Origin of the sequence: Kurthia sp. ISK08 (assembly GCF_046159805.1) — a bacterium.
In the GTDB taxonomy this organism is placed as follows: Bacteria; Bacillota; Bacilli; order Bacillales_A; family Planococcaceae; genus Kurthia; species Kurthia gibsonii.
The window spans coordinates 115,343-230,685 of sequence record NZ_JBJXHL010000001.1 but is presented as its reverse complement, the minus strand read 5'-3'; the positions used below and the strand labels follow the sequence as shown (position 1 = coordinate 230,685).

Here is a 115,343-nt window from a genome sequence, read left to right as displayed (position 1 = left end):
ATGCAGTTCCAGTCATTGAAGAATTAACGATGGCAGATGTCGAACAAGCAATGAAATCCATTCAAGGCATTACACAACAGTCGACATTTACAGTAAAACCATTGAAAGAAGCGAAATAAAAGAATGAAGAAGTTTAGTTTAATACTTGGGGCTTCAGGTGCAATTGGTTCAGCGATTGCACAAAAGTTAGCCGCAGATGGTTGGTCGCTCTATTTACAATATAATTCGCAAGTAGAACCAGTTAAAGTATTGCTAGAAGAATTAGAAATGATGTATCCACAACAAGAATTTTTAATTATACAAGCTAATTTACTAGAAGAAGGTGCAGCTGAACGGATTACACAATCTGTTTTTTCGCTGCAATCCATTGTCGTAGCAAGTGGCCAATCTCTTTATAAATTAGTAGAAGATACAACACCAGAAGATATGCAAGCACTTTGGCGTGTACATGTTCAAACGCCAATTGAATTAATTACAAAATTAGGGTATAAGTTAAGACAACATGAAACATCCTACGTTACGATGATTGGTTCAATTTGGGGCGAAGCGGGTGGTGCTGGTGAAGTACTTTACTCTACAGTAAAAGGTGCCGTTCACGCATTTGTGAAAGCTTATGCGCAAGAAGTAGCGTATAACGGAATTCATGTAAATGCTGTAGCACCTGGACTTATTGATACGAAGATGAATGGACATTTGTCGCATGAAGAACTAGCGAGTGTATTAGCAGAGATTCCGATGGAACGTGCTGGAAAGCCAGAAGAAGTAGCCGATTTAGTTCAGTTTTTACAATCAGGAAAAGCAGATTATATGACGGGACAAGTATTACGTTTGAATGGTGGCTGGTATATTTAATATTTCCTGGGGAATGATTTTTTGTTTTTTTACGATAATAAATAAGTCATTTGTTTATTTTTCAAAATAAAGGATAAAAAAACAGTGAATTCATTGTACACATTCCCCATTTCCCCTTTAAATGTAAGCGAAAATCAGCTATCATGGAACATAGAAATGTTTTATTCGTTGTATAAGAGAAGGGATCGTTGTATGTGAAAGAATGGTATTTTGAATACGAAATTCAAGTCAATCGTCCAGGGTTATTAGGAGATATTTCTTCATTGTTAGGTATGCTGCGAGTAAATATTGTTACAATCAATGGTGTAGACCAAGTACGTCGAGGCATGTTACTACGTGCAGAAAAAGAAGAACAAATCGAACGTTTTATGAATATCGTTTCCATTATGGAGATGATTAAGGTAACAAAGTTTAGACCACCAACAACACGTGATCGTTTAGCGATTCGTCATGGGCGTTATATTCAACGAGAAGCAGACGAAAAGAAAACGTTTCGCTTTGTACGCGATGAACTAGGTATTTTAGTGGACTTCATGGCTGAGATTTTTAAAAAAGAAGGACATAAATTAATTGGTATTCGTGGTATGCCGCGTGTCGGTAAAACGGAATCAATTGTAGCTGCAAGTGTTTGTGCGAACAAAAAGTGGTTATTTGTATCTTCAACAATGATTAAACAAACAGCTCGTAATCGATTACATGGAGATGAGTACGGCGATCAAAATATTTTTGTGTTAGATGGTGCTGTAACACGTCGCTCAAACGACGAACGTCATCATCAGCTTGTACGAGAAATCATGAAGTTACCGACAATTAAAGTCGTGGAGCATCCGGACATCTTCGTACAACATTCGGAATACACAATTGATGATTTCGATTATATGATTGAATTAAGACATCATCCAGATGAAGAAATCACATATGAATTATTGAAACGTGAAAATAGTTTTCAAGATTCAGACGGTTTTGGCGGTTTTGGAGGATTTAATTTTTAAGAGATAGGTAGGTGTGTAAAATTGACTGAATTAGGTGCGCGCTTGAAAGAAGCGAGAATAGCTAAAGGTTATAGTCTGGATGATTTACAAGAAAAAACAAAGATTCAAAAAAGATATCTTTCTGCAATTGAAGAAGGTAATTACGGCGTGATGCCAGGTACGTTCTATGTAAGAGCGTTCATTAAACAATATGCAGAAGCAGTCGATTTAGATGCAACGGAACTTTTGGAAACGTATAAAACGGAGCTCCCTACTAACAAGACTGCAGAAACACTAGGTTCAGGTGTATCAATACAAAAAGGGGACCAAGTGTCTGGAAATAAACGTCGCTCGAATGTTGCACGTTCTTCAGGTCCAAATAAGAAATTTGGAGATGTAATGCCCAAATTTGTTGTTGCTCTATTTATCGTTGTGATTATTGCTGGTTTTGCATTCTTAATGTTAAAACAACCGAGTAATACCGTCGAAGAGCCAAAAGAGACACCAAAAACACAAGAAAATACAAATGTAGATACAAGTAAAAATAATGCAACAGATGCTACAGACAAAAAAGAAGAAACTAAAAAAGAAGAAACGAAAAAAGAAGATCAACCAAAACAGAAATTATCAGATGGTGAAGTAAGTGCTGATAATATTACAACAACATATACTTTATCAGGTACGAAGAAGTTTAGTATTCGCGTGGACGTAACAGGTGAAAACTGGGTGGGCATTACAGATGAAAATGGAACAACACTTGGAGAATCTGGTATGTTCGCAGCAGGCGACCAAATTAAAGAGAATGCAAAAGGTAAGAAAAGTGTTCGTATTCGACTTGGAGCAGCTGCAAATGGTAAAGTATTTGTAAATGGTGAAGAAGTGAAGTTTGTTACATCACCATCGGAACAACCGACACAAAATATTGTAATCAAATTGGCTGAAGAAGAGTAACAGCGAATAACAGGAGCCTAGTATGATAGAACTATGCTCCTGTTGTTGTGCTTATAAAAACGAACGTCAGCGTTAAGAAGGGTGAAAAATATGAACATTCCTAATAGAATTACACTATCCCGCATCGCCTTAATACCTGTATTTGTCATCTTAATGGTCGTGAATTTTGGGTGGGGGAATATGACACTATTAGGTGCTACATTACCAGTAGAACATTTTGTAGGTGCAATGATTTTCATTGTGGCTTCATTAACAGACTGGATTGATGGTCACTATGCACGCAAACATAATTTAGTTACAAATATGGGTAAGTTTTTAGACCCATTGGCTGATAAGCTACTTGTATCAGCAGCTTTTATTTTACTTGTAGAGTTAGACAAGGCACCAGCATGGATTATTATTATCATTATTAGTCGTGAATTTGCAGTAACAGGTTTACGTTTAATTTGTGCAGAACAAGGTGAAGTTGTGGCAGCCAACCAATTGGGCAAAATCAAAACGTGGGCACAGATTTTAGCGATTGTATTATTATTGCTAAATAATATGATCTTTGACATGTGGCATATACCAGCTGATATCATCATGTTATGGGTAGCTCTTGTATTTACTGTTTGGTCAGGAATCGAGTATTTCTGGTTGAATCGTCGTGTGCTATTAGAATCAAAATAAATTATGTATGACTCATTTTGTGACGAATTTTCACAACCTTTTAAAAGGCGCTTTTGCGAATGAGTCTTTTTTTGTCGATTAACTATGGAAATGGGAGTGTATGAAATGAATGCAGAAATTATTGCAGTAGGGTCAGAATTATTATTAGGACAAATTGTAAATACGAATGCTCGTTTTATCTCGAGTCAATTATCAGAGTTAGGCATTAATGTGTTTTATCATACTGTTGTAGGTGATAACCCAAAACGTTTAGAAGAAGTAATTGAACATGCTGAAAAACGCGCAGATTTAATTGTTTTTTCAGGAGGACTTGGGCCAACGAAAGATGATTTAACAAAAGAAACGATTGCAAAACATTTAGGCGTACCACTTGAACAAAATGATGATGCGATGGAATACATTACGACTTTCTTCGAAAAGCGTAATCGCAAAATGACAGAGAACAATCGTAAGCAAGCTCTTGTATTAAAGGGTTGTGAAGTACTGCGAAATGAAAATGGTATGGCTCCGGGGATGCTTTTTGAAAATGATACACATACGTACATTTTATTACCAGGACCACCAAAAGAGATGCAACCAATGTTTCAATTTGAAGCGAAACCAAAGTTAGCAAAACGTGTATCTGATGGTGGGTTAATCGTGTCACATGTACTGCGTTTTTACGGTATTGGCGAAGCGGAGTTAGAAGATCGCGTACAGCATTTATTAGATGCACAAACAAATCCAACAATTGCCCCATTAGCAGGTGATGGGGAAGTAACACTTCGTATTACAGCAAAAGCAGATACAGAAGAAGAAGCTTGGGGACTGATTACACCAACACGCCAAGAAATTTTAGATTTAGTAGGCGAGTATTTATATGGTGTAAATGATGACTCGCTTTCTTCTAAATTGGCAGACATGTTAATCGAAAATAAGATTACAATTTCTGCTGCTGAGAGCTTAACAGCTGGTTTATTCCAATCAGAACTAGCTGCTAACCCAGGAATTAGTGAAGTCTTATATGGTGGTATGGTCACATATAATGAAGATGTGAAAGTGAATCAACTAGGCGTATCGCGTGAGTTAATTGATAAATATTCTGTTGTGAGTTCAGAATGTGCAGCAGAAATGGCTGTTCGTATTAAAGAGAAGTTTGGGACGGATTTAGGGGTTGGTTTAACAGGCGCAGCTGGTCCAGCAGAACATGGTGGGCGTGCAGTTGGCACAGTATGGATTGGGATTGCGTATGGTCAAGATGAGCCACTTACGTATCAATTGAATTTACAAGGTATGCGTAATACGAATCGAATTCGCGCCGTTAAAACGGCAATTCACCATATTATTCAATTATTAAGTTCAAAAGGCTACCGTAAAATCTAATAATAAAAATGAGAATGTATATGTTTTTTGAAAATATATATTAAAAATAGCTTAAAATAAAAAAACGAATAAATGTTCCCTTTTTACTTGAGCTTTTCTCAAAAATAAAGTATAGTTATGATATAAAAAGAGAACGTACTTTCTGGAGGAGGAAATGATTTGAACGAACGTAAAGCGGCATTAGATAATGCTTTAAAGCAAATCGAAAAACAATTTGGTAAAGGATCTGTTATGAAGTTAGGTGAACAGGCAGACCGCAAAATCCAAACATCACCAAGTGGCTCTTTAGCACTTGATACAGCACTTGGGGTAGGTGGCTATCCTAAAGGACGTGTAGTAGAGATTTATGGGCCTGAGAGTTCAGGTAAAACAACAGTAACACTACATGCAATTGCTGAAATTCAAAAAGCAGGCGGTCAAGCAGCTTTCATTGATGCAGAGCATGCGCTAGATCCTGTATATGCACAAAAATTAGGCGTTAATATTGATGAATTATTACTTTCACAACCTGATACAGGTGAACAAGCACTTGAAATTACCGAAGCGCTTGTACGTAGTGGCGCAATTGACATTATTGTTATTGACTCTGTAGCAGCACTTGTACCAAAAGCTGAAATTGAAGGCGAGATGGGTGACTCACACATGGGTCTACAAGCGCGTTTAATGTCTCAAGCTTTACGTAAATTATCAGGTATTATTAATAAATCAAACTGTATCGCAATCTTCATTAACCAAGTACGTGAAAAAATTGGTGTTATGTTCGGTAACCCTGAAACAACAACAGGTGGACGTGCATTAAAATTCTATTCTTCTGTACGTTTAGAAGTTCGTCGTGCTGAATCAATTAAGCAAGGTAATGATATCGTTGGTAACCGTACAAAAATTAAAGTTGTTAAAAACAAAGTAGCTCCACCATTTAAAACAGCTGAAGTAGATATTATGTACGGTGAAGGGATTTCAAAAGAAGGCGAAATCATTGATATTGGTGTTGAAAAAGAGATTGTTCAAAAATCAGGTTCTTGGTATGCGTATGGCGATGAGCGTTTAGGTCAAGGTCGTGAAAATGCAAAAGAATTCTTAAAAGAAAATCCAGAAGTTCAAGCTGAAATCGCACAAAAAATCCGCGAAAAATCAGGTATTGCAACAACTGAGTTCGTAGCAGCTCCTGAAGAAGATGAAGTAATGGATGAAGAGTTAACGTTATTATTAGACGAAGAAAAATAATAATTAGATTGTATGAAAAGAATTGTGTCATTATGGCACAATTCTTTTTTGTATTTAATTTATGTGAAAAGAAAATAAATACGAATAAACGGATAATTGTACATACCTTAAAAAAACTTTGATGTTAAAAAATGTATGTGAATAAGTGGCAAAATATCTCTATAAAAGTCTTATAAAGCGAGAGATGAAAGGGGTTAGAAGCCAGTGAATAAAAGGCTTACAATAACTGTGAAACCTTGACATCGTTACATGACATCTATACAATTAAGGATGTATTCTTTTAAATTTCTAAAATCGAAATGAAATAGGCAGTATATTGTCAAAACAATTCACAGCCGACTAAAAATCACAAACATTAGAGCTAGAGGAGGTGTTCGAATGAGTAGTTACATCATCCCCGCTTTGATTGGTCTGATCGTCGGTGCCGTTGTTAGCTATGTCATAATTAAACGAGTGAATGATTCAAAAGTGACTGGTGCAAAAAGCTCCGCAGAACTAATCGTTGAAGAAGCGAAACGAGAAGCGGAAGCCTTGAAAAAGGAAGCTATCCTAGAAGCAAAAGATGAAACTCACGTACTTCGAACTGAAGCAGAGAATGACATTCGTGATCGTCGTTCTGAACTTCAGAAACAAGAGAACCGTTTATTACAAAAAGAAGAAAATCTAGATCGTAAAGATGACGCTCTTAATAAAAGGGAAGCTGGTTTAGAACGCAAAGAAAGCGGTCTAGCTGATCGACAACAGCATATTGAACAGATGGAAAGCAAAGTGGATGAACTTCTACAAAAGCAGGAGTCAGAGTTAGAGCGAATTTCGGCATTAACACGTGATGAAGCACGTACGATCATCTTAAAAGAAGTAGAAGATGAACTGACAACAGATGTTGCAGTGATGACGAAAGAAGCAGAACTTCGTGCAAAAGAAGAATCGAACAAAAGAGCACGTGAAATTTTATCACTTGCGGTACAACGCTTTGCTGCAGATCATGTCGCAGAAACGACAGTATCTGTTGTAAACTTACCAAATGATGAAATGAAGGGCCGTATTATTGGTCGTGAAGGTCGAAATATTCGAACACTCGAAACATTAACAGGTATTGATTTAATTATTGATGATACACCTGAAGCGGTTATTTTATCAGGCTTTGATCCAATTCGTCGTGAAACAGCACGTTTAGCACTTGAAAAATTAGTACAAGACGGTCGTATTCACCCAGCACGAATTGAAGAAATGGTCGAAAAATCACGTCGTGAAGTAGATGAACAAATTCGCGAAACAGGCGAACAAACAACATTTGAATTAGGTATTCATAATTTACATCCAGATTTAATGAAAATTTTAGGACGTATGAAATATCGTACAAGTTACGGTCAAAATGTGTTGAAACACTCAATCGAGGTAGCACATTTAGCAGGCTTGCTTGCAGCTGAACTTGGTGAAGATGTGACGCTTGCGAAGCGTGCAGGTTTATTACATGATATCGGTAAAGCAATTGACCACGAAGTAGAAGGTAGTCACGTTGAGATTGGCGTAGAGCTTGCGACAAAATATAAAGAACATCCTGTTGTCATTAACAGTATTGCTTCTCACCACGGTGATACAGAAGCAACATCAGTTATTGCGGTATTAGTAGCAGCAGCAGATGCTCTATCAGCAGCTCGCCCAGGTGCTCGTAGTGAAACACTTGAAAACTATATTCGTCGTTTAGAGAAGTTAGAGGAAATCTCAGAGTCTTATGAAGGCGTTGAAAAATCATTTGCGATTCAAGCAGGTCGTGAAGTACGTATTATCGTTCGTCCGGATGCAGTAGATGATTTAACAGCCCATCGTTTAGCGAGAGATATTCGTAAGCGTATTGAAGAAGAACTGGATTATCCAGGGCATATTAAAGTAACGGTAATCCGTGAAACACGTGCAGTAGAATACGCAAAATAACTATAAAATAAGAGAAGAGGGTATTTCTTAAAGTGATTACTTCTAAGAATCCCTCTTTTTTTCATAGAAAAGGGAGTTCAAATGAAAGTATTATTTATTGGTGACATTGTAGGCGATTTAGGAATTGATGCGGTTGAAAAGTATTTACCGCGTTTAAAGAAGAAATATCAAATTGATGTAGTTATTGCAAATGGTGAAAATGCAGCGAAGGGTCGCGGTATTACAAAGCGTATTTATCAAGACTTATTAATGATGGGTGTTGATGTAATTACAATGGGGAATCATACATGGGATCAGCGCGAGATCTATGATTTCATCGATGATACGGATTATTTAATTCGTCCAGCTAATTTCTCAAAAGAAGCACCAGGTAAAGGAATGACAACGATTACGAAAAATGGACAAGCAATCTCTGTAATCAATTTACATGGTCGTGTATTCTTACCGGCACATGATGAACCATTTGCGATGGCGGAAGAATTAATTGCAGAAGCGAAGAAACAGTCACCGATTGTTTTCGTTGATTTCCATGCAGAAACAACATCTGAAAAAATTGCACTCGGTTGGCACTTAGCAGGACAAGCGTCTGTTGTTGTCGGTACACATACACATGTACAAACAGCTGACGAACGTATTTTACCAGGTGGCACAGCATATATTTCAGATGTAGGTATGACAGGGCCGTATGATGAAGTGCTAGGTATGAAAAAAGAAAGTGTCATCTATCGTTTTAAAACGAATATGCCCGTACGCTTTGAAGTACCAGAAAGAGGCGCGGAAGTACTCAGTGCATTCTTTGTAGAGATTGATGATAAGAATGGTCAAGCAACGCACTGTGAGCGTATTTTAATTAATAAGGATCATCCATTTAAAGGTTAATGAAATAAAATCATTATAAAGCGAACGTTTTATTTTTTTAAAAATAGAATGTTCGCTTTTATGTTTCTTTTATTGGTTTAAAAGGCGTATAAAAATACGATTTCAGCAGAAAAGACCGAAATGTTTTGAATTCTGTCAATTTTTATTCCGTCAAAGGTCTGAAATTCCTAAAAAAGTATGATTAACAATAGTGAAACGATAGCCTTCATGATAAACTGATGAAGTAGAAATGAATTTAAAAAATAACCTGTTTTAAGGAGATGTTTATATATGTTACATCAGCTTTCATGGAAAGTCGGTGGGCAACAAGGGGAAGGTATTGAAAGTACCGGCGAAATGTTCTCTACTGCCATGAACCGTCTAGGATACCACTTATACGGATACCGTCACTTTTCTTCACGTATTAAAGGTGGTCACACAAACAATAAAATCAATGTTCGTACAACAGCCGTTCATACAATTCCAGATGATTTGAATATTTTAGTTGCATTCGATCAAGAAACAATCGACGTCAACTATAAGGAATTAGATGAAACAGGTGTTATTTTAGCGGACGCAAAATTCAAGCCAGTGAATCCAGAAGATTCAAAAGCAACATTATATATTGTACCGTTCACAGAAACAGCAAAAGAACTAGGTACAACATTAATGAAAAACATGGTAGCGATCGGTGCAACTGCGGCATTAATGAACTTAAAGGATGAAGTATTCCAAAGTGTTGTAAGTGAAATCTTCGGACGTAAAGGTGAAGAAGTGGTCGCGAAAAACATGGAAGCAATCGCACAGGGACATCAAATTATGCACGACTTACTTGTGGAAGCAGGTTTAGAAGAAGGTCAATTTGAATTAGCACCTGGTGATGGAAAACATCGTATGTTTATGATTGGGAATGAAGCATTAGCGATGGGGGCGCTTGCAGCAGGCGTTCGACTAATGGCAGCATATCCAATTACACCAGCAACAGAAATTATGGAATATCTAACGAAGAAGTTACCAAAATTCGGTGGCGCTGTTATTCAAACAGAAGATGAGATTGCAGCAGCAACAATGGCAATCGGCGCAAACTACGGTGGTATTCGTGCATTCACAGCATCAGCTGGCCCTGGTCTTTCATTAATGGTGGAAGCACTTGGTCTTGCAGGTATGACAGAAACACCGCTTGTTGTAGTAGACACACAACGTGGTGGTCCATCAACAGGTTTACCAACAAAACAAGAACAATCGGACTTAATGGCGATGTTATATGGTACGCATGGTGAAATTCCAAAAGTAGTCATCGCACCATCAACAGGTGAAGAAGCTTTCTATGATATGATCCAAGCATTCAATATCGCAGAAGAGTTACAATTACCTGTTATTGTCTTATCAGATTTACAATTATCACTTGGTAAACAAACAGTTGAACCATTTGACTTTAATAAAATTGAAATCAAGCGTGGTAAACTGAACTTAGGTGAGTTACCAGAAGCAGAAGATAAAGCATACTTCAAACGTTATGAAGTAACAGAAGACGGCGTATCACCTCGTGTTGTACCAGGTCAAAAACATGGTATTCACCATGTAACAGGTGTAGAACATAGTGAGATTGGTACACCATCTGAATCAGCATCAAATCGTCAAACACAAATGGATAAACGTATGCGCAAGTTAGAGCATGTACACTTTGATACACCTGTATTTACAGATGCACCGCATGACGAAGCAGATGTATTAATCCTCGGTTTCGGTTCAACAAAAGGTGCAATCGAAGAAGTGCGTCCATTATTAGACGAAGCAGGAATTAAAGCGAATCATGCACATATTCGTCTGATTCATCCGTTCCCAACAGAAGAATTACAACCACTTGTTGACGGTGCGAAAAAAGTAATCGTTGTAGAAAATAATGCAACAGGTCAATTAGCAAGTATCTTAAAAATGAACATGGGTGCACATCATAAAGTAGTCAACTTAGTGAAATATGATGGTACACCATTCTTACCACTAGAGCTTTTAAATCGCGTAAAGGAGTTGCTAAAATAAATGGGAACATTTAAAGATTTTCGTAATACAATCAAACCAAACTGGTGCCCAGGATGTGGCGATTTCTCTGTACAAGCAGCGATTCAACGTGCCGCAGCAAACCGCGGTATTGAACCACATGAATTAGCAGTGGTTTCAGGTATTGGCTGTTCAGGTCGTTTATCAGGTTATATTAATGCATACGGTTTACATGGTATTCATGGTCGTGCATTACCAATTGCACAAGGTTTAAAAATGGCAAATCGTGATTTAAATGTTATCGCAACAGGCGGTGACGGTGACGGTTTCGCAATTGGTATGGGACATACTGTACACTCAATTCGTCGTAATATCGATGTCACATATGTTGTTATGGATAACCAAATCTATGGTTTAACAAAAGGGCAAACGTCACCACGTTCAGCTGCTGGTTTTGTCACAAAATCAACACCAGGTGGCGCAATTGAACCATCATTAAAACCATTAGAAGTAGCTTTATCTTCAGGTGCAACATTTGTCGCACAAAGCTTCTCTACAGATTTAAAAGAATTAACAGCGATTATTGAAGCAGGTATGGCACATAAAGGTTTTGCGTTCATCAACGTATTCAGCCCATGTGTAACATATAATAAAGTAAACACATATGACTGGTTCAAAGAGAACTTAACGAAGTTAGCTGATATCGAAGGCTATGACCCTTCAGACCGTCAAATGGCGATGAAAACAGTTATGGAGCATGAAAGCCTTGTAACAGGCATCATCTACCAAGATACAGAAACAACTTCTTACCAAGACAAAGTAATCGGCTATGATGAAGCACCACTTCATGAAGCAGATATTAACTTAAAAGAAACAGACTTAGACAGCTTAATGAAGGAATTCATGTAAGTAAAAGATATAGGGAGCATCACATGCCTAATGCGTGTGATGCTTTTTTGTCTAAAAATGGAACTTTCATACAATCACTCCGTATAACTAAAGATAAAAGGAGTGATCGAATCAATGAACAGATGGTTAATCGAAACGTATTATAAGCTGTACACAAAACTGCATTTATTAGGTATGGCAGTATTAGTTGAAGTCTTTTTAGCATTAGATGTATCACTATTTTTAGCTTTTCCTCAGTTACTCATTATGTTCGCTATGATTGCTTTATATCGGAAATTTAGTGAAGCTATGCTAGAAAAAGCATATGAATGGGCAGGGAAATACCGTCCACTCTTTTACATCATGTTGTTTCTGATTGCTTCCAACTACGCATTTTATACAGGAATCAATCTCGACATATTTTAATGGATGAAATCAGTGAGTATTCGTTCGATTTTTGGTATGATAGATTAGATATGTTCAAATTGAAAGAACATCTAACTGATGTAAAGGTCAGTGCGTAGATGAGGGGAGTTATACCGAAGATGAACGAAGAACAACGATTACAAGGCCAACAAGTGAAGCCTTTTAAACCATTACAACCAGTGAAAGAAAAAGATTATAGTCAATTTTTCCAAAAGACACCTTCTTTAAAAGACGCGAAAAAGCGTGGTAAAGAAGAAATTGAATATCATGCAGATTTCAAAATTGATGAGCGTTTTGCGGAAATGGGTAGAGGACGTAAATTCTATATTCGCACATACGGCTGTCAAATGAATGAACATGATACAGAAGTAATGGCAGGTATTTTTGAGCAATTAGGCTACGAAGCGACAGATGAAGTGACAGAGGCGAATGTCATTTTAATGAATACATGTGCAATTCGTGAAAATGCTGAAAATAAAGTGTTTGGTGAACTAGGACACTTCAAGCCTTTAAAATTACAAAATCCAGATTTATTAATCGGTGTTTGTGGCTGCATGTCGCAAGAAGAAGCCGTTGTTAATAAAATTTTAAAAACATATGATCAAGTAGATATGGTATTTGGTACACATAATATTCACCGTCTACCAGAAATTTTAAATGAAGCGTACTTATCAAAAGAGACAGTCATTGATGTATGGTCTAAAGAAGGCGATGTCATCGAAAACTTACCGAAAGTGCGTAAAGGACAAACAAAAGCTTGGGTTAATATTATGTATGGCTGTGATAAATTCTGCACATATTGTATCGTTCCTTACACACGCGGGAAAGAGCGCAGTCGCTTACCACAAGACATTATTCAAGAAGTACGTGAGTTAGCAGCTGCAGGATATCAAGAGATTACATTACTTGGACAAAACGTGAATGCATACGGTAAAGACTTACCTGATTCATCTATTGGTTTAGGCGATTTAATGGATGAACTGCGTAAGATTGATATTCCGCGTATTCGTTTTACAACAAGTCACCCACGTGATTTCGATGATTATTTAATCGAAGTATTAGCGAAAAAAGGAAACTTAGTTGAACATATTCACCTACCTGTTCAATCAGGTTCAAGCGATATGTTAAAAATTATGGCACGTAAATATACGCGCGAAAGCTATTTAGAATTAGTGCGTAAAATTCGTACAGCAATTCCAGATGTCGCATTAACAACAGATATTATTGTTGGTTTCCCGAATGAAACAGAAGAACAATTTGAAGAAACATTATCTCTTTATAGAGAAGTAGGCTTTGAAATGGCATTCACATATATTTATTCACCACGTGAAGGTACACCAGCAGCGAAAATGACGGATAATGTACCAGCAGAAGTGAAGAAACAACGTCTACATCGCTTGAATGAAGTTGTTGCTGAATATTCAGCAAAAGCGTTGAAAAAGTTAGAAGGCGAAATTGTTGAAGTACTTGTCGAAGGTGAAAGTAAACGAAATGATCAAGTATTAGCAGGTTATACACGTAAAAACCGTTTAGTGAATTTTGTTGCACCGAAAGAAGTCATTGGACAATATGTACATGTACGTATTACAGAAGCAAAAACACACTCATTAGCAGGAGAATTCGTTGAGGTTGTGTCAAAAACCGCTGAGGTGAAATAATATGAGCCACACAAAAGAAGAAGTATTAGCAAAAGCACGTCAAATTGCACAGATGATGGAAGAAACAGAAGAAGTTGAATTTTTCAAACGTGCAGAAAAGCAAATTGATGCCAATGGTAAAGTAAGTGAAATTATTGCACAGATGAAAGCTTTACAGAAGCAAGCAGTCAACTTACAACATTTTGGTAAGAAGCAAGCTTTAGCAGAAGTAGAAGCAAAAATTGAAGCATTAGAAAGTACATTATATGCGATGCCAATTGTTGAAGAATTTCAAGTTGTGCAGCAAGAAGTGAATGAATTGTTGCAAATGGTTTCGCAAACAATCGTTCAACGAGTTGATGAAACAACAAAATAATTAAATTACCAAACAATACCATGTTTTAGAAAGCTCTTTTTTGGAAATTAAATGAAAAAGGAGATGTTTCTATTGTTAGCATATAAAAAACAAGGAACTGGTCCAGCAATTGTTTTTGTACATGGATTTTTAAGCGGCGGTCATAGTTTTGATTTTATTATTGAAGACTTAGCTGCAACACATACTGTATATGTTGTTGATTTACCAGGTATTGGCGAGAGTCAAATTGAAAAATCAGATTATCAAGTTGAAGATTATGCAAAAGAAGTAGCCGAAGTATTAGAGCAAGAAGGTGTAGAGGAAGCTATCTGGGTAGGGCATTCAATGGGTGGCTACGTTGCCTTAGCAGCTGTAGATGAAAAGATTGCACCTGTTTCACAACTTGTTCTATTATTCTCATCAGATTTAGCTGATGGAGAAGAAGCGCGTGAAAAGCGTGAAAAACAAAAAGGTGAGATTCGTGAAAAAGGAGTCGACGTCTTTGTTGATTCTATGATTGAAAATTTCTTCCCAGAAGGTTCTTCAGAAGAGTCAATTGATTACATGCGAAAAGTGGCGAAGTATGCGACACCTGAAGGGATGGTCTATCAATTAACAGCGATGCAGCAAAGACCTGAACGTACAACGGTTATTACTGAAGGGGCGATACCTGTTGCAATCATTGAAGGGACAAATGATTCAATTATGAAACCAATTGAAACGGATGGACCGAATGTACAAAAAGTGCGTATTCCAACAGGACATATGGGCATGGTTGAAAAGCCAGCGCTTGTCATTGATGCGATTCGTATGGTTTTGACAAAAGATGATTAGAATAAGATAGACACACTAAAATTCCGTATGATTTTTCGAAATCATACGGAATTTTCTATGTTTAAAAAGTATATGTTTTTTGCATTGGTGAACGGAAGCGTTTTGTATCTGGTGTGCGAAAAGCTACGTGTTTTGGCTTTCGGTTATGCATGCGTTTACGCCACATTTTAAATGAAGAAGCTTTCATCTCTTTACGCATGAGTTGGACGACATCTTTTTCCTTTAAACCGAATTGAATTTCAATCGCTTCAAAAGGTGTACGATCTTCCCATGCCATCTCAACAATACGGTCAATTTCATCTACTGTTAATGGTTGACTTGTCGTCATATTCATTCTCCTTTAGACGTGAAGTTATTTGAGCATATTGTATAATGAAGAAGAATGAAAGTACAGGGAGATGAATTTATGGATTATTCAGTTGTATGGTTTCGCCATGATTTGCGTGTGACAGATCACGAACCACTCGTACAAGCAGTTGCTTCAGGTCTTGAAGTGATGGGTGTCTATTGTTTTGATCCACGTGAATTTACAAAAACGAAATATGGATTTTTAAAAACTGGTGTACACCGTGCGCAGTTTTTACGAGAAAGTATCGCTGATTTACAAAATAGTTTAGCAAAACTTGGCTACCCACTACACATTGAAATAGGCGAGCCAGAAGTCGTGCTAAAAAAGTTAGCTAAAGTGCATACGATTAAAAAAATATTTTATTCTGTTGAAGTAGCAAGTGAAGAAATGGCAGTAGAAAATGCAGTGAAAAAACAATTACCTCACGTGACATTCCATGCGTATGATACGCATAATTTAATTCATCCAGCCGATTTGCCTTTTTCAATTTCACAGTTACCAGACGTATTTACGCAGTTCCGAAAAATAGTAGAGAAGCAGTGTGATGTGCGTACGCCACTCGACTGTCCAAAAGGTTCTACTAAAGAAGTTGAGAAAATACCAATCCCAACATTACAGGAATTAGGGATTCACGAAACACCACCTGCACAACCAATTGAACATGGTGGCGAGCAAGCAGGGCTACAACGCATTCAATCTTATTTCTTTGATCAAGATGCATTATGTGTCTATAAAGAAACACGTAACGGCATGTTACGTCGCGATGATTCATCCAAACTTTCCTCTTACTTAGCACATGGTTGTTTATCACCACGAACGATTTATGCAGAAATTCAGCGCTATGAAAAATCTCGTATAAAGAATCGCTCAACATATTGGCTATTCTTTGAATTATTATGGCGCGATTATTTCTCTCTTGTTCATCGTAAATATGGCAATCGTTTATTTCAAGCAGGTGGAATTGATGATTTAGCCATTCCTTGGTCACAAGATGAAGGTTTATTTGAAAAATGGTTACAAGGTGAAACAGGTTATCCGTTAGTAGATGCCAATATGAAAGAACTACAACAAACAGGATATATGTCGAATCGAGGTCGTCAAAATGTCGCAAGCTTCTTAACGAAAAATTTAGGAATCGACTGGCGTATGGGAGCAGCTTGGTTTGAATCACAGCTCATTGATTATGATGTGTCAAGTAACTATGGTAATTGGTGTTATGTTGCGGGCGTGGGGAATGATGCACGCGAGTTCCGTGTATTCAATGTAGCAAAACAAGGAAAAGATTATGATCCAAAAGCGCAATACGCGAAACGATGGTTACCAATTTTGAAAGACGTTCCAGCGCATCGAGTTTACACAACAGAGCCTTTAACAGATGATGAGCAAAAGCAGTATGGTGTGATATTAGGCATCGATTATGCAGCACCAATCGTTGACTTATTTTCCTCTGCAAATGAACAAAAACAGAAGTACTTACGTGCAGTGAAAAAAGATTAGTTATACGTAAACTATAGATTTTACATCATCTATTATTATATGATGAACAAAAGTTCAGCTTATTATAAACCAATATCGGAGACATAAAAAAGTCCTGCCACATCAATGAATGCGGAAGGACTTTTTCTCATATTATTTACTTTTCTTAATCACATCATACGCTTCAAGCGCACGCTTTCGTCCTGCTTTATGATCAACAATCGGGAATGGATAATTACGTCCAAGTTCCACGCCAGCTTCTTCTAGTACACGCTCAGGTGCTTCGAATGGTGCGTGAATATATTTGTCTGGTACATTTTCTAGTTCGGGTAACCATTTACGAATATAATCGCCTTTTCCATCAAATTTTTCTGATTGTAAAATCGGATTAAAGACGCGGAAGTAAGGAGCAGCATCTGCGCCACAACCAGCAACCCACTGCCATCCCATGCCATTATTCGCTATATTAAAGTCTACAAGCGTCTCTTTAAACCATTCATATCCTTTTTGCCATTCAATCAATAGATGTTTGACTAAGAAAGATGCACTAACCATTCGCACACGATTGTGCATAAAGCCTGTCGCATATAATTCACGCATGCCCGCATCAATTAATGGATAGCCTGTTTGTCCTTTTTGCCATTCCACAAATGCTTGGTCATTATTTAACCAAGGGAATGCTTCGAATTCTTTTCTTAGCGGGACAGCATCTAAATCAGGGTTGTAATGCAGTTGATAATACGAGAATTCACGCCATACGAGTTGGCGTAAGAAACTATCAATTTCATCGCTTTTTGCTGTATATTGTTCAGATTGCATCATACTACGACCTGAAGCCCATAAAGCACGTGCGCTAATACTACCGCAAGCAAGATGTGGTGAGAGTAAAGATGTACTCATTTTTGCAGGGAAATCACGGTCTTCTGCATAGTTTGCAATCGGTTCTTCTCTAAAATGAAGCCATTGGTCAATCGCAGCACGCTCACCAATTTTCCAATGCGCAAGTACATCATCATACCAATTAACAGAGTCGAGTAGACCGAGGTCATCTACAGAGAGTGAAGGCGCTGATTCACCTTGCTCAATTGTTTCAGGCTCTGGTAGAGAAGAAGGAATATGTTCACCGCGATATCGTTTCCAAAATGGTGTAAACACTTGATAATGTTCTTTTTTGCCGTTCACGATTTCTTCAGGTTGTAATAAGAGCGTGCCTTCAAATTCATGCACGTGTACGCCTTTTTGTTCAAGTGCTTGACGTAATTTTTGCAGTACCTCGATACGTTCTTTTTCATATGAACGATGCCAATGAACTGCATCGCATTTCAGTTCATCTATTAACTTTAGCACCTCATCAACGAAGTCACCTTGTCGTAAAATAAGCGTTTGATTTTTTTTCTTTAAGGATTGTTGTAAATCAAGTAGTGCATGGTGTCGCCACACATCTGAAGCTGTTGGACGACTTTTTAGTGGTTGAGCAATATAAGCAGTCGCTACACGACCGTTTTCTGCGGCATGAAAAAGCGCAGGATGGTCATGTAGACGAAGGTCTTGTTGAAAAAGCACCAATGTAAACATCTCAGATCATCTCCTACATAAATTCAATCTAACTTATCGTATAATGCACTATAAGACTTGTCAAAAATAGTGAATTTAACCTTTTCTCTCACGTAAAAAAAATACGACGATACTAAAAGCAAGTAGTGAAACACCTGTAAATAAAAAGCCTGGTTGATTAATTAAATCGAGTGAACCGAGTATAAAGGAACCTGCGACTGTGCCAATAGAGAAGAATGCATAAAAATAGCCGTAAGCTTTTCCGCGAATCTCTTTTTCAGTTGCTTCCGCAAGTAATTTATTAATAGCTGGGAATGTGAATGAGAACCCAATTCCATAAAGCGATAGTACACCGTATAGTGGAATCGTCGTTGTCGCTTCACCTAATAAGATTTGACTGACACCAAGTAAGACAATCCCTATGAAAAGAGATGTAGAAGCTGATAAATAATCGAAAATCCGATTGAGTGGTGTAATGAAAATGATGACAGCAACGATCCCGAACATACTTAATAAAGTTCCCGACATGCGTGAAGTATAACCTAACTCTTGTACATAAATAGGTAATAAATAAGCAAGGCTACCTTGTGAAAACATTAAAAAGAATGCACCGACATAAGACTGAACGAGCTTTTTAGACCAAATAAGTGGGACACGTTCTTTCATTACATTTTGACTGCGCTGCTGTTTTGTTCGTTGTAAAAATAACAGTGCAATTAATAGAAGTGCTCCAATTCCACCAACGATACTTAAGACGTTTGGAACAGACATTTTCGTCGCTAAAATACCGCCTGTTGCAGGTCCGATAATCGCTGCAAGTCCGACGAATGCACCTGTAAATGCACTACCACTACCTTGTGTATCTTCTCTGCGTAAATTCGCGAGTAACGCAAAGGCAGCGGGAGTAATAAAGCCACTACTAAAGCCATGAAGTGAGCGAACGATTAATAACATGGTTGGATCTTCAATGAATTGATAACTAAAAAGAGATGCGACAGATAAAAGCAGTCCGAGCATGAGCATTTTATATGCGCCAATTTTATCTGTAAAAATACCTGAAAAAATATTACCGAATGTATTCGTAAATGAGTACAGACCCACAACAATCCCGACAACGAATGTCGAAGCGCCGAGTGAAAGTGCATATGTACTCATAACAGGTAGTTGTACAAATAAATCAAAGAATGAGAAGAAGATAATCCCATACACAATCCAAATTTTTTGGAATGGTTGCGTCATTGTAGTATGTTCCATCTTTTTTAATTGCCGGTCGAGCGCAAAGTTTCCAAGCGGGATAAAAGCAGCAAGGAATGATAAGAACGTCCAATGACCGCGCCATTGAATACGGATTTGAACATATAAAATCGCTAAACAGTAGAGAATGAAAATTCCACCGTGAAGCGCACCATTGATTGTAACAAATTGTGGATGGTCCCATATATATTTGAGCGGCATGGAGATGCAAAGTAAAACAAGTAAAGACAAACCGTCAAGAATGCCCATGATACGTAAAATTCTAATTGGATGAGCTTGCATAAAGAGACTCCTTTGTTCATAGTAATCTAATTCTAAGTGTAACATATTCAAAGCCTGAAACAATTCAATTGCTTAGAACGATTTATGAACATATTTTTGTTATAATAGAATGAAATGAAAAGCACGAATGTGAGGTTTTAATAATGGCATATACGCCCATGATTCAACAATATTTAGCTGTAAAAGCAGATTATAAAGATGCCTTTCTTTTTTATCGTTTAGGTGATTTTTACGAGATGTTTTTTGATGATGCAACACGTGCATCACAAATTTTAGAGATTACATTAACAAGCCGCGATGCAGGAATGAAAGAACGTATTCCAATGTGTGGTGTACCCCACCATTCGGCTAAGAATTATATTGATACATTAATTCAAAAAGGATATAAAGTAGCGATTTGTGAGCAAACAGAAGATCCAAAGCAGGCAAAAGGTGTTGTAAAGCGAGAAGTTGTACAAGTGGTTACACCAGGTACTGTAATGGAAGGGAAAAATGTTGACCAGAAGAGTAATGTGTACATTGCAGCCGTTGAACAACTAGCGCAACAATATGGTTTTGTATATTTAGATTTATCGACAGGGGAAGCAGTTGCTACATATATTGATGGTGACGTGAAGGATGTATTCCAACAACTCCAATCACTCCAAATTCGTGAAGTTGTCGTTAGTCCTGAACTATATGATGAATGGTTGGAGTTAGCAGACCGTTATGCGATTGTTTTATCCATTGCTGAAAAACAAGTTGCTGATGCCAAAGAATATATAGAAGATATTCCAACACATCTACATGCAGTAGCCAAGCGTTTACTCCATTATTTAGAGGAAACACAATTGCGCGCTCTATCACATATTCAGCCATTTACGTTTATTGAAGTGCAGTCGATTTTAAAAATTGATGCCAATTCAAAACGTAATTTAGAGTTGATTCAAACGTTGCGTGGTGAGCTAAAAGGCTCGTTATTATGGCTTTTAGATGAGACGGTCACAGCGATGGGTGGACGTAAACTCAAACAATGGATTCACCAACCATTAGCGAATCGTACTGCGATTGAGAAAAGACTGCAAACTGTTTCTCATTTAATGGACAGTTACTTTATTCGTCTAGAATTACAAACCTTATTAAAAGAAGTGTATGATTTAGAGCGTTTAGCAGGACGTATTGCGTTCGGTAGTGTGGGTGGACGTGATTTAGCACAGCTACGTGCATCACTGCGCCAAATTCCGTTCATTCGTGAACAATTAGAAGAATCAGGGCATGAGCAACTGATTACACTTAGTCGTCAAATGGATGATTGCCAAGACATCGAAGCCTTCTTAAGCCAAGCCATTACAGATCATCCGCCTATTTCGATTAAAGAAGGCGATGTCATTCGAGAAGGATATAACGCGCAATTAGACGATTATCGCTACGCTTCTCGTAACGGAAAAGATTGGATTGCCCAATTAGAACAAAAAGAACGTGAACGAACAGGTGTTAAAAATTTAAAAATTGGTTATAATCGCGTCTTCGGTTATTACATTGAAATGACAAAATCGAATGTCCATTTAGCTGATTTAACACGCTATGAACGTAAGCAAACATTAGCAAATGCTGAGCGATTTATTACAGAAGAATTAAAAGAAAAAGAGGCAATCATTTTAAATGCGGAAGAAAAAAGTTTAGAGTTAGAATATACATTATTCACTGAAATACGTGAAAAAATTAAACCATTTATTCCGCGTATTCAGCAACTCGCTTCTCAAATTAGTGAACTCGATGTATTCGCAAGCTTTGCGACGGTGGCAGAGAACTATCAGTTTGTACAACCAACATTCCATGATGAGCAAGCATTAAAAATTGTGAATGGTCGTCACCCAGTCGTTGAAAAAATGATGAATAAATCACTCTATGTACCGAATGATTGTATCTTAACAACGGATGAAAATATGTTGTTAATTACAGGACCGAATATGTCGGGTAAATCAACTTTCATGCGTCAAGTGGCATTGATTACAATCATGGCGCAAATGGGCTGTTATGTGCCAGCAGATGAAGCGGTATTACCTGTAATCGACCAAATCTTTACACGTATTGGTGCAGCGGATGATTTAGCAGGCGGGCAAAGTACATTCATGGTAGAGATGATGGAATCACAACATGCTATCATGCATGCGACAGAGCGTAGTTTATTACTGTTTGATGAGATTGGTCGTGGCACATCCACATATGATGGGATGTCTTTAGCACAAGCAATGATGGAATATATTCATAATGAAATCGGAGCGAACACGTTATTTTCAACACATTATCACGAACTAACAACACTTGAACAAGCACTACCTCGTTTACGTAATGTCCATGTAGCTGCCACAGAGCAAGACGGCAAAGTCGTATTTTTACACAAAGTAAAAGAAGGACCTGCTGATCAATCATATGGTATTCACGTAGCTGAACTTGCTGAATTACCAGAAGCAATTATTTCACGTTCACGTGAGTTACTTGCAAATTTCGAGTCAAATACTCAAAGTGGCGAAGTGCAAGTGATTGAAAAAATTGTAGAGAAGATTGTCGAAGTGCCTGTAAAAGAGCAGGTCAAAGAAAGTTCAGATCAACTTTCATTCTTTGAAGCGCAAGAAGCTGTGCCTGCATTAACAGAAGAAGAACAGGAAGCATTAAATAAGCTTCGTTCATTGAATGTATCTGGTACAACACCGATGGATGCACTGCAACTTGTGTATCAACTACAGCAAACATTATTAAAATAAAAAAAGGAGGTCTTTTGCATGGGGCAAATTCAAATAATGGATGATTTTTTATCAAATAAAATTGCAGCGGGTGAAGTAGTAGAGAGACCAACATCTGTTGTCAAAGAGCTTGTTGAAAATGCCATCGATGCAGGTAGTACCTCCATTGAAGTCATTTTAGAAGAAGCAGGTCTAACATCCATTCAAGTCATCGATAATGGGCATGGTATGGACGAGGAAGATGCGCTCATCTCATTCCAACGTCATGCGACAAGTAAGATTCATCATGAACACGACTTGTTTCGTATTCGTACATTAGGTTTTAGGGGAGAGGCACTCGCGTCCATTGCATCTGTTTCAAAAGTGCATCTCATGACTTCAAATGGTGAAACAGGTTTAGAAGTGTATTTAGAAGGTGGACATGTGAAAGAGAAAAAGCTAGGACTACTTCGTCGTGGAACGGACTTGCAAGTGAAGCAACTCTTTTATAATACACCCGCACGCTTAAAATATATGAAAACCATTCAAACAGAGTTAGGACATACAATTGATTTGATGAACCGTTTAGCGCTCTGCTATCCGAACATCGCATTTAAATTGCGTCATCACGATCATATGCTACTTCAAACAAATGGTCGTGGCGATTTACAACATGTTTTGGCGGCAATTTACGGTGTATCCAACGCGAAAAAAATGGTCGCATTTGAAGGTGAGTCACAGGACTATAAGATTTACGGTTTTACAACAATCCCGGAAATTACGCGCGCATCTAAAAATTATATGTCCATCTTTGTGAATGGGCGTTGGGTGAAGCATTATACAATTCAAAAAGCGATTTTAGAAGCATACCATACGTATTTACCCATTGGACGTGCGCCGATTACGGTTATTCATATTGAAGGGGACCCTCACTTAACAGATGTGAATGTGCATCCAGCAAAGCAACAAATTCGTCTTAGTAAAGAAGGCGAATTGATGCAGTTAATTGAAAAAACAATCCATGAAGCCATTCGTTCACATATGCATGTACCTGAAATTGCTAAGCCGAAAAAGAAGTTAGCTCCTTCAACAGAACAAGTGAATTTTTGGAAACAAATAGACTATGCGAATACAAAAATCGAACAGTTTGGTGAGTTGCCAAGAAAAGCACAGCAAGTCCAAGAGAAAGTTGAAGAGCCTTTTGTTGATTCAGTAAGTTTGGACGCCGCAGAAACGTGGGAAGATATAATAGATACACCTTTTGAAAACCTCGATGTAAAAGAGGTTGAAAAAGATGAATTGGTGGAAAAAGAAGTAGAGAAAGAACCTTTTCCAGAATTAGAAATGATTGGACAAATTCATGGGACGTATATTGTGGCACAAAGTGAAGATGGTTTTTACTTAATTGACCAACATGCAGCGCAGGAGCGTATTAAGTATGAATTCTTCAAGGAAAAAGTAGGTGAAGTTCATGCAAATGAGCGTCAAGCACTTTTACTACCACTGACTTTTCATTATTCAGCAGATGAGGCACTTACGCTTCGTTCTGCGAAAGATGAACTCGAACAAGTTGGCGTATTTTTAGAAGAATTTGGTCAACATTCATTTGTGGTAAGAGAATATCCCACATGGTTTCCAAAAGATTTAGAACAAGAGATTATTGAAGATTTAATTGAACAAGTATTAAATGAAGGCAAAGCAAATGTAAAAAAGTTAAGAGAAGATGCAGCAATTATGATGAGTTGTAAAAAATCCATTAAAGCGAATCATTATCTCAATCACGCACAAATGGTCCGATTAATTGCTGACCTAAAACAATGCCATCAACCATTCACTTGCCCTCATGGCCGACCTGTAATTGTCCATTTTAGAACGTATGAAATCGAAAAGATGTTTAAACGTGTGATGTAATTAAAAGGAGGACGACAGAATGTTTTCAGCAGCTCGTAGACAAGATCAAATTGATCAATTGAACCGACAAAGTTTTGATGTAGTTATTATTGGTGGAGGAATCACAGGAGCAGGTATTGCACTGGATGCCATATCACGTGGTTTAAGTGTAGCAATTATTGATATGCAAGATTTTGCAGGAGGAACATCGAGTCGTTCAACGAAGTTAGTACATGGAGGACTTCGTTATTTAAAACAAGCACAAGTAGGAATTGTAGCAGAAGTGGGGCGTGAACGAAAAATCGTTTATGAAAATGGTGTGCATATTACAACACCACTTGGCATGCTACTCCCTTTCTATAAAGGTGGGCAATTTGGTCCTACAACAACTTCAATTGGACTGAAGGTTTATGATAGTTTAGCAGGTGTAAAAAAGTCAGAGCGTCGCGTTATGCTTAGTCCAGAAGAAACGCTTCAAAAAGAACCACTTTTAAAGAAAGATGGCTTACGCGGTGGCGGTTTATATGTAGAGTACCGTACAGATGATGCACGTCTAACAATTGAAGTATTAAAAAGAGCTGTTGAGCTAGGTGCAGTGGCTTTGAATTATGTAAAAGCTTTATCATTCATTTACGATGACAATAAAAAAGTAGCAGGTATTTATGCAATTGATCAAATAACAAAGCGTGAAATAACAATTCGTGGAAAAGCAGTTGTCAATGCAGCGGGCCCATGGGTGAATGAAGTAATGGAACGTGATCCATTAGCATCAAGTAAAAAAGCACTGTTACGTACAAAAGGTGTTCATATCGTAATTGATCAATCTATTTTCCCATTAAAACAATCTGTGTATTTTGATACGGAAGATGGACGTATGATTTTTGCCATTCCACGAGAAGGAAAAGCCTACGTAGGGACAACTGATACGATTTATCATGATGATCCAGTTGAGCCCGTCGCTACAAGTGAAGATGTAGCCTATATTTTAGACGCAGTTCACTATATATTCCCAGATGTTGATGTTTCATTCAAAGACGTAGAATCTACTTGGTCTGGGGTACGTCCGTTAATTTATGAAAAAGGTAAAGATCCTTCTGAAGTATCACGAAAAGATGAAGTATGGGAGTCTGAATCGGGTCTCTTAACAATGGCAGGTGGAAAGTTAACAGGTTACCGTCGAATGGCGGAAGAAGTAGTAGACCGTTTGGCGAAACGTAAAGAGTTTAGAGGTACAGGTCCTTGTGTTACGAAAGAGTTATCTTTATCAGGTGCAACTATGCTAACACCAGAAAATTTTGACGCATATGTCGCGTTTAAAGGCGATGAAGGTGTGCAGTATGGCTTGACGAAAAAAGTTGCAGAAGAACTTGTACACAAATATGGTACAAACATTGAAGACATCTACCGTATTTTACGTGTAACCAAAAATGACTACAAAGACCGCGGTCTACCTGTCGATTTATATTTAGAAGTGATTTATGGTATGCAGTTTGAAATGGCTTATACACCAGCCGATGTATTCATTCGTCGTACAGGTAAATTGTATTTCGATATTCAACAAGTGCGTAAGTATAAAGATGAAGTCATCTCTTTAATGAGTGATTACTTGGAATATACAGATCATGAAAAAGCACTTCATCAACAAGAGTTAGAACAACTTCTTGAAGATGCGACGCATTTTGCAAAGGAAGGTTCACATGGATAAAATACAAAAAGAAATTCGCGTACAACATGACCATATCATTGTAGCGAATGTCTACATGCCCGAAAAAGAAATACGCGGGCATGTACATATTTTTCATGGTATGGCGGAACACCAAGAACGTTATGAAAAGTTCGCCCGCTTTTTAAATGAACATGGATACGTCGTATCTACCCATGACCATCGTGGACATGGTCAGACAGCTAGTAAAAATAATGCGCCTTATGGTTTCTTTGCCGAAGAAGATGGTTTTGAAGTTGTCGTACAAGATGCTCATGATGTAATTCAAGCGATTCGACAAGAGCATGATTGGCCAATGCCAATTTTAATTGGTCATAGTATGGGGTCGTTTATTTTAAGACGTTATATCGAATTTTATAGTCATGAAGTGAAAAAAGTAATTTTGATTGGTACAGGTGCTTTTTCTTCATTACATCGTGTGGGGCTTTATACTGCTCGTTTATTAGCAAGTCAAAAAGGCAAAATGAAGCCCGCAAAATTACTTGAACAGATGTCGTTCGGTTCGTATAATGCCAAAGTAGAAAATAGTAAGACATCTTCGGATTGGCTCTCAACAGATTCAAGAGAAGTGCGAAAATATATTGAAGATGACTTATGTGGAATCACATGCACCAATCAATTTTATGTCGATTTATTAACGGGGCTTGCGACATTATCAAAAGAAGCCGAAGTGAATCGAATTCGTAAAGACTTACCAATTCTACTGATTAGCGGTAAAGAAGACCCTGTTGGTGATTATGGTAAAGGAGTATGGCGCGTTGCACGCCAATACTATCATGCTGGTTTTACACATGTGACTGTACACTTATTCGAACATAAGCGACATGAGATTTTAAATGAACAAAATAATACAATGGTTTATAAAACAATATTAAAATGGTTGGAGAAAAAAAGTCATGAACGAGCAACAGCAGTATGATGTATTGGCGATTGTGGGGCCTACAGCAGTAGGGAAAACAGCGCTTAGCATCGAACTTGCCAAACAATTAAATGGTGAGATTATTAACGGTGATTCCATGCAAGTCTATAAAGATTTAGATATTGGAACTGCTAAAATACGAGAAGATGAAAAAGAGGGGATCGTGCATCATCTCATTGATATTAAAGAGGCAACAGATGAATTTTCAGTTGCAGAATACCAGCAGTTAGTACGTGAAAAAATTGAAGAAATTCAACACCGAGGTAAGATGCCTATTATCGTTGGTGGAACAGGTTTATATGTGCAATCGGTGTTATATGATTTCCGTTTTACCGATGAGAAGATTGATGATACTGCTCGTAAAGCCTATTACGAGGAGCTTGAAAAAGTAGGTCCTGAGAAGATGCATGAAAAATTGATGGCTGTTGATCCTGAAACAGCGAAAACCATTCATCCGAATAATACGCGTCGTGTTATTCGTGCTCTTGAAATGGCGGAACATAGTGAGCAAAAGAAGTCAGATGAAGCGTCGAAACAAGGGAATAAACCACTATATCATCATTTTATTATTGGTTTAAATATGGACCGCGATACACTCTATGAACGCATTAATCTTCGTGTGGATATCATGCTAGAGCAAGGTCTAGAAGAAGAAGTACGAGGACTTTATGAGCGCGGTGTACGCGATTGTCAATCGATTAAAGCGATTGGCTATAAAGAACTCTATCAATATTTTGATGGGAGTGTGACGAAAGAAGAAGCGATAGAGAATTTAAAGCAAAATTCACGTCGCTACGCAAAACGTCAATTAACGTACTTCCGAAATAAGTTGGATGTGAACTGGTTTGATGCGAAAGAAGAAAAAAGTAGTTTAGTTAGTAATATTTTGAAAAAAACAGGGTATAAAGATTGGTAGTTAGAAAAGTTTAGCCAAATCTAAGGGGGATCTATATGAAATCGATGAATTTACAAGATTTATATTTAAATCAACTCCGCAAAAACTCTATTTTTTTAACCGTATTCTTATTGAACGGTTTCCAGTTAAAGGGAACGGTTAAATCATTCGATAACTTTACGGTATTACTAGAAGCAGATGGTAAGCAACATTTAATTTTCAAACATGCCATCTCAACCTTCTCACCTTCAAAATCAGTTGGCTTAGAAGGCCCAACAGAAGAATAAGAGAAAGAGGAATTGTGCAGTCGTACAATTCCTCTTTGTTTTTACTAGAATTTAAGTCAATCGACTATTCAATCGCTATAAAAAACTTTATACTGAAGAAAGGTAAAATCAAAGGAGGATTTTTTAAGACATGAAATCAATTACAACAGATGAAGTACTTGCATTACTAGATGCAAATGAAGATTTACATATTATTGACGTGCGCGAAGATGAAGAAGTGGCAAATGGCATCATTCCAGGTGCGGTTCATATTCCACTAGGTCAAATTCCAGAACGTTTTGAAGAGTTAGATCCAGAAACACCATACATTATTGTTTGCCATGCAGGTGGACGTAGCTTTAGCGCTTGCACATACCTAGAAGGAAAAGGTTATGATGTAACGAACCTTGAAGGCGGTATGAGTGTTTGGGATGGCGAATTAGAGTTCTAATTTAGTTGCATATAAAATGGCAGGGATATACGTGTAAAAATACTCCCCCATATGAGCATAAGAAAAACTGGAATCACGCTTTGACGTGGTTCCAGTTTGTTTTTTTGTGCTTAAAAATAAAAATCTTCTTTCGCTTGTACGCGCTTCTTTTTACTTTCATCGAAGTACGAATACCACGTAACGTAATGGAAATCTCGTTGGTTTTCATCTTTCTTTACATGTTTAACTTTCTCGACTTTTTCAATTTTTAGTGTAGGAAGAATGGTATCTAGTTGAATTTCATTTGAGTCGAATCCTACTACACCACCAGGATGCAAAATCATATACGTTTGTAATTCCTGTTGGGATAATTGATCTAGACGTATTCCGCTTTGTAGATACATTTTTGTGAGGTCATGTGAGCTAGAAGCGACTTCCTTTACATCAAATTTTTTAGTTTGTTGATTATAGTCGAATCGAACGCCCAACATTTTCTCGTTCTTTAACGACATATACAAACAGATGCCTGTAATCTCATTTTGATCATTGTAGTAAAGCGTTTTCGTCGTTTCTTCTAAGTTATGAATCGGTACCTTTTGTTTTGCCGTTTTGTTATATGCTTTGAGATGATTTTTTAGTTCTTTTAGTTGTTTAGGAGTTACCAAGTAGTTCCCGTAAAAAAATGCGTCTTCTTTATGCAATTGACTCTGTGTTTTTCGTACATCTTTCCAAGGATAATGGATTGTATAAATGAATTCATTATCGTCGTATACAGGTAGTGCTACCGCATGATTCGATACAAATTCAGTCAGAGGTGCGGTCTTTTTGCCAAGTGTAATCTCTGTTTGTAATAACGGAACTTCTCTCTCTGGTAAAAGATAATTTGCAGAAATAGTAGAAGACAGTTCGGTTTGCGCTGCTGAAATTTCTCGACTCATCATCTTTTTTTCATCTAAATACGTTGGTGCAATATTCACATCGATTTTATAAATACCTGGAATTAAATTATTTATATCGGTATTTTTAATCGAAAGTTCAATATTTGCTGTTGGTTGAACGAGAGCCGTCTTTTTCGCACGTATTTGATAAGGTTTGAAGTAAGAATTATTTTTCACCGCTTTAAAATACGATAATACATATACCTCTCCCTTTTTCTTCACAAGTTCAATTAGTGCATGCACTTCTTCTTCTGAAATAGATGTGCCATCATGATGTGTTATGATCTTTTGTAGTTCACCCTCATCTCGTTCATCGAGTGCCTGTTCAAAGCGTTCAACCATTTTATCTTTTGAATGATTCGCACGATTTGCAGAAACGATTAAAAAAGTACTCGATAGTGCAAGACATAGACCAGTAAAAATCATTGTAAAAAGTAAAATTCTTTTAGTATAAGGAGAATGTATTTTTTCACCACATACGTTACATCGCAATGTATTATCTGGTAGTTCATGTAGACATTTAGGACAATGTGTAGGTTTATTCTTTAACAATTTCAGCTACCTCCCAGCTATAGTCTCTTTTTTTAAGGTCAACTTTTAATTGTAAATTATATGAAGATAGGTGCAAGATGACGCGATTTTCATTTTTTACGTCAATGGATTTAATTTTTTGTTGTGGATAGTTGAATAAATAAGCATATTCGGATGAAATTTCGGCAAATAACGCGTTTTGTAGATGCATGTTAAAAAGTGCTTTTAAATCTTCTTGCGATAAGTAAAGTGGGTTTAAAGTTAAATAGCGCATCCACTTATTTGCTTTTTCATCACTTTCAAATACAGCGTGATTGTTTTGATAATAGGATAAATTGTGTAATTCAAAATGATGTTTAGATGACTTAAATAAGAAATGTGCTGTTAGATGCGTTTTTTTTGCATCATTTACATAATACTGTGCAATTACACCATTCAATTCATTTTTCTTATTCAGAGCAGGTATGACGGAAATAAGAGAAAAATCTTCATTTATAATGGGAATCCTATTCATTTTCTTTTTGAAAGACATAGTTGTAAATGCTTGTTCATCTTTTAACAAAGCTTTTTTTAGTGTTGCCTCTAGTTGTTTTTGTTGTTTCACTGTTAAAAATCTTAGGTTTATAAAATCAGTAAACTGCTCTATACTCGATTCCTTCTGATGTAAATCTCCCCAAGGTGCATGAAAAGTATATTCCACTCGAAATGGTTCTTGTGCATAAACTGAAATGGGGCTATTCATCATTAAGTGAGAAAGTGATGTTTGTACATTTTGCTTTTTGACAGTTATAAACGGTAAAATCGATTCAAAAATAGAATTAAATTTGAATGAAACCGTTGTTTCTGTGATTTCAGGTATCGTATCTGGACTTGATAGTGGTGCATTGACAACTGTGCTTGAAGGAAAAGAATCAGATAGCATTGTTACGCGAACTGGGTAGACCCCTGGGATTAATGGTTCTTTTACTTGATGAAAAACATAGCTCATGTTACGTCTCTTTTTGATTAATGAAACAGAAGGTGCCGTTACGCGATAGGGTTTTATATGTGAATTTGTTTTAATAGGGCGAAATAAAGCGACTGTTTGCACTTCACCAAGCGTTGAAATTAATTGGATGAGTGCTTTTGCTTCATGTGCTTGAACTTTTGTTTGATCTTCATGAATTAATAATTTTTGTAAAGTACGTTCATCTCGTTCGCTAATCGCTTTTTCAAACTGCGACATGACATTTTCTTTTGAATAATTCGCTCGTTGCAATGAAAAAAATAAAAAAGAAGTAGAGCAGAGTAAACATAAACAAATAAAAGCGGTTGTAATACGAATGATTTTCTTTTTATTTATGGGTTGTTTCGTATGACAAATTGGACATGTTTTTTTATTTTTTTGAAGTATATGTAAACATTTCACGCAAATTTTTTCCATAATCATCCACTCCTTCTAATTAGAAGTATAGCGAATTCAAATTTCCTTTACAATCAATGTTTTACAAAAATCGGTTACGGGAAAAGTTCAAAGACATAAATGAAATAGTAGGAGGAGATAACTTTTGAAACAACCTAAGATGGTACTCCTATTTACACTCTTTTTTTGTTGTTCTATTTTTTATGTACAGCAAACAAAAGCAGCAAGTGAACCTGTTGTTCGTGCTAATGAAATCGAACGGGGCATTTGGCAAGTCGACACACCACGACCTACAGCTAAACAATTAATGAAATTATATGCAATTGAAGTAATTGGAAGTACAAAACGTGTCATTGTAGATGATGCCTCAGTTAATTATCATCAAACAGGAACGTACACAATTCGTTTTTTAATAGATGGTCAAGTTCTTGCGACTGTGCCGATGATTATACAAGAACAAACACCTCTCCCAGTCCCTTATGATTTGTTATTCGAACGTGACCTTGATGAAAAAGAGTCACTCAAAACATTTATGATGACGGCACTTTTTGGTGAAAAAATGGCTGATTATACACTTGAATGGCTTGCACAACCACCTGTATTGAATGAAGTTGGAACCTACATAGCGCCACTTCGCCTGATAGATTCCTATGGACGACAAGTACAAAAAACTGCAACGATTCGCGTACTTAACCGGAAAAAGCCACAATTCACAATTGATCGTAAGCATGTTTACTATCATCAAGGAGAGCGCATGACACAAGACCAAGTAATAAAGGATGCAAATATTACAGTACAAGAACGTTCCACTGTAACAGAGGTTCAAATTGATTTATCACAGGTGAATCGTTTTAAAGAGGGACGATATACGGCAATGGTCACAGCAAAAGATACAGCAGGAAATGAAGCAACACCTCAAGAAATGTTCATTCATATCGGGCGAAAAGAGATGAATGAATTACAATATGAGTTAGGCGAGCCAATCTCGATACAGAAATTAAAGCGTGATTTAGCTCCTTTATCAATTCAAGGAATGGACTTAACACAAGTCGACTTTAAAAAAATTGGACATTATGAATTACCTGTCTATTTAAATAACCGCCAAACTAAACAAATTCCTCTCACAATTCTAGATACAACCCCTCCAACTATTTCAATCCAAAAGAAAAAATATGTGTATGAACAAGGTGATGACATAACTGTAGAAAAAATTTTAAAAGACTTACAAGCGACAATTCGTGACTATGACCGAAAGGATTTAACATTAGAATTATCAAAACCAATTGAAGAAATTCGCCGATCAGGGAAGCATAAAATACAACTAATCGGACGTGACAGAAGTGGAAATGAAACCTTTATCCCTGTTCAAGTCGATGTCTTAGAACATGCATGGATTAGTTCGGGACAACGTGGAGATTCGAAAAATACAAACAAATTATTTAAAACAAAAACGATTACAGCTGAAGCGAATCAAGTAGGGCAAGAAACAGAAATTTTAAAAGCGAATCATCATACAACAACGGTGAAAACGAGTGACTCGCCTATTCTGCCCATTAAAAAGTGGCTACCCATTGGAGTTTTTCTTTTATTAATTGGTATGCTCGTATTTCTTCGCACGAAGCGAGTATTGCGAAAAAATACGTTCTTTCATCGTCGCTCTTTAAAATGAGAAACCTGCTTTTTTCAAGTTTCCACATATGATACTATATGAAAGGAAATAAAGAACGGAGATGAAGCAAATATGGCATTTATGTCAACATTACACACCGATACAATGGAGTTTGCTAAAAGAGTAGAGGCGAAAATCAAACCTCAATTTGAACGAGTAGAAGAATTGGCTTTTTATAATCAACAAAAAGTACTACATGCATTTGCTAAAAATCATGTGAGTGAAAACCACTTTGCAGGAACAACAGGTTATGGTTACGATGACGAAGGTCGCGATAATTTAGAACGTGTTTATGCAGATGTTTTTGGTGCAGAAGCAGCGCTCGTACGCCAACAAATTATTTCAGGTACACATGCCATCACATTAAGTTTATTTGGCGTATTACGTCCAGGAGATGAATTAATGTATGTTACAGGGCAACCGTATGATACATTACAATCTATTGTAGATGGCGGTGATCAAGATACAGGGTCATTAAAAGACTTTGGTATTGACTATCAACATATTGATTTAACAGCAGATAACAAAGTAGACTGGACAGCTGTAGAACAAGCTGTATCAAGTAAAACACGCGTTATGGCGATTCAGCGCTCAAAAGGTTATGCAGAACGTCCTTCATTTACAATTGATGAGGTAGGCGAGATCATTCAAAAAATTCGTGCGATTAAAGAAGATGTCATTATTTTCGTCGATAATTGCTACGGTGAATTTGTAGAAGCGATAGAACCAACAGAGTTAGGTGCCGATTTAATGGCAGGTTCATTAATTAAAAATCCTGGCGGTGGCTTAGCAAAAGTGGGTGGCTATATTGCAGGGAAAGCGAAATACGTCGAGCAATGTGCCTACCGTATGACAACACCAGGGATTGGTGCAGAAGCAGGTCCATCATTGAATACATTGACAGATATGTATCAAGGCTTCTTCTTGGCTCCACACGTCGTATCGCAAGCAGTAAAGGGTGCTATTTTTGCAGCAGCTGCATTAGAAGAGATTGGGATGGTAGCGGAACCGAAGTTTGATGCAAAACGTACAGATTTAATTCAATCTGTGCAATTCCAAACACCAGAGCAAATGATTCAGTTCTGTCAAACAGTTCAAAAGAACTCACCTGTCAATGCACAGTTCGCACCAGAGCCAGCATTATTACCAGGTTATACGGATGATGTGATTATGGCAGCAGGAACATTTGTACAAGGTGCCAGTATTGAGTTTTCAGCAGATGGACCGATTCGCGCACCTTATACGGTGTATATGCAAGGTGGATTAACATATGAACATGTAAAATTCGCCATTTTAAGTGCGGTACAGGAATTACAAGCATAAAATAGTGTGTTTAGAGGCTGGGACAGAACAAATCCCGTATGATTTCGAAAAAAATCATACGGGATTTGCTATGTTGAAAATACTTTTGTCTCAGGCACTGCATATTCACTATTTTGAAAGCAAACACGAAAAATACGCTATATCTACAAAAGATAAAGCATTCACATTAACAACTGATAATCAAAAAAAATGGAGCGATTATATAGGTTTAAAGCCGTCATCTAAATATCGAAAAATTATTATTCAAGTACCCCAAATGAATATTCAAGAAATGAGTTTATCTTCAAATGGTGGTAATCTTTTATTTGAAAAACTAAATGTAAGAAAAAAACTTAATCTAGAAAATAAAAATGGTACTGTAAAAGGAAGTATTATTGGTAATGAATCGGATTTTTCTATTCATTCCAAAGTTAAGAAGAGCAAGAGCAATATAAAAAGTAATAATGGAAATAAAGAAAAGCAGCTTCATTTAATAGGGAATAATAGTAAAGTAAATGTTGAATTTACTAAAGAATAAAATAAACTAGCTATTTCATAATTCAAACTTAAAAAAAGACTAAGGTGCAAATAAATATAACCTTAGTCTTTTTTTATAAGAATTTGTATTCATCTATATAAAAGAATGAATTGTTCGAAAAAAGTTATGTTAGTTTTTCTAACATGTAATTGACAATAAAGCTAACATCTAATAAAATAAAAGACATGGAAGGCGTGGTGAAGTACATGAATCGCGAAATCAGACGAACAATGCCGCTGTTGCCAATTAGTATTGTCATGCAATTAACTGATTTAACAGCACGTCAAATTCGTTACTATGAAGAGCATGAATTGGTTCAGCCTGCCCGCACTGAAGGTAATCGCCGTATGTTCTCATTGAATGACGTCGATATACTTTTAGAAATTAAAGATTTATTAGATCAAGGTATTAACATGGCAGGTATTAAAAAAGTATTTGCAATGAAGAATCAACCTTTAGAGCAACAGAAAAAAGATATTACGGATGCCGATTTAAGAAGAATCTTACGAGAAGAAATGCAACAAGCACAGCGTATGCAACGAACATCCATTAGACAAGGTGATTTATCTCGATTCTTCCAATAAGTAAGTCGAGTTTGTCAATAAAAATGAAAACAATTAGGAGTGTGGAGAAACATGGGGAAATATACGAAAGATGATATTCGTCGATTAGTACAAGAAAAAGAAGTGAAATTTATTCGTTTACAATTCACAGACATTTTAGGAACAATCAAAAACGTTGAAATTCCTGTATCACAATTAGAAAAAGCATTAGACAATAAAATGATGTTTGATGGTTCTTCAATTGAAGGGTTTGTACGTATTGAAGAATCAGATATGTATCTATTCCCAGATTTAGATACATTCATGATTTTCCCTTGGACAGTGGACAAAGGTGCTGTATGTCGTTTTATCTGTGATGTTTATAATCCAGATGGTACACCGTTTGCAGGAGACCCACGTAATAACTTACGCCGCATTATTAAACGCATGGAAGACATGGGCTTCACAGATTTCAACTTAGGACCAGAACCAGAATTCTTCCTATTTAAATTAGATGAAAAAGGCGAACCAACTCTAGAGTTAAATGACCACGGCGGTTATTTCGACTTAGCACCAACAGATCTTGGTGAAAACTGTCGTCGTGATATCGTATTAGAATTAGAAGAGATGGGCTTTGAAATTGAAGCTTCTCACCATGAAGTGGCACCAGGGCAACATGAGATTGACTTCAAATATGCGGATGTATTAACAGCTTGTGATAACATTCAAACATTCAAATTAGTTGTAAAAACAATTGCACGTAAACATGGTTTACACGCAACATTCATGCCAAAACCAATCTTTGGTTTAAGTGGTTCAGGTATGCACTGTAACGTTTCACTATTTACAGATGGTAAAAACATGTTCGTAGACGAAGAAGCACCAATGCAATTATCAGAAACAGCAATGCAATTCATGGCTGGCGTATTAAAACACGTTGAAGGTTTTACAGCGGTGACAAACCCAACAGTAAACTCTTACAAACGTCTTGTACCAGGTTATGAAGCACCTTGCTATATCGCATGGTCAGGTCAAAACCGTTCACCATTGGTTCGTATTCCAGCTTCACGTGGTTTATCTACACGTATCGAAGTGCGTTCAGTAGACCCTGCAGCAAACCCATATTTAGCACTTGCTGTTATTTTAGAATCAGGTCTAAACGGAATCGAAAACAAATTAACACCACCACCAGCAGTAGATCGTAACATCTATGTGATGAGTGCAGAAGAACGCGAAGAAGCAGGTATTGGTAACTTACCAGTTAACTTAGATGATGCATTGCAAGCACTTGCTAAAGACCCAGTTGTACAAGGGGCTCTAGGTTCTCACATTTATGAAAACTTTAGAGAAGCAAAAGAAATCGAGTTCGATATGTTTAGAACACAAGTTCACCAATGGGAACGCGATCAATATTTAAAAACGTATTAATCAGGTAGAATCCAACTCTATTTAACTATAATAAAAGCCGGAATTACGCTGTGACGTGATTCCGGTTTTTTGCTTTGACCTAAAAGAATCCAATTTTTTTACCTAAATCATTTACTACTCGCTGTAGAGGTAGGTGCTGGAATATCAAAATGAATTTCTGTTTGGTCTGCTGTAAAATTTGGTTTATATACGAGTTCGTATGAATCGGCTGGCTTCACATCAAAATATAGTTTTCCATCTGCTTGTTCTTCGCGATTGACTTCTTCTGATAAGGGCAATTCTTCATAACCATGATAACCAATTGCTTTTTCACCTTTTGAAACGAGGTCGAAATCATGTCGATCGATAAAAATAGAATCCTTACTATTATTTCGCACGTCGACATCAATCGTCACGATTTTTCCTTTTTTCGATTTTGTAAATTGTATGGGATCTGTCTGTTTTGCATCTGTAATTTTGACAATGACATCATCAATTTTTATTGTATCACCTAATTGATAGGCCTCATCTGTTTTTGTTGAATTGCTTCGCTCCTCACCGCCCACTTTTTCAACAGAAGTCTGGCTGCAAGCTGTTAATAGTAAAAGAACTGTAATCGGTAATGTATAAAATGCTTTTTTCATGCCAAGTCCCCTTTCGCTCAATTATCGTCATTAACCATACCCGAATGCGTTTTAATCTATGCACAAGACGGGTATGGAGATTTGAAAAGGGACTGTGGAAATGTAGATGAAAAAAGTTTTATTCTATTATTTGTATGTATTTTAGGATTTACGTCATTTCAAATAGAAGGAAGCGCTACGAAAACTAAAAATAGTCCATGAAAAAACTAGGTGGTATTCATCAATCAACCAACTCCTTACTATAAAAAAATGAATGGTAAAAAGTTAGGAACTATCCCAGATAGTTTTACAAATAAAAAAGGAGTCTATACACCGAATGTTTTAAAAATAACACACTATGTCAATACGAAATGGGCAAAAATCCATTTTTCAAAAACACTAAATGGAAAAAAGAGTACAGCCTATATTCCAACTAAGTATATACGCGCAAATACATTTTCATTAGAGTATGGAATTATTAAAAATTCTAAAACTGCATTGAAAGCAGGTATTACAAAAAAATCAAAAACCATTCATATCATTCCATACGGAACACGGTTATCCATTATACAAGTACGCACATTAGGAATGCGAACATTTTATCATGTAACATATTATAAAAATGGAAAATCATACAAAGGGTATATAAGGGAAAAATCCATCCAATTATAAGGAGGAGAAGGAGATATTGAATGTATCTGTTCAATACTCCTTTTATTTTTTAAAAATAGCAATTGACAATCAACTAAGATAATCTATAATAAAGCAGTAATGATTATCATTCTCATTTGAAAGGAGGCGCACATATGCGATTACAAGTAAATCAAATTCGTGTGGGGTATGACGAAAAAACAATCGTTCATGATTTAACGATTACGATTCCAGATGGAAAAGTAACCACAATTATTGGTGCCAATGGTTGCGGAAAGTCAACTCTTTTAAAAGCGATTACACGTATCATCCCCTATCAATCTGGTGCAGTGATTTTAGACGGTGAAAATATTCAAAAGACGAATACAAAAAAGCTAGCGCAAGAATTAGCGATTTTACCGCAAAGTCCTGAAAGTGCTAGCGGATTATTAGTTGAAGAGCTCGTATCCTATGGACGTTATCCATATCAAAAAGGATTTGGAAATCTAACAGAAAAAGATCGTAGCGTGATTGAATGGGCACTTCAAGCAACTAATACAGCGATGTTTCGAAAACAGACTGTGGACGCACTCTCTGGTGGGCAAAGACAACGTGTATGGATTGCGATGGCACTCGCACAAGAAACCGACATCATCTTTTTAGATGAGCCAACTACCTACTTAGATATGGCACATCAGTTAGAAGTACTTGAATTGCTTCAGGAATTAAATGAAAAAGAAGGACGTACAATCGTCATGGTATTACATGATCTCAATCAAGCTGCACGTTTTTCAGATTATATGATTGCTTTGAATCAAGGACACTTAATCAAAGAAGGCACACCTGAAGAAGTCATGACGCACGATACATTAGAACATGTATTTCAAATTGATGCTGTTATTGGTGAAGACCCACGTACGAAAAAGCCAATGTGTGTCACTTATAATTTAATTGAAGAAAAAGTGGATGAACCAATTCCATCTATTCAACGATAAAAAGGAGCTTATTTATGAAAAAATTAATAATAGCATTCATCGCATTAATGGTTTTAGCATTAGCTGCATGTGGTGGAAAAGAAGAAACAAAAGATAAAAAAGAAGATTCAGGTACATTCACGTATAAAGCTGTAAATGGTGATATTAAGGTACCAAAAAATCCGAAGCGTGTAGTAGTTCTAGCAGGCTATACAGGTGATTTAATTAAATTAGGTATTCCAGTTGTAGGAGCAGATCAGTGGTCAATGGATAACCCACAATTTAAAGATGCTTTAAAAGATGCGAAATTAATTTCCGATGAGGACGTTGAAAAAATTGCAGAATTAAAACCGGACTTAATCATCGGATATGATACAGTTAAAAATAAAGAGAAAATCGAAAAAATCGCGCCAACTGTATTATTCACATATAATGCATACGATTATTTACAACAAGCTGTAGAAATCGGTAAAGTAGTCAATAAAGAAAAAGAAGCACAAGCATGGGTGGATGACTTTAAAACACGTGCAGCAGATACTGGAAAAGAAATTAAAGCAAAAATTGGTGAAGATGCTACAGTATCGGTCATCGAATCATTCGGTAAAGAAATCTACGTTTACGGTAATAACTGGGGACGTGGTACAGAAATTTTATATCAAGCAATGAAATTAAACATGCCAGAAGCTGTTAAAAAAGATGCTTTAAAACAAGGGTATTATGCTGTATCAAGTGAAGTATTAAAAAAATATGCAGGCGATTACATGATTTTATCTGTATTCGGTGATCAAGATCCAGCATTCACAAAAACAAAATACTATAAAGAAATTCCAGCCGTTAAAAATAATCGCGTATTCCGTGTCAATGCAAATGAATTTTATTTCAATGACATGATGACACTTGATTTCCAATTAGATTTCTTTAAAAAGTCATTTTTAGGAAAGTAAAATGATGATAATAAAAAGAGGTTATCCATAGCTGGGTAACCTTTTTTACATAGAAAGGACGGAGGAAAATATGCTGAAATTATTTCGATCATGGTCACTTTGGCTCCAATTGCTTATCGCCTTCGTACTCTTACTCATTACTATATTTTTTGCGATTTCACTCGGAGCGGCCATCATACCACTTCAAGATGTATGGCATGCAATTTGGTCGAGTGAGGGTGGCGAGAAAATTGATATTTTACGAGAAATACGATTCCCTCGTGTGGTTGCAGCAGTCTTTGTAGGGGCGGCTTTAGCAGTAGCAGGTGCAATTATGCAAGGTGTAACACGTAATCCATTAGCAGACCCAGGTTTACTGGGGCTTACTTCAGGAGCAAATGCCGCATTAGCCATTGGTCTCGTTGTTGTTCCAAAACTCGATTATATGGGTTCTGTTATTGCCTGTTTAATCGGCGCTGCTGTTGGTATGGGGATTGTGTACGGTATTAGTGCCACAAGTAGAAAAGGAATGTCTCCTTTAAAATTAGTATTAGCAGGGGCTGCTGTTTCGATGTTTTTACAAGCAGTAGCAGATGGTACAGGTCTATTATTCAAAATTTCAAAGAATGTTTCGATGTGGACATCAGGTGGTTTACAAGGTATTACATGGAGTGCTTATATCGTTATGCCACTTATCATCATTGCATTAATCGGTAGTATTCTTATTAGTCGACAACTAACGATTCTAAGTTTAAATGAAGAACTAGCTGTAGGACTTGGACAAAAAACGATGCAAATTAAGACGATTATGTTCATCATCGTCGTGTTACTAGCAGGGAGTGCGGTTGCGTTAATCGGTAACTTAGCCTTCGTCGGTTTAATGATTCCGCATATTGTTCGTACATTCGTTGGTGGCGATTACCGAGCAGTTATTCCAATGTCAATGATTGTAGGCGGTATGTTTATGGTCATCGTTGATTTGATTGGACGCACGATGAATGCACCATATGAAACACCTGTTGTGGCACTCGTTGCTGTGATTGGTCTACCATTCTTCTTAATTTTAGTGAAGAGGGGAGGGCGTTTCTTTGCTTAAAAAGAGTACGTATACATTTTATTTAGCGATAGGTGTCTTTTTAGTTATTTGTTGTGCTTTTTTAGGGTTATCTGTTGGTTATTCTTCAATGGGTTTTCGAAGTGTGATTGCTACATTCTTCGGTTACGGTGAAGTGTCAGATGAATTTATTTTATTCTCTATTCGTTTACCACGTATTTTAATTTTAATTTTAGCAGGTGTTGCGTTAGCAGTGGCTGGTGCAGTACTTCAAACATTGACAAAGAACGACCTAGCAGACCCTGGGATTATCGGGATTAATGCAGGTGCAGGTGTTGGAATTACGGTACTTTACTTATTTGCAAAAGGAGAGCTAACGAATTTTTCATATGCATTACCGATTGTTGGGTTTGTCAGTGCGATTATAACAGCTCTCCTCATCTATAGTTTTTCTTATGAACGAAATCGTGGGATTCAACCATTCCGATTAATTCTTGTCGGTGTTGGATTTGCAGCGGCTTTATCGGGCATCATGGTCATGCTGATTTCTTCAGCAAATCGCTCAGATGTCGACTTTATTGCAGGGTGGTTAGCAGGGAATGTTTGGGGAGCCGATTGGCCGTTTGTATGGGCTCTACTTCCATGGGTACTCATTCTCGTTCCATTTACTATAATGCGTTCGAACCATTTGAACATTTTAGGGCTAAGTGAGCCGATGGCAGTAGGATTAGGTGCTTCATTGAACAAACAGCGTATGTACTTCTTATTATTAGCAGTTGGTCTAGCAGCAGCTGCAGTATCTGTGACAGGCGGAATTGGCTTTATCGGTTTAATGGCCCCTCATATTGCCCGTTCACTTGTTGGACCACGCCATCAACGTTTTTTACCGATGACGATTGTCATTGGCCCGATTCTCTTATTAGTGGCAGATGCGATTGGTCGCTCGATTTTAACAGAATCGAGTATTCCAGTTGGGATTGTTGTCGCTATTATTGGTGCACCATACTTCTTATATTTATTAAAAAAACAAGTATAATAGATAGTAGAAGTAAGGAAACATCAGGAGGATTTTTATGAAAAAGTGGCTATTTGGTTTATCTATTTGTATGCTTATAGGCTTAACAGGGTGTAGTGAACAAAATGTAGCACAGGCGCAGGAGCAAAAATACGGTATGAATTTAGATTTAGCACGTCGCCCTTATACAATCGATGTTTTAAAGAAGTATATAGATGACGTGAAAAAATCAGGCGGGAACTATGTACATCTTCATTTAACTGATGATGAAAACTATGCATTAGAGAGTCGACTTTTAGGACAGCCAGCAAAGAAATCATGGCAGCAAAAAGACGGACTCTATCGCAATCCATTAACGAAGCAAACCTTTTTATCGATGAAGCAGATGCGCTCTTTAGAAGCGTATGCGGCGAAGAAGAAGATTGAATTAATACCCGAGATTGATACACCTAGTCATATGGGAGCTATTTTAAAACTGTATGAAAAAGCGAATCCGAAGGCAGCGAAAAAGTTGGTGCGTGATGAGTGGAATCAAATTGCACCGAATCAGTCGAGTATAAGATTCGTACAAGCATTATATCGTGAAGTTTTACAAGCTTTACCGAAAACAAAAACGATGCATATTGGTGGAGACGAGATTGCCTATGATGAAGAAGATCATGTGAAATACATCCATTACTTCAATCAAATGAATCGTTATTTGCAAAAGAAGCATGTGCGTATATGGATTTGGAATGATTCTTTATTGAAGGCAGATTTAAAAAAGTTAGATCAAACGATTGCGATTACATTTTGGAGTTGGACGGGTGAACCCGAAAGTACAACTGAAAAGAAGTATCGTGAAAAAGTTCGTCCCAGTGCGCCACAGTTAATAAAAGCAGGACACACAGTGTATAATTATAATGATTACTACTTATATGTAGATTTTACATCAAAAGGTTCAATTCGTTCGGATCTGCAGTATATGAAACGAGATATTAAAAAGAACTGGACGTTAGGGAGATGGAATTCATCTCATCAGCAAACTACGTCAAAAATTTCTGGTGCAGCCATCTCTATATGGGGAGAAGGTTCAAAGAAATATACAGCCGACCAAGTTTACAACTATACGAAAGAATTGTTTCCGACAATGATGAAAAAGGTAAAGTAGTAGTAATACATTATTTTTGAGGGGTGTTTTGATGTCTATTTATGATTTAGACGTTACATTAGAAGATGGAAAAACGTATTCAATGAAAGAGTACGAAGGAAAAGTATTATTGATTGTGAATACAGCATCAAAATGTGGTTTTACACCGCAATTCAAAGAACTCGAAGAATTGTATCAAAAGTATAAAGACAAAGGATTAGTCGTACTCGGCTTCCCATCAAATCAGTTCAAGCAAGAATTAGATTCAGGTGAAGCGGCAGCAGAACAGTGTCGTTTACAATATGGTGTTACGTTCCCGATGCATGAATTAGTTCATGTAAATGGTAAAGATGAGCATCCATTATTCACGTATTTAAAAGAACATTCAAAAGGGTTTTTAGGTAGTAGCATTAAGTGGAATTTCACAAAGTTCCTTGTAGATCGCGACGGTCATGTCGTGGCGCGTTATGCATCGAAAGATAAGCCAAGTCAGTTTGAGGAAGATATTGTCAAATATTTAGAAATTTGATTGACAATTTAGACATTTTAAGATAATATATAAATTGTAAATCAATAGTGCTTGAATTGGTGTGAGGGAATCCTTGAATTCGCCTCGCTTAAAAGGGAAGCTGGTGTGATTCCAGCGCTGTCCCGCAACTGTAAATGTGAGTGTAGTAAGCATATCCACTGTCTTTAAATAGATGGGAAGGGGCTGTTACACAGTGACCATGAGCCAGGAGACCTGCCAATTCTACTGTGCATCTTTATTTACCTACGAGGATAGGTTGATGTTAGCTACTTATGTTTTTAGTAGATGACAGCTTTCCTGTGGGGAAGCTGTTTTTTGTGCTCTCGTTACGATTCCCATTCAATGATTCAATACGACTATTTAGAACTCCCCAACTTCCGAATAGTATAATACAAAATTTGTTTCGTTACGGGACCTAACAGAACTAAACTCTAGAGAAGAAGGAATTGCGTGTTTATACGTGATTCCTTCTTTTTAATACAGTAAAATGTTTCGTTTACTTTAAAAATGTATAAATTATTTGTAAAGATATAGAAAAGCAATGTATTTAGTGCTACTATATGGACTATATATTTTGAGATGGAGAGTGAGGTTTCGGTAAATGACCGAACATGAGAAAAAAACAAAAATAAAGCAGGCGCGTTATCAAATTATTGCGGCTGACCTTGCCTCTAAGATTGTAGATCGAGAATATGAGGTTGGGCAAAAGCTATATGCACGTTCCTCATTAGCGAGTAAATATGGTGTTTCATCTGAAACGGCGCGCCGTGCCATTGCAGTACTACAAGATTTAGGAATCGTTCAAGCTACAAAGGGGAGTGGCGTCTTCATCAAGTCTTATGAAGAAGCTGCAAAATTTGTACATCAATTAAAAGATGTGCAATCAGTCAATGAAATTCAGCATGATGTCTTTCAATCCATCGCCAAACAAAAAGAAGAATTAGAGCGCTTGGAACAACTGTCACAAGAGTTAGTGTCGCGAACAAATCGTTTTCATTCGCTCAATCCATTTGCACCATTCAACGTGACTGTAACATCGGAATGCCTGTATTTAGATATGACCATTCAAGAATTAAATTTCTGGCAAAATACGACAGCTACAATTGTCGGGATTCGTCGCGGTGAAACGATTTTATTATCACCTGGACCATATGCATCAATTAAAGAAAATGATGTACTATACTTTATTGGAAATGAAGCATCTTTCGATATTGTAAAAAATTTTTTATACAAAGGATAAATCGACTTTTTAAAAGGTATATAAACCTTGTTGTGACAAGGATTCATAAACATAAAATAATGATAGGAAATGCCATGTTTCTCCCAGGGGAAACATGGCATTTTGATGCTTACATTTGACATAAGTAACAACTTTTTGTTAGGGTTAAGTTGTTACTTATTTTGTAACAAACTGATATCGCAACGAATTGAGGTGTAGCTCTTGGCTAAAATAAGAGTGGAAAACGTAAGTAAAATTTTCGGAAAAAAAATTACACAAGCAGAAGAGCTTGTAAAGAAGGGAAAAAGTAAATCAACTATTTTAAAAGAAACAGGTGCAACTGTTGGTGTTTATGATGCAAGCTTTGAAGTAAAAGAAGGTGAAATCTTCGTTATTATGGGTTTATCAGGTAGTGGTAAATCAACACTTGTACGATTACTTAATCGTTTAATCGAACCAACAACAGGGCAAATTTACATTAACGATGCAGATGTATCGAAAATGAATAAAACACAATTACGACAAGTGCGAAGAAATTCAATTAATATGGTCTTTCAGAATTTTGGGTTATTCCCACATCAAACGATTTTAAAAAATACCGAATATGGATTAAAGGTTCGAGGGGTTCCAAAGGAAGAGCGTAAAGTCAAAGCTGAAAAAGCACTTGAGAACGCGGGACTCATTGATTTCAAAGATCAATATCCAAAGCAATTATCCGGTGGTATGCAGCAACGTGTAGGTCTTGCACGGGCACTCGCAAACGATGCCGAAATTGTTCTAATGGATGAAGCCTTTTCAGCCCTCGACCCTTTAATACGGAAAGAGATGCAAGATGAGTTGTTAGAACTTCAACAAAATATGAAGAAGACAATTATCTTTATTACGCATGATTTGAATGAAGCACTACGCATTGGTGACCGAATCGCCATTATGAAAGATGGACAAATCATTCAAATCGGTACGGGTGAAGAAATTCTAACAAATCCAGCTGATGAATATGTAAGTAGCTTCATTGAAGACATCGACCGTTCTAAAGTATTAACAGCTGAAAACATCATGGTGAAACCAGTAACGATTAATCCGGCACATGATGGACCAAAAATGGCATTAAAACGTATGAAAGATGAACAAGTGAGTATGGTATTAGCAGTGACACCGCCAAAACAATTAGTTGGCTACATAACTGCAGACGACGCATTACGTTGTGCAAAAGAAGGCCAAACAAATTTAATCAATTGTGTACAACAAGATATTTTAACAGTGCCACACGATTTACTATTAGAAGAAGTGTTGCCAATTATTTCAGACTCAAAAACACCAGTAGCTGTTATGAAAAATGATCAGCTAGTTGGGGTTCTTATTCGCGGTGTAGTGATTGAAGCTCTCGCAAAAGAAACATCTGCGGAGGTGACGGCACATGAATAATTTACTCGATCAAATTCCGATGATGCCACTTGCAAAATGGACGAATAATGCAATGGATTATATTACGGAACACGGACAAGGTTTCTTTGATGCAATTCAAGAGAATACAGAAAGCATGATGCTTGCCGTTACAGATTTCTTACTTATGGTTCCAGCAATTGTATTTATTTTATTAGTTGCAGTATTAGCATTTTTTGCAACGAAGAAAAAACTCGGTTTAACGATTTTCGCAGTACTTGGTTTACTGTTTATTTATAACCAAGGATTATGGAGTGACTTAATGAATACGGTCACGCTTGTACTATTTGCGAGTTTAATTTCGATTATTATCGGGATTCCTGTTGGTATTTGTATGTCAAAAAGTAGAGTATTTGAAAGTATTATGAAGCCGGTTTTAGACTTCATGCAAACAATGCCAGGTTTTGTGTACTTAATTCCAGCTGTTGCATTCTTCGGTATTGGTTTAGTACCAGGGGTGTTTGCTTCCATTATTTTCTCAATCCCACCAACGATTCGTTTTACGAATTTAGGGATTCAGCAAGTACCAAAAGAATTAATTGAGGCATCAGAATCTTTCGGTAGTACAGGACCACAGAAATTATTCAACGTAGAACTACCATTAGCAAAATCAACAATTATGGCTGGTGTAAACCAAACGGTTATGCTATCGCTATCAATGGTTGTTATTGCATCGATGATTGGTGCAGAAGGTTTAGGTCAAAAAGTATTAACAGCTGTACAAAGAGCAGACGTTGGACCAGGTTTTGTAGCTGGTTTAGCACTTGTTATTTTTGCAATCTTAATTGATCGTTTAACACAAAGTTTCAATACTAAAAAAGGGTAGGGTGAATTAGATGAAATTTTCAAAAACAATGAAAGCAGCAGGACTAGCTTTAGGTCTTGGTCTATCAGCAGTCCTTGCTGGATGCGGTAACTCTTCAAGTTCAGATAAGTCAGATCCAACTGTTGAACTTGCATATGTAGAATGGGATACAGAAGTAGCTTCAACAAATGTTATTGCTGAAGTTTTAAAAGAAGAAGGCATTAAAGTCAAAACAACTTCACTTGATAATGCAGTGATGTGGGAAGCTGTCGCAAATAACAAAGCAGATGCAATGGTAGCTGGATGGCTACCACATACACATGGTGCGCAATATGATAAGTATAAAGACCAAGTAGAGGATTTAGGTGTTAACTTAAAAGGTGCTAAAATTGGTTTAGTTGTACCAGATTATATGAAGGTTGATTCAATTGAAGATTTAAAAGACCAAGCGAAAAAAGAAATCACAGGTATTGAGCCAGGAGCAGGCATCATGGGTGCTACAGAAAAGGCTTTAAAAGATTATAAAAACTTAAGTGATTGGAAACTAAAACAATCTTCTTCAGGTGCGATGACTGTAGCACTTGGTCAAGCTATCAAGAAGAAAGAAGATATCGTTATTACAGGATGGGCACCACACTGGATGTTCCAAAAATATGATTTAAAATTCTTAAAAGATCCGAAGAAAGTATATGGTGGCGAAGAACAAATTCATACATTCGCTTCTAAAAAGCTAAAAGAGAAATCACCAGATGCTTATAAAATTTTGAAAAACTTTAACTGGACAACAGATGATATCGAATCAGTTATGTTAGATATTCATGATGGTACACCACCAGAACAAGCTGCAAAAACTTGGATTAAAGAAAACCAAACAAAAGTAGCAGAGTGGACAAAATAATCGTGTAATAAATAAATCCTATGTAGTGAACATATGAAAGTTCACGCATAGGATTTTTTACATTAAAAAACGAGGTCTACGCACGGTAAGACCTCGTTTTTAATCAATTAACCACGTCCGCCCATTGGCTCTGAAGCACGTTGATTAAAGATTGAAATATGGTGTAATTTTTTTGTTTTTGTTGGACCAACAAATTTAAGTGTATTTTTTCCAACTTTGTAATTTAAAATCGTGTCTTTACCGTTATAAGTTGTTGAAGATGGCTTACCACCAACAGCTATAATATCTGAAAATGTAATATCAGATAGTTTAAATGAAGAATCAGGCGCTACGAAAGTACGCACATCATAAACACGATCTCCGCGTCCAATAGCAAAAGCATAGGTTACTTTGCCTTTCTTTTTGTACTCAATATAGTTCGTATTGTTAGAGAATGTTGTAGCGGGTTTTCCCCATTTGTTTGTAATGTCTTCATAAACTGATTTTCCACTCTCAAATGGAACACCTTCTGTCATACCATTTTTCGCTGTTTTGAATTGGTTTTGTAAAAAATCACGTAAGATAGGTTTTACCGTGTCTTTTGATTTTGTTTCGATTTTTTTAGAAGAAGTAGATGTTACAGTAGTGTCTTCTTTTTTACTAGCCTCTGTTTGTACATCCTCTGTTTGTACATCTTCTGTTTTCGCTGTCGTGTTTTCAGCTGCCTGTGTTTTCGGCACTTCCTTTTCAGGAGTTGCTTCTGGCTCTCCGCAAGCAACAAGTAGCAGTGAAGAAGCTGCAAGTAAACTAGCTAGTTTTGTATAAGTTTTCATCGAATCTCCTCCTTTTAATCGTTTATATTCTCTATTAAATTATACCAAATAAAAAGAATACAACTACTACAAATAGCAGCAAAAATTGTTAAGAAGTTTCAATATTTGTTATCTTTTTGTTATATTCATAAAATAAAGAGATGGAATGGTCAAAGTATAAAACCCGAAATTGCACTATATGACGCAATTTCGGGTTTTAAAATTTATTGTACTTCTTTTAAACGAGGTTCTACAACAGAAGAAGCATCTACTGTTTTTAAGTTTGTAATATATTGAATGAATGCATCTGTATCTAAACCAAGATCATCGATTACTTTTGCTTCTTTAAATGTAGGGAATTGGTCACCGCCACCTACTAAGAAGTCGTTGATTACTGCTTTATATGTTTTTGCTTCATCAATCTTTTCGCCATTTACGAATACATCAACTACTGCTTTATCTTTATATGTGTATGTTAAACCAGAAACTTCTAAACCATATCCACCTGTAAATTGATTATTAATTGCAGATTTAACTTGAGCGCCTGTTAATTCAACGATTTTTAAAATGTTACCGAAAGGTTGAACGCCTTGTGCAGCGCCACGTGAAATTACAAATGAATCGCCAGAAGCAGTTGCATCTAAGTCAGAGCGAACGCCACCAGAGTTTGTGAAAGCAAAGTCAACTGAAGCATCTTTTGCTTTTGCAAATGCTAACTGTCCATCTGTTACAAGATTCCCTACAGGTGAGCCGCCTAGTGGGTAGGCTACACGTTCACGTGAGATTTTTGCTGCATTCATATTTGCGATTGGTTGGTCCATCACTTTCCCAACAATACCTTTTGCTTCTTGAATAATACCATTTACTTTTTTAGATACTTTATTTTTCATAATTGTTGTTTCTGTTTGTGTGTAGTTATATTTAATTTTAGCTGCTGGTGTCTTCATAAAGTCTTTTGTTTTTGAACTTAGTGTACCTGTTACAACTGAATAAGCAGATGCATAGTTATAGGCTTCAACTACACGAACACCTTTGTACGTTCCGTTAGCATAGCCATGATTATGACCAGCAAAAACAACATCAATTGAGTTCGATGGATCAAGTTTGTTTGCTGTTTTTAACATATCAATTACATCGCCTGTTAAACGTGAATTTTCTTGTGTTTCAATAGAAGAATTTGCTTCTTTATCGACTTCGACAGACGAGTGAGCGACAACGGCGATTGCTTTTACGCCTTGTTTACGTAATTCTTTTGTATATTTTGCAACAGCTTGACCAGGGTCCACTACATCAATATCTTTTGTATGTTGTGCTAAAACGACTTCTTTAATACGTGGTGTTACAATGCCGATGAAGCCGACTTTTACACCGCCGATTGTTTTAACTGTATAAGGTTTGAAGCCTTTAACTAATTTTTTTGTCTTTTTATCAACTACATTTGCTGAAAGAATCTCCATTTTAGAAGTTGTTTGTTTATAATCTTTTACGAATTCATAGTTTTGTGTTACACCTTTGATGGGTTTTTTACCTTTCCAAATACGTTGGAATTCGTCTAAACCTTCATCGAATTCATGGTTTCCAAGTGCCCCAATCGAGAAATTCATTGCATTTAAAATATTCATTGTTGGTTCATCTTGTAAAAGACTTGAGATAGCAGGAGAGCCACCTACTGTATCACCAGCATGAATTGAAAGTGAATTAGAAGTTGTTGATTTCAACTTATTTGCTTTTGCAAAAGCAGCTTTTTCTTGCTCAAAGTTATACGCTAAAGAAGCCATCCCACCGACTGGCGTACCTACACTATCTTTTTTGTTATTCCCGTCAATATAACCATGTAAGTCGTTCATACTTAAAAGTTGTACAGGGATTTTTTTCTCTACTACTTTTTTACTTGTTGTTTTAGCTGTTGCATTGATTCCTGCACCGAAAGAAAATGGTACGGCAGTTAGTAATGCAGCAACGCTTAATGAAGTAATAATCTTCGATTTAAACATCATTTCGCCACCCCTTAAAATAGAATTGTTTCCTCCTAAATATAAGAATTACATCCTGAAATAGCAATATATTATTGAATTATTCTATTTAACAGAAAATAAAGATTATTTAGATATTGTCATAAAAATACAATAAGTATAAATTGAAAATAATCTAAAAGTAATAAGTCAGACATTAGACGTTAGTCATTTGAACATCTACTAGCAAGTGATTAATTAAGAAGTCTATAGTAAAAAAATAAATTTAGACAAAATAAAAAAACTAGTAATGAATGTGGAAAAACACATCCTTTACTAGTTGAAATGTATTTAAAATGAATGAATATTTCTGTATAGCCCGACTACTTTACCTAAAATCGATACATTTTGAACAATAATTGGTTCCATTGAAGAATTCTCAGGTTGCAAACGGAAATAGCCGTCTTCTTTATAGAAACGTTTTACCGTTGCTTCGTCGTCTTCAGTCATTGCCACAACGATCTCACCGTTATTTGCAGAAGACTGTTGTTTCACAATGACATAGTCACCATCTAGAATACCTGCTTCAATCATCGACTCACCCATAATTTCTAGCATAAAAATATGGTCATCAGATGTACCATATGTATGTGGAATTGGGAAGTACTCTTCAATATTTTCAATTGCTGTGATGGGCATACCTGCTGTTACTTTACCAAGAAGTGGAACATGCATCACACCTTGTTTTGTAGCCGTAGTCGATTCAAAAGGATTTAAAATTTCAATTGCACGAGGTTTCGTTTTATCACGACGGATATAACCCTTACTTTCTAAACGTTCTAAATGCCCATGTACAGTTGAACTAGAAGCTAATCCAACAGCCAATCCAATCTCACGCACAGAAGGCGGATAACCCTTACTTTGTACTTCATCTTTAATAAAATTTAAAATCGCTTCTTGACGCTTTGAAAGTTTTGTTTTTTTCAATGCAGTATTCACAACCTTCACCTCAACTTCCTACTATATTTTGTATTTTGAGTATAACATCGTAGAAAATCAAATGCAAACAATTGTTCTGAAAAAACCGTTGACAAAAACAAGTGTTCGAGTTTATGATGGGAACAAACATTCTAGTAAAAAGTTGGAAGGGGAAATTCAGATGAAGTGGATCAAAAATAATGTGATGGTGATTTGTTTTTCGGTAGTTGTATTATTGTTTGTTGGTAATGTTGTGCGTGATACAATAGCGAAGACGCATGTAACTGAAATTCGAATTACAGAAGGTGATACATTATGGTCTTTAGCTCAAAAATATAGCGGAGATATGAAACCACAAAAATGGATGAACCAAGTTATTAATGAAAACAATTTAGTTGATGGGCAAATTATGGCGGGAGAGAAATTAACCGTACCGATTACCAATCATGAATTACAACAAATAGAATTAGCGAGTGATCAATAATGAAATCAAAAAAAGCTGTGGCTTACTGTCGCGTAAGTACAGAAAAAGAAACACAAGACCAGTCTTTAGAGAGACAAAGAATTGAATTAACTGCCTATGCTAAAGAAAAAGGGTACACATTAGATTGTATTTTTGAAGACCGCCATAGTGGTTATGATATTGAGCGTGAAGGATTATTAGAATTGTTAGATTTCTTAAAACAATATCCGCAATCTGCTCTATTTATTCAAGATGAGACACGTATTGGACGTGGGAATGGTCGAATGGCTGTTTTACATCTTTTACAAAAATACGATACAACGATTTATTCTATGTCATCAGATGGTGAAATGAAATTAAACGATATGGATTCGATGTTACTGGAGATTTTAGCAATTGTAGAGGAGTACCAACGCAAAATACATAATGCAAAAATCAAACGAGGGATGCGTCGTGCTGTTGAAAATGGCTATCGTCCAGAATTAAATATTAGTAATCGTGGTAATCCAGAAGGACGCGAAAGAATTGATGTGCCACTTGACCAGATTGTTGCATTAAGAAAAAAAGGGCTTACTTATGAAGAAATAGCTGCTACGTTAAAGATTGCCGGTTTTCATGTGAGTAAAGCAACTGTGCATCGTCGTTATACAGAGTATGTGCAAGAACAACAAAATCAATAGAATTTTTTCTTTAAAATGTCTTTTTAAGTCTTTAAATCATTATTTTTAAGCTTTTTTCAGGATTTTTGAGCTGAATACTTGCTAAATTGCTGTATTTTTCATACCTTTAATGTAGTGACTAGGTCGAAAGGATGAAAATTATGCTATCAAAAGAAAAACTAGCGCGTATTAGTGAGTTATCAAAAAAGAAAAAAGCAGGTACATTAACTGTTGAAGAAGCAAAAGAACAGACGGCACTGCGCCAAGAATATTTAGATACATTCCGTAAAACAATGCGTAATACAATCGAAAACGTTCGTATTTTCGATCCAAATGGTGAAGAAGTAACGCCAGATAAAATTCGTGAAAAGCAAAAAACAAACGGACGTCTAAATTAACAAGTAAAAACGCACACAATTATGACGAAAATCCACAATTGTGTGCGTTTTTTCATGGATAATCGTCTAACGTCAATTATAACCATTGTTTTATAGTCGATTCTTGACTAAACTAGAGATAGTAATACATTTTGTATAGAAGAAAGGATGTCAACTTTAATGACGCAACAAGCAGATCAGTTAGCAATTAATGCGATTCGTACTTTATCAATTGATGCAATTGAAAAAGCAAATTCAGGACACCCAGGTTTACCAATGGGCGCAGCACCAATGGCGTACACGCTATGGACAAAACAACTACAACATAATCCTCAAAATCCATCATGGTTCAACCGTGATCGTTTTATCCTTTCAGCGGGTCATGGCTCAATGCTTTTATATAGCCTACTTCACTTAGGTGGCTACGGCTTACCAATGGAAGAAATTAAAAACTTCCGTCAATGGGGTTCTTTGACACCAGGTCACCCTGAATTTGGACATACAGTCGGTGTAGAAGCTACTACAGGTCCATTAGGTCAAGGTATTTCAATGGCAGTAGGTATGGCAATGGCTGAATCTCATTTAGCAGCAGTATATAACAAACCAGAACACAATATTATCGATCACTATACATACGTGTTATGTGGTGATGGTGATTTAATGGAAGGTGTTTCTGCCGAAGCCGCGTCATTAGCAGGTCATCTACAATTAGAAAAATTAATCGTATTATACGATAGTAACGATATTTCATTAGATGGTGATTTAAACAAATCATTCTCAGATGATACAGCTGCCCGTTATAAATCATATGGTTGGAACTACTTATTAGTAGAAGACGGTACAGATGTGGCAGCAATCAATCAAGCAATCGAAAATGCAAAAACATCAAATAAACCAACATTAATTGAGATTAAAACAATTATTGGTCATGGTTCACCGAATAAATCGGGTAAATCAGATTCTCACGGTGCACCATTAGGTACAGAAGAAGTTGCATTAACAAAAGCGAATTACGACTGGACATATGAGCCATTCGAAATTCCAGAAGAAGTATATGAAACATTCAAGGAAGCAGCTGAAACACATGGTGTAAAAGCAGAAGCAGCTTGGAATGATGCGTTTGCAGCATATAAAGTAGAATTCCCAGAATTAGCAGCTCAATTAGAGAAAGCAATCAAAGGTGAATTCCCTGAAAACTTCGATGCAGAATTCCCAGTATATGAAGCAGGTAAATCAGTTGCGACACGTTCATCTTCTGGTGATATGATTAATGCAATTGCTAAAACTGTTCCTTCATTCTTCGGTGGTAGTGCCGATTTAGCTGGTTCAAACAAAACAACAATCAAAGGTGCTGGTGATTTCTCAGCACATGACCGTGCTGGTCGTAACATTTGGTTTGGTGTACGTGAATTTGCAATGGGCGCAGCATTAAACGGTATGGCACTTCATGGTGGATTGAACGTCTTCGGTGGTACGTTCTTCGTATTCTCTGATTATGTACGTCCAGCAGTTCGTCTGTCTGCATTAATGGGATTACCTGTAACATATGTATTCACACATGACTCAGTAGCTGTTGGTGAAGATGGTCCAACACACGAACCAATCGAGCATTTAGCCGCTTTACGTGCAATGCCGAATTTATCAGTAATTCGTCCAGCAGATGCAAATGAATCAGTAGCAGCTTGGAAGTTAGCATTAACTTCTAAAAACCGTCCAACTGCACTTGTTTTATCACGTCAAAACCTACCTGTTCTTGATGTAGATCAAACTGTATTACATGCAGGTGTTGAAAAAGGTGCTTACGTTGTAGCAAAAGCTTCAAAAGAAGTAGCAGATGCATTATTAATCGCAACAGGTTCAGAAGTGCAACTAGCAGTAGCTGCAAAAGAAGCATTAGCAAAAGAAGGTATTGAAGTATCTGTTATCTCAATGCCTGATACAGCACGCTTTGATGAGCAAGATGCTGCATACAAAGAATCTGTATTACCAAAAGCAGTAACAAAACGACTTGCAATCGAAATGGCTTCATCATTCGGTTGGCATAAATATACTGGTTTCGAAGGTGATGTTCTTGCAATCGATACATTCGGCGCAAGTGCACCTGGAGATACAGTGATTGAAAAATACGGTTTCACAGTTGAAAATGTTGTTGCGAAAGTGAAAGCATTATTTAATTAATCCGTACACAATAAAATCCCGAAATGTTTGACGTTTCGGGGTTTTTTTATTCAACAAACGATTTCTCATATGTAGCATAATTAATTAATTTTTTATGAAATCTACGACAAATGTAGATAGGCTATGTTTTTTATTGTATAATCCTTCATGGAGAGTATTATCTCGTATGTGAAAATAGAGGAGGAACACAAGTGAGTACAGGTCTTGCCATTACATTCATCATCCTTGCGTTAATCGTTGGTCTTGTGGGTGGATTTTTCATCGCACGCCAATACATGATGAAGTATTTAAAAGAAAACCCGCCAATCAACGAAGATATGCTTCGTATGATGATGACTCAAATGGGACGCAAACCATCTGAGAAACAGGTTCGCCAAGTGATGAGCCAAATGAGTAAAGCAACAGATAAAATGGATAAAAAGAAGAAATAATTTATTCGTTAAGATAAACCAAAAAAGTGAGGCCTCATTAGTAGGTCTCACTTTTTGTATGTTATGCAGGTTGAATAATACGTGTGCGACGTTTCTTCTGTGGGAATTGATAATCTTGTGGTAAATAACTAATATGAAAGTCTACTAAAAATTTAATAATTTCTTTTTCATAATCAAAAGGTTGTTCATTAAATGATTGCGCATGCTCACCTTTTTCGAATAACACAAGTCGTGTATTTTCAGGTTTTGCCGCATGTAGCGCTTCTGACATTGTATGTGGAATATACGTATCTTCTAAACTATGAATATATAAAATCGGTTTTGAAATCTTTTGAACAGCTTCAATCGGTGCGACTTCACGCAGTGTATAACCATCACGTTTTTGAATAAAGAAGTCAGCTAATTTTACCGCGTAAGCAGTTTTAATCGGTGTATCGCGCATGAGTACATGGTGGAGTTGTTTTTCAAATGTTGAGAATGCGCAATCTGCAATAATAAAATCAAATAATGTATCATCTAATCCACCATATTGAAGAGTTGTAGCAGCACCCATTGATTCACCTTGAATTCCTAACAGCGCATCATGTGTCATCTGTGAACGAACAGCTTCTACAACAGCTTGTAAATCATACTTTTCATAAAAGCCATAACTTGTCGTTTTGCCATCTGTTTTTCCGTGGCGCCGTTGATCGTAAACAATAATATTATAACCGAGACGAGCAAATACTTGTGCGTATTTTAAGGAATTGATATGTGTTTCAGTTACTCCGTGTAAAATAATGATTGTATTAAGACTTGTCGTACTCTGAATTTTATGGCATGTAATGGGGTAACCATTTGGTGATTGTACAATGAAACTTTCTTTAGCTACATGTGTAAACCAGTCTTCATCAAGCCGATTGGATTGTACTTCGCGATTCCAGATGAACTGCTCATCTTTTTGTTTCATATACATAACACGATTGGAAATGGTATAGCCAAGGGCAGCGATGGAAGCGCTCGCAGCACTTGCAACTACAGAAGCAAGTAAAGGCCATTTCTTTTTCAAATTCATCACCTCATGTTCATCATAATTAAATATGTTAAAAAAATCCATAGCCATTTCAAAACCTTACAAATGATTTACTTTCTGCTAAAATAAATATAAATCAAATACGAGGTGACAGAAATGGCGAAAAAGAAAAAACAAATGACTCAACCGAAGTCGACTTCAGATGACGGATTGACATTAAAAGATCAATTAAATGCAGATGTCTTAAGTCAATTAAAGTTAGCGAAACAAAGCTTAGTTGCACAAGAAAAAGAACAAGAAGAAGAGCGTCGTGCAAAAGCGTTATTTGAGAAAAAACAACGCGAGAAAAATATGAGTTTTGAAGAATTGTTAGAACAATACGGCGATCAAGGTTCAAAATTTTAATCGTACATTTTTAAAACAGACACTATCAGTGCAATTCCCATAAATAAGAGAATCTAAACAAAAAACTGAAGCCGCGACACAGCGCGATTTCAGTTTTTTTTAATCTTTATATATTTTTTCAGCCATACATTTATTTCATACGATGTTCTTCGTATCGATTTGCTTTTGTCATTTTCATCCATTGTTCTAAAACATCCTGTGAAGCAGGATGATGATAAGCGTCGATAATTTCATATAATTGTGGCAAACTGCTAACACCTAAAACTGTACTCGCAATGACATCTTGTTTTAAATTATAGCCAATGGCACCGTTTAACATATAATCTGTAGATTGTTCAAGTTGTTTCAGTGTATGTGCTAATTCTTCTTTTGAATAGTCTAGAAAACCATTGTCTGTCATTCGTTGTTCCCATTCATTTGTTAAAAGACCTTTCGCAATTGTACCACGTGAAATAACCGATATACGTCGTTCTTTCATCCACTCAAACCATTCCTCAGGACGACGGTCTAATGCGCTATATTGCATCATGATAGCGCTTGGACGACCCATTGTTGCCATTTGTTCAATAACATTTGGGCGAATAGAAGAAATACCATATTGACGAATAACGCCTTCACGTTTTAAATCCTCAAATGCTTCTGCAATTTCTTCGAAGTTATCTTCTAATGTTCCACCATGTAGCTGATATAAATCGATATAGTCTGTACCTAAACGGACGAGGCTTTTCTTAACGGCCTCCATGATATATTTTTTTGACGCATCCCAATGCCAGCTGTCACCAGAAGCATCCCATACGTTTCCGACCTTTGTTGAAATGATAACATCTTGGCGTTTTTTACGTAAAATATCTCCTACAATAATTTCGTTACGTCCATGATTATATAAGTCTGCTGTATCAAAAAAGTTAATGCCAGCGTCTACTGCTGCGTCAATGATATTACGCGCCTCTTGTAATTCCATCGGTAGTGACATGCAACCTAAACTTAATTCTGACACGCGTAAATCACTTGGACCTAAGTTTCTATACTCCATATATAACGCCTCCTCATACTTAATGGTACAATGTAAGTGGAAAAATAATCAATCTTAAAAGCATGGAGTGAATAAGATGAACAAAAAATTTGAAGAAGTAACGATTTCATCTGAAACAATTTATGAAGGACGCATTATTGATGTAAAAAAAGATCAAGTACGTCTGCCAAATGGAAAAAATGGAACGCGCGAATTAGTGAAACACCCTGGAGCAGTAGGTATTATTCCAATTACAGCAGATGATCGTTTAATTGTTGTTGAACAATATCGCAAGCCTTTAGAGCGTAGTATTGTTGAAATTCCAGCTGGTAAACTAGAGCCGGGTGAAGAACCAGCCATAACAGCAGTTCGAGAATTAGAAGAAGAAACTGGGTATGGCGCGCATGACTTTACGTATCTTCAAACGATTGCAACATCACCAGGCTTTGCAGATGAAGTCATTCACCTTTATATTGCAAAAGACTTATATAAAATCGAGCAACCGGCAAGTCCAGATGAAGATGAATTTGTTGAATTAATGGAGATTTCTTTAGAAGAAGCAGAAGAAATGATGCAAGATGGTCGAATTTATGATGCGAAAACAGTCATTGCTGTGATGTGGATGCGTCAAAATATGTCGGTAAACAAATAAATTTGTATAGATGAAGTAAAAAAGGTTTTCTTTTTGAGAAAATATGTTTATCATAGTTGCTGTGAACAATATTCTCAATTGACTTGTTATTTAATAATAATTATTATAAAAAGATAGTCATTCCATTTAAATTCCACTATTTGTTGTCAATCAAACATGGGTTTTGGTATAATGTGAATAGTTTAGGAGGGCGTCACTATGGAAAGCCGTATAGATCGAATAAAGAAGCAATTGCATGGTGCGAGCTATAAACTGACGCCACAACGTGAGGCGACAGTGCGCGTACTACTAGAGAACGAAGAAGATCATCTGAGTGCTGAAGATGTCTATTTATTAGTAAAAGAAAAAGCGCCAGAGATTGGTTTAGCAACAGTGTATCGTACACTAGAGTTGTTAACAGAATTAAAAATTGTCGATAAAATTAATTTTGGTGATGGTGTATCACGCTACGATTTACGCCAAGAAGGTGCTGCACATTTCCACCACCATCTTGTATGTATCGAGTGTGGTGCAGTCGATGAAATCCAAGAAGATTTATTAGAAGATGTGGAAGCAATTGTTGAAAAGCGTTGGAATTTCCAAGTGAAAGACCACCGTTTAACATTCCACGGGATTTGCTGGCGTTGTTCAAGTAAAAAAGATCAATCACCAAATGACCAAAACTAGAAGGGTTGTCCCTAAAGTTTAAAAAGCAGCTTAAATCAATTACTTGATTCTAAACTGCGCGCTTAAACTGATGTGGACAGCCTTTTTTCTATCTTGAATAGAGAAGGAGAGAAAACGATGAATCCAGAAGTACGAGATGCAGTAGAAGAATACATACACTTTTTACGTGTAGAGAGACAACTTGCGCAGAATACATTAACATCGTATGACAAAGATATTCGGGCATATGTCCATTCGATTTTTGAAAAGCAACAATTAGCAACTTTTGATGAAATTGAGCGGTATCATATTTTACAACATTTAAAAGCACTGCAAGAAGACGGGAAAACAGCACGTACGATTTCACGACATATTTCATCTATTCGTTCATTCCATCAGTTTTTATTGCGTGAAAAACGCTGTCAACAAGACCCGACGGTTCATTTGGAGATGCCGAAATTAGAACAGAAGTTACCACAGATTTTGTCAATTGAAGAAGTCGACAGATTGATGGAAGCGCCGAATACACAAAAGCCAGCGGGTAAAAGAGATCGCGCAATGTTAGAGCTTTTATATGCTACAGGTATGCGCATAAGTGAATGTATTGAGTTGAATGTAGAAGATGTCCATCTTTCTATGGGGTTCATTCGTGTATTTGGCAAGGGAGGAAAGGAACGTATTATTCCACTTGGACGAGCAGCGATTGAAACATGTACGGTTTACATTAATCAAGCTAGACGTGAATTAGAAAGTACAAAAGGACGAAGTGAAGCGTTATTTTTGAATCAGAGAGGGAACAGATTAACAAGGCAGGGCGTATGGAAATTGTTAAAAGGCTATGCACAAAAAGCACATATTCAGCATGAATTAACACCACATATTTTACGACATTCATTTGCGACTCATCTAATTGAGAATGGCGCAGATTTGCGTGCTGTACAAGAATTATTAGGTCATGCGGATATTTCAACAACACAAATTTATACGCATGTCAGTAAAACACGTCTATCTGATGTCTATAAACAATACCATCCGCGTGCATAAATTTTAAAATGTCAGATGTCTGACGTTTATTTTTCTAAAAAATTTGTTAAAATAAAGAAGAACAATCAACGACTGACTTTTTTCGGGAATCAGTAATGAAATCGATTGTAGGAGGAACTAAAAATGAAACCATTTAAACGTATACATTTAATTGTGATGGACTCAGTAGGTATTGGTGAGGCACCAGATGCAGCTGCTTTTAACGATGTAGGTGCAGATACACTTGGACATATTGCAGAGGAAATGAACGGGCTGAATATGCCACATATGGAGAGCTTAGGCTATTCAAATATTCGTCGTATGATTGACTTAGAGCCACTTAAAGGCATTCAAGAAGTTGAAAAACCAAAAGCTTACTATGGTCGCATGCAAGAAGCCTCTGTAGGAAAAGATACAATGACAGGCCACTGGGAGATTATGGGTTTAAATATCGACAAACCTTTTAAAGTTTATCCAGAAGGCTTCCCACAAGAATTATTAGATGAGTTAGAAGAAAAAACAGGTCGTAAAGTATTATGTAATCAACCATACAGTGGTACAGCAGTTATTGAGGACTTTGGTAAAGAACATATGGAGACGGGCGCTCTGATTGTTTATACATCAGCAGATCCAGTATTACAAATTGCAGCACATGAAGATATTGTGCCGCTAGAAGAACTATATAAAATTTGTGAAATTGCACGTGAGATTACAAAACGCCCTGAGTACTTAGTCGGTCGTGTCATTGCGCGTCCATTCGTAGGCGAGCCAGGAAACTTTACACGTACTGCAAATCGTCACGACTATGCCCTAACACCATTCGGTCGTACAGTAATGAATGAGATGAAGGATGCGGGGCTTGATGTCATCGCGATCGGTAAAATCTCAGATATTTATAACGGTGAAGGTGTAACGGAAGCGATTCGTACGAAAAGTAATATGGACGGAATGGATCAATTAGTCAATGTCATGAAACGTGATTTCCACGGACTATCATTCGTCAACTTAGTAGATTTTGATGCAAACTTTGGTCACCGTCGTGACCCACAAGGTTATGGTGAAGCACTAGAAGCGTTTGATGCGCGCTTACCAGAAGTATTTGAAAATATGCATGAAGATGATTTACTACTAATTACAGCAGACCACGGGAATGATCCAACATTTGAAGGAACAGACCATACGCGTGAATATGTGCCTTTAATTGCGTACTCACCACGCTTTAAAGAAGGTAAAGCGCTTGACCACATGCAAACTTTTGCAAGTCTTGGTGCGACAGTTGCAGATAATTTTGATGTGAAGTTACCAGAGTACGGTGAAAGTTTCTTATCCCAATTGAAATAAGGAAGGACAGACGTATATGCATATTTTAGATGTCATTGAAAAAAAGAAAAACAATCAACCTTTAACAAAAGAAGATATTCAATTTTTTATTGATGGTTATGTCAATGATACAATTGAAGATTATCAAGCATCTGCTTTACTAATGGCAATTCGTATCAATGGATTAGATTTTGAGGAAACATTAGCATTAACGAATGCGATGCTACATTCAGGTGACATTATTGATCTATCTGCTATTAATGGTTATAAAGTCGATAAACATTCAACAGGTGGCGTTGGCGATAAAGTGACACTAATTGTTGCGCCGATTGTTGCCGCATTAGGTGTGAAAGTAGCGAAGTTATCAGGTCGTGGTCTTGGTATTACGGGTGGCACACTTGATAAATTAGAAGCGATTGATGGTGTAAGGATTGATTTAACAGAAGAACAATTCTTAAATCAAGTGAATGAGATTGGTTTTGCGTTAGCAGGACAAACACAAAACTTAGTACCAGCAGACAAAAAGCTCTATGCATTACGTGATGTGACAGGTACAGTCGATTCACTGCCACTGATTGCAAGTTCTATCATGAGTAAAAAGTTAGCAAGTGGTGCTGATGGTATGGTACTTGATGTGAAGTATGGTTCAGGTGCATTTTGTAAAACGAAAGAAGTCGCAACTGAGTTAGCTAAAATTATGATTCAAATTGCAGAAGGCTCGGATAAATCAATCGTGACGGTATTATCTTCAATGGATAATCCATTAGGTCGTGCAATTGGGAATAAAAACGAAGTAAAAGAAGCATATGATTTATTAAAAAATCCAGATGAAGCAGATCCAAATCTTTTAAATACAAGTATTGAAGTATCTGCTTATATGTATGAAATCGCAACGAAGAAAACACATGAAGAAGCAAAGCAAGCTGTACTCGATGTGCTACATTCAGGTGAACCAGTGAAGAAGTTTGAAGAGATGGTGAGAGCGCAGCGCTTGAACGATTCAAATGAAGAAATTGATTTGAACTTTGAACCAGCATATCGTGTAGCTGTAAAAGCGCCGAAAGAAGCGCATGGCTATATTGAAAAAATTGATGCACAAACAATTGGACAAATTTCATTAGATTTAGGTGCAGGTCGTCATACAAAAGCAGATGAGCTCGATTACTTTGCAGGTGTAGAATTACACAAAGTAAAAGGTGACGCTGTAAAGCCAGATGATGTCGTGATGGAACTGTATGCAAGTAAACCAATTGATGAAGCATTTGCAGTGCGTGCACAACAGGCAATCACGTATAGTGAGCAGTCAGTCGATGCAATTGATGCAAAAAGTGTTTTGAAAAGTAAAGATTTAAGTCAATAATTGAAAACATCTTGAGGTTTAAAAAATCTCAAGATGTTTTTTTGTCTTTTAAGAAGAATTTTAAAATAAAAACGTTTTCATAGAAAAACAATGATTGGCACAATTCCCCATCCTATGATAAAGTTTTTAATAAAGAAAATTCCGACCATTCACACAATGGCGGGTTCAGGGGGATTTGACATGCATTTATATGGCACACAAGCAGTAAATGAAAAAGGGCATTTAACAATTGGGGGAGTCGATACAACAGAACTAGCCGCTACATACGGAACACCACAATTTGTATACGATCTAGCGCTATTTAGAGAACGTGCGCGTGGTTTTGTAGATACATTTGAAAAAGCAGGTGTGAAAGCACAGGTAGCCTATGCTTCAAAAGCTTTCTCATCAGTAGCGATTTATCAAGTGGCTGCACAGGAAGGTTTATCGGTGGATGTCGTGTCAGGTGGAGAACTATATACAGCTTTAAAAGCTGGATTCCCAAGTGCTAAAATCCATTTCCATGGCAATAACAAATCACTAGAGGAATTACATCAAGCATTCGATTCAAAAATCGGTTGTATCGTCATTGATAACTTCTATGAAATTGAACAATTAAAAGAATTAGCAACAGTAAAGCAACAGAAGATGGATGTATTAATTCGTGTAACACCAGGTGTTGAAGCACATACACATGATTTTATTACAACAGGTCAAGCTGATTCGAAATTCGGATTTGACTTAAGTAATGGTCAAGCAGATGAAGCTTTTCAACAGCTTTATCAACATGACTTCCTTCAATTAAAAGGCATGCACTGTCATATTGGCTCGCAAATCTTTGAAACAGAAGCATTTAGCTTAGCTGCACAAAAAGTAGTAGCGAAAATGGCTGAGTGGGAAAAAACAACAGGATTCAAAGCGACAGTATTAAATCTTGGTGGTGGATTCGGTATTCGTTACACAGAAGAAGATGCACCTCTTGAGCCAGCTGTTTATGTAGATGATATGATTCAAGCTGTGAAAAAAGAAGCAGCGGCACACGAAGTCGCTTTACCTGAAATTTGGATCGAACCAGGTCGTTCATTAGTAGGAGATGCTGGAACGACACTTTACACAATTGGTTCAAGTAAAGTAGTACCAGATGTACGCAACTATATCGCAATCGATGGTGGCATGAGTGATAACATTCGTCCAGCATTATATGATGCAAAATATGAAGGTGTACTTGCAAATAAGATGAATGAAAAAGCAGATACGGTTTATACAATTGCAGGAAAGTTATGTGAATCAGGCGATAAAATTATCGAAGATTTAACATTACCAAAAGCAGAAGCACATGATTTACTTGCGACATTCTGTACAGGTGCTTATGGTTATGCGATGGCAAGTAATTATAATCGTATGCCGCGTCCAGCAGTTGTTTTCGTTGAAAATGGCCAACATCAATTAGTTGTAAAAAGAGAAACAATGGAAGATTTAGTGAAATTAGATTTACCATTCACGCTAGGTGAATAATTCTGTTTTATCCTAAAAAATGGCAAAAAAGTTGCGGGATAGTAAAATTTCGTGTAGTATAGCCAAGTATATAGTTTAGGTTTAAAAAAAGAGGGATTATAATCTATGTTAAATCGATATAAAAAAACATACGAAAAAATCGCAATGGGGCTACTTTCTTTTATGCCAGATGAAAAAGATTTAAAAGTACTGCAACAAACGATTCAAAAGTATGATACCGAACAAGATTGGGAATTATATTTGTATAAGCTAGATGCCGACTATATTGGTTTAATCGGTGTGGAACGATTCGATACAGAATTGATTGTCCGTCATATCTCAGTTGACCCTTCTCATAGAGGAGAAGGAATTGGGACAACGATGGTACAAGAGTTAGCAGAGCAAAATCCTACTTGTCGTGTAAGTGCTTGTCAATTGACTAAGCCATTTATCGAAAAATGTCTTCATACAAAAGAAGAAGCAGACATTCACGTATAATGTCTGCTTCTTTTCATGTTTAGCGTTGTTTTGTAGCGAGTGCCAACTCACGCGCTTCAATGACTTCTGTTCGGTCACGTAAGCAGTGTTTATTCAGTAAATAGTCTGGGTCAATTACAGGAAGCTGTTCTATCTCATTTTGAACTATTTCTTTTAATAGACGATTTGTTATATCAATTGAAAAAGTTTCAAAACGAGCGCCTTCAGTAATAGCGAGTCTTGTCTGTTCAATTTGATGTAGCAAGTCATCATAGTCGATTTTTTCAGCGAAAGGCGTAGTTCGTGCTGCATGCAATAACGCATGACTTCGTACCAATAACGTTTTCGCACCGCGGCTATTTCCTCGGCGCCAATGATATAAACCCGTCGCAAGTTGAATATAACCTACAAGTGGATGTTTACGCTCTCTTTCTGCAATCTCCTTCCAATAATCTTCTAATACTTCATGGCATTCAAAAAAATCTTGATTCCCGTTGAAATATGTGAGAAATTGGACGAATGCAGGATGGTTCATCGGGTGCATTTTATTCACCTTTCCTCTATACTAAATTTGATATGAATGTTAGGTGGTTATCATATGTCTTATGAAGTGAAAGTAGAGGTCTTTGAAGGACCTCTCGATTTATTATTACACTTAATTCATCGTTTGGAAATTGATATATATGATATTCCAATGCGTGAGATTACAGCTCAGTATATGGAACATATTCGTGCAATGCAAGTACTTGAATTAAATGAAGCAAGTGAATATTTAGTGATGGCAGCGACATTACTTGAAATTAAAAGTAAAATGCTCTTACCTGTTCATGAAGGTGAACTCGATGAGATTGATATTGACGATGATTTTACGGATCCTCGTGACGAATTAGTGGCAAAACTGATTGAATATCGCAAATATAAAGAAGCTGCTTTAAAATTAAAAGAAAAAGAAGAAGAACGCGTTCAAATTTATACACGTCCACCAAGTGACCTATCCGACTATATGCAAGATGAACAGATGCAATTATTTGATACAAGTGTGAACGTTTATGATTTAGTCGCGGCTTTTCAAAAAATGTTACGTCGAAAACGTTTAAAAGCACCACTAAGTACACGAGTAGCTAAACAAGGTGTATCGATTCGACAACAAATGCAGTCGATTGTGGAACGACTAAAACAAGCAAAACAACCGCTTGATTTTTATGATTTATTTGAATCAGATGATAAACCGACGCTTGTTTTAACGTTTTTATCACTACTTGAATTAATGAAGCGTCAAATGGTCATGGTGGAACAACAACAAAATTTTGAACAACTATTTGTCATTTTAAAAGAAGGAGATGTCGATGATGCAACATTCGAATCCATTGATGAGTAAAATTGAAAGTCTTCTCTTTGTCATTGGTGAAGATGGCTTAACTATTTCACAACTAAGCCAATTAACAGAGTCGACAGAACAAGAATTAACAGAAGCACTTCAATTCATGATGAATCAATATGAATTAGATGCTTCAAGAGGAATTACATTAAAAGAGATTGCAGGTACATATCAACTCGTATCGAAGCTTGAAAATGTCGAAGTGATTGAAAAGTTGGTTGAAAATCCACCAGCACAATCACTTTCGCAAGCAGCGCTCGAAGTGTTAGCGATTGTTGCTTATAAACAGCCCATTCCTCGCGTTGAAGTAGAAGAATTACGTGGTGTAAAGTGTGAACGTGCACTGCACACGCTTAATCAAAAAGGACTTATTCAAGAAGTAGGTCGTGTCGAGGGAACAGGTCGCGCCATTTTATATGGTACGACGAAAGAGTTCCTAAATTACTTTGGTCTAAAAAATATAGAGGAATTACCTCCTTTAGAAGAACAAGATCAATTACCGGAAGATGGACAAGATTTATTCATGTCAAAATTCCAAGAAGCTTTTTTAGAAGAAGAAAATCAATCATAAAATATAAACAAAATCAGGATGAATTCCTATGAGGTGAATAGAATGGAAAGACTACAAAAAGTAATTGCACACGCAGGTGTTGCATCAAGAAGAAAAGCAGAACAACTAATTTTAGAAGGTAAAGTAAAAGTGAACGGTGTCGTTGTACGTGAACTAGGTACAAAAGTGACAAGCTCAGACCAAGTAGAAGTTGAAAACGTAAAAATCGAATCAGAGAAAAAAGTATATTATTTACTATATAAACCACGTGGTGTCATCTCAGCTGTATCAGATGATCGTGGCCGTAAAACAGTTGTCGATTTATTCCCAGAAGTAGAAGAACGTATCTTCCCAGTCGGTCGTCTAGATTACGATACATCGGGTGTTCTGTTATTAACGAATGATGGGGATTTTGCGAATAAATTAACGCACCCTCGTTATAACATTGATAAGACATATGTAGCAAAAATTAAAGGTGTTTTACGTCGCGAAGAAATTCGCCAATTAGAAAAAGGCGTGATGCTAGAAGATGGGAAAACAGCTCCTGCTCGCGTACGTGTTATTTCTTCAGATGTAAAATTAGATAAATCAATTGTTGCAATTACAATCCACGAAGGACGTAACCGTCAAGTTCGCCGTATGTTTGAAGCAGTAGGGCACCCTGTAAGTAAATTAAAGCGTGAAGAATTTGCATTCTTAACACCAATTGGTCTAAATGCAGGGGAATCACGTGAATTAACAGCACATGAAGTAAAGCAACTTCGCGTGTTAGCTGAAACAGGTAAAATCGGGTAATCATCAATTCGTCTATAAGGAGGTAATGGAATAAATGCAACGAAAGAGAAAAAGATTATTCATTCGTTCCATTATTTTAGCCGTCCTCGTAGCAGCAATTGGTTATACAGTGTATGTCACCGCTACGGGTGGTTCAAAAAAAGTCGTCAAAGAAGGCGACCAAGCACCAAACTTCGTATTAACAGATTTAAACGGGAAAAAACATCAACTGTCTGATTATAAAGGGCAGGGCGTTCTTCTGAATTTTTGGGGAACGTGGTGTCCACCTTGTAAAAAAGAAATGCCTGCTCTAAATGAAGCATATAAAGCATTTGAAGATAAGGGTGTACAAGTAATTAGTATTAATATTGCGCAATCTGATTTTGAAGTACGTGATTTTGTGTCTTCTTATGGACTGGATTTTCCAATGACGATTGATCAAACAAAATCCGTCATGCGTGCGTACAATGTAGACCAATTACCCGCTACATTTTTAATTGATTCTAATGGAAAAATTAAGCGCATTCTAACATATGGAATTACAGAAAAAGAATTTAAACAGTATATGGAGAGCATTCAACCTTAAATAAGGGAGTTTTCTAAATATGAAAAAAATTGTGTGTGCGTGTGGTTATGAAAATCCAGAAGGGACGCACCTCTGTGCACAGTGCGGTAGACCGCTAACAAAAGAAGATGAAGAAAAAAAGGTCGTTGATATGCGTTATGATGGAACAGCCATTCGTTCTAAAACGTATAAAACATCTTTTATAGATCGAATTTGGAATTTCTTTTCAAGCGTCAAAGTAGGCGTATCGCTCATCGTTATTACGCTCGTCCTTGCTGCCATTGGTACATTTTTACCGCAAATCATGTTTGTATCCGTCCCACCAGGTATGGAAACAATCGATGTTTATGAAGAAAAGTATGGTTTTTTCGGTAAAATCTATTATGTATTAGGATTTTCAAATATTTATGCTTCTTGGTGGTTCCAAACAATTGTCGGGATGTTAGCTGTCTCGATTATTATCGCTAGTCTTGATCGTGGTATTCCGCTTTATAAAGCTCTAAAACACCAACGTGTGCGTCGCCATGCGTCGTTTATGAAGCGTCAGCGTCTTGTATCGGAAACAGTACAAGATGAAAAGCAAGCTGCTGAAACATTTGAATTAGCAGAGCAAACACTAAAATCAATGCGCTATCATGTCAGAAGAGAACAAGGTGCATTACTGGCTGAAAAAGGACGTTTTTCTCGTTTTGGACCGTATATCAATCATGTTGGATTAATTATTTTCATAACAGGTGTCATGTTACGTTTGATGCCTGGTTTTTATGTAGATGAAAGCCTCTGGGTGCGTGAAGGCGAAACAACTGCCATCCCAGGTGTAGAAGGTTATTACATAAAAAACAATCAATTTATTTTAGAAACATATGATGAAAAAGATTTAAAAGGACAAGATTCTGAGCGGGTAGAACAAGCGATTAATACACGCGCTAAAAACTATCAGACAGATGTGACCTTGTATAAAGAAGATGGTACACCTTTAGCTGGTGATACAGCCGATTTACAAAAAATCGGTCAATATAGCATTCAAGTAAACAAACCATTAAAATATGATGGTTTTGCTCTATATCAAACAGACTTCAAACAAGATGAATTGAAGACGATGACGTTTGATTTAGTCAATAAAACAAGCGGAAAATCTTTAGGACAAATTACGATTGATTTACGTAACCCGAAAAAAGAATATGTAATTAACAAACAAACAAAAGTAGAACTACAAAAATACTATCCAGATTTTACGGAATTTAAAGATGGTGAACCTCAAACAGCTTCATCTATTCCAAACAATCCAGCTTTTATTTTTAAGATGGTAACACCTGAACAGCCAAAGGGCGAAATAAGTTTTGTAGCAATTCGCCAAACATTAGAGCCATTTGGAGAAACAACATATAAAATGAAGTTCCAATCTGTTGAAACGCGAGATGCTTCGAATCTAACCGTTCGAAAAGATAAAACATTACCGATTTTGTTAGTCGGAGGTATTATTTTTATGATTGGTGTAACAATGGGTTCTTATTGGAGTCATCGTCGTATCTGGTTGCAACGAACAGAAGATGGTCGTGTGTTACTTGCAGCGCATACGAATAAAAATTGGTTTAGCATGAAAAAAGACGTAAGTGAAGTATGCACATCTGCGCATTTAACAGACTATCATGATCAGCTAGAGGAGAGAGAGAAACAATGAATCTATTAGATCTTAGTGGGACATTACTATTAATCGCTTTCATCGCTTATTTACTTGCTATTTTATTATTTGGTGGTGCGATTCGCCATAAACAACGCGATGTTTCTATCTCAAATAAACATTGGGGTAATGCTGCGATGGTTGTGACAATCATTGGGTTTACAAGTAATGTTGGGTATTTTATTACACGTTGGATTTATGCAGAACATGCGCCTGTTAGTAATATGTTCGAATTCGCCACAGCCTTTGGTATGTTTATTGTTGGTGCGTTTTTAATTATGTATTGGATGTACCGTTTAGCAACACTTGGTATCGTAGCTCTATCAATTGCAGTGTTACTCATCGCATTTGCAAGTATGTTCCCAAGTGATGTGACGCCTTTAATTCCAGCATTAAAATCATATTGGTTAACCATTCATGTTATTACGACGGTAATTGGCGAAGCCATCTTAGCGATGAGTGCTGTAGCAGGTCTCGTTTACTTACTTAAAACCGTATCATTTAAAAATCCAAGTAAGGAGCGCTTCTGGTTAGAAGTTGTGATGTATAGTTTAGTAGTCGTGATTGGTTTTGTTGTTGTAACCGCAACTTTTAGTAGTATGCACTATGAGGCGAAGTTTAGTTATATCGACAAAGAGCAACAACAAGCGGAAATTACGTATAACACACCACCGCTATTCGGTATGCATGAAAGTAAGGCATTAAAGCCTGAGCGCATGCAACCACTTATGGATATGCCAGCTAGCATTAATGCGAAAAAGTTAACAACCGTCGTTTGGTCATTTATTGTCGGTACGATTTTATATGGGTTATTGCGTTTATTCTGCCGAAAACCTTTGGCGCAAGTCGTACAACCACTTGTAAAACAGACGAATATTACGCTGATGGATGAAATCGGCTACCGAGCTGTATTAATCGGATTCCCTGTTTTCACGCTAGGTGCACTTGTCTTTGCGATGATCTGGGCGCAAGAAGCGTGGACGCGTTTCTGGGCATGGGACCCAAAAGAAGTTTGGGCGCTCATTACATGGTTGTTCTATGCGGCTTTCTTACACCTTCGTCTATCGAAAGGGTGGGAAGGGAAAAAATCTGCTTGGTTAGCTGTGATTGGTTTTGCAATTATTATGTTTAACTTTATCGCAGTGAATTTAATTATTGCAGGCTTGCATTCATACGCAGAATAGTAAAGATAAAAGAGAGTAGTATTCGCTTCGAGAGGAGAGAAGCTGCTCTTTTTTTACTCGAAAAGTAACTGTGGCATAATCAGAAAAAGTCATTTAAAATAGAATTTGTATGGTAAAAAAAGGATGATTTATTCCGTTTTCCTGTTTAATTTGAACAAACGGTGGATAAAAGCGTCAAAATCGTGTCAATCCTGTGTACACTAGATGTGGTTTCCTTTTCATTTATATGGCGGGGTTGTACAATAAGATTATAAGAGTCCGGGGAGGAATTATTTGTGAGTGAACAAATTTCAATTTTAGTTGTAGATGATGAAGATCGTATTCGTCGTCTCATTCGAATGTACTTAGAACGTGAAGGATACTTAGTAGAAGAAGCAGAGAATGGTGTAGAAGCCGTAGAGAAAGCTTTAGAAAATGACTACCACTGTATCATTTTAGATATCATGATGCCAGAGATGGACGGCTTACAAGCGGCAGAAAATATTCGTGAGAAAAAGACAACACCAATTGTCTTATTAACAGCAAAAGGCGAAGAAGCGAATCGTGTACAAGGGTTTGAAATTGGTGCAGATGACTATATTGTAAAACCATTTAGTCCACGTGAAGTTGTATTGCGTATTAAAGCGATTTTACGCCGCTCAGCTGCTTACTCACCTATTTCATCTACATCTGCTTCAAAAGATTTAGTGGTCTTCCCGCATCTAACAATTGACCATGATGCGCACCGCGTTTCAGCAGATGGGGAAGAAGTGAACTTAACGCCGAAAGAATACGAATTACTTTATTTCTTAGCGAAGTCACCAGATAAAGTATTTGACCGTGAGCAGCTATTAAAAGAAGTATGGCATTATGATTTCTTCGGTGATTTACGTACAGTAGATACACATGTAAAGCGTTTACGTGAAAAGTTAAATCGCGTATCAGAAGATGCGGCGAAGATGATTGTAACGGTTTGGGGCGTAGGTTATAAATTCGAGGTCGTAAATGACTAGAATATGGAATAGTGTTGTCGGGAAGCTATGGGTAACCATATTGCTTCTCGTTTCATTTGTACTGTTTATTTTCACAGTACTCATGCTCGAATTTTTATCGAATTTTAATACACAACAAGCAGAAAAAACATTACGCCAAGAAGCTACAACCATTGCACGAATTGTGAATGAACATGATTCGCTCGCTGCTACAGAATCCATTATTAACGATATTTTAGGAGAAGAAACGAATGCTTTAATTTCTTCTAAGCAAGGGAAGATTCAATATTCACTTCAAGAAGGGTTAAACCAAAAAGAAATTCGTGAAAAAATCATTCAAAATCATGCTTTTGACAAGGTCTATGAATCAGATGAACCGATTGTAAAAGAGATGTTATTACCATCTACAACAGATAAAGAACATATGGAGAATTATATTGTACTCGCGTCGCCGATTAATGTAGACCAAAAAGTGCATGGTGCAGTTTTCATCTATCAAAGCCCAGATGCTGTTCATCGTACGACAAAAGAGACAACAAAAATCGTCTTTTTATCTGCTGCAATTGCTTTAGTGTTAACGACATTCTTTGCGTTCTTCTTATCAAGTCGTATTACTTCACCGCTTCGTAAAATGCGTGAAGCTGCATTTGAAGTCGCAAAAGGCAAGTTCGATTCAAAAGTACCTGTATTGAGTCGTGATGAGATTGGACAGCTTGCAACAGCCTTCAATCAAATGGGTAGACAGTTAAAGCACCATGTGGAAGTCATTAATCAAGAGAAAGAACAGTTATCAAGTATTTTAACGTCTATGACAGATGCAGTAATTACGTTTAATCGTGATCGTACGATTTTGTTAAGTAATCCACCAGCAGAGTTGTTATTACAAAAATGGTTCTTATCGAAAGAAGATCAGTCAAAACCATTGCCAATAGCTATCTATCATATGCTAGAACATGTACTTGATTTAGAAGAAGAACTAGAGGAAGAATTAGAAATTGATGGTGCATATTATGTCATTTCAATTAGTCCTTTATATAGCGCTGAATCAGTACGTGGTGCAGTAGCTGTTTTACGAGATAAGACAGAAGAACACCGCCTTGATAAATTACGTTCAGACTTTATTGCGAATGTATCACATGAACTACGCACGCCGATTTCGATGCTTCAAGGATATAGTGAAGCGATTTTAGATGGTGTTGTATCATCTGAAGAAGAACGAAATGAAATGATGCGTATTATTTATGATGAATCACAGCGTATGAGCCGATTAGTAACCGATTTACTCGATTTAGCGCGTATGGAATCTGGGAAGATGCGTTTATATCTTGATGACTTAAGTATTAATCAAGTATTTGAACGTATGACACAGAAGTTCGTACAGCGCGGGAAAGAAAAAGGAATCGAAGTAAGTTATGAAACAGAGTTCTCAGATGATGCGCGCGTTCACATTGATGAAGACCGCATCGAACAAGTTGTAACGAATTTAGTGGATAACGCAATTCGTCATACAGCAAGTGGCGGCCATGTAAAGGTGCTAGCAGACCAATATGCAGGACAAGTGCGCATTCGTATTCAAGACGATGGTGCTGGTATTCCGAAAGAAGACCTTGCATATGTCTTTGAACGCTTTTATAAAGCAGATAAAGCACGAACAAGAGGTAAGGGTGGCACAGGTTTAGGTTTAGCTATTGCGAGTAATATTATTAATGCACATCGAGGTCGTATTACAGTAGAAAGTGAAGTAAATGTAGGTACAACCTTTACATTCTTCCTACCACTACCAGATGAAATTTAATGAATAAAGAAAAAGTCTTGAATTCGAGAGAAACTTCTCTTTACAATTCAAGACTTTTTTTGTATGATGAATGTGTGAAAAAAAATAAATACGGTTCATCTTCGGGGCAGGGTGTAATTCCCGACCGGCGGTAATGAAGTGTTTAACATTTCTCAGCCCGCGAACCTTAACAGGTTGATTTGGTGCAACTCCAAAGCCGACAGTATAGTCTGGATGGGAGAAGGTGAAGGTACAGCGTTGTGTTCAAAAAAATGAGTGAACAACGTTTATTTAATGTTGCCTAATTCTCCCGCGTAGAAGTACTTCTACGTGGGATTTCTATTTTAAATAAGCACACGCAGCCTTACCTCTTTTTGAAGTGATCCGCAACAAAAGGAGAAAACAGAATATGAAGAACAAGAAGTTACGTCGCATGATTGCAATTGGGATGTTAAGTAGTATTGCATTTTTACTACACTTAATTAATTTCCCAATTCCGCCATTCCCGAATTTTTTAGAGGTAGATTTCGGTGATATCCCAGCGTTAGTCGCAATGATTATTATGGGACCACTTGCAGGGATTTTAGTCGAGTTACTAAAGAATGTCATTGACTGGGTATACACAGGTAGTCCAACGGGGGTACCTGTAGGGCATATGGCAAACTTTGTAACAGGCTTATTATTTATCCTTCCAACGTACTTTGTTTATAAAAAATTAAGTACAAAAAAAGGATTGGGAATTGGTCTTGTTGTAGGTACAATCTCTATGGCAGTAGGTATGAGTGTATTAAATTACTTCGTCTTTATGCCAATGTATAATTACTTCTTAAACATGCCTGTTGAAACAGGGGCTGCATTACGTGCTACAATCGTAGCGGGTGTGCTACCATTCAATATTATTAAAGGTGTTCTTGTAACAATTGTCTTCCTACTATTATTTAATGTAATGGGTAAGTGGATGACGAAAGAACGCAGAAGTTTCCAAGCATAACGATAAAAAAGCTTTGGCATTTTCTTAAATGCCAAAGCTTTTTGTATGAGTTTTAATGTTGTACACGTAGTAATTGCGCATGTAATAAGCGATTTCGTACAACAATACCTGCTAATGCAGATAAAATGGCTTTAATCACACCAACAAGTAAGAATGGATAGACACCACCCATAAATGCACCAGTCCAAGATAAATCAGCACTGAATTTTAGCCAGATTGTACCGAAAGCAAGTGTTACAATCATTCCGATAATATTAGCAATGATTGCTTGTACCTTTGTAAAACCGAATCTTTCAAGGTATAAACCGATTGCTACAGCTGCTGGTAAGAAGCCGATAATATAGCCACCAGTTGGTCCTGCAACAACGCCTAGACCACCTGACATACCACTGAAGACTGGAATCCCAATTGCGCCTAGTAATATGTAAATAAACACAGATAGTGAGCCATAACGAAGTCCTAGAATTGTAACAGCTAAACCAATTGCAAATGTTTGTCCTGTAATTGGAATGAGTGGCAGTGGAATCGTAACCTGTGCAAAAATCCCGATAATTGCTGCGAATAATGCGGAAAGAATCCACATCTTCAATTGTTCATTTCTCATAAAAATCCCCTTTGTGTAAACTTATTTTAAAACTAGTTAACCAAAATATAATGAAAAAATGAAAAAAGGTCAACACTTTTTTTCGTGACAACAACGTAAAGTATGCGACGAATATGACAGAAAAATATCATTTTAAAGTAACAACTTACAATAAATGTCAGAGAATTTGCAAAAAGATTAGAAATATGTATAATAAGACAAAGACGATTGAACAAATTAAAAAATAAGAAATTTGCTTCAATATGAGAAAAAATGACTGATAAAATAGAGAGGGGAAGCTTTGTGACCGAAAGGAAACTACTCAGTGCTTTCATTACATCTCTTGCTGCGTTTTTTATATTACCGATGCTATATAGTAATCAGCAAGATGATTTTTTGACTTCGGCATTAAACATTAGTATGTATTCATTTCCTTTGATTTTTACATATGGATTAATCATATCCTATGTATCGGACTTTTTTGCTTCATCCAAACGAAATATTTCAGGTGTATCTTTTTTATTCCATTCTTTACTAGGTTCAACAGTAGCTGTACCGATTTTTATTTATAGTTGGATGAATGATGAAGTCGAAACGGCGATGCAACCAGAAATTTGGACAGCAGGCTTTACATTAGGCGCGGTATTTTTCACAGCCGATGTTTCGTTAAAGTATTTAGGGAAGTATTTAGTATTAAATAGAGGAGCTTAGTTCATTCGAATGAATTGGGCTTTACGTAATTTGAAACATACATAACTAAAAGTATAGAAGTATAACATATGAAAACAGGTTGGGATATACGTGTAAAAAATATCATCCCACATAAGCATAAGAAAAACTGGAATCGCGCTGTGGCGCGGTTCCAGTTTTTCATTGCGAACGCTAAAAAGGAAAGTGAAATATTTGCCCAATCTTTTCTTACGATTATTGGGAAGGTGATTTAAAGTAGTCAAAGATAAACTGTTGGAATTTTTGAGCAGCAGGTGATAAATAACGTCCTTCAGACCAAGCCATACCAATAATACGCTCAGCATTGACATCTGTTAGTGGGATTTTGGTAATACGTTTTTGATTAATTTCATCACCTTCAGGCAGAATTGATACACCGAGTCCAGCAGCTACAAAACCAGCAACGGTTGCTACTTCATCGCCTTCGAATGTAATACGTGGTTCAATATTTTTCTCTTGGAATAACTCATCCATTTGAATACGAAGGGCATAACCTTTTTTTAATAAGATGAAAGATTCTTGACCAAGTTCTGTTAATGTAATCGACTCTTTATTTGCTAGCTCATGGCTGCTTGGTACAATCGCAACTAATTGCTCCCGCCATAACTCCCGCCATTCAATTGGCTTCTCTACTTCCATTTCTGCAAGTAAACAAAGATCTAAATCACCAGACTTCAATTCGAGTAATTGTAAATGCGTATGGTTTTGTTTTAAAGAGAAGTGGATTTGTTCATTTTTTTTACGGAAATGTCGAATTAAATCAGGTACCACATTCGTTCCGAGGGTGTGCAAAAAACCGAGTGATACTTCACCATGATTGGGGTCAACAATTTGTTGAATCTCCTGTAAACCAGCCTGATATTCTCGCATAATATTATGTACACGTTTTACAAATAGTTCGCCGTAGCGATTGAGGCGAATTGAGCGTCCTTGACGTTCGAATAACGGGACCCCAAGCTCGTCTTCTAATCTGGCAATAGAGCGACTAAGAGCAGGTTGAGAAATGGATAATTGTTCTGCTGCTTTTGTCATATGCTGAATTTTTGCGAGCATTTGAAAATACTCCAGTTGTTGCCATTCCATCTGTTTTCCCCCTAAACTTTCATAAATGTAATCGTTCTTTGATCCGCGTCATATAAACACCATTCGCGATGAAAGATGACAGAACCGACATTGATGGCATAACGTTTTTTTGTTAAATGAATAGGTTCATTCCATTTGAAAGGTTGTGTAATTCCCTTATGGAAAAGTGCAGAATGATGACTATGCCCAAAAAAAGTAAGTGGCTCACTATTTTTTTTAATGACAGGTGTAACATCATCTAACCATTCAAATTGATGCCCGTGAATTAATAGAGCGCCTTCAATCTCCATTGTTTCAGGTAAAGATTCAAAAAGTGTTTGCCCAGTTACTTGCATGATGCGCAATTCTTGGTTTCCGATAATAGAAGGGAAATCAAGTAGTTGAATGAAATCATATGGTAATTTAGCAGCCACATGTAAAGGAAGTGACTGTTTTTTATGTGCCTTCTTTTTACTAATCGTACATTCAAATAAATCACCCAAGCCGATACGAATAGCAGAAGAAGCTGTTGCATCAATATGTTCTAAAACGGATTGTGTATCCTCTTTATGGGAATGTAAATCCCCTAATAAAGCATATTTCATAAAATAACTCCTTTTAATCCTCAATTAATAATAGTTTACCAAATAATTAGGTCACTTTATATAAACATGTATTTTTAAAAAAGCATAATATGGGTAAATGAGTAAAAAATAGTATAAAGAACTTGTATCAATGATATGATAGAAGTCATTCTATGGGGAAAAGGACGTGTATCTGTGAAAGATTTAAATAGAATGAAGCAATCAAATAGTACTCGCTATTGGTATTCTTTTAGCGAGCGCCTCTTTTACACCAATAATATTAGTACATGCGAAAATGACTTCACAAGAACTAATACAGAAAAAGTTAATAATCGATAAGAAAATTATACAACTAGAACGTGAAATAGAAAGACTCCAAGCGAATCTACAATATAAAATCAAAGAATTTCGTCAAACACAATCGGATATTGCAGATACAGAAAAAGAGTTAAAAGAAGTAGAAGGACGTATGCAAGATCGCTCAAAAATAATTGATGAGCGCATGGTTGCCTATCAAAGTCAAAAATCAACGATTAATTTATACGTCGATGTGTTATTAGAGTCAGAGAGCTTATCTGATTTATTAACAAAATCAATATCAATTAAAACATTATTAGATGCAGATCGTTCATTACTAAATCAACAAACAGAAGATCGAGATGAATTAAAGACATTGCAAATAACGCTACAAATGAAAAAAGAAAAGTTGCAAAAACAATTTCAAGCGATGCAAGAACAAGAAAAAGATTTAGAAGTGAAAAAAGTAGAAAATAATGCTAAATCTTTAAAATTAAAAGAACAAATTGCAACAAAGAAGAAAAAAGAGAAATTAGAACGTGAGCGAATCGTCAAAGAAAAAGAAGCAGCTCGTTTGAAAGCTTTAGCAGAAAAAGAATTTTTAGCACAACAAGTAGCTGGAGAGTCAGAAGAAGTAGGAGCAGCGATGAATGCAGGGAATGGTACAAATGGAGCGAAGGTAACAGATGCGAACCAGCAAGTACCTACTGTCGAAGGTTCAGCAAAAGTTAAGACAATTATAGAAGAAGCAAGTAAATATCTAGGAACATCTTATGTATGGGGAGGTTCTAATCCAGCAACGGGCTTTGATTGTTCAGGTTTAACCCATTGGTCATTTAAAAAAGCAGGTATATCTATTCCTAGAACTTCTGCAGCACAGTATTTAGCATCTAAAAAAGTTAGTGCCACAGAAGCACGAGCAGGAGATTTAATCTTCTTTAGTTATGGAAGTGGCGTAGCGCATGTAGGGATTTATCTAGGGGATGGACGCATGTTAAATGCTCAAAATAACGGTGTCGTTGTTGAGTCATTAGATTGGTGGAATCAATATTTAGTAGGATATGGACGCTTCATATAAACGATTTATCAAAATCTAGAATTGCCTTAGCAAGAATAGATTTTGATAAATTTTTCATGGTACACTAGTATAGGCAATTATGTACATAGAATAAGGTATTTTCATAATTGTGTAAAATGGTTACAATAAAATACACAGAAGGGAGCTTTTCTTGTTTGAATAATAAACTAAATCCAAAGATTTGGTTTGTATTATCAAACTTATTGATTGTTTTTTTAGGAATTGGATTAATTGTTCCAGTTATGCCGACGATTATGCGTGAAATGGGATTAGACGGAAAAACAATGGGATATCTCGTTGCCGCTTTTTCATTGACGCAATTACTCGTTTCACCCATTGCTGGAAAATGGGTAGATCGTTTTGGGCGTAAACGCATGATTGTTATCGGGATGTTCATCTTCGGATTATCTGAGTTACTATTTGCAGTAGGTCATGTTGTTGAGTTGCTTTATTTATCACGTTTTATTGGTGGGATAAGTGCTGCTTTTGTCATGCCAGCCATTACAGCATATGTAGCCGATGTTACAGATATCAAACAACGTCCAAGAGCGATGGGCTATGTATCAGCCGCAATTAATACAGGATTTATCTTAGGGCCAGGAATTGGCGGTTTTTTAGCGGAAATTAATATTCGCGCACATTCTTCACAGCAGCTCTTTTAGGGTTTATTGGTGCTGTTTTTTCGGTTCTGTTTTTAAAAGAACCAGAACGAGAACAAGTGCACTCTGAAAAACCAATAAAAACAGAAGCAACAAGTTTGAAAATTTTACTACAACCAATTTTCTTTATACCTTTTTTAATTATTTTTATTTCTTCTTTTGGACTTTCGGCATACGAAACTATCTATGGGTTATTTTTAGATCGACAATTCCAATTCACAGCGAAAGATATTGCGATCTTATTAATTTTGAGTGGTGTACTTGGTACGGTATTCCAAGTCTTTTTATTCGACGGTTTAACACGGAAATTAGGAGAAATTAATTTAATTCGTATCTGTATTTTTGTAGCCGCAATAATGATGATTTTTATGATGAATGTATCATCATTTATATCAATTTTACTTGTGACATTAATGGTCTTTTTGACTTTCGATTTAATTCGTCCGGCCTTAACAACATATTTATCTAAAGTTGCTGGTCAACAACAGGGATACATTAGTGGATTAAATTCGTCATTTACAAGTGTAGGGAACATTATTGGACCAATTATTGCAGGTGCATTATTTGATTACCAAGCATATTCACCCTATGTTTTTTCGATGGCTGTGCTGTTAATTAGTTTAGTAATCGCTATGTTTTGGAGACAACCAAAAAAGTTATTGTAGGGGGCGTGTAACATGCATTTACACAAAAAACTTTCAATGAACTACCCAATTATACAAGCACCAATGGCTGGTGTGACAACACCTGAAATGGTCATCGCAAGTCTAGAGACAGGAATTTTAGGCTCGATTGGTGCAGGGTATATGTCTGCAGATGCAACACGAGATTTTATTCGCCAAGTAAAAAAATATTCATCTAAACCATTTTTAATTAATCTTTTTGCACATGAAGTACCACCAGTTGTACAACACGAGATTACCATTGCAAAACAAGCATTGATTGATGCGAAAATTGACAATCAAATTAAAAGGGATGAGGTGAAATTGTCTAAATCCCAATATGATGAGCAATTAGCTGTTGTTTTGGAAGAAGGTGTTGCCGCTTGTTCGTTTACATTTGGCGTACCTACACCTTTACAAATTCGTCTTTTAAGAGAAAAAGGTATTCTCGTTTTCATTACAGCTACTTCACTTGAAGAAGTTCATGTAGCGAGTCAATTGGGTGTAGACGGTATATTCTTGCAAGGAATGGAAGCAGGAGGTCATCGTGGTTCGTTTATTGAGCCATTTCAGTATATACCGTTAAAAGATTTATTTACACAGGCAAAAGATATAACGAATATTCCGTTAATTGTTGCAGGTGGGATTGCAACAAAAGAACAAATGGATTGGTATTTAAAACAAGGGGCAGAAGCGATTACATTAGGAACTGCTCTATTAGTAAGTGACGAAAGTGGCGCTCCTTCAGCACATAAAGAACGTATTTTATGTGCGGAAACAGATGAAACCGTTCTCACAAAAATGTTTTCTGGAAAACCAGCTCGAGGTATTATGAATGGTTTTATTGAAAAGATGGAAATGATGCCTGTTGCTCCTTTTCCATATCAAAATGATTTAACAAAAGGGATTCGTGCAAGAGCAGCTTTTGCAAATAATTCCGAGAATATGTCTTTATGGGCAGGAACAAATTTACACCATGCAACGAAAGGAACAATTCGAGAGATTATTGAACGATTTGTTCATGCAGATTTATAAAATAAAGCGAGAATCGTACGTGAACAGTACGTTTCTCTTTTTTTATGTATGAAGCATAAAAAAAGAAGCAGGAATAAGATCCCTACTTCTTCGCTTATTATTAAATACCTAGAATATTATAGCCAGAATCTACATAAATAACTTCGCCTGTTACACCGCTTGAAAGTTGGCTTAACATAACAATTGTCATATTCGCTACTTCTTCTTGTGTAATGTTGCGACGCATTGGTGCAGCTTCTTCGATTTTATTTAGAATTTGATTAAATGATGGAACAGCTTTCGCTGAAATTGTTTTGATTGGTCCTGCTGAAATGGCATTTACACGAATGTTGTCTTGACCGATATCTGCTGCTAGATAACGTACAGATGCTTCAAGAGCTGCTTTTGCGATACCCATTACATTGTAGCCTTCTAACACACGGTCAGCGCCTAAGTAACTCATCGTTACAATCGAACCGTTCTCTGTCATATAAGGATGTGCAGCTTTTGCAACAGCGATTAATGAATAAGCACTTGTATCTTGTGCGAAAGCATAACCATCACGAGATGTTTCAAGGAAGCGGTTTTTTAAATCCTCTGTTAAAGATGAAGCAACAGAGTGTACGATACCATGAATAACACCACGTTTTTTACCGATTTCATCAAATGCTTGTTGGATACTCTCATCACTGTTAACATCACATTGAATGACATCATAAGTAGACGCATCAACATCTGCTAATAGCTTTTGTAATTTTGCTAGTGAACGATCTTTACGGTATGTAAATGTAACGTGTGCACCAATTGAGAATAATGATTTTGCAATACCCCATGCAATACTACGGTCGTTGGCAACACCCATTACGACGATATTTTTATCTTTAAAGTTTAATAAATTTTCCATAATAGCCCCCTACATATAGTTACTATTAGTACCTGATACTAAAATTTTAACGTACTCATAGCGCGAATGCAACTATTATTTTGCAACAAAGCCAAATACATTTTTAATAAGATGAACAGAGGCAAGGCTTAAAATGCTCGCTACTATGAGTAATAATACATGTCGAACATTCTCAGAGAAAAAATAAAGAGGCGTAAAATGTGTCATAAATTGAGCGTATGCAGCACCTAAAATAATAAATAACACGAGTTGAATGGAATAGTTGATAAAATATTTCATTTTAAACCTCCTTATAATCATAGCAGTATGTATATAACACGATACCCATTTAAAGTAAGTATAAACTAAATTGAGAGAAAATTGAAACATTTAATAACAAAAGAAAAGAGACTAAAGCAAAGGCTCAGTCTCTTATCGTATTATTCGTATTTTAATGCATCGCCGTCGAAAGTTTCATCGGCAACCTTAATTGAGTCAGTTGGACAACCTTCAAACGCGTCCTCCATGTCCTCCATTAAGTCTTCTGGTACTTCAGTTGTCCCTGTGTTATTATCTAAAATAACGAAGGCAATACCTTCATCATCGTAGTCATAAATATCAGGTGCAGCAGCGCCACAAGCGCCACAAGCGATACAAGTATCTTGGTCTACAATTGTAAACTTAGCCATATATTTTACCTCTCCTTTTGTGTCGTTCCCAATAGCTTCATTCTTATTCTAAAGTGCTTTGCATTTCATTTCAACCATAATCAACGAAACGAGGAGGAATTTGGCTTGTTTTTTGAACAATTATTATTACATATACTTCAAAAGTATGATGGACAACGAACAGTGTTTTCTGCATATCATTTATTAAAAGGGAAAAAGTCAGGTCAAACTATTCAAGATGTAGGGTTATTTCAATTACAGCCATACTTTAATTTATTCCCTCGTTTAACAAAAGAGAAATTTTATACACAAATTCAACATCTAGAACAAAAAAATAAAATTACGATTTCAGAAGATGAACATGTACACGTTCTAGTTGCACCTCACCTCACATTTGATGGTTTAGATGGTTGGCATTTACGCGGTGGTGAACATGTTTTTTTTGACCGATTCCAATTAGTTGTGCAAACGATTTCTAATCTACGTATGCAAGAGTCGCGCTTTTTACCGATTGTACGAGATGAACGTGTGCAACAGTTTGTTCGTCAGTATTTGACGTGGCTACATTATCAAGAAGAAAAGCAACAACATGCTTTTATTGAAGCTTTCCATCAATTGCTAGAAGAACTTCCTGTGACTGAACAAGAAAAAAATATCTTCATGTATCGCTTGAGCGGGTTTCAACAAATTGGTTGGACATGGCAACAATTAAAAGAACAAACGAATAGTTCGGAACTTGATTTACAATTACAATATGTACATACACTCCATCATATGATTCGTTTTATTGAAGAACATGTTATCGCTTTGTTTGAACCACTTTTATATCAAGTGCGTGTACAAACAGTGTTAACAGCTTCTACACAACAAACAGCTAATTTATTGATGCAGGGAATGAACATGGAACAAATTGCACAGATTAGACGTTTGAAGATGAGTACAATTGAAGACCATATTGCAGAAATTGCAATGAATGTGCAAACTTTTCCGATTGAGCAATTCGTACCAAATGAGATACGTTTAGCAATTGAAGCAGTTGTATCTGAAGTAGGGAGTAAAAAACTTAGACCAATCAAAGAAAAGATACCAGAAGCGAGTTATTTTCAAATTCGCTTAGTTTTAGCATGGGCAGGGGGTGTTTAAATGTTAGAAGAAGCATTAAAAAAATACTTTCATTACGATACATTTCGTCCAGGTCAAAGAGAAGTGATTGAAGCTGTTTTACAAGAAAAGGATGTGATTGCACTTCTTCCAACAGGGAGTGGAAAATCACTATGTTATCAATTGAGTGGTTATCTTTTAAATGGAGCGGTAGTCATCGTTTCGCCATTACTATCACTCATGCAAGATCAAGTAGAGCAGATGAAGCGGTTTGGTGAAAAACGCGTAGTTGCCATCAATTCATTTTTACAAGGCGAACAACGTGAACGTGTGTTAGCGAATTTACAAGCGTATCGCTATATTTTTGTATCGCCTGAAATGTTAGGACAAAAAAGTTTTAAGCGAGCTCTTTCGCGTGTTCATATTGCATTAATTGCAGTAGACGAAGCACACTGTATTTCTCAGTGGGGGTTTGATTTTCGACCAGAATATTTAAATATTGGTGATACTATTCGTACATTTTCACGTGTACCAGTTTTAGCATTAACAGCTACTGCAACGAATCGTGTGAAAGAAGATATTCGAAAATATTTACATATGGAAAATCCTTATGAATGGATTTCAGCTGTGGATCGCCCGAATATTTGCTACCAAGTAGTACCTATTCAAAAACATTATGAGAAAATAGGTTGGTTAGTTGCGCATGTACAACATACGACTTCACCTGGCATTATTTATACACAATCACGTAAGAAAACAGAAGAATATGCAGAAGCTTTACGTGAATCTGGCGTGCGTGTAGCAGCCTATCATGCAGGGATACAACAAGATGAACGGCAATTGATACAACATCAATTTATTGCAGGTGAGCTTGATTGGATTGTTGCGACGAATGCTTTTGGTATGGGTGTTCATAAAGAAAATATTCGTCAAATTATTCATGACCATCTACCAAGTTCGATGGGGAATTATTTACAAGAAGTAGGTAGAGCTGGACGAGATGGTGAACAGTCTTTTGCAACATTATTATTTACAGAAGAAGATGATCGTATTACAAAATCAGTGAGTGTAATGGATTACCCTCAAGAATTTCATATTGATGAATATGAGCGGTTAGCGAATCAAGGCGTTAATCCTTTTATTATGGTAGAAGAAAGTAGAATCACTGAAACAAGTTATCGTATTTTACATTATTGGATGCATAAATTACCAAAAATAGAGGTAATAGAACAAATAAATCGAATGAAATTTGAAAAAGTGAAAGAAGTCGACCAATTGCAACAAATTTTAACAGGGAAAGACTGTATAAGAGAAGAAATTAGCCGATATTTTGAACAGGAACTCCTAACGAAGCCTGTGTTATGTTGTTCCGTATGTGGTCTACCAGAAGACGTAATACCGAAGAAGCGATTAATAAAAGAAGCATCAGCTCAACTTTTTTCATGGCAAGAACGTTTTAAACAAATATTTCCAAATTAAATTGAGATTCATTTACTTTTATTAAAATTTTAGTCATAATAGTATTATGATTATATAGAAAAAGGGGGATACACATGTCTCAAAATGATTATAAAGAGCGCGTAGAGGCGCATCGCCAATCCATCCAAGTAGAAGGTAATGGGACAAGTGAGAAGCCTACACGCATGTCACGTAAGCAGCAAAGAGAAGCAAAGGGTGGTGGGAAACCGCCGAAAAAAAATAAGAATAATTCTCTTTTGACAGTGTTAGCAGTTGTCTTTGTTATGATTCCAGCCGCTATTTTAATTTATACATTCGTTATTAAATCGGATACACCTACTAAAGAAGCTCCGAAAGCAGCAGGCACTGAACATGTAGAGATTGAAACAAATCAAAATGACGAAAAAGACACAAAAGAAACACAGAAAAAAGAAACACAAACAAAAGATTCAACAGCTAAAGCTGATGATGTAACAAAAGAAGAAAAGCAAGCAGCAAAAGAAAAAGAACAACAAAAGCTAGCAGAGGAAAAGGCAGCAAAAGAAAAAGAAGCGAAACAAAAGGCTGAGCAAGAAAAAGTAGAGCAAGAAAAACGAGCTGCTGAGAAGAAAAAAGAAGAAGAGGAAAAGAAACAACCAGTTGAAACTGTAAAACCTTCTTCAGCTTATACAGCAGCAATTCAAGGCGGATATTTACACAATGCTGTAGAAGGCGACACGATTCAAAGTATTTCAATTAAATACTATGGTAGTGAAGCATATGTGAATCAAATTAAACAACTAAATGGAATTACGGCGGATCGCGTACCAGCAGGGACAAAAGTAGCTTTAATTAAAACACAATAAAAATAATCGTTCTTATATTTCAAAAGTCATAGGTATCACATAATATGGAGAGGAATCGTTTTGTAAAATGATTCCTCTTTTATTTTGGTGGAAAAGGGAAGAGTACACATAATTCAAATACTGTTTTTTAAAAAAGAGAAGCGTATAATATGATAGAAGAGTTTTTTAGAAATAAAAGGAGTGACAGATATGCGTCGAGAAGAAGCTATTATTGTTGGAGGAGGTCCTTGTGGATTATCAGCAGCAATTGCTTTGCAAAACATTGGTTTGAAGCCGATTGTAATTGAAAAGGGGAATATTGTGAATTCAATTTATAATTATCCCACCCACCAAACATTTTTTAGTTCAAGTGAAAAATTAGCCATTGGCGACGTTCCTTTTATCGTAGAAGCACAAAAACCTAAAAGAAATGAAGCGCTTGTCTACTATCGTGAAGTGGTTAAAATGAAAAATTTAGATATTCATCGCTTTGAAGAAGTACGTCATGTAGAAAAAGACGGTGAGGAGTTTGTTGTCGAGACATCAAAAGAAGTGTACCGTACACCATATGTAGTCATCGCGACAGGGTACTACGACCATCCAAACTATATGAATATCCCTGGTGAAGAATTACCGAAAGTGATGCATTACTTTAAAGAAGGGCATCCCTATTTTGATACAGATGTATTAATTATTGGCGGTAAAAACTCTGCGATTGATGCAGCGCTTGCACTTCATAAAGCAGGTGCACGTGTAACAGTTGCTTATCGTGGCAGTGTTTATTCGCCAAGTATTAAACCGTGGGTGTTACCTGACTTTGATGCACTCGTACGTACAGGTGAAATTATCATGCATTTTAATACAGTTGTAACAGAAATTCGTTCGCATGAAGTCGTTCTTGTTGAAGAAGGTGTAGAAAAAACAATTGAAAATGATTTTGTTTTCGCTATGACTGGATATCATCCGGACCATCGTTTTATTAAAGAGATGGGTGTTGAACAAGATGTAGCGACAGGACGACCTGTTTTTGATGCTGAAACGATGGAAACGAATGTACCGGGACTTTTCATTGCAGGTGTTATTGCTGCTGGAAATAACGCGAATGAAATCTTTATTGAAAATGGACGATTCCATGGAGAGCAGATTGCCAAATGTATTGAACAAAAAAAGTAAAATCTTAAAAAAGAGGGAACGCTTAACTGGCTGTTCCCTCTTTTCATATTTTATTAGTTTCGATAGAAAAACTCAGCAATTGAGATTTTAGGGTTTTGTTCATTTAATGCGACCAATAATTTTAAACGCGCTTTTTGCCCGTTAATCCCATTTGTATAGATAGCGCCTAAATCCTCAAGCATCTTCCCACCGCCTACATAACCATAAACACCTTGAGCAATCCCATTAAAGCAACGTGACACAATGACAACAGGAATACCGTCATCTAATAGTTTTTGAATACTGGGTACAATCGAAGGTGGAACATTTCCTTGCCCAAAACCTTCGATAACTAAGCCGTCGTATTTAGCTAATCGAATGGCTTCAACGATATCTGCTTCCATTCCTGCATATGTTTTGAGTAATGCAACACGTTTTTTAAAATCATGCACTTCTGCAAATTCGCGAAGAACAGGTGAATGATGAAAATGAATATTTTTGTTTGTAATCAGACCGATTGGGCCATATTGAGGTGATTGGAAAGTAGCAACATTACTTGTCGATGTTTTTGTAACATTTGCTGCAGCATGAATTTCATCATTCATGACAACTAAAACACCTAATCCATGTGCTTTTTCTTCACTAGCAACACGAATAGCAGCTACTAAATTATAAATACCATCTGAACCAATTTCATTAGATGAACGCATTGCACCTGTTAAAATAATGGGGATGTCCGTATGAATAGTTAAATCTAAGAAATAAGCTGTTTCTTCTAATGTATCAGTACCATGTGTAATGACAATACCATCATAAGCTGCTTTTTTTAGTTGTTCTTCAATTATTTTACGTAGTGTCAACATGTGCTCAGGTGTCATATGTGGAGAAGGAAGATTGAAGGCATCAATCTCTGTAATATGTGCAAACTGTTCTAATTTTTCACGCTCTTTTGTTAAGGGATTGACTTCATCAGGGACAACTGCACCATTTTCTTCAACATGCATTGAAATTGTACCACCTGTATGAATTAATAAAATTTGTTTTTTCAATATGAATACCTCCTATTAATATCGCGTTCGCTAATGCTATAATAAGCAGTAATAAAGGTGAGAGGAGCTTAATTATGTTCATCTTATTATCTGTTGCGATTGCACCAGGACTTGCTTTGTTTAGTTTTTTTTATTTACGCAATCAAATGGCAACAGAACCTAGAAAAACATTGCTACAGTCATTTATCTATGGCGCAATTTTAACATTTCCAATCATGTTTTTACAGTATGTATTTAAAGAAGAACAAGTCTTTCAACATATAATTGTGCAAGATGTCTTTTTTACAGGCGTTATTGAAGAATTTTTTAAGTGGATTTTTCTGATTTTAGTTATTTATCATCATGTTGAATTTGACGACCCCTATGATGGCGTATTGTACGGGGCAGCTGTATCTTTAGGTTTTGCAACGGTTGAAAATGTGATTTATTTAATGTCTTATGGCATGGACACAGCGTTTTTACGCGCAATTTTACCTGTTTCAAGTCATGCTCTATTTGGGGTTGTGATGGGTTATTATCTCGGTAAAGCAAAATTCCAGTCTTCTCAAGCGAGTTTACGATACAGGGCACTTGCCTTATTTGCCCCGATGACCTTACATATTTTATACAATGCGATTTTCATTTCTCAAAATCACTGGGTATACTATATGGTTCCATTTATGCTGTTTTTATGGTGGTTTAGTTTACGAAAAGTAAAGCAAGCACATAAAGCGCTGGTTCAATTATTGATTCAAAAAGCGAATTAGTTCAAAGGTTGTGTATCTGTATTATGATATGTGTAAATTGAAATGTTTTTTTGAAAGAATTGTGGAAAAAGTTGTGTTATAATGCCATAATATACATATAATTAAACAGATATGGGTGAAAAGTATGGAGATTAAATTAGGTACAAACTTACTGTTAGCGCCTTATGATGAAGAAACAGATGAAAAGTTTAAATGTAAAGTAGTTGATCAACAAGGAGATATCTTATTTATCGATTATCCTGTTAGCACACTGACACATCGTACAGCTTTTTTAATGGAAGGAACTCGTTTTCGTGCATCTTATATTGATGAAGCGAAGATTGGGTTCAGTTTTAAAACAACAATTATGGGACGCGAAAAGGGAAATATTCCAACATTAAAGCTTGCTCTTCCATCAGATGAAGAATTTGAAAAAGTACAAAGGCGAGAATATGTACGCGTCGAGACACCAGTTGATGTTGCAATCTATCGTAATGAACATTATAGTCAATATGTATCAGAAGATATTAGTGCAGGTGGATTAGCGATTATTGCTTCACAAGCAGATCAATTTAAGCCATTAGAACAAGTTGAGCTTACGATTGCACTTCCCTTTGAAAACCGAGAAGAAGGTGTAAAATACGTACAGACTTCAGCTGAAGTAATTCGTGTCATTGATCAAGAAGGTGTTATTATTGTACCGCTTAAATTTATGAATACAGACGAAATTGACAAGCAGCATATCTTACGTTTTTGTTTTGAACGTCAGTTGTTAATTCGAAAAAAAGAAACAAAAATTTAATTTTAAAAATGACATTTCATGGACAAATTCGTCGTGTTGAAATGTCATTTTTTCATGTTCTCAAGTGGTACAGTTACGCATTTTTTATGGTACAATGTTACGAAAGAAAGGGTTGAACAAAGTGACAAAGAAAATTCAAATTGCAATCGATGGACCAGCTGGAGCTGGTAAAAGTACAATCGCAAAAATTGCGGCTGAAAAATTAGGTTATACGTATATTGATACAGGTGCGATGTATCGTGCTTTAACATATAAAGCATTACAACATCAAATTGATTTATCAAGTGAAGAAGCAGTAACAACATTACTAAAACAAACAGTAATCGAACTACAACCGTCTCCAAATGGCCAACTTGTATTTTTAGATGGGCAAAACGTATCAAGTGAAATTCGCTCAAATGAAGTAACAAGTCAAGTTTCAACTGTTGCAGCTCATGGCACAATGCGTGAAATTATGGTTGAACGTCAATATGAGATGGCTGAAAAAGGCGGCGTCATTATGGACGGTCGTGATATTGGAACAGCTGTATTACCGAATGCAGAGTTAAAAGTATTCATGTCTGCAACAGTAGAAGAACGTGCGCGTCGACGTTATGAAGATAATAAACAACGTGGTATTGACTCGTCATTTGAAGCGTTAAAAGAAGAAATCGCACTTCGTGACAAGATGGATAGTGAACGAGAAGCTTCTCCGCTTGTACAAGCAGAAGATGCTATTTATTTAGATACGACAGAATTATCAATTGATGAAGCGGCAAACGCAATTTTAAAATTAGCGAGTGAAAGGATGGCATAAGATGGACTTTTACCATTTTGCACGATCAGTTGTTTATGCAGCATTAAAACCACTCTACCGTATTCAAATTATCGGACAAGAAAATTTCCCTAAAGAGGGTGGTGTCCTACTTTGTTCAAATCACATTGACGAATTAGACCCACCAGTTGTTGGTGTAACAGCTCCTCGACCAGTTAATTTTATGGCGAAAGAAGAATTGTTTAAACTACCAATCCTTAAGGGTATATTACCAAAGGTACACGCTTTCCCTGTAAAACGTGGTTTAAGTGACCGTCAAGCATTACGAACAGCAATCTCTTTATTAAAAGAGGGGCAAGTTGTCGGTTTATTCCCAGAAGGAACGCGAAACCGCACAGGACAATTAGGAAAAGGTTTCTCAGGTGCAGGCTTTTTTGCACTACGTGGTGGTGATGCGGTCGTCATGCCATGTGCAGTTATTGGACCTTATAAGATGTTCCGTAAAGTAACGGTAGTTTATGGTCAACCAATCGATATGACACCTTATCGTGAAAATAAGGCAAAACCTGAGGAAGTAACTGAAGTAATTATGGCGAGTATTCAAAAATTGTTAGATGAATATCACCCAGATAATAAAAAATAAAGGGTAATTTTTGTCTTTCTGTTAGAAATCTACTAAAATAAAGGTAACTGAGGCGAAGGAGGATTACATATGTCTGAAGAGATGAATGTGAATGAATTACCAGAAATTCAAGAAGGTACGGTTGTAAAGGTAAAAGTTGAAACGGTTGAAGATAATCGTGTCATTGTTTCGATTCCAAATGCAAAGTACGATGGTATTATCCCTATTAGCGAGTTATCCAGTTTACATGTGGAAAAGGCATCAGACGCTGTATCAGTAGGTGATGAATTTGAAGCTGTAGTTACAAAAGTGGAAGACCCAGCGACAGATGCAGATGAAAAAACAGGTAACTATGTTTTATCAAAAAGAAAAGTAGACGCAGAACATGCGTGGGAAAAACTTGAAAAGCAATTTGAAGCGGGAGAAATTCTTGAAGCAGAAGTAAAAGATGTTGTTAAAGGTGGCCTAGTTGTTGATTTAGGCGTTCGCGGTTTTGTACCGGCTTCTTTAGTAGAAGATCACTTTGTTGAATCATTTGAAGACTACAAAGGAAAAATGATTTCATTTAAGATTGTTGAAATGGACCGAGAAAAAAATCGTTTAATCTTATCACATCGCGCAGTTGTTCAAGAACAAAAAGAAGAACAAAAAGGCGAAATTATTCAAAACTTACAAGCTGGCGACGTCGTAGATGGTGTCGTACAACGTCTTGCAACATTTGGTGCGTTTGTTGATTTAGGTGGCGTAGATGGTCTTGTCCACATCTCACAACTATCACATGAACATATCGAAAATGTGGAAGATGTACTAGAAGAAGGTCAAAAAGTAAAAGTGAAAATCTTAGCTGTTGACCCAGACGAAGGACGCATCTCATTATCAATTAAAGATACACTACCAGGACCATGGGAAAATATTCAAGAAAAAGTACAGAAAGATGCCATTCTTGACGGTGTTGTACGTCGCCTTGTAACATTTGGTGCATTTGTTGAAATTTTACCTGGTATTGAAGGGCTTGTGCATATCTCACAAATTTCTCATAAGCATATCAACACACCGCATGAGGCTTTAAAAGAAGGTCAAGATGTACAAGTGAAGGTACTTGAAGTGAATGAGAATGAAAAACGTATTGCATTGAGCATTAAAGCGTTACTTGAAGATGATACAGTAGTTGAAGAAGTAGTTGAGTATGAACTACCTGAACAAGAAACTGGCTTCTCATTCGGGGATTTACTAGGTGACAAATTAAAAGACTTCAATAAAAAAGACTAATAATAGAGCGTGTATAACATCCTATAAAGAGATGTTATGCACGCTTCTTTTTATCATGTAATGAGATATGAAAAAGCAGAAAGTTCCTTTATATACGGTTTTCCTTTTCATAGTGCTTTATTTTTGATAAAATAGAAGCACTGTAAACAATGAGTGGTTAGGTGATGGAACCCCCATCATCTTTTTTATTGTATAATAAGTAATTTTGAAAGTGGAAGGATGAAACAAAATGACGAAACCAGTTATAGCAATCGTCGGCCGTCCTAATGTCGGAAAATCGACAATCTTTAACCGAATTGTAGGCGAGCGTATATCAATCGTTGAGGATGTTGCGGGCGTAACACGTGACCGTATCTATAGTTCAGCGGATTGGTTAACACATGAATTTAATATTATTGACACAGGCGGTATTGATATTGGTGATGAACCATTCTTAGATCAAATCCGTGAACAAGCTGAAATTGCCATGGATGAAGCAGACGTGATTATCTTTATGACAAATGGTCGTGAAGGTGTAACATTAGCAGATGAGCAAGTAGCGAAAATTTTATATAAAACAAAAAAACCAGTTGTCTTAGCGGTTAACAAAATTGATAACCCTGATATGAGAGATATGATTTATGATTTCTATTCATTAGGGTTTGGCGATCCATTCCCAATCTCTGGTTCACACGGTTTAGGACTGGGTGATTTATTAGATGAAGCAGCAAAACATTTCCCAGAACAAGATGAAGTAGAGTATGACGAAAATGTCATTAAATTCTCTTTAATCGGTCGTCCAAATGTAGGGAAATCATCTTTAGTGAATGCATTCTTAGGTGATGATCGTGTTATCGTAAGTGACGTTGCAGGCACAACACGTGACGCAATTGACTCAGAATATGAATACGACGGTCAAGAGTATGTCATCATTGATACTGCAGGTATGCGTAAGAAAGGTAAAGTGTACGAGAGCACAGAAAAGTATAGTGTATTACGTGCATTACGTGCAATCGAACGTTCCGACGTTGTTTTAGTCGTTTTAAACGGTGAAGAAGGTATTCAAGAACAAGATAAAAAGATTGCTGGTTACGCGCATCAAGCAGGTAAAGCAGTCATCATTGTTATGAATAAATGGGATGCTGTTGATAAAGACGAAAAGACAATGAACGAAAAAACAAAAGAAATTCGTGAGCAATTCCAATTCTTGGATTATGCACCGATTGTTTTCACATCTGCTAAAACAGGTAAACGCGTACACAATTTACTACCTGTAATTAATCGTGTAAGTGAAAATCATGCAATGCGTATTCAATCAAGTATTCTAAATGAAGTTATTTCAGATGCAGTTGCACGTAACCCTGCTCCAACGGATAAAGGGCGTCGTCTACGCATTTACTATGCAACACAAGTGGCAATCAAGCCACCGACATTCGTTGTGTTCGTAAATGATCCAGAATTAATGCACTTCACATACGAACGTTTCTTAGAGAATCGTATTCGTGATACGTTTGAATTTGAAGGTACGCCAATTCGAATTATTACTAGAGCGCGCGATTAGAGGAGGAAATGGACAGATGAGTAAAGTTACAGTATTTGGAGCTGGCTCATGGGGAACAGCATTAGCGACTGTTCTTGCCGAAAATGGACATGATACATTATTATGGTCTCATCGAGAGGACCAAGCACAAGAAATTCAACAGCAACATACAAATGAAAAGTATTTGCCGGGAACAGTATTACCGCAAAATCTTTGTGCAACTTCAGATGTAGCATCTGCAGTGGAGCATGCTGAAGTTATTGTGATGGCTGTGCCTACTAAGGGAATTCGTGAAACGTGCCAAAAAATTATGAAGACGTTAAACCGTCAAATTATTTTTGTACATGTTTCAAAAGGAATTGAACCAGATTCATTAATTCGTATTTCTGAAATTATGAAAGAAGAATTAGCAGAAGAAGTTGTAAAAGATATTGTGGTCTTATCTGGACCAAGTCATGCGGAAGAAGTTGTTAAAAAACATCCAACAACAGTTGCATCTTCTTGTGAAAACTTGGAATCAGCTGTCGTTGTACAAGATTTATTTATGAATCATTATTTCCGTGTTTACACGAATGAAGATGTTGTTGGTGTAGAACTAGGTGGTGCATTAAAGAATGTTATTGCTCTTGCGGCAGGTGTTTCAGATGGTATTGGCTTTGGTGACAATGCAAAAGCTGCACTCATTACACGTGGTTTAGCTGAAATTTCACGTTTAGGTATTAAAATGGGTGCAAATCCAATGACATTCATGGGCTTAGCTGGTATGGGTGACTTAATTGTAACGTGTACTTCTGTTCATTCTCGTAACTGGCGAGCAGGTAATTTATTAGGTAAAGGTTTGAAACTAGAAGAAGTATTAGAGCAAATGGGTATGGTTGTAGAAGGCGTTCGTACAACAAAAGCAGCACACCAACTTGCTGATAAATACGAAGTTTCAATGCCGATTGTTCAAGCCTTATACGCAGTATTATTTGAAGATCAATCTGCAAAAGAGATGGTTGAGAAACTTATGTTGCGTATGAAAAAGTCAGAAATGGACGGACAATACTAAAAAATTTCTACTATTATATAGTAATTTACAAATTAACACATAATGTTACAAGTTATATGTAATGTTATGTGTTTTTTAGATTTTAAATTCCTTTTTAAAAAGTACCTAAGATATTTGTATTCAAATATCTTAGGTACTTTTGTGCAAATGATATAAAAACTTATCATTTCAGAAAAAAATTTTAACGAAAAAAATAGCAATATTACAAAGAAAATAAGCTGTAGAAAATATATAATTTTAAAAAAAGGGGTATTTTTTTATAGTTATCTCAAGAGAAAATATATACTTAGAAAATAAAAAGAAGTGGAAAAAGCTTTAAAAGATAACTCTTTTTTTGAGATAAAAAGTCTATTTACTTACAAAAAATAAAAAGAAATATATGTATTTAAAACGCATATTCGAGTGTATGAAAGTGATTAAGAGAAAGAATAATTTTTTTGAGAAATTCACTTTGTTGTATTTAAGAAAAAATAATCTTTTCTAATATATATACATTTCTATAAAAGAAATAAAAATATACAAGTTAAAATGGTATGAAAAGGTATTTTTTGCGCTTTAAACCCTTGCAAAATCAATGTTTTCAAATAGAAATAAAAAAATAAAGTAAATGTGTTTAAAAGTTCTAAAGAACGGTAATTTATAAGGTGTGGAACGGTAATATGTGGTAAATGTTGGTGTAGCAATGTTTTAGAAAAAAATAAAATTATTTTTATTCATATATTTGAATAAAAAACCGATTTATTGAAACTTTAATTTTTTTCTGAAAAATGATGTGGTTTGTAAAATAAAGTTATTTTTGTTTCAATGAATGTTATGAGAAGTTATTTTATGCTTATTTGAAATCTATATTTACTTTGAACTGGCATGAAGTAACTAAATAGTTTACAGTTGATAAAAGTTGGTAAAAGAAGTATAAATATTATTGCGAAGTAAATCGTGTTTATGATACTCTTTTACATGATTTAAAACAAAAGTCTTTGAGAGGAGGTGAATGGTGTGAACAAAACAGAATTAGTAAACTCAGTAGCAGAAGCTGCAGAACTTTCTAAGAAGGATGCTGCGAAAGCAGTTGAATCTGTATTTGAAACAATCCAAGAGGCTCTAGCTAAAGGTGATAAAGTACAGTTAATCGGTTTCGGTAACTTCGAAGTTCGTGAACGTGCTGCTCGTAAAGGACGTAACCCTCAAACAGGTGAAGAAATCCAAATCGATGCAAGTAAAGTACCTGCTTTCAAACCAGGTAAAGCACTTAAAGACGCGATTAAATAATCGAATCGAATGCGGTACATAAGAGTAGTTAATCTTTTGATTAGCTGCTCTTTTTGTATGCACTTTTATACAAATCGAAAAAATTGCATATTTTCACAGAAATAATAAGTCTTAGCCCTTTGCCTTGCATGGTCGTATATGCTAACATCAAAAAGAGAATTTAACAGGCAGATTGATTAAGTGATAATGGGGGAGTAATTTTGACAAAGGAAATCAGTTCACAAGTTGACATAAATAAAATTCAAACAGCTGTAAAAATGATTTTAGAAGCTGTAGGAGAAGATCCGTCACGCGAAGGATTACTTGATACACCAAAACGTGTAGCTAAAATGTATGCAGAAATGTTTGAAGGTTTACATAAAGATCCAAAAGAGTATTTTGAAACGGTATTTCATGAAGGACATGATGAAGTCGTTCTTGTAAAAGATATTCCATTCTTTTCAATGTGCGAACATCATCTTGTACCGTTCTATGGTAAAGCACATGTAGCATACATACCAAAAGACGGTGTTGTAGCTGGATTGAGTAAATTAGCGCGTACCGTTGAAACAGTCGCACGTCGCCCACAACTACAAGAACGTATTACAGATACAGTTGCACAAACACTGATGGATATGCTATCTCCACAAGGTGTATATGTAGTCGTAGAAGCAGAGCATATGTGTATGACGATGCGTGGCATTAAAAAGCCGGGTGCTAAAACGATTACATCCGTTGCTAAAGGTGTATTTGAGGAAGATTCTGTAAAAAGAAATGAAATTCTCTCGTTCATTCAAATGCCTTAATTTTAATAGGCTTTTGTGGTATGATAGAATGAGAAAATTCGAATGATAGGAGAGCTGTCTTATGTCTCAAAATGATTTTATTGTAATTAAAGCAGAAGAAGATGGTGTACACGTAATAGGCCTTACACGAGGCGATGACACAAAATTCCATCATTCTGAAAAATTAGATCAAGGCGAAGTTATGATTGCGCAATTTACCGAACATACATCTGCGATGAAAATTCGTGGTAAAGCGATTATTCAATCTGCAAATGGTACAATTGAAAGTGACGCAAAGAAGTAACAAGTATTAAACATCGTGTTGATTGAAACATCAGGAAATGAATTGAATGGAGATTTTTTTTATGAATGCAGCTAACATGGAGCAACTTGTAACAGAATTAAAAGATGAAATTTACAATAAATTGCATCATAGAACCCTCCTAGCATATACAGGTCAGCCACCAATTTGGGATGATCAATTGTTTTATTTATTGCTACCAAGAGTAAACGGTGAACAGTGGACGAAACAACATCAAGTAGCTGCTCAAAGTGTTGCCATGATTCAGACGGCTTTAACAACGCATGATTTGGTAAAAGAACAACAAGCGACGTCAAAAGCACAACAATTGATGGTATTAGCTGGAGATTACTATAGTGGCATGTACTATGACACCTTAGCAAAACTACCAGATATTCAGTTTGTACAAAAATTATCAAATGCCGTAGCAGAAATCAGTGAGCAAAAAACCGCATTCTATGAACCGAAAGAGTGTACACTAGAAGAGTTGCTCCTTCGCTATGAAACCATCGTTAGTAGAGCAGTAGAACAATTTATGGGGCATTTTGGCTTTACAGTATATATTGAATTGATGAAAAAGGGCATGTTACTCAGTCGTTTATCAGCAGAACTCAAAAAAGTAATAAATGATACAAGTACAATACGTCTTTTTCGTGTGATTTCAGAAAGATTTTCTTCAAAGGATGAAGCCATCCAAGCAATCCAACAAGAAATTACCACACGAGCTACAAAGCTAACAGAAGAAATTCATACTATGGGATTTTTAACGAATGTTGCAAAAACTGCCATTTTAAGTCGAATTGAGGCGCTTAATCACAGTGCAACGTAGGAAGAGGGAAGGTTGAAAAATTGGCACAATCAAAATCAGAACGCGTACATGAAGTCTTTGAGAATATTTCAGGTGACTATGACAAAATGAACTCGGTGATTAGTTTCCAGATGCACAAAAGCTGGCGTAAAGATACGATGCAGCAAATGAACATCCAACCAGGAACTAAAGCATTAGATGTTTGCTGCGGTACAGCAGATTGGACAATTGCGCTTGGTGAGGCAGTTGGTAAAGATGGCGATGTTATTGGTTTAGACTTTAGTCAAAATATGCTGAATGTCGGCATCGATAAAACAAAAGATATGGACAATGTGAATTTAATTCAAGGGAACGCAATGGAACTACCTTTTGAAGATAATTCGTTTGACTATGTAACAATTGGATTTGGTTTACGTAATGTACCGGATTATATGCAAGTATTACGTGAAATGAATCGTGTTGCAAAACCAGGCGCAAAAATCGTTTGTCTTGAAACGTCACAATCAGAGATCCCTGTCTACAAACAGCTATTTAAATTTTACTTTAAATATATTATGCCGATCTTTGGTAAATTATTAGCTAAAAGTTACAAAGAGTATTCTTGGTTACAAGAGTCGGCAGATACGTTCCCAGGACGTAAAGAGTTGAAAAAAATGTTTGAACAAGCAGGTATGGTGAATGTATCTTATACCTCTTATAGCGGTGGGGCAGCTGCAACACATATTGGCTATAAAAAAGAAAAATAGGCGGGAGAAGGTTTATTCACGTGGAAAAGATGAAGCTAAAGATGCTCTACTCTGGTATGAAATCAGAGATTGACATCATCGAAAAAGAATTAGAAACGGCGCTGAATTCCTCTTCACACTTTTTGAATGAAGCTTCTTTGCATCTTTTAAAAGCTGGGGGAAAACGCATTCGCCCAGTTTTTGTTTTGCTCGCTGCAAAATTTGGACAATATGATATTCAACAAATCAAAAATGTTGCTGTGCCACTCGAATTAATTCATATGGCATCACTTGTTCATGATGATGTAATTGATAATGCGGAATTACGTAGAGGTCGCGAAACAGTAAAAGCACAGTATAATAATCGAGTAGCAATGTATGCAGGCGATTTTATTTTTGCAAAAGCATTAGAATATATGACGCAAATAAAAAAACAACAAGCGCATCAAGTATTATCAAATACAATGGTTGAGATTTGTGTGGGAGAAATTATTCAAATTGAAGATAAACAGGTACTCAAGCAAAACTTACGTGATTACTTCCGTCGGATTAAGCGTAAAACAGCTGTTTTAATTTCTTCAAGTTGTGAGCTAGGAGCAATCGCTTCAGGCGCATCGCCAGAAGTTGTACGTCATATGCGCCGTTTTGGATATTATGTAGGGATGTCATTCCAAATTATTGATGATATTTTAGATTTTACGGCAACGGATAAGCAGCTAGGTAAACCAGCAGGAAGCGATTTAATGCAAGGGAACGTTACATTACCAGCGTTATATGCTTTAGAAGATGACCAAATTCGTCCAATGATTGAAAAAGTGATTGAAGGGCCGATTACTGAAGGCGAACGTCAACAACTATTGAAGGCGATTCGAAAATCTGACGCAATTCAAAAAGCAAATCATATAAGTGATTTATATTTACAGAAGGCGTTAAAAGAAGTAGACAAGTTACCGAATCATCCAGTGAATAAATCACTTGTAGATATTGCAAATTTCATGGGGAAACGTAAATTTTAACCAAATTGTCATAGTATTTGTTGAACATTATGGCATTCAATGATAGAATTTTACGGTAGGTAAAATACCTGTAGATATTATTAAGGAGTGTAATTTAAACATGGCTATCCAACAAACATTTTTAATGGTTAAACCTGACGGCGTAAAACGTCAAGTAGTAGGTGATATCGTAGACCGCTTCGAACGTCGTGGCTTCGAACTAAAAGGCGCTAAACTAATGAACATCACAAAAGAATTAGCAGAAAAACACTATGCAGAGCATGCGGAACGTCCATTCTTCGGTGAATTAGTAGAATTCATCACTTCTGGTCCTGTATTCGCAATGGTATGGGAAGGCGAGAACGTAATCGCTTTAGCTCGTCTTATGATGGGTGCTACAAACCCAGCTGAATCTGCTCCAGGAACAATCCGTGGTGACTACGCTACAACTGTAGCTGAAAACATCATTCACGGTTCTGATTCTTTAGCATCTGCTGAACGCGAAATCGGTCTATTCTTCGGTGAAGAAGGTTTAGTAAAATAATTTTCATTTCGTAGATGAAAATTATAAGTAAAGTAAAAACATCTTTACTAACCGTAAAAATGATTTGATACTTTGAATGAAAGAGTTGCACATCTGTGTGGCTCTTTTTTTATTGTGCTTCAGATTATGTCCGTTTTTTAAAAATAAATGAATGAAAGCGCTCTGATAAACATCTTTTCACGTTACACTATTTCAGAATATGAAAAAATGTTTTATAATGGTAAGTATGAATAGAGGGAGGAAAAGGTATGACAGATTATGAAATGTTCGTTGAACGTGTAAAGACGAAAACCGGCATTGATTTAGCTCTTTACAAAGAGGCACAAATGAAACGACGCTTAACGTCTTTATATGAGAAAAAAGGTTTTAGTAATTTTGTAGACTTTTTCAAAGAGATGGATGTTAATCGTGAACTTATGGACGAATTTTTAGATCGTATGACGATTAATGTATCTGAATTTTATCGTAATGGTAAACGATGGGAAGTTTTGGAGAAAAAGATTTTACCACGTCTCTTGAAAGCAAGCCCACGCTTAAAAGTATGGAGTGCAGCTTGTTCAACAGGTGAAGAACCGTATTCACTTGCGATGGTACTATCAAATCATCAGCCATTATCTCAAGTATCTATTTCAGCTACAGATTTAGATGAGAATGCAATTGCTAAAGCAAAAGCAGCCATCTATCCGGAGCGCTCCCTTGCCGAAGTTCCAGCACAAATGAAACAAAAATATTTTGAGCAAGAAGGTTCTTTTTATAAAGTAACGCCTGATATTAAAAGAACGGTTACATTTAAAAAACATAACTTATTAAATGATCGATATGAACAAAATCATGATTTAATCGTTTGTCGTAATGTCATGATTTATTTTACAGAAGAAGCGAAAGATCAAATTTATCATAACTTCAGTAAAGCTTTGAAACCAGGCGGTGTACTATTTGTTGGAAGCACTGAACAAATTTTTAATCCAGCACAATATGATTTTGAAGTAGAAGATACATTTTTCTATCGTAAAAAAGGTTAACTATAAGAGGAATGCGCTTTTCGCATATGTGAAAAGCGGTTTTTTATAAATAAAAATAAATTCAAAAAACATCAAAATTTCAGTTAATTTATTTTTATTATAAAATCAACTGAAATTTATAAAAATATATGTTATAGTGAAAAACATATACTTTAGCGATGTGAAGGGGGAAAGCGTAAATGAGATACTTAACAGCGGGTGAATCACATGGCCCACAATTAACAACAATTATTGAAGGACTTCCTTCATTACTACCAATTACAGCAGAACAGATTAATCATGAACTGAAAAGACGCCAAGGAGGACATGGTCGAGGTCGACGTATGCAAATCGAAACCGATACGGTAGAAATTACATCAGGTATTCGTCATGGTAAAACGCTCGGTTCTCCTGTTGCGCTTGTGGTAACGAATGATGACTGGAAACACTGGACAAAAATTATGGGTGCAGAGCCACTTCCAGAAGATGTTGACCCGAATGAGATCAAACGTCAAATCTCGCGTCCACGTCCAGGACATGCCGATTTAGTAGGCGGTATGAAATATGGTCACCGCGACTTACGAAACGTCTTAGAACGCTCATCAGCACGTGAAACAACTGTACGTGTAGCTGTTGGTGCAGTAGCTAAAATTCTTTTAGAACAATTAGGTATTCGTATCGTAGCGCATGTTGTAGAAATCGGTGGTATTACAATCGACCGACAAGCAGTTGAAGGAAAATCAGTAGAAGAAATCCGTGCAATCGTAGAAGAAGATTCATGTTACTGCGTGGACCCAGAAGCTTCAGCAAAAATGGTCGCACTAATCGATGAAACGAAAAAAGCAGGCGATACAATTGGTGGCGTTGTTGAAGTCATCGTAGAAGGTATGCCAGCAGGTGTCGGTTCATATGTACATTACGACCGCAAGTTAGATGGTAAACTGGCACAAGCGATGCTTAGTATCAATGCTTTTAAGGGGGTTGAATTTGGTATTGGCTTTGATGCAGCACATGTACCTGGCTCACAAGTACATGATGAAATCATTTGGGATGAGGAGCAAGGTTATACACGCCGCACAAATCGCCTAGGCGGTTTAGAAGGCGGTATGTCTACAGGTATGCCAATTGTTGTACGTGGCGTTATGAAGCCGATTCCAACACTTTATAAGCCATTACAAAGTGTGGATATCGAAACAAAAGAGGCATTTAAGGCTTCTGTAGAACGTTCAGACGCATGTGCAGTACCAGCTGCATCAGTCGTAGCAGAACATGCGATTGCCTTTGAAATTGCGAATGCAATTTTAGACCAATTCCATGCAGACCAGTTACCACAACTGCAACAACAAATCGAGCAAATGAAACAACAAGCGAAGGAGTTTTAATGATGCGTATTCCCGTACAAACACCATCTCACGCCTATGAAGTCGTGATTGGTTCACATCATTTAACAGAAGCTATTACATCACTTGCTAGCAAAATCGAAACAGCCGATCAATTGGTTGTATTTACAGATGAACACGTTTGGGCGCTTCATGGAGAACATTTTTCAAAAGCTTTTCCACATCCATTCAAGTTGCATATTTTAGCTGCAGGTGAAGCATGCAAGACATTTGACAGTTATTACGCAGCGCAAACATTCCTTTTAGAACAAAAATGCACACGTAAATCAATGCTTTTTGCATTCGGTGGTGGAGCAGTAGGCGATTTAACTGGTTTTGTAGCAGCTACTTTTATGCGTGGTATCCCATTTGTTCAAATTCCAACAACTATTTTGGCGCATGACTCAGCTGTAGGTGGAAAAACAGCCATCAATCATCCACTAGGTAAAAATATGATTGGTGCGTTTTATCAACCAGAAGCTGTTTTATATGATATTGCATTTTTAGCTTCATTACCTGAAAAAGAAGTACGTTCAGGTATGGCAGAAGCGATTAAACATGCCCTCATCTCGGATGAACAGTGGTATGAAGAATTTTTAACGCAAGATATTCAGCGTTTATCAGAAGAGCAATTAGCGCACTATTTAGAGCGTGGAATTACAGTAAAGGCAGACATTGTTTCACAAGATGAACAAGAACATTCCGTACGTAAATACTTAAACTTCGGTCATACGTATGGTCATGCAATTGAAGCTGCTTCTGGATTTGGAAAGTTAGCACATGGTGAGGCGATTATGATTGGTATGGTCTATGCCTTATTGTTAAGTGAAAAGTATGGTCAACTAAATCGTGCGAATACGTTAGAGTTCTTAGCTTTCGCTCAAAAGAATGGCTATACATTCAAACCAGTACATGATTTTACGTTTGATACGTTATTACCATACTTAATGACAGATAAAAAAGCAGAGTACGGTATTTTACAATTCGTTCTATTAGATGAAATTGGTAAGCCGTTTGTTCAAAAAGTAACAGTAGAAGAGTGTCGCGAAATCGATACACTACTACGAACAATTGTTTAGGAGGTGTCCCATATGATTCGAGGTATTCGAGGTGCAACAACGATTACAGTAAATGATGCTGTACAAGTAGAGATTGAAACAACGAGATTATTAAAAGAAATCATTGAGCGCAATGAAGTAAAAGCAGAAGATGTATCATCCGTTATTGCAACAACGACGCCAGATATTACATCTGCTTTTCCAGCAAAAGCTGTACGCACGTATGAGGGATGGGATTATGTTCCGGTTATGTGTATGCACGAAATGAATGTCGCGGGTGCGTTACCACTTTGTATCCGTCTACTTGTGAATGTAGAAACGCAAAAAGCACAGAAAGAAATTACCCATGTCTATTTGAATGAGGCAGTGAAATTAAGACCAGACTTAGTAAAATAATGAGATGAGGAAGAAAGAGGCGACTTAACGATGAAGTGGAAAGAATCAGTAAAAGGGTTGAAAGCATATCAACCTGGAAAATCAATTGAAGCAGTGAAGAAAGAATTCGGGTTATCGGAGATTGTAAAATTAGCATCGAATGAAAATCCATTAGGATGCTCACCAAAAGTAACGGCTTATTTAGAGAATGCAGTGCATAACTTTGCATTATATCCAGACGGTTATGGTACAGCGATGCGTGAAGCAGTTGCAAAACATTTAGGTGTAAACGGTGACGAATTAATTTTTGGTAACGGCTCAGATGAACTGATTAGTATCGTGACACGCGCGTTACTTCAACCAGGTGTAAATACAGTTATGGCAACACCAACATTCTCACAATATAAATTAAATGCACTGATTGAAGGTGCGGAAATTCGTGAAATTCCATTGAAGAATCGCACACATGATTTAGATGCGATGCTTGATGCAATTGACGAAAATACAGCAGTTATATGGGTATGTAGCCCGAACAATCCAACAGGTGTGGTCATTGAAGATGCACCACTACAAGCATTCCTGAAAAAAGTACCGAAAGATGTACTTGTCGTTTTAGATGAAGCATACTTTGAATATGTAACAAATCCAAATTGCACAGATTCACTACCATTATTAAAACAATACGACAACTTAATCATTATGCGTACGTTCTCAAAAGCATACGGTTTAGCAGCTTTCCGTGTAGGCTACGGTATTGCCAATAAAGAATTGATTGCGCGACTTGATCCTGTGCGTGGTCCATTTAATAATACGGTATTAAGTCAGGCGATTGTTCCGGTAGCAATAGCGGATCAAGCATATATTGAGTTATGTCGTGAAATCAATGAAGCCGGTAAAAAACAATATATTGCATTTTGTGAAAAACACCAATTAGATTATTACCCAACCGATACAAACTTCATCTTATTTGAAGTGAAGATGGATAGTGATGTCGTATTCCAAGAGTTAATGTCACGAGGTTATATTATTCGTAGTGGTAATCCACTGGGTGTTCCAAACTATATTCGTGTGACAATTGGTACAAAAGAACAAAATGAAGGCTTACTCGCACAGCTAGAAGAAGTGTTACAAAAACATGGGGTATTCGCTTGAATAAAAAGCGAATTCTCATCGTAGGCTTAGGCTTAATTGGCGGTTCGATTGCGCTTGCTTTACAACGCTCTCCAGAACATGAAATTATCGGTTATGATGCAAATGCCGATACACTTCAAAGTGCGAAAGTATTAGGCGTTATTCATAAAGCAGCAACACATCCGAAAGAAGCCGTAAAAGAAGCCGACTTTGTCATTTTTGCAACACCTGTGAATGCAACACTTCAATGGATGAAAGAACTTCAAACATGGACTGTACCATCACATACAATTGTGACAGATACAGGAAGTACAAAAGCTATCATTATGGAAGAAGCGCAACATTTAGCTGAAAAAGGTATTACGTTCATTGGTGGGCATCCAATGGCAGGTTCACATAAAAGTGGTGTTCTAGCAGCTAAACCAATTTTATTTGAAAATGCATATTATATGTTGACACCTTTGGGAAGTACAAAGGAAGAACAAGTGAAAGCTTTAGAAGGAATTTTAAAACTAACAAATGCCAAACTCATGGTTGTTCCTGCTGAAGAACATGATCATATGACGTCGGTTGTTAGTCATTTCCCGCATATTGTGGCAGCGTCACTTGTGCATCAACTAGCAAATGAAAATGCAGAGCATCCATTCACGAAACGATTGGCAGCAGGTGGATTTAGAGATATTACACGTATTGCTAGTTCCAATCCAACAATGTGGCAAGATATTACGGTGCAAAATCGCGCGCAAATACAAGACCAATTAGCAAAATGGCAACAAGAGATGTCACGTGTGCAATCGATTTTAGAAAAAGGTACCGAACAAGACATTTATCAATTTTTTGAAGAAGCAAAACAATTTCGTGATGCATTACCTGATACATCAGGTGCCTTATTTACAACATATGATTTATATATTGATGTACCAGATTATCCTGGTAGTATCGCTGAAATTACAGGTTATTTTGCAGAAGAAAAAATCAGTATTACAAATATTCGAATTGTCGAGACAAGGGAAGACGTTTTCGGTATTTTAGTTGTAAGTTTCCAATCAAGTGGAGATCGTAAGCGAGCAGCAGAATGCATTCGTACACGTAGTCCATATGAATTTTATATTTCGTAAAGGAGAGATGACGATGCAAAAAATCGTTCAATTACAAGGGCAATCATTAAAAGGAACGATTACGGTTCCAGGCGATAAATCCATTTCACACCGTTCCATTATGTTCGGAAGTATGGCAAAAGGTAAAACAACAGTTACAGGTTTTTTACCAGGCGAAGATTGTCTTCGTACAATTGAAGCCTTTAAACAAATGGGTGTTAAAATTGAACAACAAGGTACAGATGTGACGATTGAAAGTGAAGGTATGGACGCATTCCAAGAGCCGATGGATATTTTGTACATGGGGAACTCTGGCACAACGACACGTCTATTACTTGGTTTACTCGCTGGTTCACACGTACACGCAGTATTATCTGGTGACGAATCGATTGCCAAACGTCCAATGAAGCGTGTCATTAATCCTTTACGCGAAATGGGTGCACATATTACAGGACGAGAAGATGGACAATTTACACCAATCGCAGTGAAAGGTACGACATTACAAGCGATTGATTACACATTGCCTGTAGCGAGTGCGCAAGTTAAATCTGCAGTGTTATTAGCAGGTCTAAATGCAGAAGGAACAACAATTGTTCGCGAAAAAGAAGCAACACGTGACCATACGGAATTAATGCTACGTCAATTCGGTGTAAATATTGATACAACAGATGGTGTGATTTCGTTAGCAGGTGGACAAAAATTAACAGCGAGTCATGTCGCTGTACCGGGCGATATTTCTTCAGCTGCCTTTTTCCTTGTAGCAGGTGCCATTACAAAGGGTAGTGAAATTACTCTTGAAAATGTAGGCCTTAATAAGACGCGTACAGGTATCAGCGAAGTGTTAGAAGCAATGGGTGCAAATCTAGAAATTCAACCGTATGACCATGAGCATGCTGAGCCAGCAGGTCGTGTCATTATTCGTACATCAGAGTTAAAGGGTACGACCATTGGTGGGGATTTAATTCCGCGACTAATTGATGAAATTCCAATTATTGCTTTACTTGCGACACAAGCTGAAGGAACAACGATTATTCGTGATGCAGAGGAATTAAAAGTGAAAGAGACGAATCGTTTAGATGCAGTTGTTGCGGAATTATCAAAGCTAGGGGCGAATATTACAGCAACAGAAGACGGCATGATTATTGAAGGTCCTACACAGTTACATGGTGCGGCATTAAAGACATATGGCGATCACCGCATGGGTATGATGAATGCCATCGCATCACTCATTACAGAAGGTGCTGTGACATTAGATGATGCTGATTGTATTGCGGTATCTTACCCAACATTCTTTGAAGATTTAGACAGTCTAATGAAATAGTTCATAAAACAAGCTATCATGATGCAGTTTTTATCAGGATAGTTTGTTTTTATTTTAAACAGAGAAATAAGAAGGGAATCAGTCATATTTTACCTGTAATTTTCTTCGATATTTCAAGCGTTTTTCCTTGTATATCCTACTTTCCTCATGTAGCATAAAGATGAAAATAATTTAGAAATAGGTGGATGACAGATGACAATCCAACAACAAATGGTTGAAGCAATGGAGCAAGGTGACCTTAATCAAATTCATGCACTAATGGAAGAATTCAAGTTACATGTCGATCCAGATATGCAATATGAAGTTGCTGGTTACTTGATGAATTTAGGTTTTATTCATGAAGCAGCAAGTGTGTTAGAGCATCTACAATTTTTATTCCCAGAAGAAAATCAAATTAAGGTTGATCGTGCCTCGTTATTGATGGAAACTAATCAAGAAGATGAAGCATTGGACTTATTCTTATCGATTCCACAAGATGCAGAAGAATATCCACAAGTATTATTGGCGCTTGCTGATTATTATCAAATGCAAGGTTTATATGAAGTAGCAGAAAAACATATGAATGAAGCGCTTGAGTTATTACCAGATGAACCACTTCTTCAGTTTGCAAAAGCAGAGTTATTAATGGAGATGGGACGTCTAAGTGAAGCGGCTCGTTTATATGAGAATTTATATAAAAATCAAAAAGAAATTGCAGGCGTTCGTCTAGTTGAACGTATTGCAGAAGTTCATCGTACGGGTGCAGCTTTTGAAGATGCCTACCATTATTATTTAGAGGCATTAAAAGAGAGTACATCGCCTGATTTATTATTTGGTGCGGCTTATAGTGCTTTTCAATTAGAGATGTACGAAGCGGCAGCACGTTATGGTGAAGATTTACGTGCGTTAGATCCAGATTACTTTGCCGGTTATCTATTATTGGCGCAAAGTTATGCCATGATGGAAGACAATGTCAAAGCTTTAGAAGTAATTAAAGAGGGTATTAAACGAGATGAGTATGACAAGGAATTATTCTTGTTTGCTGGTAAAATGGCAATCAAAAATAAATTGCCAGAGGAAGCAGAAGCATTTCTTCGTCAAGCGATTGCACTTGACCCAGAATATATGGAAGCAGTGCATACACTCGTATCAATCCTATCATCGGAAGAGCGCGATGAAGAAGTTGTTGAACTCATTGAAGGTCTATCGAAAGACGACTTTGAATGGACAGCACTTTCAATTTTTGCGGCGCTTGCCTACGATCGTTTAGAAATGTATGAAGAAGCTTACACACATTACCGTCAAGCATTCGAAGATTATAAAGAAGATGTAGACTTCTTAGAGAAATATGTTTATTTCTTAATCGAGGACGGGAAAAGACAAGAAGCCTTACAGATTGTAGCACTTTTACGTGACTTACAACCTGAAGAGCCGCAATGGATTGATTTACAAGCAAGCTTTGACGCTTAAGTTACACCCGGTTCAGCAAGTGATTGGAAAGAATTACTTACTAAAGGAGGGGTATTTATGAAGGCATCTGTGACAAATGTAGAGAAAAAGGCATTTATTAAATGGTTCTTAAAGCGTTACGATATGAAACGAAGAGAATGTGTTTGGATTCTTAATTATATTGTAGGGCATGATGACTTATTAGAAAGAATTCATTTCGTAGAAGAAGCGCATTTTTGTCCAAGAGCAATGGTCATGTCGACAATCGATTCATCTGGAATCCCATTCCGTTTTTATAAAGGAAATTTAATGACGGCTGATGCAGAAAAGTCATTTCATGATTTAAGATTGAATTCGGAAGAAGATATGTACATTCAGCTAAACTTCCCTAAAATACCACCTAATCCGGCTTACTTAGCTGTTTTAGAAGAGAATCCGTATATTCCGAAGTATTTACAATCGAATTACGGTGATCGTGAAGTTGCTGAAAAATTACTCGATGTAAGCATGAAAAATTTCCAAAAGAAAATGTTATTACAACAAATTGATGAAGCAATTGATAATCGCGATAAAGAACGTTTTTTACAATTGTCGGATCAGTTGAACCAATTACAGTAAATAGAAAAAAGGGCTTTGATTTTCGCAAATCAAAGCCCTTTTTCTGAGAAAAAGAAACGATAGTAGACCATTTAAAAACTTCTACTATATAATGGATAGAGATAGAGGTGGGGGGATTTCATGCGCTACATATGGGCGAGATTATGGACGATTTTAATATCAAAAACATTTTTAATCATGTTATTAATCGTCAATCTATTAGGTTCTATTTATGGATACATTTGGTACGGAGATCAGTTGGCTGAAGCAAAGCTAATCTTTTTAATATTTATACCAGATAGTCCAACAGCTACATTATTCTTTTCAATTGCGATTATTGGTTGGTTGTTAAAAAAACATTGGCGTTTATTTGAAGCGTTAGCACTCGTGACGCTTGTAAAATACGGTGTATGGGCTGTGGTCATGAATTTAATGGTCTTAAACGAGTTAGGGTCACTCGGGTTTGCTGGTTGGATGCTTGTAGTTAGTCATGGTTTAATGGCTGTCCAAGGCTTGCTTTATATGCCGATGTATGACTTTAAAAGTGTTCATATCATCATCACAGCAATTTGGACATTACATGATGTCGTGATTGACTATGTCTTTAACCAAATGCCTTGGTACCATATGTTAAATCAATATATGACAGGAATTGGATACTTTACATTTTGGTTGTCAATTGTGTGTCTAATCATTGCAATCTTTGCAATGAAAAAGAGGTTTTCAGTTGCCCCAAATTTTGTTTGACCTTAAAATAAAACTATGAACGAACTAGGAGGATGGTTAGATTGTCAATTATGATGTATATCATCTACTTTGCTGTTTTGATGTTATTACCACTGTATGCACAACGTAAAGTAAAGAAAACATATACACGCTATTCACAAGAATATTCAACATCAGGAATGACGGGTGCCGAAGTTGCTCGTAAAATTTTAGACCAAAATGGATTAGGAAATGTAAAAGTTGAGCCAGTCGATGGTTTTTTGTCAGATCATTATGATCCATCTACAAAAGTAGTGCGTTTATCAACGCATAACTTCTATGAAACATCGATTGCAGGTACAGCAGTTGCAGCCCATGAATGTGGCCACGCTATTCAAGATGCGGAAGCATATTCATTCTTAACATGGCGCTCAAAATTAGTTCCAGCAGCGAATATTTCATCAAACGCTTCATGGATTTTCATTATGATTGGTATGATTGCAACATTTAAACCATTAATGTTAGTAGGTATTATCTTATTAGCAATTGGTGTACTTTTCCAAGTAGTAACATTACCAGTTGAGTTTGATGCTTCTAAGCGTGCGATGCGCCAAATTGATCAATTGGGCATCATTAACAATGAAGAATATCCAAAAGCGAAAAAAGTATTAACAGCAGCAGCATTAACATATGTTGCAGCAGCAGCGACAGCGGTCATGGAACTTGCACGACTTGTATTAATTTATACAGGTATGGGGAATCGCGAAGATTAGTAACACAAAAACACCTTGTATTGTTACATTGACGTAACATACGAGGTGTTTTTTTATGTCATTTTTTTAAAAAAAAGAAGAAAAATAAGAGAATGAAATTATTTTACAAGAAAGAAGCGTTAAGAAATAAATGCTGAATCGTTGATTTAATAAGATTCTGCTAAATATAAGTCAAGCTCGTAATAATTTGTAATATATCTGTAACTTAGTTGACGCTAGACTGTAAGCTAACTCGTGTAAAGTTAGTCTCAGTTAAAAAAGTTCGTACATAATAACAAATGACATATAACAAACGACATATAAATCAATCAAATTAAAAACGTGGGAGTGTTCATAAATTCATGAAGAAACATAAATTACTGACATCAATCTTAACAGGTGCATTAGCTTTAACAGTAGGTTTTACAGGGGTAGCTACTGAACAACAAGCATCTGCAGCTTCATCAAAAACAACAAAAGTTTCTAAAAATTACTATACAAAAGCCGCATTAAACATGCGTACAGGCCCTACTACAAAAGCAAAACGCGTTCTAACTATTCCAAAAGGTAAAAAAGTATATGCATACCAACGTAAAACTGTTTCAGGTACTTGGTATAAAGTAAAATACAATGGTAAAGTAGGCTGGGTGTCAGGTAAATATCTTTCTTCAAAAAAAGCAAAGAAAACAGTGAAAAAAGCATCTGCAGCTTCTGGTAATGCGATTATTAATGCAGGTCGTAAATATGTAGGTACACCATATGTATGGGGTGGATCACGTCCAGGTGGATTTGACTGCTCTGGTTTCACATCTTATGTATATAAACAAGCAGGTATGAAATCATTACCACGTACAAGTAGAGCACAAAAAGCTTCTGTTAAACGTGTAAGTTCGCCAAAAGTAGGGGATTTAATCTTCTTCTCAGCAACTCCAGGTGGTTCATATGTATCACATGTAGGAATTTACGCAGGTAACAATCAAGTATTACACGCAGCTGGTAATAGTGTGAAGTTCCAATCATTAAGCGGTTACTGGAATCAACGTGTAGTAAGCTACGGTACAACACGTTAATTTAAATTAAATAGATGAATTACATATGTGAGAAACTATTTTCATATAAGTAAGGAGTTTCAATAAAAAAGACTTGATTCGCTTTCATGTGAATCAAGTCTTTTTGTATGGTATATAAAAAGGCTGTAGTGTCTAAAATAGCACTACAGTCTCTTAATTTAATGATTATACAAAGCGTACTACATCTTCAACAGATAAACGAGAAGTACCACGTGCTGGGCCTGTTCCTTTACCAATTGCGATTAGAACGATTGGGAATTCATTTTCTGGTAAGTTATATGATTTTGCAAATTCATCTTTATTGAATCCACCCATTACAACTGTATCTAGTCCACGATCTTTTGCAGCTAATAAAAGTTGCATTGACACTAATCCAGCATCGTACATAGCTACTGAATGACGCGCAGCTACAGGAATACCGCTGTAAAGTGTTTCAGCATTTTCTGTTAGTTTTTCAGCCACTTCTGGATCCATAACGCCAGCATCTACACTTAGTTGGTGAATTTTACGTGCATTTTTATGGAAGTCAGTATCACCTAAAACCGCGATGATTGCTGGAGCTGTTTCAACTTGTTCTTGATTGAATGCCATTGTACGTAATTCTTTTTTCTTTTGTTCATCTGTAATAACGATGAAGCGCCAAGGTTGTTGGTTTGAAGAAGAAGGTGCAGTCATTGCATCTGTTAATAGCTCTGAAATTTCTTCTTTTGTTAATTTATATTCAGAATCGTATTTACGAATCGATTTACGTGCATACATGTTTTCAATTACAGCTGATTTTGTTGTTGTTGACATAATAAAAATTCCTCCTATATTTAACTAACTTAAAGTAAGTTAATGGGTATATAAAACATCTTACTTTAAGTTAGTTTTTATGTCAATCATTATTTCATTTGTGGTACAATAATAAATGTAAAGGAGCGATTCGATATGACACAGCCTATCTATTCAGAGCAAGTTTGTCAAAATTATCATCAAGCAATTGAATTTATCGGTAAGAAATGGATTGGGGCAATTTTATATAGTTTAGTTGATGGTCCATTACGCTACAATGAAATTCATGCGCGAATCGAAGGCATTTCGGATCGTTTATTAACACAACGTTTAAACGAATTAATCGATGCCGATATGATTGAAAAAGAATATATTAATGATTCTGTTAAAAAAACAAAATACCGTTTAACCGAAAATGGTCAAGCTTTTAAAGAAGTGATTCACTCGATTCAGAAGTGGGTTCATACATGCCAAAAAACAAATCAGTGTAAAGAACCGACATCACCTAACATATAGTCTCATTCATTACGCACAAAAAAAAGAGAACTCCGCTATAGTAGCAAGAGTTCTCTTTTTGTTTTTAATGATGAAGTGGATTGCGCTCGTCATCTAATGTGAAGCCCATTCCAGACACTTCATGCACTTCGGATATGGAGACAAATGCATAGGGGTCAACCGAATTGACGAGACTTTTTAATTTGAATAATTCGTTTTTAGATACGACACAATATACAATTTTACGTTGCTCTTTCGTATAAAAACCTTCACCTTCTAAATACGTTACGCCACGTTCCATCTGTGTTGTAATTTTTGAAGCCACTTCTTCATAATGGTCTGAGATAATAAGCGCACCACGTGCTGCATACATCCCCTCTTGTACAAAGTCAATTACGCGTGCCGCAATGAAAACAGCTACTAATGTGTACATGGTTGTACGAATATCTAAGAATGTTAATGCAGAAATCGCAATAACGAGTGCATCAAGTAAGAACATCGTCTTACCCATCGGCCAACCGAAATATTTATCCGCAAGACGTGCAATGATATCAGAACCACCTGTTGTACCTCCGAAGCGGAAGATGATGCCAAGCCCTCCACCTAAAAATACACCAGCAAATAGAGCAGCAAGTAATAAATCGTCATTTAGTGGGATATGAACATTGACGATTTGGAATACTTTAATGAAGACAGATACACTCACTGTACCAATAATCGTATAAGCGAATGCACGTTTACCAAGAATTTTCCAGCCGATAAAGAACATGGGAATGTTCAATACTAAGTTCATTAGTGCAGGGTCCCATTTAAAGAGGAAATAAAGAATCAATGTAATCCCTGTAAAACCACCTTCACCTAG

General features: G+C 36.6%; 117 protein-coding genes, 1 pseudogene and 2 riboswitches (2 of these 120 running past the window's edge). Of the genes and pseudogenes, 97 read left to right on the top strand and 21 right to left on the bottom strand.

Going from position 1 to position 115,343, the window contains the following annotated elements:
• From yfmH to ACKVQX_RS01030, 15 genes are all read left to right on the top strand, one after another.
• Positions 1-119: the final stretch of an EF-P 5-aminopentanol modification-associated protein YfmH gene (yfmH, locus tag ACKVQX_RS01100; protein WP_409135943.1), read on the top strand. It extends 1,180 nt beyond the left edge of the window; only the last 119 of its 1,299 coding nucleotides appear in the window; the start codon falls outside the window, past its left edge; the stop codon is at positions 117-119.
• Positions 120-123: 4 nt separating this feature from the next.
• The gene (gene ymfI / locus ACKVQX_RS01095; protein ID WP_285216017.1) at positions 124-852 is read left to right on the top strand and encodes an elongation factor P 5-aminopentanone reductase; all 729 of its coding nucleotides are present in this window, start codon (positions 124-126) and stop codon (positions 850-852) included.
• A 194-nt stretch (positions 853-1,046) separates the two neighbouring features.
• Positions 1,047-1,844: a DUF3388 domain-containing protein gene (locus ACKVQX_RS01090; RefSeq protein WP_325942897.1), complete on the top strand. Its 798-nt coding sequence runs from the start codon at positions 1,047-1,049 to the stop codon at positions 1,842-1,844.
• Between the two features lie 21 nt (positions 1,845-1,865).
• Positions 1,866-2,774, top strand: a complete 909-nt coding sequence (locus tag ACKVQX_RS01085; RefSeq protein WP_285216018.1) for a helix-turn-helix domain-containing protein — start codon at positions 1,866-1,868, stop codon at positions 2,772-2,774.
• Positions 2,775-2,864: 90 nt separating this feature from the next.
• A complete protein-coding gene (gene pgsA, locus ACKVQX_RS01080) occupies positions 2,865-3,443 on the top strand; it encodes a CDP-diacylglycerol--glycerol-3-phosphate 3-phosphatidyltransferase (RefSeq protein WP_068454685.1) in 579 nt (192 codons plus the stop codon).
• A 105-nt stretch (positions 3,444-3,548) separates the two neighbouring features.
• Positions 3,549-4,805, top strand: coding sequence for a competence/damage-inducible protein A (locus ACKVQX_RS01075; protein ID WP_409135942.1), 1,257 nt, complete (start codon positions 3,549-3,551; stop codon positions 4,803-4,805).
• Between the two features lie 159 nt (positions 4,806-4,964).
• A complete protein-coding gene (gene recA / locus ACKVQX_RS01070) occupies positions 4,965-6,029 on the top strand; it encodes a recombinase RecA (RefSeq protein ID WP_068454680.1) in 1,065 nt (354 codons plus the stop codon).
• A 378-nt stretch (positions 6,030-6,407) separates the two neighbouring features.
• Positions 6,408-7,964 (top strand): ribonuclease Y, encoded by a 1,557-nt coding sequence (rny, locus tag ACKVQX_RS01065; RefSeq protein ID WP_068454677.1) that lies wholly within the window; start codon positions 6,408-6,410, stop codon positions 7,962-7,964.
• An 81-nt stretch (positions 7,965-8,045) separates the two neighbouring features.
• Positions 8,046-8,843, top strand: coding sequence for a TIGR00282 family metallophosphoesterase (locus ACKVQX_RS01060; RefSeq protein ID WP_068454674.1), 798 nt, complete (start codon positions 8,046-8,048; stop codon positions 8,841-8,843).
• A 270-nt stretch (positions 8,844-9,113) separates the two neighbouring features.
• Positions 9,114-10,862 carry a 2-oxoacid:acceptor oxidoreductase subunit alpha gene (locus ACKVQX_RS01055; protein ID WP_368634189.1) on the top strand — a complete coding sequence of 583 codons (1,749 nt, stop codon included), beginning with the start codon at positions 9,114-9,116 and terminating at the stop codon, positions 10,860-10,862.
• A complete protein-coding gene (locus ACKVQX_RS01050) occupies positions 10,863-11,729 on the top strand; it encodes a 2-oxoacid:ferredoxin oxidoreductase subunit beta (RefSeq protein WP_087680145.1) in 867 nt (288 codons plus the stop codon).
• A 114-nt stretch (positions 11,730-11,843) separates the two neighbouring features.
• Complete coding sequence (locus ACKVQX_RS01045) at positions 11,844-12,134, top strand: hypothetical protein (RefSeq protein ID WP_121176230.1); 291 nt, start codon at positions 11,844-11,846, stop codon at positions 12,132-12,134.
• Positions 12,135-12,253: 119 nt separating this feature from the next.
• The gene (gene miaB / locus ACKVQX_RS01040) at positions 12,254-13,792 is read left to right on the top strand and encodes a tRNA (N6-isopentenyl adenosine(37)-C2)-methylthiotransferase MiaB (protein ID WP_068454651.1); all 1,539 of its coding nucleotides are present in this window, start codon (positions 12,254-12,256) and stop codon (positions 13,790-13,792) included.
• A gap of 1 nt (position 13,793) precedes the next feature.
• Positions 13,794-14,147 carry a RicAFT regulatory complex protein RicA family protein gene (locus ACKVQX_RS01035; protein ID WP_068454649.1) on the top strand — a complete coding sequence of 118 codons (354 nt, stop codon included), beginning with the start codon at positions 13,794-13,796 and terminating at the stop codon, positions 14,145-14,147.
• Positions 14,148-14,219: 72 nt separating this feature from the next.
• Complete coding sequence (locus ACKVQX_RS01030) at positions 14,220-14,960, top strand: alpha/beta fold hydrolase (RefSeq protein ID WP_409135941.1); 741 nt, start codon at positions 14,220-14,222, stop codon at positions 14,958-14,960.
• 61 nt (positions 14,961-15,021) lie between these two features.
• Here the strand turns inward: ACKVQX_RS01030 and ACKVQX_RS01025 are convergent, their stop codons facing one another.
• Positions 15,022-15,288 (bottom strand): TIGR03643 family protein, encoded by a 267-nt coding sequence (locus ACKVQX_RS01025; protein WP_087680142.1) that lies wholly within the window; start codon positions 15,286-15,288, stop codon positions 15,022-15,024.
• 78 nt (positions 15,289-15,366) lie between these two features.
• On the opposite strand from ACKVQX_RS01025, the gene ACKVQX_RS01020 reads away from it, so the two are divergent.
• On the top strand, positions 15,367-16,806 hold the full coding sequence (locus ACKVQX_RS01020) for a DASH family cryptochrome (RefSeq protein ID WP_409135940.1): 1,440 nt from the start codon (positions 15,367-15,369) through the stop codon (positions 16,804-16,806).
• Between the two features lie 132 nt (positions 16,807-16,938).
• Here ACKVQX_RS01020 and ACKVQX_RS01015 read toward each other — a convergent pair whose 3' ends face one another.
• Both ACKVQX_RS01015 and ACKVQX_RS01010 read right to left on the bottom strand, forming a co-directional pair.
• Positions 16,939-18,360 carry a deoxyribodipyrimidine photo-lyase gene (locus ACKVQX_RS01015; RefSeq protein WP_068454637.1) on the bottom strand — a complete coding sequence of 474 codons (1,422 nt, stop codon included), beginning with the start codon at positions 18,358-18,360 and terminating at the stop codon, positions 16,939-16,941.
• Positions 18,361-18,435: 75 nt separating this feature from the next.
• Entirely contained in the window at positions 18,436-19,875 is a 1,440-nt protein-coding gene (locus ACKVQX_RS01010; RefSeq protein WP_087680139.1) for an MFS transporter, read from the bottom strand.
• Between the two features lie 143 nt (positions 19,876-20,018).
• Here ACKVQX_RS01010 and mutS point away from each other — a divergent pair, with 143 nt between their 5' ends.
• The 7 genes from mutS to ACKVQX_RS00975 all read left to right on the top strand — a co-directional run bounded on the left by mutS (position 20,019) and on the right by ACKVQX_RS00975 (position 28,721).
• The gene (mutS, locus tag ACKVQX_RS01005) at positions 20,019-22,619 is read left to right on the top strand and encodes a DNA mismatch repair protein MutS (protein WP_409135939.1); all 2,601 of its coding nucleotides are present in this window, start codon (positions 20,019-20,021) and stop codon (positions 22,617-22,619) included.
• Positions 22,620-22,637: 18 nt separating this feature from the next.
• The gene (gene mutL, locus ACKVQX_RS01000) at positions 22,638-24,488 is read left to right on the top strand and encodes a DNA mismatch repair endonuclease MutL (RefSeq protein WP_409135938.1); all 1,851 of its coding nucleotides are present in this window, start codon (positions 22,638-22,640) and stop codon (positions 24,486-24,488) included.
• 19 nt (positions 24,489-24,507) lie between these two features.
• Positions 24,508-26,172: a glycerol-3-phosphate dehydrogenase/oxidase gene (locus ACKVQX_RS00995; RefSeq protein WP_087680136.1), complete on the top strand. Its 1,665-nt coding sequence runs from the start codon at positions 24,508-24,510 to the stop codon at positions 26,170-26,172.
• A complete protein-coding gene (locus ACKVQX_RS00990; protein WP_409135937.1) occupies positions 26,165-27,109 on the top strand; it encodes an alpha/beta fold hydrolase in 945 nt (314 codons plus the stop codon). The genes ACKVQX_RS00995 and ACKVQX_RS00990 overlap by 8 nt, the downstream gene beginning before the upstream one ends.
• Complete coding sequence (gene miaA, locus ACKVQX_RS00985) at positions 27,087-28,025, top strand: tRNA (adenosine(37)-N6)-dimethylallyltransferase MiaA (RefSeq protein WP_068454623.1); 939 nt, start codon at positions 27,087-27,089, stop codon at positions 28,023-28,025. The genes ACKVQX_RS00990 and miaA overlap by 23 nt, the downstream gene beginning before the upstream one ends.
• A gap of 35 nt (positions 28,026-28,060) precedes the next feature.
• Positions 28,061-28,291, top strand: coding sequence for an RNA chaperone Hfq (gene hfq / locus ACKVQX_RS00980; RefSeq protein WP_068454620.1), 231 nt, complete (start codon positions 28,061-28,063; stop codon positions 28,289-28,291).
• A gap of 130 nt (positions 28,292-28,421) precedes the next feature.
• Entirely contained in the window at positions 28,422-28,721 is a 300-nt protein-coding gene (locus ACKVQX_RS00975; protein WP_068454617.1) for a rhodanese-like domain-containing protein, read from the top strand.
• 110 nt (positions 28,722-28,831) lie between these two features.
• Here the strand turns inward: ACKVQX_RS00975 and ACKVQX_RS00970 are convergent, their stop codons facing one another.
• Together ACKVQX_RS00970 and ACKVQX_RS00965 are read right to left on the bottom strand one after the other, a co-directional pair.
• Positions 28,832-30,190 (bottom strand): hypothetical protein, encoded by a 1,359-nt coding sequence (locus ACKVQX_RS00970; protein ID WP_409135936.1) that lies wholly within the window; start codon positions 30,188-30,190, stop codon positions 28,832-28,834.
• A complete protein-coding gene (locus ACKVQX_RS00965; protein WP_409135935.1) occupies positions 30,177-31,394 on the bottom strand; it encodes a hypothetical protein in 1,218 nt (405 codons plus the stop codon). The genes ACKVQX_RS00970 and ACKVQX_RS00965 overlap by 14 nt, the downstream gene beginning before the upstream one ends.
• Positions 31,395-31,716: 322 nt before the next feature.
• Between ACKVQX_RS00965 and ACKVQX_RS00960 the strand changes: the two genes are divergently transcribed.
• The 5 genes from ACKVQX_RS00960 to glnA all read left to right on the top strand — a co-directional run bounded on the left by ACKVQX_RS00960 (position 31,717) and on the right by glnA (position 37,050).
• Complete coding sequence (locus ACKVQX_RS00960) at positions 31,717-33,240, top strand: hypothetical protein (protein WP_336663154.1); 1,524 nt, start codon at positions 31,717-31,719, stop codon at positions 33,238-33,240.
• Positions 33,241-33,312: 72 nt separating this feature from the next.
• Entirely contained in the window at positions 33,313-34,563 is a 1,251-nt protein-coding gene (locus ACKVQX_RS00955; protein WP_336663155.1) for a methionine gamma-lyase family protein, read from the top strand.
• Between the two features lie 4 nt (positions 34,564-34,567).
• Entirely contained in the window at positions 34,568-35,080 is a 513-nt protein-coding gene (locus tag ACKVQX_RS00950) for a DUF4097 family beta strand repeat-containing protein (RefSeq protein WP_409135934.1), read from the top strand.
• Between the two features lie 206 nt (positions 35,081-35,286).
• Complete coding sequence (locus tag ACKVQX_RS00945) at positions 35,287-35,664, top strand: MerR family transcriptional regulator (RefSeq protein ID WP_068454597.1); 378 nt, start codon at positions 35,287-35,289, stop codon at positions 35,662-35,664.
• A gap of 51 nt (positions 35,665-35,715) precedes the next feature.
• Positions 35,716-37,050, top strand: a complete 1,335-nt coding sequence (gene glnA, locus ACKVQX_RS00940; protein ID WP_068454595.1) for a type I glutamate--ammonia ligase — start codon at positions 35,716-35,718, stop codon at positions 37,048-37,050.
• Between the two features lie 107 nt (positions 37,051-37,157).
• Here glnA and ACKVQX_RS00935 read toward each other — a convergent pair whose 3' ends face one another.
• On the bottom strand, positions 37,158-37,673 hold the full coding sequence (locus tag ACKVQX_RS00935) for a DUF4352 domain-containing protein (RefSeq protein ID WP_325942880.1): 516 nt from the start codon (positions 37,671-37,673) through the stop codon (positions 37,158-37,160).
• Between the two features lie 210 nt (positions 37,674-37,883).
• On the opposite strand from ACKVQX_RS00935, the gene ACKVQX_RS00930 reads away from it, so the two are divergent.
• The 11 genes from ACKVQX_RS00930 (at position 37,884) to ACKVQX_RS00880 (ending at position 48,271) form a co-directional block, all read left to right on the top strand.
• On the top strand, positions 37,884-38,324 hold the full coding sequence (locus tag ACKVQX_RS00930; RefSeq protein ID WP_409135933.1) for a hypothetical protein: 441 nt from the start codon (positions 37,884-37,886) through the stop codon (positions 38,322-38,324).
• Between the two features lie 134 nt (positions 38,325-38,458).
• Positions 38,459-39,277, top strand: coding sequence for an ABC transporter ATP-binding protein (locus tag ACKVQX_RS00925; RefSeq protein WP_285216032.1), 819 nt, complete (start codon positions 38,459-38,461; stop codon positions 39,275-39,277).
• Positions 39,278-39,291: 14 nt separating this feature from the next.
• On the top strand, positions 39,292-40,200 hold the full coding sequence (locus tag ACKVQX_RS00920) for an iron-hydroxamate ABC transporter substrate-binding protein (protein ID WP_068454583.1): 909 nt from the start codon (positions 39,292-39,294) through the stop codon (positions 40,198-40,200).
• A 70-nt stretch (positions 40,201-40,270) separates the two neighbouring features.
• Complete coding sequence (locus tag ACKVQX_RS00915; RefSeq protein ID WP_409135932.1) at positions 40,271-41,275, top strand: FecCD family ABC transporter permease; 1,005 nt, start codon at positions 40,271-40,273, stop codon at positions 41,273-41,275.
• Complete coding sequence (locus ACKVQX_RS00910) at positions 41,268-42,269, top strand: iron ABC transporter permease (RefSeq protein ID WP_325942877.1); 1,002 nt, start codon at positions 41,268-41,270, stop codon at positions 42,267-42,269. Before ACKVQX_RS00915 ends, ACKVQX_RS00910 begins: the two co-directional genes overlap by 8 nt.
• Positions 42,270-42,306: 37 nt before the next feature.
• Entirely contained in the window at positions 42,307-43,398 is a 1,092-nt protein-coding gene (locus tag ACKVQX_RS00905) for a family 20 glycosylhydrolase (RefSeq protein ID WP_325942876.1), read from the top strand.
• Positions 43,399-43,429: 31 nt separating this feature from the next.
• Complete coding sequence (locus ACKVQX_RS00900; protein WP_068454575.1) at positions 43,430-43,906, top strand: glutathione peroxidase; 477 nt, start codon at positions 43,430-43,432, stop codon at positions 43,904-43,906.
• 40 nt (positions 43,907-43,946) lie between these two features.
• Positions 43,947-44,142: riboswitch (cobalamin riboswitch) on the top strand.
• Between the two features lie 365 nt (positions 44,143-44,507).
• On the top strand, positions 44,508-45,146 hold the full coding sequence (locus ACKVQX_RS00895; protein WP_068454572.1) for a GntR family transcriptional regulator: 639 nt from the start codon (positions 44,508-44,510) through the stop codon (positions 45,144-45,146).
• A gap of 201 nt (positions 45,147-45,347) precedes the next feature.
• Entirely contained in the window at positions 45,348-46,550 is a 1,203-nt protein-coding gene (locus tag ACKVQX_RS00890) for a glycine betaine/L-proline ABC transporter ATP-binding protein (RefSeq protein WP_068454569.1), read from the top strand.
• Positions 46,543-47,394: a proline/glycine betaine ABC transporter permease gene (locus ACKVQX_RS00885; protein WP_068454566.1), complete on the top strand. Its 852-nt coding sequence runs from the start codon at positions 46,543-46,545 to the stop codon at positions 47,392-47,394. The genes ACKVQX_RS00890 and ACKVQX_RS00885 overlap by 8 nt, the downstream gene beginning before the upstream one ends.
• Before the next feature lie 10 nt (positions 47,395-47,404).
• Positions 47,405-48,271, top strand: a complete 867-nt coding sequence (locus ACKVQX_RS00880) for a glycine betaine ABC transporter substrate-binding protein (RefSeq protein WP_285216035.1) — start codon at positions 47,405-47,407, stop codon at positions 48,269-48,271.
• A gap of 107 nt (positions 48,272-48,378) precedes the next feature.
• Here the strand turns inward: ACKVQX_RS00880 and ACKVQX_RS00875 are convergent, their stop codons facing one another.
• From ACKVQX_RS00875 to lexA, 3 genes are all read right to left on the bottom strand, one after another.
• A complete protein-coding gene (locus ACKVQX_RS00875; protein ID WP_285216036.1) occupies positions 48,379-49,083 on the bottom strand; it encodes a DUF4309 domain-containing protein in 705 nt (234 codons plus the stop codon).
• Between the two features lie 203 nt (positions 49,084-49,286).
• Positions 49,287-51,059, bottom strand: coding sequence for a bifunctional UDP-sugar hydrolase/5'-nucleotidase (locus tag ACKVQX_RS00870; RefSeq protein WP_231726949.1), 1,773 nt, complete (start codon positions 51,057-51,059; stop codon positions 49,287-49,289).
• A gap of 306 nt (positions 51,060-51,365) precedes the next feature.
• On the bottom strand, positions 51,366-52,013 hold the full coding sequence (gene lexA, locus ACKVQX_RS00865) for a transcriptional repressor LexA (RefSeq protein WP_231727006.1): 648 nt from the start codon (positions 52,011-52,013) through the stop codon (positions 51,366-51,368).
• A gap of 160 nt (positions 52,014-52,173) precedes the next feature.
• Here lexA and ACKVQX_RS00860 point away from each other — a divergent pair, with 160 nt between their 5' ends.
• From ACKVQX_RS00860 to ACKVQX_RS00840, 5 genes are all read left to right on the top strand, one after another.
• Positions 52,174-52,476 carry a LysM peptidoglycan-binding domain-containing protein gene (locus tag ACKVQX_RS00860; protein ID WP_068454557.1) on the top strand — a complete coding sequence of 101 codons (303 nt, stop codon included), beginning with the start codon at positions 52,174-52,176 and terminating at the stop codon, positions 52,474-52,476.
• Entirely contained in the window at positions 52,476-53,135 is a 660-nt protein-coding gene (locus tag ACKVQX_RS00855) for a recombinase family protein (RefSeq protein ID WP_068454555.1), read from the top strand. Before ACKVQX_RS00860 ends, ACKVQX_RS00855 begins: the two co-directional genes overlap by 1 nt.
• 140 nt (positions 53,136-53,275) lie before the next feature.
• Entirely contained in the window at positions 53,276-53,512 is a 237-nt protein-coding gene (locus tag ACKVQX_RS00850) for a DUF896 domain-containing protein (RefSeq protein ID WP_068454553.1), read from the top strand.
• 159 nt (positions 53,513-53,671) lie between these two features.
• Positions 53,672-55,669: a transketolase gene (tkt, locus tag ACKVQX_RS00845; protein WP_409135931.1), complete on the top strand. Its 1,998-nt coding sequence runs from the start codon at positions 53,672-53,674 to the stop codon at positions 55,667-55,669.
• A 191-nt stretch (positions 55,670-55,860) separates the two neighbouring features.
• Positions 55,861-56,100: a YneF family protein gene (locus ACKVQX_RS00840; RefSeq protein WP_068454549.1), complete on the top strand. Its 240-nt coding sequence runs from the start codon at positions 55,861-55,863 to the stop codon at positions 56,098-56,100.
• Positions 56,101-56,161: 61 nt separating this feature from the next.
• Here ACKVQX_RS00840 and ACKVQX_RS00835 read toward each other — a convergent pair whose 3' ends face one another.
• On the bottom strand, positions 56,162-57,148 hold the full coding sequence (locus ACKVQX_RS00835) for an alpha/beta hydrolase (RefSeq protein ID WP_082701451.1): 987 nt from the start codon (positions 57,146-57,148) through the stop codon (positions 56,162-56,164).
• Positions 57,149-57,268: 120 nt separating this feature from the next.
• Here ACKVQX_RS00835 and ACKVQX_RS00830 point away from each other — a divergent pair, with 120 nt between their 5' ends.
• Positions 57,269-57,517: a YqkE family protein gene (locus tag ACKVQX_RS00830; RefSeq protein ID WP_068454547.1), complete on the top strand. Its 249-nt coding sequence runs from the start codon at positions 57,269-57,271 to the stop codon at positions 57,515-57,517.
• Between the two features lie 130 nt (positions 57,518-57,647).
• On the opposite strand, the gene ACKVQX_RS00825 is transcribed toward ACKVQX_RS00830, so the two are convergent.
• Positions 57,648-58,550 carry an aldo/keto reductase gene (locus ACKVQX_RS00825; RefSeq protein ID WP_325942873.1) on the bottom strand — a complete coding sequence of 301 codons (903 nt, stop codon included), beginning with the start codon at positions 58,548-58,550 and terminating at the stop codon, positions 57,648-57,650.
• A gap of 76 nt (positions 58,551-58,626) precedes the next feature.
• On the opposite strand from ACKVQX_RS00825, the gene ACKVQX_RS00820 reads away from it, so the two are divergent.
• From ACKVQX_RS00820 to ACKVQX_RS00790, 7 genes are all read left to right on the top strand, one after another.
• Positions 58,627-59,181 carry an NUDIX hydrolase gene (locus ACKVQX_RS00820; protein WP_325921784.1) on the top strand — a complete coding sequence of 185 codons (555 nt, stop codon included), beginning with the start codon at positions 58,627-58,629 and terminating at the stop codon, positions 59,179-59,181.
• Positions 59,182-59,379: 198 nt separating this feature from the next.
• Positions 59,380-59,847: a Fur family transcriptional regulator gene (locus ACKVQX_RS00815; protein WP_068454541.1), complete on the top strand. Its 468-nt coding sequence runs from the start codon at positions 59,380-59,382 to the stop codon at positions 59,845-59,847.
• Positions 59,848-59,964: 117 nt separating this feature from the next.
• A complete protein-coding gene (gene xerD, locus ACKVQX_RS00810) occupies positions 59,965-60,870 on the top strand; it encodes a site-specific tyrosine recombinase XerD (protein ID WP_325942872.1) in 906 nt (301 codons plus the stop codon).
• A gap of 123 nt (positions 60,871-60,993) precedes the next feature.
• Positions 60,994-62,190: a phosphopentomutase gene (deoB, locus tag ACKVQX_RS00805; RefSeq protein WP_068454535.1), complete on the top strand. Its 1,197-nt coding sequence runs from the start codon at positions 60,994-60,996 to the stop codon at positions 62,188-62,190.
• A gap of 16 nt (positions 62,191-62,206) precedes the next feature.
• Complete coding sequence (locus ACKVQX_RS00800) at positions 62,207-63,529, top strand: thymidine phosphorylase (protein WP_409135930.1); 1,323 nt, start codon at positions 62,207-62,209, stop codon at positions 63,527-63,529.
• Between the two features lie 180 nt (positions 63,530-63,709).
• Entirely contained in the window at positions 63,710-65,023 is a 1,314-nt protein-coding gene (gene lysA, locus ACKVQX_RS00795) for a diaminopimelate decarboxylase (RefSeq protein WP_285216042.1), read from the top strand.
• 105 nt (positions 65,024-65,128) lie between these two features.
• Positions 65,129-65,500 carry a GNAT family N-acetyltransferase gene (locus ACKVQX_RS00790; RefSeq protein WP_068454530.1) on the top strand — a complete coding sequence of 124 codons (372 nt, stop codon included), beginning with the start codon at positions 65,129-65,131 and terminating at the stop codon, positions 65,498-65,500.
• Positions 65,501-65,519: 19 nt separating this feature from the next.
• On the opposite strand, the gene ACKVQX_RS00785 is transcribed toward ACKVQX_RS00790, so the two are convergent.
• The gene (locus tag ACKVQX_RS00785) at positions 65,520-66,023 is read right to left on the bottom strand and encodes a DUF309 domain-containing protein (protein ID WP_409135929.1); all 504 of its coding nucleotides are present in this window, start codon (positions 66,021-66,023) and stop codon (positions 65,520-65,522) included.
• A 54-nt stretch (positions 66,024-66,077) separates the two neighbouring features.
• Between ACKVQX_RS00785 and ACKVQX_RS00780 the strand changes: the two genes are divergently transcribed.
• The 9 genes from ACKVQX_RS00780 (at position 66,078) to ACKVQX_RS00740 (ending at position 75,347) form a co-directional block, all read left to right on the top strand.
• A complete protein-coding gene (locus ACKVQX_RS00780; protein ID WP_285216043.1) occupies positions 66,078-66,857 on the top strand; it encodes a segregation/condensation protein A in 780 nt (259 codons plus the stop codon).
• Positions 66,829-67,428, top strand: coding sequence for an SMC-Scp complex subunit ScpB (gene scpB, locus ACKVQX_RS00775; RefSeq protein WP_068454519.1), 600 nt, complete (start codon positions 66,829-66,831; stop codon positions 67,426-67,428). Before ACKVQX_RS00780 ends, scpB begins: the two co-directional genes overlap by 29 nt.
• A 42-nt stretch (positions 67,429-67,470) precedes the next feature.
• Positions 67,471-68,202, top strand: coding sequence for a pseudouridine synthase (locus ACKVQX_RS00770; RefSeq protein WP_068454516.1), 732 nt, complete (start codon positions 67,471-67,473; stop codon positions 68,200-68,202).
• Between the two features lie 34 nt (positions 68,203-68,236).
• Complete coding sequence (resA, locus tag ACKVQX_RS00765) at positions 68,237-68,767, top strand: thiol-disulfide oxidoreductase ResA (RefSeq protein ID WP_343174433.1); 531 nt, start codon at positions 68,237-68,239, stop codon at positions 68,765-68,767.
• A gap of 19 nt (positions 68,768-68,786) precedes the next feature.
• Positions 68,787-70,427, top strand: coding sequence for a cytochrome c biogenesis protein ResB (locus ACKVQX_RS00760; protein ID WP_409135928.1), 1,641 nt, complete (start codon positions 68,787-68,789; stop codon positions 70,425-70,427).
• Complete coding sequence (gene ccsB / locus ACKVQX_RS00755; RefSeq protein ID WP_343174431.1) at positions 70,424-71,611, top strand: c-type cytochrome biogenesis protein CcsB; 1,188 nt, start codon at positions 70,424-70,426, stop codon at positions 71,609-71,611. The genes ACKVQX_RS00760 and ccsB overlap by 4 nt, the downstream gene beginning before the upstream one ends.
• 275 nt (positions 71,612-71,886) lie before the next feature.
• Positions 71,887-72,603 (top strand): response regulator transcription factor, encoded by a 717-nt coding sequence (locus ACKVQX_RS00750; protein WP_068454504.1) that lies wholly within the window; start codon positions 71,887-71,889, stop codon positions 72,601-72,603.
• A complete protein-coding gene (locus ACKVQX_RS00745) occupies positions 72,596-74,377 on the top strand; it encodes an ATP-binding protein (RefSeq protein ID WP_409135927.1) in 1,782 nt (593 codons plus the stop codon). The genes ACKVQX_RS00750 and ACKVQX_RS00745 overlap by 8 nt, the downstream gene beginning before the upstream one ends.
• A gap of 93 nt (positions 74,378-74,470) precedes the next feature.
• Positions 74,471-74,606, top strand: a riboswitch (FMN riboswitch).
• Positions 74,607-74,765: 159 nt separating this feature from the next.
• Entirely contained in the window at positions 74,766-75,347 is a 582-nt protein-coding gene (locus ACKVQX_RS00740; protein ID WP_068454497.1) for an ECF transporter S component, read from the top strand.
• Between the two features lie 52 nt (positions 75,348-75,399).
• Here the strand turns inward: ACKVQX_RS00740 and ACKVQX_RS00735 are convergent, their stop codons facing one another.
• A complete protein-coding gene (locus ACKVQX_RS00735) occupies positions 75,400-75,951 on the bottom strand; it encodes a biotin transporter BioY (protein WP_068454494.1) in 552 nt (183 codons plus the stop codon).
• Between the two features lie 282 nt (positions 75,952-76,233).
• Between ACKVQX_RS00735 and ACKVQX_RS00730 the strand changes: the two genes are divergently transcribed.
• The gene (locus tag ACKVQX_RS00730; RefSeq protein WP_068454491.1) at positions 76,234-76,641 is read left to right on the top strand and encodes a hypothetical protein; all 408 of its coding nucleotides are present in this window, start codon (positions 76,234-76,236) and stop codon (positions 76,639-76,641) included.
• 68 nt (positions 76,642-76,709) lie between these two features.
• Positions 76,710-76,874 (top strand): hypothetical protein, encoded by a 165-nt coding sequence (locus ACKVQX_RS00725; protein WP_165442635.1) that lies wholly within the window; start codon positions 76,710-76,712, stop codon positions 76,872-76,874.
• Here ACKVQX_RS00725 and ACKVQX_RS00720 read toward each other — a convergent pair.
• Entirely contained in the window at positions 76,855-77,742 is an 888-nt protein-coding gene (locus ACKVQX_RS00720) for a LysR family transcriptional regulator (protein WP_068454488.1), read from the bottom strand. The genes ACKVQX_RS00725 and ACKVQX_RS00720 overlap by 20 nt on opposite strands.
• A gap of 11 nt (positions 77,743-77,753) precedes the next feature.
• On the bottom strand, positions 77,754-78,326 hold the full coding sequence (locus tag ACKVQX_RS00715) for a metallophosphoesterase family protein (protein WP_087680113.1): 573 nt from the start codon (positions 78,324-78,326) through the stop codon (positions 77,754-77,756).
• A 274-nt stretch (positions 78,327-78,600) separates the two neighbouring features.
• On the opposite strand from ACKVQX_RS00715, the gene ACKVQX_RS00710 reads away from it, so the two are divergent.
• From ACKVQX_RS00710 to ACKVQX_RS00700, 3 genes and pseudogenes are all read left to right on the top strand, one after another.
• Positions 78,601-79,680, top strand: coding sequence for an NlpC/P60 family protein (locus ACKVQX_RS00710; RefSeq protein WP_409135926.1), 1,080 nt, complete (start codon positions 78,601-78,603; stop codon positions 79,678-79,680).
• A gap of 155 nt (positions 79,681-79,835) precedes the next feature.
• Positions 79,836-81,004: pseudogene (locus ACKVQX_RS00705) on the top strand (MFS transporter).
• A gap of 12 nt (positions 81,005-81,016) precedes the next feature.
• A complete protein-coding gene (locus tag ACKVQX_RS00700; RefSeq protein ID WP_068454479.1) occupies positions 81,017-82,036 on the top strand; it encodes a nitronate monooxygenase family protein in 1,020 nt (339 codons plus the stop codon).
• A 100-nt stretch (positions 82,037-82,136) separates the two neighbouring features.
• On the opposite strand, the gene ACKVQX_RS00695 is transcribed toward ACKVQX_RS00700, so the two are convergent.
• From ACKVQX_RS00695 to ACKVQX_RS00685, 3 genes are all read right to left on the bottom strand, one after another.
• Complete coding sequence (locus ACKVQX_RS00695; protein ID WP_068454476.1) at positions 82,137-82,919, bottom strand: enoyl-ACP reductase; 783 nt, start codon at positions 82,917-82,919, stop codon at positions 82,137-82,139.
• A 75-nt stretch (positions 82,920-82,994) separates the two neighbouring features.
• Positions 82,995-83,198, bottom strand: coding sequence for a hypothetical protein (locus ACKVQX_RS00690; RefSeq protein WP_068454473.1), 204 nt, complete (start codon positions 83,196-83,198; stop codon positions 82,995-82,997).
• 140 nt (positions 83,199-83,338) lie between these two features.
• Entirely contained in the window at positions 83,339-83,587 is a 249-nt protein-coding gene (locus tag ACKVQX_RS00685) for a ferredoxin (protein ID WP_068454470.1), read from the bottom strand.
• A gap of 105 nt (positions 83,588-83,692) precedes the next feature.
• On the opposite strand from ACKVQX_RS00685, the gene ACKVQX_RS00680 reads away from it, so the two are divergent.
• From ACKVQX_RS00680 to ACKVQX_RS00665, 4 genes are all read left to right on the top strand, one after another.
• The gene (locus ACKVQX_RS00680) at positions 83,693-84,709 is read left to right on the top strand and encodes a helix-turn-helix domain-containing protein (protein WP_325921796.1); all 1,017 of its coding nucleotides are present in this window, start codon (positions 83,693-83,695) and stop codon (positions 84,707-84,709) included.
• Positions 84,710-86,146: a RecQ family ATP-dependent DNA helicase gene (locus ACKVQX_RS00675; RefSeq protein WP_409135925.1), complete on the top strand. Its 1,437-nt coding sequence runs from the start codon at positions 84,710-84,712 to the stop codon at positions 86,144-86,146. It abuts the gene before it with no gap.
• A 74-nt stretch (positions 86,147-86,220) separates the two neighbouring features.
• On the top strand, positions 86,221-86,970 hold the full coding sequence (locus ACKVQX_RS00670; RefSeq protein ID WP_285216048.1) for a LysM peptidoglycan-binding domain-containing protein: 750 nt from the start codon (positions 86,221-86,223) through the stop codon (positions 86,968-86,970).
• A gap of 189 nt (positions 86,971-87,159) precedes the next feature.
• Positions 87,160-88,122, top strand: coding sequence for a YpdA family putative bacillithiol disulfide reductase (locus ACKVQX_RS00665; RefSeq protein WP_285216049.1), 963 nt, complete (start codon positions 87,160-87,162; stop codon positions 88,120-88,122).
• Between the two features lie 53 nt (positions 88,123-88,175).
• Here the strand turns inward: ACKVQX_RS00665 and ACKVQX_RS00660 are convergent, their stop codons facing one another.
• Positions 88,176-89,150 carry an asparaginase gene (locus ACKVQX_RS00660; RefSeq protein WP_068454455.1) on the bottom strand — a complete coding sequence of 325 codons (975 nt, stop codon included), beginning with the start codon at positions 89,148-89,150 and terminating at the stop codon, positions 88,176-88,178.
• A 74-nt stretch (positions 89,151-89,224) separates the two neighbouring features.
• Here ACKVQX_RS00660 and prsW point away from each other — a divergent pair, with 74 nt between their 5' ends.
• The 26 genes from prsW (at position 89,225) to ACKVQX_RS00530 (ending at position 113,212) form a co-directional block, all read left to right on the top strand.
• Positions 89,225-89,896, top strand: coding sequence for a glutamic-type intramembrane protease PrsW (gene prsW, locus ACKVQX_RS00655; protein ID WP_068454452.1), 672 nt, complete (start codon positions 89,225-89,227; stop codon positions 89,894-89,896).
• Between the two features lie 124 nt (positions 89,897-90,020).
• The gene (locus ACKVQX_RS00650; protein WP_068454450.1) at positions 90,021-90,677 is read left to right on the top strand and encodes a flagellar brake protein; all 657 of its coding nucleotides are present in this window, start codon (positions 90,021-90,023) and stop codon (positions 90,675-90,677) included.
• 121 nt (positions 90,678-90,798) lie between these two features.
• Positions 90,799-91,473 carry a (d)CMP kinase gene (gene cmk / locus ACKVQX_RS00645; RefSeq protein ID WP_197409919.1) on the top strand — a complete coding sequence of 225 codons (675 nt, stop codon included), beginning with the start codon at positions 90,799-90,801 and terminating at the stop codon, positions 91,471-91,473.
• Position 91,474: 1 nt separating this feature from the next.
• Complete coding sequence (locus ACKVQX_RS00640) at positions 91,475-92,074, top strand: 1-acyl-sn-glycerol-3-phosphate acyltransferase (RefSeq protein WP_068454446.1); 600 nt, start codon at positions 91,475-91,477, stop codon at positions 92,072-92,074.
• A 69-nt stretch (positions 92,075-92,143) separates the two neighbouring features.
• Positions 92,144-93,322 carry a 30S ribosomal protein S1 gene (rpsA, locus tag ACKVQX_RS00635; protein WP_121176166.1) on the top strand — a complete coding sequence of 393 codons (1,179 nt, stop codon included), beginning with the start codon at positions 92,144-92,146 and terminating at the stop codon, positions 93,320-93,322.
• Between the two features lie 229 nt (positions 93,323-93,551).
• Entirely contained in the window at positions 93,552-94,862 is a 1,311-nt protein-coding gene (gene der / locus ACKVQX_RS00630) for a ribosome biogenesis GTPase Der (protein WP_068454440.1), read from the top strand.
• 16 nt (positions 94,863-94,878) lie between these two features.
• A complete protein-coding gene (locus tag ACKVQX_RS00625; protein ID WP_068454437.1) occupies positions 94,879-95,892 on the top strand; it encodes an NAD(P)H-dependent glycerol-3-phosphate dehydrogenase in 1,014 nt (337 codons plus the stop codon).
• A 996-nt stretch (positions 95,893-96,888) separates the two neighbouring features.
• Positions 96,889-97,161: an HU family DNA-binding protein gene (locus ACKVQX_RS00620; RefSeq protein ID WP_068454434.1), complete on the top strand. Its 273-nt coding sequence runs from the start codon at positions 96,889-96,891 to the stop codon at positions 97,159-97,161.
• Positions 97,162-97,361: 200 nt separating this feature from the next.
• Positions 97,362-97,946: a GTP cyclohydrolase I FolE gene (folE, locus tag ACKVQX_RS00615; protein WP_276309714.1), complete on the top strand. Its 585-nt coding sequence runs from the start codon at positions 97,362-97,364 to the stop codon at positions 97,944-97,946.
• Between the two features lie 61 nt (positions 97,947-98,007).
• A complete protein-coding gene (gene mtrB, locus ACKVQX_RS00610; protein ID WP_068454431.1) occupies positions 98,008-98,229 on the top strand; it encodes a trp RNA-binding attenuation protein MtrB in 222 nt (73 codons plus the stop codon).
• Positions 98,230-98,290: 61 nt separating this feature from the next.
• A complete protein-coding gene (locus ACKVQX_RS00605) occupies positions 98,291-99,055 on the top strand; it encodes a heptaprenyl diphosphate synthase component 1 (RefSeq protein ID WP_068454428.1) in 765 nt (254 codons plus the stop codon).
• Between the two features lie 20 nt (positions 99,056-99,075).
• Positions 99,076-99,780 carry a demethylmenaquinone methyltransferase gene (locus ACKVQX_RS00600; RefSeq protein ID WP_068454425.1) on the top strand — a complete coding sequence of 235 codons (705 nt, stop codon included), beginning with the start codon at positions 99,076-99,078 and terminating at the stop codon, positions 99,778-99,780.
• A gap of 20 nt (positions 99,781-99,800) precedes the next feature.
• On the top strand, positions 99,801-100,775 hold the full coding sequence (gene hepT, locus ACKVQX_RS00595; protein WP_068454422.1) for a heptaprenyl diphosphate synthase component II: 975 nt from the start codon (positions 99,801-99,803) through the stop codon (positions 100,773-100,775).
• Positions 100,776-100,875: 100 nt separating this feature from the next.
• A complete protein-coding gene (gene ndk, locus ACKVQX_RS00590; protein WP_068454418.1) occupies positions 100,876-101,298 on the top strand; it encodes a nucleoside-diphosphate kinase in 423 nt (140 codons plus the stop codon).
• A gap of 248 nt (positions 101,299-101,546) precedes the next feature.
• Positions 101,547-102,320 (top strand): protein-glutamate O-methyltransferase CheR, encoded by a 774-nt coding sequence (locus ACKVQX_RS00585; protein ID WP_068454413.1) that lies wholly within the window; start codon positions 101,547-101,549, stop codon positions 102,318-102,320.
• A 179-nt stretch (positions 102,321-102,499) separates the two neighbouring features.
• Complete coding sequence (aroC, locus tag ACKVQX_RS00580) at positions 102,500-103,681, top strand: chorismate synthase (RefSeq protein ID WP_409135924.1); 1,182 nt, start codon at positions 102,500-102,502, stop codon at positions 103,679-103,681.
• A gap of 2 nt (positions 103,682-103,683) precedes the next feature.
• On the top strand, positions 103,684-104,757 hold the full coding sequence (gene aroB, locus ACKVQX_RS00575) for a 3-dehydroquinate synthase (RefSeq protein ID WP_068454407.1): 1,074 nt from the start codon (positions 103,684-103,686) through the stop codon (positions 104,755-104,757).
• A 12-nt stretch (positions 104,758-104,769) separates the two neighbouring features.
• Positions 104,770-105,132, top strand: a complete 363-nt coding sequence (aroH, locus tag ACKVQX_RS00570; RefSeq protein WP_409135923.1) for a chorismate mutase — start codon at positions 104,770-104,772, stop codon at positions 105,130-105,132.
• A 30-nt stretch (positions 105,133-105,162) separates the two neighbouring features.
• Positions 105,163-106,263 carry a histidinol-phosphate transaminase gene (hisC, locus tag ACKVQX_RS00565; protein WP_409135922.1) on the top strand — a complete coding sequence of 367 codons (1,101 nt, stop codon included), beginning with the start codon at positions 105,163-105,165 and terminating at the stop codon, positions 106,261-106,263.
• On the top strand, positions 106,260-107,360 hold the full coding sequence (locus ACKVQX_RS00560) for a prephenate dehydrogenase (protein WP_409135921.1): 1,101 nt from the start codon (positions 106,260-106,262) through the stop codon (positions 107,358-107,360). Before hisC ends, ACKVQX_RS00560 begins: the two co-directional genes overlap by 4 nt.
• Positions 107,361-107,373: 13 nt before the next feature.
• Positions 107,374-108,660, top strand: a complete 1,287-nt coding sequence (gene aroA, locus ACKVQX_RS00555; RefSeq protein ID WP_409135920.1) for a 3-phosphoshikimate 1-carboxyvinyltransferase — start codon at positions 107,374-107,376, stop codon at positions 108,658-108,660.
• Positions 108,661-108,852: 192 nt separating this feature from the next.
• Complete coding sequence (locus ACKVQX_RS00550) at positions 108,853-110,109, top strand: tetratricopeptide repeat protein (RefSeq protein ID WP_068454391.1); 1,257 nt, start codon at positions 108,853-108,855, stop codon at positions 110,107-110,109.
• A 57-nt stretch (positions 110,110-110,166) separates the two neighbouring features.
• Positions 110,167-110,706, top strand: coding sequence for a ReoY family proteolytic degradation factor (locus ACKVQX_RS00545; protein ID WP_068454388.1), 540 nt, complete (start codon positions 110,167-110,169; stop codon positions 110,704-110,706).
• 120 nt (positions 110,707-110,826) lie between these two features.
• Entirely contained in the window at positions 110,827-111,432 is a 606-nt protein-coding gene (locus ACKVQX_RS00540; protein WP_068454386.1) for a DUF1405 domain-containing protein, read from the top strand.
• 50 nt (positions 111,433-111,482) lie between these two features.
• Positions 111,483-112,163, top strand: coding sequence for a zinc metallopeptidase (locus ACKVQX_RS00535; RefSeq protein ID WP_087680177.1), 681 nt, complete (start codon positions 111,483-111,485; stop codon positions 112,161-112,163).
• A gap of 341 nt (positions 112,164-112,504) precedes the next feature.
• Positions 112,505-113,212, top strand: a complete 708-nt coding sequence (locus ACKVQX_RS00530; RefSeq protein ID WP_087680099.1) for a C40 family peptidase — start codon at positions 112,505-112,507, stop codon at positions 113,210-113,212.
• A gap of 165 nt (positions 113,213-113,377) precedes the next feature.
• On the opposite strand, the gene ACKVQX_RS00525 is transcribed toward ACKVQX_RS00530, so the two are convergent.
• Positions 113,378-114,007: a nitroreductase family protein gene (locus ACKVQX_RS00525; protein WP_068454381.1), complete on the bottom strand. Its 630-nt coding sequence runs from the start codon at positions 114,005-114,007 to the stop codon at positions 113,378-113,380.
• 135 nt (positions 114,008-114,142) lie between these two features.
• Here ACKVQX_RS00525 and ACKVQX_RS00520 point away from each other — a divergent pair, with 135 nt between their 5' ends.
• Positions 114,143-114,502 carry a helix-turn-helix domain-containing protein gene (locus ACKVQX_RS00520; protein WP_068454378.1) on the top strand — a complete coding sequence of 120 codons (360 nt, stop codon included), beginning with the start codon at positions 114,143-114,145 and terminating at the stop codon, positions 114,500-114,502.
• A 64-nt stretch (positions 114,503-114,566) separates the two neighbouring features.
• Here the strand turns inward: ACKVQX_RS00520 and ACKVQX_RS00515 are convergent, their stop codons facing one another.
• Positions 114,567-115,343, bottom strand: partial view of a YitT family protein gene (locus ACKVQX_RS00515; RefSeq protein ID WP_068454375.1) — the 3' portion only. 93 nt of this gene lie beyond the right edge of the window; only the last 777 of its 870 coding nucleotides appear in the window; the start codon falls outside the window, past its right edge — the gene reads right to left on this strand; it ends in the stop codon at positions 114,567-114,569.

Coding starts and splice junctions, on each gene's coding strand:
- ymfI (WP_285216017.1), top strand. CDS start 124: ATGAAGAAGTTTAGTTTAATACTTGGGGCTTCAGGTGCAATTGGTTCA.
- pgsA (WP_068454685.1), top strand. CDS start 2,865: ATGAACATTCCTAATAGAATTACACTATCCCGCATCGCCTTAATACCT.
- ACKVQX_RS01075 (WP_409135942.1), top strand. CDS start 3,549: ATGAATGCAGAAATTATTGCAGTAGGGTCAGAATTATTATTAGGACAA.
- rny (WP_068454677.1), top strand. CDS start 6,408: ATGAGTAGTTACATCATCCCCGCTTTGATTGGTCTGATCGTCGGTGCC.
- ACKVQX_RS01060 (WP_068454674.1), top strand. CDS start 8,046: ATGAAAGTATTATTTATTGGTGACATTGTAGGCGATTTAGGAATTGAT.
- ACKVQX_RS01055 (WP_368634189.1), top strand. CDS start 9,114: ATGTTACATCAGCTTTCATGGAAAGTCGGTGGGCAACAAGGGGAAGGT.
- ACKVQX_RS01050 (WP_087680145.1), top strand. CDS start 10,863: ATGGGAACATTTAAAGATTTTCGTAATACAATCAAACCAAACTGGTGC.
- ACKVQX_RS01045 (WP_121176230.1), top strand. CDS start 11,844: ATGAACAGATGGTTAATCGAAACGTATTATAAGCTGTACACAAAACTG.
- miaB (WP_068454651.1), top strand. CDS start 12,254: ATGAACGAAGAACAACGATTACAAGGCCAACAAGTGAAGCCTTTTAAA.
- ACKVQX_RS01035 (WP_068454649.1), top strand. CDS start 13,794: ATGAGCCACACAAAAGAAGAAGTATTAGCAAAAGCACGTCAAATTGCA.
- ACKVQX_RS01025 (WP_087680142.1), bottom strand. CDS start 15,288: ATGACGACAAGTCAACCATTAACAGTAGATGAAATTGACCGTATTGTT.
- ACKVQX_RS01020 (WP_409135940.1), top strand. CDS start 15,367: ATGGATTATTCAGTTGTATGGTTTCGCCATGATTTGCGTGTGACAGAT.
- ACKVQX_RS01015 (WP_068454637.1), bottom strand. CDS start 18,360: ATGTTTACATTGGTGCTTTTTCAACAAGACCTTCGTCTACATGACCAT.
- ACKVQX_RS01010 (WP_087680139.1), bottom strand. CDS start 19,875: ATGCAAGCTCATCCAATTAGAATTTTACGTATCATGGGCATTCTTGAC.
- mutS (WP_409135939.1), top strand. CDS start 20,019: ATGGCATATACGCCCATGATTCAACAATATTTAGCTGTAAAAGCAGAT.
- mutL (WP_409135938.1), top strand. CDS start 22,638: ATGGGGCAAATTCAAATAATGGATGATTTTTTATCAAATAAAATTGCA.
- ACKVQX_RS00995 (WP_087680136.1), top strand. CDS start 24,508: ATGTTTTCAGCAGCTCGTAGACAAGATCAAATTGATCAATTGAACCGA.
- ACKVQX_RS00990 (WP_409135937.1), top strand. CDS start 26,165: ATGGATAAAATACAAAAAGAAATTCGCGTACAACATGACCATATCATT.
- miaA (WP_068454623.1), top strand. CDS start 27,087: ATGAACGAGCAACAGCAGTATGATGTATTGGCGATTGTGGGGCCTACA.
- hfq (WP_068454620.1), top strand. CDS start 28,061: ATGAAATCGATGAATTTACAAGATTTATATTTAAATCAACTCCGCAAA.
- ACKVQX_RS00975 (WP_068454617.1), top strand. CDS start 28,422: ATGAAATCAATTACAACAGATGAAGTACTTGCATTACTAGATGCAAAT.
- ACKVQX_RS00965 (WP_409135935.1), bottom strand. CDS start 31,394: ATGTCGCAGTTTGAAAAAGCGATTAGCGAACGAGATGAACGTACTTTA.
- ACKVQX_RS00955 (WP_336663155.1), top strand. CDS start 33,313: ATGGCATTTATGTCAACATTACACACCGATACAATGGAGTTTGCTAAA.
- ACKVQX_RS00945 (WP_068454597.1), top strand. CDS start 35,287: ATGAATCGCGAAATCAGACGAACAATGCCGCTGTTGCCAATTAGTATT.
- glnA (WP_068454595.1), top strand. CDS start 35,716: ATGGGGAAATATACGAAAGATGATATTCGTCGATTAGTACAAGAAAAA.
- ACKVQX_RS00935 (WP_325942880.1), bottom strand. CDS start 37,673: ATGAAAAAAGCATTTTATACATTACCGATTACAGTTCTTTTACTATTA.
- ACKVQX_RS00925 (WP_285216032.1), top strand. CDS start 38,459: ATGCGATTACAAGTAAATCAAATTCGTGTGGGGTATGACGAAAAAACA.
- ACKVQX_RS00920 (WP_068454583.1), top strand. CDS start 39,292: ATGAAAAAATTAATAATAGCATTCATCGCATTAATGGTTTTAGCATTA.
- ACKVQX_RS00915 (WP_409135932.1), top strand. CDS start 40,271: ATGCTGAAATTATTTCGATCATGGTCACTTTGGCTCCAATTGCTTATC.
- ACKVQX_RS00905 (WP_325942876.1), top strand. CDS start 42,307: ATGAAAAAGTGGCTATTTGGTTTATCTATTTGTATGCTTATAGGCTTA.
- ACKVQX_RS00900 (WP_068454575.1), top strand. CDS start 43,430: ATGTCTATTTATGATTTAGACGTTACATTAGAAGATGGAAAAACGTAT.
- ACKVQX_RS00895 (WP_068454572.1), top strand. CDS start 44,508: ATGACCGAACATGAGAAAAAAACAAAAATAAAGCAGGCGCGTTATCAA.
- ACKVQX_RS00885 (WP_068454566.1), top strand. CDS start 46,543: ATGAATAATTTACTCGATCAAATTCCGATGATGCCACTTGCAAAATGG.
- ACKVQX_RS00880 (WP_285216035.1), top strand. CDS start 47,405: ATGAAATTTTCAAAAACAATGAAAGCAGCAGGACTAGCTTTAGGTCTT.
- ACKVQX_RS00875 (WP_285216036.1), bottom strand. CDS start 49,083: ATGAAAACTTATACAAAACTAGCTAGTTTACTTGCAGCTTCTTCACTG.
- ACKVQX_RS00870 (WP_231726949.1), bottom strand. CDS start 51,059: ATGATGTTTAAATCGAAGATTATTACTTCATTAAGCGTTGCTGCATTA.
- ACKVQX_RS00860 (WP_068454557.1), top strand. CDS start 52,174: ATGAAGTGGATCAAAAATAATGTGATGGTGATTTGTTTTTCGGTAGTT.
- ACKVQX_RS00855 (WP_068454555.1), top strand. CDS start 52,476: ATGAAATCAAAAAAAGCTGTGGCTTACTGTCGCGTAAGTACAGAAAAA.
- ACKVQX_RS00850 (WP_068454553.1), top strand. CDS start 53,276: ATGCTATCAAAAGAAAAACTAGCGCGTATTAGTGAGTTATCAAAAAAG.
- tkt (WP_409135931.1), top strand. CDS start 53,672: ATGACGCAACAAGCAGATCAGTTAGCAATTAATGCGATTCGTACTTTA.
- ACKVQX_RS00830 (WP_068454547.1), top strand. CDS start 57,269: ATGGCGAAAAAGAAAAAACAAATGACTCAACCGAAGTCGACTTCAGAT.
- ACKVQX_RS00825 (WP_325942873.1), bottom strand. CDS start 58,550: ATGGAGTATAGAAACTTAGGTCCAAGTGATTTACGCGTGTCAGAATTA.
- ACKVQX_RS00820 (WP_325921784.1), top strand. CDS start 58,627: ATGAACAAAAAATTTGAAGAAGTAACGATTTCATCTGAAACAATTTAT.
- ACKVQX_RS00815 (WP_068454541.1), top strand. CDS start 59,380: ATGGAAAGCCGTATAGATCGAATAAAGAAGCAATTGCATGGTGCGAGC.
- xerD (WP_325942872.1), top strand. CDS start 59,965: ATGAATCCAGAAGTACGAGATGCAGTAGAAGAATACATACACTTTTTA.
- deoB (WP_068454535.1), top strand. CDS start 60,994: ATGAAACCATTTAAACGTATACATTTAATTGTGATGGACTCAGTAGGT.
- ACKVQX_RS00800 (WP_409135930.1), top strand. CDS start 62,207: ATGCATATTTTAGATGTCATTGAAAAAAAGAAAAACAATCAACCTTTA.
- lysA (WP_285216042.1), top strand. CDS start 63,710: ATGCATTTATATGGCACACAAGCAGTAAATGAAAAAGGGCATTTAACA.
- ACKVQX_RS00790 (WP_068454530.1), top strand. CDS start 65,129: ATGTTAAATCGATATAAAAAAACATACGAAAAAATCGCAATGGGGCTA.
- ACKVQX_RS00785 (WP_409135929.1), bottom strand. CDS start 66,023: ATGCACCCGATGAACCATCCTGCATTCGTCCAATTTCTCACATATTTC.
- ACKVQX_RS00780 (WP_285216043.1), top strand. CDS start 66,078: ATGTCTTATGAAGTGAAAGTAGAGGTCTTTGAAGGACCTCTCGATTTA.
- scpB (WP_068454519.1), top strand. CDS start 66,829: ATGCAACATTCGAATCCATTGATGAGTAAAATTGAAAGTCTTCTCTTT.
- ACKVQX_RS00770 (WP_068454516.1), top strand. CDS start 67,471: ATGGAAAGACTACAAAAAGTAATTGCACACGCAGGTGTTGCATCAAGA.
- resA (WP_343174433.1), top strand. CDS start 68,237: ATGCAACGAAAGAGAAAAAGATTATTCATTCGTTCCATTATTTTAGCC.
- ACKVQX_RS00760 (WP_409135928.1), top strand. CDS start 68,787: ATGAAAAAAATTGTGTGTGCGTGTGGTTATGAAAATCCAGAAGGGACG.
- ccsB (WP_343174431.1), top strand. CDS start 70,424: ATGAATCTATTAGATCTTAGTGGGACATTACTATTAATCGCTTTCATC.
- ACKVQX_RS00745 (WP_409135927.1), top strand. CDS start 72,596: ATGACTAGAATATGGAATAGTGTTGTCGGGAAGCTATGGGTAACCATA.
- ACKVQX_RS00740 (WP_068454497.1), top strand. CDS start 74,766: ATGAAGAACAAGAAGTTACGTCGCATGATTGCAATTGGGATGTTAAGT.
- ACKVQX_RS00735 (WP_068454494.1), bottom strand. CDS start 75,951: ATGAGAAATGAACAATTGAAGATGTGGATTCTTTCCGCATTATTCGCA.
- ACKVQX_RS00725 (WP_165442635.1), top strand. CDS start 76,710: ATGAAAACAGGTTGGGATATACGTGTAAAAAATATCATCCCACATAAG.
- ACKVQX_RS00720 (WP_068454488.1), bottom strand. CDS start 77,742: ATGGAATGGCAACAACTGGAGTATTTTCAAATGCTCGCAAAAATTCAG.
- ACKVQX_RS00715 (WP_087680113.1), bottom strand. CDS start 78,326: ATGAAATATGCTTTATTAGGGGATTTACATTCCCATAAAGAGGATACA.
- ACKVQX_RS00710 (WP_409135926.1), top strand. CDS start 78,601: ATGACTTCACAAGAACTAATACAGAAAAAGTTAATAATCGATAAGAAA.
- ACKVQX_RS00700 (WP_068454479.1), top strand. CDS start 81,017: ATGCATTTACACAAAAAACTTTCAATGAACTACCCAATTATACAAGCA.
- ACKVQX_RS00695 (WP_068454476.1), bottom strand. CDS start 82,919: ATGGAAAATTTATTAAACTTTAAAGATAAAAATATCGTCGTAATGGGT.
- ACKVQX_RS00690 (WP_068454473.1), bottom strand. CDS start 83,198: ATGAAATATTTTATCAACTATTCCATTCAACTCGTGTTATTTATTATT.
- ACKVQX_RS00685 (WP_068454470.1), bottom strand. CDS start 83,587: ATGGCTAAGTTTACAATTGTAGACCAAGATACTTGTATCGCTTGTGGC.
- ACKVQX_RS00675 (WP_409135925.1), top strand. CDS start 84,710: ATGTTAGAAGAAGCATTAAAAAAATACTTTCATTACGATACATTTCGT.
- ACKVQX_RS00670 (WP_285216048.1), top strand. CDS start 86,221: ATGTCTCAAAATGATTATAAAGAGCGCGTAGAGGCGCATCGCCAATCC.
- ACKVQX_RS00665 (WP_285216049.1), top strand. CDS start 87,160: ATGCGTCGAGAAGAAGCTATTATTGTTGGAGGAGGTCCTTGTGGATTA.
- prsW (WP_068454452.1), top strand. CDS start 89,225: ATGTTCATCTTATTATCTGTTGCGATTGCACCAGGACTTGCTTTGTTT.
- ACKVQX_RS00650 (WP_068454450.1), top strand. CDS start 90,021: ATGGAGATTAAATTAGGTACAAACTTACTGTTAGCGCCTTATGATGAA.
- ACKVQX_RS00640 (WP_068454446.1), top strand. CDS start 91,475: ATGGACTTTTACCATTTTGCACGATCAGTTGTTTATGCAGCATTAAAA.
- rpsA (WP_121176166.1), top strand. CDS start 92,144: ATGTCTGAAGAGATGAATGTGAATGAATTACCAGAAATTCAAGAAGGT.
- der (WP_068454440.1), top strand. CDS start 93,552: ATGACGAAACCAGTTATAGCAATCGTCGGCCGTCCTAATGTCGGAAAA.
- ACKVQX_RS00625 (WP_068454437.1), top strand. CDS start 94,879: ATGAGTAAAGTTACAGTATTTGGAGCTGGCTCATGGGGAACAGCATTA.
- mtrB (WP_068454431.1), top strand. CDS start 98,008: ATGTCTCAAAATGATTTTATTGTAATTAAAGCAGAAGAAGATGGTGTA.
- ACKVQX_RS00605 (WP_068454428.1), top strand. CDS start 98,291: ATGAATGCAGCTAACATGGAGCAACTTGTAACAGAATTAAAAGATGAA.
- ndk (WP_068454418.1), top strand. CDS start 100,876: ATGGCTATCCAACAAACATTTTTAATGGTTAAACCTGACGGCGTAAAA.
- ACKVQX_RS00585 (WP_068454413.1), top strand. CDS start 101,547: ATGACAGATTATGAAATGTTCGTTGAACGTGTAAAGACGAAAACCGGC.
- aroC (WP_409135924.1), top strand. CDS start 102,500: ATGAGATACTTAACAGCGGGTGAATCACATGGCCCACAATTAACAACA.
- aroB (WP_068454407.1), top strand. CDS start 103,684: ATGCGTATTCCCGTACAAACACCATCTCACGCCTATGAAGTCGTGATT.
- aroH (WP_409135923.1), top strand. CDS start 104,770: ATGATTCGAGGTATTCGAGGTGCAACAACGATTACAGTAAATGATGCT.
- hisC (WP_409135922.1), top strand. CDS start 105,163: ATGAAGTGGAAAGAATCAGTAAAAGGGTTGAAAGCATATCAACCTGGA.
- aroA (WP_409135920.1), top strand. CDS start 107,374: ATGCAAAAAATCGTTCAATTACAAGGGCAATCATTAAAAGGAACGATT.
- ACKVQX_RS00550 (WP_068454391.1), top strand. CDS start 108,853: ATGACAATCCAACAACAAATGGTTGAAGCAATGGAGCAAGGTGACCTT.
- ACKVQX_RS00545 (WP_068454388.1), top strand. CDS start 110,167: ATGAAGGCATCTGTGACAAATGTAGAGAAAAAGGCATTTATTAAATGG.
- ACKVQX_RS00540 (WP_068454386.1), top strand. CDS start 110,827: ATGCGCTACATATGGGCGAGATTATGGACGATTTTAATATCAAAAACA.
- ACKVQX_RS00535 (WP_087680177.1), top strand. CDS start 111,483: ATGATGTATATCATCTACTTTGCTGTTTTGATGTTATTACCACTGTAT.
- ACKVQX_RS00530 (WP_087680099.1), top strand. CDS start 112,505: ATGAAGAAACATAAATTACTGACATCAATCTTAACAGGTGCATTAGCT.
- ACKVQX_RS00525 (WP_068454381.1), bottom strand. CDS start 114,007: ATGTCAACAACAACAAAATCAGCTGTAATTGAAAACATGTATGCACGT.
- ACKVQX_RS00520 (WP_068454378.1), top strand. CDS start 114,143: ATGACACAGCCTATCTATTCAGAGCAAGTTTGTCAAAATTATCATCAA.